Here is a 115,343-nt window from a genome sequence, read left to right as displayed (position 1 = left end):
TCGAGGGTTGGAATAGCTCTGGCCTGCGAATCGGTTAACGCGTTGGTGTTAGTAGCAAAGCAATTTCGGCCATTCACACCGCAATCCGGTAAATTATTACCCTGCCCGTTAGCATCAGTTCGTAAATCAAATGTGGTTAGCGCCCCATCGTTTTCATCGATAATTCGAGAACGAGCAGAAAGAAAAATATCACTACCACCGAATGTGGCAAGGGCGCCAGGAAACGCAACATCACAACTTGGTAAGTTACCGCTAAATACGAACTCAGACGTCATAGCCAGAATACTTGCCTCTTCTGGTGTATGGTTACGTTCGCTATCTTCGCTCCTATCTTCATCCACTCTTAGGCCCAGCCGATTTCTGTTGACGCCGCAGCTTCTCAACCAGCCGCCATCAGTTCCTTCTCTGCTTATTTTACTTGCAGCGACCAGCGGTGTTTGAGGGTATGAGTTTCTAAAATCGTTGCGGAAACAACCGTCACTCCATCCTGAAATCAGTGTATCTGCAAACGTAGCCTCCCAGACAACTTCAACGCCGTTATCATCAAAAAAACTACGATCGTAACCTGCCGTTGTTGCCATGTAGGCTACGGTTTCATCTCTAGAAACCTCACCAAACTCTGTTTCTGATGCCTCTAGCGCAACAAAGTAAGCCATTTCGTTTTGCGGCGCAGCGGGCGTTAAATTGCTGCCCACTGCGTCGTATTTTGCCGCAATTGTAAGAAACGGAAGCAAATGCTCATTGGGCGGTTTTTTTCCATTAACATCAATTTGATTATTAAGTGTTTGAATAGAGTGAAAAAACACTGGTTGCTCGCCAAAATCAGTTTTTAATGGCACTTGTGCATAACGAGACTCATCTGCCCCTGTTAACCCTCCTTCTTCATACCACGGCGAATTAGCCGACGCCTGTATGGTGTCGGCCCCAAGCTGCATTTTGCCAACTTCCACAATATCGCCGTCTGGAAATTCATGAACGCCATAGGCAATGGCGAGATAGTGCGCCCCCATTGTGATATGCGGCCCGTCTTCTCCAGACGGCTCAAGTGGCAAAGCCTCAAACCCTGTTCGTGTCACATTGCGAATTTTAACAATGGCAGGGTTTGACCCCTGGCTTGTGGATAGCATAAACACCGCTGGCGGCTCATCGTATACTTGCGAAAAGCTGATCGTTGTCCACTCTGCTTTATTGTAGGTATTTTGCAATTCAATAAAGCGCCCTTCAATTTGCGGCACCGAGATAGCGTTACTGCAAAATAAAACCGTCAGCGTGGCTGCCAAACGCAAAGCCAATTGAAATTTGGTATACATCATTCTTCTTGCCTTATTTCTACTAACAGCTCACGGGACGTATTGAGTTGACCAGTACTGCAAGCAGCAAGAGCGCCAAGAGAGTAAACCCTTATTGCACCACCGCTCACTTCCGGCTCATCCACATTAATCTCAACCTCGCAAGAGAGGCTTACCGAACAGTTTTGCATATTCGTGGTACTAAATATCACTGGTGTAGTGACCACACTGCACTGTGGATTGCCGCCGCTGACAACCCGGAATATAGCCACCTCCAACGCACTTTGCGCCGTTAGGTAAGCTCTTGCACCGTAATATTCGATGGACTGCTGGCGAACGGTAGATGAAATCTGATTGGAAAGTGCAATACCCAACCCTAAAAGCACGATACTTATAACCAGCGCGACTACAATCGTAGAGCCACGCTGCTTTTTGGGTAATGGTTGACGCTGCGCCAACACGCTTCGGCTAGGGAACATTGGGAAAGTGAATCTCGTGCAATATGGAAAGGGGCTCGTCGCCGCGTGCCTGAAGGGTTAACTGTAGTTCTATTAAGCCATTTTGCTGTAACCCTGCCGTACTAATATTCGCGCTCCATTGGGACACATTGGTGGCAATAAGGCCGCTGGTTCCGTTTTGGGTTCTTACTAATGCTCCTGTGCCAGCGGTGGTCGCTTTGCACACAGAAACTTGTGCTGCGGGTACAAAAAAGCGCTTACCCGGTGATGTTTGATTGACCGAAGCGTTCAGAGTTACATCGTACTGATTTGCGCTTGTAGGCGCGTCGGCGGCACTGTTGATAGCATCAATAATACGGCCATTATCAGTAACACTTTGAGGATTCGTTGGGTACACCACCAGCCTATCGTTTACAGCAAGAGTGCTATTAAACACCACCACGTGCATGGGGTTGTCGAAAGCATCATCCACGTAAGTGCCACTTTGCTTTATTGGGTAGTAGGTTAAACAGCCAAGCGTTGGGTCGTAGGAAACCGAGTTAGGCACTATATTTCGCAGCTCTTTTTCAAGACGAAGAATGATAAATCTCGCCTCAGAGACTAATCTAGTTCGCTCGGCACCGGTGACATATATTTGCGCACTTAGTGAAATAACCTGAGCGATAGATACGCTAATCACTCCCAAGATAGTTATCACTAGGATTAGCTCGATAAGGGTGAACCCCTTTTGAGAAGAAGGCCCGCTCATTAATAGCTGCCCCTATACGCACTAAAGCCGTAGGTTTGACCATCGGGCGCGGTTACCGCAATGTCCACGCGCTTAAACCTATCACCGTCATTTACCGTGCCGTCGTTTAAGTCGCTGTCGTACTGAACCACTACACTCACACTGTAATTAGCATAGATTCCCCCAACGTCACTAACTGTAAACCCGTTGTAATCATCTACATCGTCATAGTCACTCTCATTGACTTCTTCAGGGCCTAGAGTAGTAGAACAATTTGCTTTTTGGTTACAGGTTTCAAATGGCGGGCTTCTGTCACTGTTTTCGTCAAATGAGCGACTTAAAATATCATTTAACAGTGATTGACCTAGCTTTGCTGCTTTGACTTGTCGCAACGGCTCTGCAGTTTGTGCTGCCTGCGGCGCAATAAGGGAAAGGACAACGGTAAGACTTATTGAAAACACAACAATACCGATTATAAGTTCAAGAAGGGTAAACCCGCGGCTTATCAAAGGAGAGCTAACACGCATATATCGCACCCTCTTGCTGCAGACATACCGCCACGTTGCTTACTTGAATTTTACACGGGTTATTACACGCGATGTTACTGGGCCTTCCCATACTATCGAATTGAATTTGCGTAAAGGCCACGTCATTTTCATCCGCAGTTTGAAATGAAAAGCCAGAGGGCGTATTAACAACTTGATCGCTATTAAACGCAGTAGAAATAGGGTTAATACAGTCATGCCCTGCGGGCGGCGCTATAGCAGATGGAGTAATTTTGACACAGCTCGCGTCGTTGACATCTTGCATGGCGCGCAGCTGAATATTGCGCACTACTTGCAACGTTCTATCTCGAAGGGCGGTAGCCTCTTCGCTGTCGCTACCTAGAAAACGGGGCGCGACGGTAGCTGCCAGCACCCCAATAACCACTATGGTTATGATAAGTTCTACAAGTGTAAAACCTAATTTTTTCACATTACTGAACGCACGTGTTAACGGCGATCGCTGGGCGTACTCCAGCACCAGTAGAATCTGAATACACAACCGAACATGCCGCTGTTGCAGTCGTTGGTGCCGTAGTACTGTAACTACCAAAACCCGTCGAATAAATTAATACATCCGTGCCCGATGCTAAAGTGGTAACACCGAATTCAGCTGCGTCAAAATCAATCATTTTTGGAATGTTCGCTGCTATTGCCTGCGGGTAACCATTTACCGCAGTAACAGTGACACTATTTCCCAAACCAACACTACCAGGAGTAGTGGCGGTGCCTGACACATTTTGTATCAGTGCTTTCCCGTTTACTACAGAAGCTGCCGTTTCTAAAGAGCCTGCTATACCCTCTAAGGTTGCATCTCTGGCGTCATCCTGCAGATTTAAAAACTTTGGCGCCGCGGTAACCGCAAGGATGCCAAGTAATACAATAACTATGATGAGTTCGATTAGGGTAAAACCTTGTTGCTTTGATACTTTTTGCATAATTTAACGTCCTATGCGTTATTTAAAAAACAGTTACCTGGCCTGTGGCCGGGTTGTAAGTAAATCCATCGTAAATTGCACCATTTGGCACACCGTCAGCTGGCGCTGCGTTATTGGGCAGGCCCATAGACTGCACCAAATAGTAGTTGCATATTGTATTTACGCTTGAGCCATCAATACGCACCGCATACCTAAAATCTGCAATAACCGCATCATTAGCTGATGTGGTATTGGTAGGAGCAGACTGAAGTATTAAGTCGAACACGTTTTTACACTGGTTAACGTCTACCGACGTTATCAGCGTATTGCCCGCGGCACTGCCCGTTGGGTAACCCACGGTGCCATCAACGCCCACTGGAGTTTGGTCATAAGTGATCGCTGTTCCGTTGGCACTGCCGTTGTTTCCATTTGGCCTACCTTCCACTTCCCACTGCGCTCGCACTAGCCCTACAGCGGCAGCAAAGCCACCAGCAACCCCTTCAACGCTTGCTTCTCGCGCTTCATCGGTTACGTCAATAAAACGAGGTAACGCCGTAGCGGCCAGCAGCCCTAAAATAATGACCACAATGATCAACTCAATAAGTGTAAAACCTTGTTGTTTCACTGCCACGCCCTCTCTTTTTGCGGTACACCGCCATCGTTAGTATTCATTGTGATTCCTCATTGCGCCATTCTCAGCACTATAGGTAAACCACGGTTGATCATCGATAAAATATTCACAGAGTAAAAACCCATTTTGCTTACGCGTCTTACTGTGCATCTCACTGCCAACTTCATCCCCGGCTAGCGAAAGTAAATAATCACACGCCTTAGTGCTGCCTTTCGCTGAACCCACTGGCCAACCCATTGTGTTTATTGCCACACTCGTCCCAGCGTGTTTGTTTTGTGACAGCGTGCCGCTGGGGTCCACCTGGGTTTCATAAATAGAAACGGGTGAGCTTTTTGTTCTTATCCACTGCGCTCTAGCTTGCATAACAATGCGCTGAAAATTACCTAATAACGCTTCTTTTTTTACCGTTTCAGCTTCTTCTAAAACGGGCATCATGTGGTTGACATACGCCATCGTCACCAGCGCTAATAAAACACCAATGGTAATAAAGTTGAGAAGCCCGCTTCGCGCCACTTTCACTTAACGTTTGACCGCATGAGTATTCATCACGTTAGCCGCCTTTTACCGCTGACATCATATCCCACATTGGGGTGAAGATACCTAGTGCTAGCACTAACACCATCACCGCAACGAACCCTATAAGTATAGGTTCAATTTTTGCGGTTAGGCTTTTTAAATCAAAATCTACCTCACGCTCGTAGTAGTCTGCGCTTTCATCAAGGAGCGGCTCTAGACGACCGGTTTCTTCGCCTACTGCAACCATCTGTAGGACTAAATTTGAAAACAGCTCACTCGATTTAGAAACCCGCAGTAAACTCTCGCCTTTCTCAATGCCTTTTCGCATTTCAATAATTCGAGTACGCATATAAGCATTATCAACAGCATCGGCGGTTAACGATAAACCGGAGGTTAGCGGTACACCTGCACGCAGAATCATTGAAAAACTTCTGCTGTAACGTGACAACAATGATCGCTCAATAATGCCACCAACAATAGGCAACTTTAGTTTAAATTTGTCCCATTTCAACCGTCCATTAGTCGAATTAAGGTACTGTTTCAACGCAATTATTCCACCAACAAGGGCCGCCAGCATCACCCACCAGTAGTTAACGAATAAATCAGAAGTACCAATTAGTATTCGCGTCATCAACGGCAGTTCAGTATTGAACCTTGCGAACATTTGGGTAAAGACGGGAACCACAAACAGGTTAAGTATAAACATGGCGATTACCAGCGCGATAATCACAAAGGTGGGATACCGCAGGGCTGATTTTATGCGCTTGCGTGTTTCCTGCTCTCTTTCAAAGTAAAGGGCCAACTGCAAAAACACATCGTCTAACTTACCGGTGTTCTCCCCTACTACCACAACGGAAATAGACAACCTAGAGAAAATACTTTCATATTTAGACATGGCTGATGACAGGCTCCTGCCTTGTTCAAGCTGCTCCGCAATGTCTTTTAATACTGCTTGAAAACGCTTGTGCGATGCGTTTTCAGACAACCCTCTGATGGCTCGAATAATAGGGATACCCGCTTTTAACAAAGAGTACATTTGACGAGAGAATATAATCATCTCATCAAGGCCAATCTTAGATTCAAACCACGCACTTACATCAACATTAAGCCCTGAGCTGGATGACTGTTTTTTCGATTCTTGTATGGTCAACGGCACAATTTTTTTCGCCAACAATGCCTGCGCCGCCCCTTGTTGAGAGGCCGCTTCGATAAAACCTTTCATAGGTTTACCTTGTGCAGATTTACCAGCATATTCAAACTGTGGCATCAGTGATTAATGACCTCTGGCACGAACTCCGCCACTTTAAACACTTCATTAAGCGACGTTTTACCCTCTGCAGCATAATCGAGCGCCATATGAGAAAGCGGTGTGAAGTCTTTGTTCGCTTTTGTGGCATCAACAAAGCCCTGGGTGTTATTTTCCCGCAGCGACTCCATCATATCTTCATTCATTTCCAGCATTTCAAACACACCAATACGGCCTTTGTAACCAGTATGATTACAGGTGTTACATCCGGTTCCTTTATAAAAGGTGGCGTTTTCAAGTTCGGGCATTAAGAACCGAACCCATGCTTGCTCTTGAACACTCGGAGCGCTGGTGGTTTTGCAGTTTTCGCATATACGCCTTACTAACCGCTGTGCCACGATACCTCGTAGTGAGGTAGCAACTAGATACGGTGCCGCTCCCATATCGATAAGACGAATAGCGCTGGTTACTGCATCATTGGTGTGCAGCGTACTTAACACCAAGTGGCCTGTTAATGCGCCCCGCAAGCCAATCTCCACGGTTTCTTGGTCACGCATTTCACCTACCATGATAACGTCTGGGTCTTGACGTAACGTAGTCCGTAAAATAGAGGCAAAATCCAACCCTATTTTGGCGTTAGTCTGTACTTGGTTTATTCGAGGAAGCCTGTATTCAATGGGGTCTTCGACAGTAATAATCTTTAAATCGGGTTTGTTCAGTTCGCTTAAGGCGCCGTACAACGTTGTTGTTTTACCGGACCCCGTTGGACCTGTGACCAAAATCATCCCGTGAGGGCGATGTATGGCTGCGCGAAATTTGCGCACCATTGCGTCGGGCATTCCGGTTTGATCAAGGGTAAGCAACCCTGCGGATTGATCTAATAAACGCATTACTACCGATTCGCCGTTACTCACCGGCATGGTTGAGAGTCTCACATCTATGGTGTGACCCTTTACCTTAATATTAAAACGGCCGTCCTGAGGTATACGCTTCTCTGAAATATCTAAACCTGACATCAGCTTTAAACGCAGAACGAGCGCCGACGCAATCTTCACCTGATCTAAGGTGTTCTCTTGCAGCACACCATCTACGCGCTGACGAATGCGCAATATATTTTCATCAGGCTCTATGTGAATATCTGACGCCCGCACCTGTACTGCATCTTCAAAAATAGAATGCAGTAATTTAACCACCGTAGCGTCTGACGTATTGTCATCTAACGCAGATAGCTCGAATTCAACATCGTCCTCGTATTCCTCATGAAGCTTTTCTGCAAATGAAGCGATATCCTGAGTACGACGGTAAACCGAGTCGAATGCCTCAACAATTTGATTGTCTTGCACAATGGCCAGCTCTACAGTGCGTGGCTCAAATAGGGGCATTAACTGATCAAGCCCGCCTAGATCAGTAGGATCGCTCATACCGAGCAGTACGGTTTTATCGTCTACTTCAAGTACCAGCGCGCGATACCGCCGAGCGTAGGTTTCCGGTAAAAGCTGAGCATGTTCCGGCGTGATATTGCGATGGGAAATATCTAAAAACGGTACATTTAGCTGCTGTGCTAAAAAGCGCAGTAGCTGTGGTTCGCCGATGAAGTTAAGCTCGATTAATGTGTCGCCCAGTTTACGCCCTGTACTTCGCTGTGCTGACAGTGCTTGGTTAAGCTGCTCGCTTGTAATGATATTTTCATGAACAAGTAAGTCACCTAATCGCATTTTTAACCGTGGTTGCATTACCGTACCTCCTTTAATGCATTCAACCTTTCGATGACATACTGCTTAGAGGCAGGAGAAACGCCGCCATTTGCGAGTGCGGCTTCAAACGCCTCAATGGCCTCTCCGTTTTGCCCTAGCTGGTCGTAATTAGCCCCTAAGGCCAACCACCACTTCCCATTTTGTGGCTGTAAAACCGTCATGGCAGAGAATGCTGATATCGCAATCTCTGGCTTATTGATTGCTTGAGCGGCAGTACCCTTAATAATGAGATAGTCGCTGCGCTGCTCTTTCACCGCCTGTTGGTTAAATGCTTCAGGCATAACGCTTAACGCTTCTTCGAAGCGACTTTTTGCGATTAGAATTTTACCCATTAGCTCTCGCCACATGAGGTTTTGAGGCTCAATGCTCACCCCCTTTGATAAAACAGACAGCGCCATTGGAATATTATTTTGTCCGAAGTATAAGGCGGCAAGTTGCTTGCGGGCCTCATGGTTTTTAGGCTCTACCTGAAGAGCCAGTAGAAAATTCTGTTCGGCATCTTCAAACATACCAAATTGATAAGCGTTTAAACCGGCGTCTAAATGAAACGCACTCTGCTGCTTCTGGGTTTTAGGTGTTATTGCGGGTTTGCTGCTTACTACCGTGCTGTTTGTTGTCGTTCTCTTTCTATCAGCAACACTATTATTAACAGCGTCTTTATCATCCGCATTGTCATCAGCAGTGGCTGTTTTGATGTCTTTTACACTTCCCTTAGCTTGGGTAGCGGCCTCTTTTAGCCTTTCTTCTTGAATCGCTGTCTCTCTGGCCTTTCTATATTCGGCTTCATCATCAAAGGCTGCCTGCCCTGCTTGGCTTTCTTCTAAAGCGCCTGGTTCTAACTGATCAGGCACTTGCTCAAACACTTGCTCAAACACTTGTTCAACGACCGGCGTAGATTGAGCTAGCAATGCTCTGTCCTTATCAGATAAAGGCACACTCTGCATGCCTTCACTCGGCGACGAGTCGGGCGTGTCATAACCCGTTTTGGGAAGAGCTTCAGAAGCGGTTTTGGAAGGCGTTTCAGATGTGTTTGCAGAAGGCTCTTTGGAAGCCGTTGAATTTTGCGAACTCTCTGGCTTATCACCTATAGAGTAAAGTGCCGACCACACCACCAAAACTAGCACGGCAATTAGCGCGAATACTTTGCGTATAGAAAAAGACTTACGAAGCTGTACAGTGGGCGGTAAACCAAAATCACTTTCTTGGTTTCTATCGTCAAGCGACTTCAACGTGTTGTTTAAAATACTCATAAGCCACCTAGCGTCATTTGCCAAGTGCCCAGCGCTGCAACGAGCGCAAGAGAGAGAAAAAACAAACGCTTTTGAGGCAGCACCCGTCGCCTGCAGTCTTCAGTGTCCAAAATAGCGTTGACCATATGTTTAGATGTTGCCGCCTTCTTTCCTTCTCCATACACAGAGAGAAGAAGTTTATGACATACAATATTCACCAATCTCGGGGTACCTGAGCTTGTAAACGCAATGAAAGGGCGCAAATACCGAGGGATCAGCCCTTCATCACCGCCTGCTGTCACTAATCGGTGTCCAATGTAATAGTCTACTTCAGCGCGGGTCATTTTTCGTAGCGAATAAGAAAAGGTTATTCTTTGGCGAATCTGCCTCACCCTTTGGTTATTAAGGTTGTCATTTAATTCTGGCTGGCCAAAGAGTACAATCTGTAGAAGCTTACTTTTCTCGGTTTCTAAATTACTAAACAGCCGCAGTATTTCCAGCGAATCCCAGCTTAACGCCTGTGCTTCATCAATAATAAGAATTGCCTGACGCCCTTCGGCTTTTAGGCTCAATAGCTTTTCTTCAATATTGTTGTGCAGGTTAACTCGCTCTTTCGACTTGCCCGTTTTAATTCCCAACTCTTTGGCAAAAGCGATGCGTAATTCGTCGGGAGACAAATACGGATTTGGCAGATAACACGCCACAAATCGGTCTGATAAATGATTGATAAGTTTGCGGCACAGTAACGTTTTTCCCGTCCCTACCTCGCCAGTCACTTTTATAAAACCTTCGGACATACTTAGCGCAGTAAGGATAACTTTTAACGCTTCATTATGCGGTGCTAACGCACAAAAAAAATCGGTATTCGGCGTGAGCGAAAACGGCATTTCGTTGAAGTGAAAAAAGTCCTTATACATAGCTAGTTTTGATACCACTTATCTAATAAAGACTGAGTGCGCATTCGCTGCTTTTCCCATGAGTCAGGCTGCACAACGGAAGGGCGAAGAAGAATAACAAGCTCTCGTTTTGTCTGCGTTTTAGCAATATTTTTAAACATATTGCCCAACACAGGAATATCCCCTAAAAAGGGTGTTTTAGACTCTTTTTCGTTAGTCACAGTTTCCATAAGGCCGCCAATAACCACAATTTCGCCGTCGCGAGCTCGGATCACTGTGTCTGATTCTCTTATATTACTTTGCGCCAAGGGCAATTGGATTTGCTGGTCGCCTACTTGGATAACTTTTGTTTGTTCGGCAGTCTCTGTTACCGAGGGGTGAACATGTAAAATAACTGAACCGCTTTTATCTATTTGCGGTGTAACGTCTAACGCAATACCCGAAAAGAACGGGGTAAGTTCGATATCGTTTTCATTTTGCGTCCCGGTAGCGTTTAAGTCTTCACTGGTAGACACATCGGTAACAAAATACTCATCTTGCCCTACTTTAATAACAGCCTTTTGATTGTTGGTTACCGTCACCCTAGGGTTACTGAGCATTTGCACATCACCTTGGGTTTGCAGCATGTTGATTACGCCGTCGAAATCGCCGCGAGAAATACGCAGAGTAGATACACCACCGATGTCCGTTGAAATACTATTGCCAATACTATTGACTGCATTTATAGCTGGGCTGATGCCCGCCGCGGTATTTGCAGCAAAGTTGGTGGCGACGTTGCCACCACTGAAACCAAAATTAAGGCTGCCCGTTAGGCCGCTCGCTATACGATCCCATCGCACGCCCTGCTGATAACCATCGTTAAGGGTTACTTCAATTATTCTTGCCTCAAGCACAACTTGTCTCTGCAGGCTTTCCTGACTTTGCATAAGAAAGTCTTTTACCACTGCAATTTCACTTGGCAGGGCTTTAATGGTAACGAGCCCAGCTTGTGGAGACACCACGACATGACGACCGTCAGTAGGCGTTACCAGCACTTTAAGCGCCTCTTTTAGGTCTTTCCAGAAGTCGTTTTCGCTGGTGGTCTGAATATTCGAGCCATTAAGCTGCTGAATATTATTTCCAACCATTCCGTTTTGTCCCATCATTCCCGCTTGTCCAACACCACCAATGCCACCGATATTATTGTTGCCGTTAATACCGTTTAAGCCGCCGTTGTTCTGATTGCCGTTATTTTGGTCTTGCTCGCTTACACCGCCGGCAATAACGCTCACGTTTGAAAGGCCAAAACGCTTAATCATGAGAAAATTAACAGGAATTGATTCGGTTTTAAGTTGCGCAGGCATAACCTGTATAACTTTGCCTTCTAAAAACACGTCTAGCGGATACATTCTTGAAACAATTTTTAAGACTTCGCTTAGTGCAACCTCTTTAAGCGTGAGACTTATTTGCCCCGACACATCTGGATGAATAGCAACGCTGTAAGGCGTGTTAGTCACTAACGCATCAAAAAATGGACGAACTTCAATAGCGTTTGCCGAAACATCGAACGTATTTTGCTGCGATACAGCAGGTAATAATTGAAATTGCTCTACGCCAGCGAGCAACTCATTGTTAAGCTGCGAGGGAGACATTCGCCTCGTTGAAGCGCTTTCTGTGGCATCAGGTTGAGCGCTCTTATTTGAAGCGCTTAGCTCGTCGCGAATGTGCGGCTTAACTTCATCGCCCACTCCGTAGGTTTGACAGCCAGCAATAACAAGAGCAAGTAAAAGTAATGTTGCTGTTGAGGCTAAGTTATTTTTTAATTTCATAAGAATACATTTTCAACGTCATTGTCTGTCGTCCGTCATCAAGAACCACATCTTTAGGATTAATTTTAACGATGCGATGGTCGCCCACTGAATCACCTTCACGATAAGACCGACCGGAAATCACGGCGGTAAAACTGTCTTGTCGCTTTAAAATTGACTGAAGCCTAAGCGCTCCATCTTGCTCATCATTTGTTGCCCTTTGTGACACCCCAGAAATGGCAGGTTTAGTAGGGTCAACTTGGCCAGCAGCTGGCATTGAAAATAAGGCAGCTAACACTATCAGCAGCCAGCTTTTACAAAGAGATAAAGGTTTCATTATTACTTACCGTTGCCAAATGTAATGTGAGGATAGCGTTAGGGTATTCCTCTACAGTGTAGCGGAATTTAGTGACAACCACTTTTTCATCAGAGGCCTGAATTCCTGCCAAGTAGTCTCGCAAGTTAAAAAAGCTACCCTCTATTTTCAGCGTCATGTTATGTCTAAACAACGCCGCGCTTTGCAATTCCCCGTCGCCAAACTGCACGGTTTGTTTCGGCGCTACATTAAATTCCACCATTCTCACATTGCCTTGCTCATTGAGTAGGGTAATGAGCAACTCAGGCATTTTATCCGCAGCAACAAAGCCATCGTTTAACGCGGCTAATTGGGTATCTAATTCGAGAAGCTTCTTGTTTTCAATATCTATTTCGCGCTTTGTTCTCGCCGCGTAATCCATAGAAAGCGCTTGATTTAAAGCATCCTTTTGAATAACCCGCGCACTCAGCTGACTCTCTTTGCGCACAATGTCTTTGTCTAAACGGGAAAGTTTGTCTAATTGAGGGGAAATACCAAACCAAAAAAATAAATACACAATAAGGGCTAAGCCAACCCAAAAAATGAGCTGCTTCTCTCTTAACTGAAGTTGAGCGTAAGCGCTAGAGAGCTTTTGCCACTGTGTCATCAGCCTCTCCATCAAAGTCAGTTGAAAGGGTAAATGTTTTTATGTCGCTCTCGTCACTCTCATTCTCAAATTTTACCGTGGAAAACGTTTTGCCCTTAAAGAAGGTTGAGCCCTGCAGTTTCTGTAACCACTGTGGAATAGCTGACGGCTTTATCGTATTACCGGTTAAACGGAGCTCATCACGTGTGATGGTAATCGACGTTAGCCAGAGATTCGGATTGTGAAAATTTGCCAAGTCATTCATTACATTTTGATATTGTGTTGTGCGCAAAGACAACTCACCGGTTTGCATGTAGTCCAGCAGTTGCTCGCGGTTTTTAACTTTTACGCGCAGTGTATCTAGGCCTTTTTGCAGAGATTGAGTATCTCGCTTCGCCGCTAACTTATCAGTTAGCGTATTGATATCGTTATCAATGGCTTTGACTGACGCAGCAACGTCGTCTGATTTTCGTTGCTTTAGCGCTATAAACTGGCCCATACCAATAGTGAGTACTGAAAGTAACAATAACGCAGTGCCATTCACCCACAGCACGGTGCTAAGCGGTAAGCGCTCTTTGCTTGGCAGCAGCGAGGAGTGATAAAGGTTAATGCTCTGTTTCATTGACATTCACCCAACAAGTCTAATGCACTGGCCAAAGCGAAATGATTATCTGAATGCACCACATCGGAAAATAACAAATCGGTTTTAAATGGCGCCATTGCGGCTGGCTGGAAAGGCTTTAGGCGCTCAATAACTGGCGCACAATCGAATTGGGTTTTAAACAGTACCTCTTTTAGCGGAGGTTGCTTAAGCTGTGACTCATAAAAATCCATTGAGCGCTGAATTTCAAGCCCTAACGCATCGCTAAACTGCGTCATGTCTGTCTGCCCCTGCATTTTGTCCACAAAGCCTCGAAGTCGCCTTGCAAGCCAAATGACTCGCGAGCGAACAATCAGCAAAAAGGGTTCACTGTCGGGCTCTTGTATTATCAACAAACGGGCATATTCATCATCGGGCATCATAGACGTAGCGAGTACTTCTTTCACATGAATATGTGTAAGCACTTTACCCTTTAGTTTAGTTAACGTGGCGACAATATCAGCCATAGGCGCTCTTTCTGCTACAAAGACATTTACCTTTTTCTTCCCGCCTCTTGAGGCAGCAGGATAGTCTATGTAATCAAGCACCATATTCGATGCATCGAAGGGAACCATCTCACTGATAGTCCATGGTAATGCGGTGCGTATATCTTCATCGGGCACATCGGGTTTATCGGTCTGTACTAACTGGTAGGCGTCCTGCTCTATCGCGATGGCCACGTGGCAATGAAGCTTGTCAAAGGAGGCAAGGTGCTTACTGAGCTGCTCGCCTATTGCCATTCCCTTTTCAAGCGGGTGCGATGTAGAGGAATGCAGTGAAGGCGTATCTCCCGATATATCAATAGCGACAACATGAAGCGCAGACGCACTAATAGACATACCCACTAAATGAGTATGCTTCTTTGTTGTTGAAGAGAAGAATCGAGTAAGCATATACCTTCTTATACGTAAATGGTGCCGCTGGCATTGTGTCACCATAGCGCACGACGATGACAAGGTATACAGGCACTTAAAGAAAGTAGACTAATTATGTATGAATAACAAATAGATGCGCTATTTATTATTATCCTAAAGTTGAGGTTGCGTTACTTTGCCCAACCCCGGAAAGTAATCGAATTCACTACCTTTACTTATACTGTAACGACACCAATACTCGTTATCATTTCTTCTAACTTCTTCATCATTTGAAGCCGTGGAGTAAAAGCGCGCCTTTACATTAAAGCCATCTACCCTGAGTGGACCTCCCACTAACGATGTCCACACAGTTGCGCACCCCTCGTCGCTGTCCTGTGCTGATGGCCACCCTTTATGATTCATTCTGACAGGTTTTCTGTCTATTTCACTGCCAGTGTCATCAAAGTGTATAAGCATTATCATGGAGGTAGGTTGGCGAACTCGCCATTGATAGTGAGAAGAGATGGTGTGGCGCTCAAACTTTTGCGCTTGCTTTGAAAATGCCGTTAGCGTGGTGTCGGGCTCACCGGTATATAGGTTGTTAATAAAAAAAACCAATACACCAACAAATACCACTACCGTTAATAGTTTGAATGCGGTTGAACGCGAATTATTTTGTCGCTTTTTCATTTTTCTAGCCTAATAACCATCTTATGCTCGCAAATAACAATTTGCTTATTTAGATGATTATCGGCCGCTTAAGCCAAAAGATAAAGTGATTGAGAGCGAGGTTCTGTCTGAGTGTGGTAGTAACTTTATCGATACGTGGCCTGAGCTTAGTCTGCTTTAGACCTAAGCTCGGCCTAGACTGCATCAAATCTGAACCTGATTTGAACTTATTTAAAACTTAGATCACGCGATTTCTCGCATTTCACTGCGCTGCTGCAGTGATGTAACTTTACCCTCGATGTAGTGAGACAATACCTGCTTTTGTGCATCACTAAGACGCAAACCGTGCTTTGTACGACGCCATAGCACGTCTTCCACCGTTTGCGCCCATTCGAAGCTTATCAAATAATCTACTTCAGCTTGATAAAGTTGCGCACCAAAATCTTGACCCAAGTCGTCGACATTCGAAACGCCTATCAGGAACTTGTGACAAAGCAGTCCATATTGACGAACATAACGCTCGATTACCGAAGCTGACAACCAAGGATAGCTAGATTGCAACTCGCTCTTTAGCGAGGCTTTATCAGAAAATGCGCCGCCAGGAAGAGGGACTTCTTTTGTCCACGCTTTTTTCGCGCGAGGAAAACAAGACACCAGCTTATCTACCGCATGTTCAGCTAACTTTCTATACGTGGTTATTTTGCCACCGAATATGTTGAGTAAAACAGGTTCGCCTGCTTCACCTTTAAGCTCAACTTTATAATCTCGGGTAAGCTCTTGCGCCGATGCATTTTTTTCCTCTAACAGCGGACGAACGCCACTGTAGCTGTGAACAATATTGTCGGTAGTAATTTTTGTTTTAAAGTAGGTGTTCACTACATCCACTAGGTAGTCGGTTTCTTCCTGTGAAATCGCCGCATCTAATGGGTTTCCTTGAAAATCTTCATCCGTAGTGCCTACTAATGAGAAGTCTTCTTCGTAAGGAATAACAAAAACAATGCGACCGTCTTTGTTTTGGAGAATATAGGCTTCATCGGTGTCGTATAGTTTAGGCACAACAAAATGACTGCCTTTAACCATGCGCATTGCGTTAGGGTTTTTAATATCCACCAATCTGTCGAGGAACGATACCGCCCAAGGCCCTGCTGCATTAACAATCGACTTCGCTTTCACGGTAAACGTTTTACCTTGATCGTTGCGTAAAACAACGTTCCACAGTGCCCCCTCTTTCTGAGCACTTACACACTCAGTGCGCGTGTGTATGGTAGCGCCTTGATCTTGCGCTGCTATAGCGTTTAACACCACTAAGCGCGCATCGTCTACCCAACCGTCTGAGTATTCAAAACACGTAGAAATATCTTTGACTAACGGCCCTTCGCTTGATGTTTTTAGCCTTTTAGAGCGGGCAAGTAAGTTACGTTTGGCAAGAGAGTCGTAAAGGAAAAGCCCGATTCTTATCATCCACGCTGGGCGTAAATGCTTTTGATGGGGCAAGCGAAAGCGCAATGGCCACATTATATGCGGCGCTTTTTGAAGCAGCACTTCACGCTCTGCAAGCGCCTCTTTGACAAGGCGAAATTCATAATGCTCAAGATAGCGAAGACCACCGTGTACCAGTTTACTGCTCGACGAAGACGTTGCGCCTGCAAGGTCTCCTTTTTCGCATAAGGTGACTGACAGCCCACGACCCGCTGCATCTAGTGCAACACCAACGCCGTTTACGCCCCCGCCAACGACTAATACATCAACAATGTTACTGTCTTCTTTACTCTTGCTCATCACTTACCCTTTAAGAACGAATCGCCTATGTGCTCATTTGACAACCAAAAAGAAATCATGTCAACACAAAACGAACATAAACGAACATTAAAAGAAAAAGTAGATGAACCAGTGTGAATCTATTTACTACTAATAATTAGAGTGGCACACGATGAAAAGGCAATAGTTCGATAGCTATGCTTTCACAAATTTGATGTTATTTTCTTCTATGATTTTTTTAATCGCTGGCGGTGGTGCTTGGTCGCAAACCAAGCAGTCAACTTGAGAGATATGACCCTGCTCAACCATAGCGCGGCGCTCAAACTTACTGTAATCAGCGGCTAAAATAACGTGCTGAGTGTGCTCTAAAATGGCCTGAGATACTTTTACTTCACGAAAGTCGAAGTCGAGCAAGGCGCCATCAGCGCTAATTCCGCTGATACCGATAATGCCATAATCCATTCTAAACTGGCTGATAAAATCGCAGGTAGCCTCACCAATGATACCACCATCTCGATAGCGTACTTCACCAGCAGCAATAATGACTGAAAAGTCCTCTTTTGCAGATAAAATTGTGGCAACGTGAATGTTATTGGTGACAACGTGTAAATTGCTGTGATTGAGTAACTTAGTGGCAATTAACTCTGTCGTCGTTCCTATATTGATAAATAAAGACGCCCCGTCTGGGATCATAGCAGCGACTGCGTCGGCAATTTTTTCTTTTACATCGCTATTTTGAGTCTTGCGCTCTTGATAGGGCGTATTTTCCCAGCTGCGATTTAATCCAGCGCCACCGTGATAACGACTGATCACACCCGTGTGAGCAAGCTGATTCAAATCTCGTCTAATAGTTTGAGGCGTAACGGCACAGGTAGACACTAAATCATCAATAGACATAAAACCGTGTTGCTTTATTAGCGCGATTATTTTTTCGTGTCGTTGTGTTTGGTTCATTATGCTCCCTAAAGTAGGTCACCCTACTGCTGCCTGTACATGCCACTTTAATAGTATACGTGGTTCCAATGTAAGTTCATACGTTCGTTCGAACATCAAAATGTTCGTTTTCGAAAACACAGCATTGTTAAATAGAAGTAAATGATGCAAACTCTATGAAAATTATTTTCAAAGGTGACAGCATGAATCAGTATCTTCTTGCCATTGATCAAGGCACAACCAGTTCTCGCAGTATTATTTTTTCTTCTAGTGGCAAGATTGAAGCTGTCGCACAACAAGAGTTTTCGCAAAAGTATCCTAAAGACGGCTGGGTTGAACATGAACCAGAGGAAATTTGGGAAAGCGTGCTATTTACTCTTAAAGATGTTTTTAAGAAGTGCTCACTTGCGCCATCGGATATTGCCTCAATTGGCATTACCAACCAACGTGAGACCACATTAGTGTGGAACAAGTCGACAGGTAAAACGGTATACCCCGCCATTGTATGGCAAGACCGACGCACCGCTCAGCAATGCCGAGACTTAAGCAGTGATGAGGAGTTTGTCTCTTATATCAACTCCACCACAGGCCTTCTATTAGACCCCTATTTTTCAGCCACAAAAGTGGCGTGGATTTTAGACAACGTAGAAGGTGCAAGGGAACAGGCTGAAAACGGAGACTTGCTGTTTGGCACGGTAGACAGCTACTTGATATGGCGATTAACCGATGGTAAGTCGCATAAGACTGATGCTACAAATGCCTCTCGCACAATGCTATTTGATATTAATAAGCAGCAATGGGATAAACGTTTACTAGAGCGCTTCAATATTCCTAGCAGCATGTTACCAGAGGTAATGGATTGCGCCGCTGATTACGGCGTAATAGACGAGGAAATTTTAGGAAGAGCCATTCCCATACAAGGTGTTGCCGGCGATCAGCAAGCGGCGCTTGTAGGGCAGGCATGCTTTAAAAAGGGGATGGCGAAAAGCACTTACGGTACAGGCTGCTTCATGATCCTCAATACTGGTAGCACCCCCCTTCAGTCTAAAAACAGACTGCTTACTACAGTAGGTTATCGCATTAATGGTGAAACCACTTACGCACTAGAAGGCAGTATCTTTATGGCAGGAGCCACGGTTCAGTGGCTACGAGATGGCCTAAAGCTGATTGGTGATGCCGCAGAATCTGAGGCACTAGCGCAGCGTGCAAGACAAGACAACGGCGTGTTCTTAGTACCAGCGTTTACTGGATTAGGTGCTCCCTATTGGGATCCAGATGCCCGAGGCGCAATTTTAGGTCTTACTCGAGATACGGGTATCAGCGAAATTGTCGCAGCGGGCTTGCAATCGGTCTGCTATCAAACCAAAGATCTCCAAAAAGCCATGGAAAGTGATGGCGCGCGGCCTACCAATATTCGCGTAGATGGCGGTATGTCTCAAAACGATTGGGTAATGGGCTTTCTCTCTGACGTGCTAGGTGCAGAAGTTGAAAGACCAGAGGTCACTGAAACTACGGCGTTAGGCGCCGCTTTCCTTGCTGGTTTGCAACACGGTATTTTTGACTCCATTGATGACTTAACCCAATGCTGGAAAAGCGACAGAATATTTACCCCTCGTTTATCGAAAGCAGAACGGGATCTAGCCTATGGTGGTTGGAAAGAAGCTGTAGAGCGAATTCGCTGCAATTAAAACTCCTTATTTTTCCAAATGTTAATAAAGCGTTGTAATAAAATGTACTTTTTTTGCGCAAAAAAGTTTTTATAACATTGTAATTACATTGTCTTTTTGTGCTAGTATTGAAAACAAGGTAAACGTTTCACCTGTTGCCTTATTAAAATTAGCGTATATTTTTCATAATGTTACAAAATTAAAATTAGAAAAATATAACACTCAATGTGTAAAAGTAATGTTAACAAGCTCGAAAGGCGCGCACTAACACGTAACTTGAGTGAAAAATACGTTAATACGTAGCCTACTTACGGAGAAAACACAGTGACACATAAAATAAACACATCACAATTCAGCCCAATGGCAAAACGCTCACTATTGGGTGTTGCTATCGCTGCTGCTTTGCATTCACCCATCGTGTTGGCGCAAGATTCTGCGTCACAAAATGTAAAAGATGCACCCGTTGAAATTATTGAAGTGCGCGGCATTGTTAGCAGCTTAAAACGCGCAATGGCAGACAAAAAAGAAAATCTGGCCGTTTCAGATGGTATTGCTGCTGAAGACTTAGGCAAATTTCCAGATCTGAACGTTGCAGAGTCATTGCAACGTATCACTGGTGTGTCGATAGACCGAAACGGTGGTGAAGGCCAACAAGTCACAGTTCGTGGTTTTGGCCCACAATTCAACACCGTTTTAGTGAATGGTCGTCAGTTAGCAACTGATGCAGCTGGGCGGGCGTTCAACTTTGATATTCTTGCTGCTGATCAAATTACAGGCGCAAGTATTTATAAAAGTGCTGTTGCCAACCTGCAATCTGGTGGTATCGGCTCAACAATTAATATCTCTACCGCCCGTCCATTTAACTACGATGGTTTCCAAGCGGTTGGTATGGTGAAAGGCATGTACGAAAGCCTTTCTGAAGAAACTGCTCCACAAGCGTCATTCTTAGTGAGTAACACTTTTGCCGACGATAAAGTCGGGTTGTTATTAGCCGCTTCACACCAAGAACGCCAAGTTCAGATAAACCGTATTCAAACGGCAGGCTGGCGTCCAGGTCTTACTCTGTCTAACAGAAATGATGGCATTATTGCGGATAATGTATACCTTCCTCGAAACTGGGATCAACTTGTTGATCAGCAAGACAGAACACGTACTAACGTTTCACTTGTTTCGCAATACGCGCCTTCAGATGACGTAACAATTACATTAGACGGTTTTGTTTCAAAATTCGAAGTAGATTCGCAAGTGACAGATTTAGCATCGTGGTTTGAACCTGATCGCGTAGGCTCTGCACAAATCTCTGAAAATGGAACTGCGATACAGTTTACTCAAGAAATTGACCTTCACCAAGGTAGCGGCAACCCAGCGTCTGACTTTGTATCATCAAGCCGCGGCGTTCGTGATGTCACTACTGAAGGCTTTGGTATAAACGTTGAGTGGCAGGTAAACGACGCGTTATCAGCAACGTTCGACATTTCAAATTCAACAGCTGAAAACGACATTGCAGGCGAAGGCCGATTCAACGTTGTCGGTATTATTAATAACTACTCGTTTGATGGAACTGGCGGCACACCAACGGTTGCACACGATGGTTTTGGTAATGGCCAACTGCCTGACATTTCACTTAACCGTCTTCACTACAATGACCTAGGAAACACCCAAGCGACTGAAGATGAAGTGACTGAATACAAAGCAGACTTCACCTATATGTCTGACTCAGATGTGTTCCGCAAAGCTGACTTCGGTATTTTATTATCTGAGCGTGAGAAGTATGTTTACCAAGAATTTGGTTCACAATGCGCATTCTGTGGTTACGCAACACCTGCGCCAGTAGATGAATTAAATATCCGTCCGTTTACTGCACAGAACTTCTTCAGCGGATTAATTGATACATGGTACACCTACGATGGTGATGCATACCTTGACTTCTTAGCATCACAAGGTGCGCCAGTAATCCCAACATTACAGCCAAACTACTACAATATTGAAGAAGACGTCACGGCGCTTTACGCACAATTTGAGTTCGGCTATGACATTGGCGATATGCCGCTTACTATGAACTTCGGTGCTCGCTACGAAGAAACCGACGTTGCAGTATCAGCAGTACAAGCGTTCATCTCGGATGTTGTCCCTACCACCGATTTGACATTGTTTGCGAATCGATTTGCTCCGGCCAATGACATCACCGGTACCTCGTCGTACTCAAACTTGCTACCTAGCTTGAACGTGAAGTTAGAAGTGCAGGAAGATATGTTAGTGCGCTTCTCTCGCTACGACTCACTAACTCGCCCAACAATGGCACAGATGTCGCCAGCGACAACATTTAACGAGCCGCGTAGGCAGAACTTGCAGGCGAGTGGCGGTAACCCTGGGCTGCAACCTTTTGAAGCAGAGAACTGGGATTTATCGTTCGAATGGTATTACAGTGATGATTCAGTTTTCTCATTTGCTTTCTTTAGCAAAGACGTTCAAAACTTTATCGTAACCCTGTCGGGTGATGAAATTTATTCAATGACCGATAGAAGCCCGCTTAACGGCTATCGTTGTGCTGAAGCAAACTGTGCTGAAGGTTTGTCGCTAGATGCGCAAAACCCTGACCGCGATGTAGTTGCAGAGACTGAAGAATTGAACGGCGAGAGTGAGGTTTATACCGTTACTCGTCCTCAAAACGGTGAAACAGCAACCGTAAACGGTTACGAAATTGCGCTAACTCACATTTGGGACAACGGTTTCGGTGTTACTGCAAACGCGACTATTGTAAATAGTGATATCGGCGTCAGTGGCGACACTGCCCAAACGTTTGCCCTACCAGGCCTTGGTGATTCACAAAACCTCATTGTGTTCTATGAGCGTGATGCGTTCCAAGCCCGTGTAGCATTCAACAACAGAGAGTCATTCTTGTTTGCACTTGATAACACCTCTGTTGGCGGAGCTACTGGCGAACCCATTACTACCGAAACCTACGGACAGTGGGATATAAGCGCGAGTTACGATATTAATGAACACTTCACGGTATTCATTGAAGGTATCAACGTGACTGAGGAAGAGCTGACTCAGGTGGGCCGCTTCCCAGATCAAATTTATTCAATTGAAGATAATGGCTCTCGATACGCAGTAGGTGTTCGAGGCTCATTCTAAAAAGTGTGTGTTTTGGCAGGGTGAAAACCCTGCCTTTTATTCACAAGCTTATTGGAAAATGAATAAGTTTATGAATAAATGTAGCAAAACAAATTGGCAGTAATCTCTCATGAATTTTTCGACCAACACAACATCTAAACAGCGTATTGTCATTGTTGGCGGTGGCACTGCAGGCTGGCTAACGGCAGCCATTGTTGCGGCAAAACACAAAGTGGCGAAAGGTCAGTGTGGTTTAGACATCACCTTAGTTGAGTCTAGCGATATTCCTACCGTTGGCGTTGGTGAAGGCACTTGGCCTACCATGCGAAATACGTTGAAAGACATTGGATTGTCAGAGAAAGAAGTGTTCAAGCGATGCTCTGCGGCTTTCAAGCAAGGCGGCAAATTTGTTAACTGGGTAAAGGGGGATGACGACTTTTATTATCATCCCTTCACCGTACCGCTAGGGTATGGCCGTGTTGAAATGGCCCCTTATATTAATAACATTGCCGACTTTGCTAATACTACCAACTTCCAGCAGCACGTATGCGAGCAGAATATGGCGCCGCGCACGCTGAATGAGGAAGAATACAGTAGCGCCCAATCAAACTACGCCTACCACCTAGACGCAGGTGCATTTGCCGACATGCTAAAGTCTTTCTGCAAAGAAGAGTTGGGCGTACAGCATAAAGTTGCCACTGTTGAGCAGGTGTCGGCGACCTCGTCAGAGCATATAGAAAGTATTACGCTGGATGACAACAGTACGCTTGTTGCAGACCTCTTCGTAGACTGCTCTGGTTTTCGCTCTATGCTGCTAGGCGAAGCACTTCAAGAGCCCGTAGTGTCTGCAAACGATGTACTGTTTAACAACTCTGCAATCGCGCTACATGTGCCTTACGAAGATGACTTTGAGATTAAGCCATACACGCAAGCTACCGCTCAGGAAGCCGGATGGATATGGGATATTGGCCTCTCTTCTCGAAGAGGCGTGGGTCACGTTTACTCCACTGATTTTACCGATGATGGGCGGGCTGAAGAGTTGCTCCGTCGCTATGTGGGTGATGAAAAGGGCAAGCTAAATGCACGTGTTATTCGGTTTGACTCAGGCTACAAAAAGAATATTTGGAAAGGTAACTGTATCGGTGTTGGTTTGTCCGCTGGCTTTGTTGAGCCTTTAGAAGCCACAGCACTTATGCTAATAGAAATCTCAGCGAGGTATATTGCCGAGCAAATGCCGACGCCAGCTTCAGCAATGCCAATAATTAGCCAGCGCTTTAACAAGCAAATGCAGTACAGATGGCAGCGTATTATCGACTTTTTAAAGCTGCACTACATTTTCAATCAACGTAGCGAGCCGTACTGGCAAGCCAACCGAGACATTGCGTCAATTCCCGATTCATTGAAAGAAGATTTGGAAATTTGGAAATACCGAGGGCCCCAAATAGCTGATTTTTCAGCAGCAATAGAGCTGTTTCCCGCTGCAAGCTACCAGTACGTGCTTTATGGAATGGGCTTCTCACCTGATTTCTCACTGCAGTCGCATTTCTATACCGAACGGGACTTAGCTGACAAAGTCATGAAGCAGAATCAACTGATAACACAGCAAAAACTGAGTAGCTTACCGAATCATAGAGATTATATAGAGCAGTGGTTAGCTAGCTAAAAGAGAATAAGAATGCCAAATTTTGAAGTTTTAACTGCTGATAAACACAGCGATGTTCGTGTCGACGAAGACAAGTTAGCCAAGACATTTGCTAACTTTCACTTAGTCAATGTAGAAATTAAAGAAGCCGTCCAAGCCTCCAGTGAATACCCACTTTTTTTCAGTAAAGTGAGTAATCAGCAGCGCTGGACTATTTCGGCACTTTGCGGCTTTGCGCCGAAAGAAAACGTTTTTGAAACTCAAGGCACATGGCTTGCGCATGTTACACCGCTAAGTTTGCGTACCTTGCCCTTTACCTTGAGTTTTGAAAGCGACCCCACTACTCCTGAAACCTTGTTGGATATGGATTCACCGGCAGTGGCAAAAAACAATACTGGAAAAGACCGTGGAGACGCCTTGTTCTTATCAAGTGGTCGCCCAACTGCTTATTTAGACAATAAACAAAAATTGCTTAAAGAGCGCGTTGATGCAATGCAGCAAACTGCATCCTTGTTAAGCGAACTTGCTGAGCTAGCGCTTATTCAACCTACCGACTTACTGATTGAATATGCAGATAAAACGCAGCAGCGCGTTGGCGGCCTAGCCATGCTTAACGAAGAACGACTTCAACAGCTCTCACCAGAAACGCTCTCTGCTCTCAATAGGAAAGGGGTGCTCTCAGTTCTATTTAATATTCTGGGCTCAGTGTTTCAAGTAAACCGTGTTATTAGGCTCCACAACACAAAATTCCCTACTCGCCTCATAAGCAATGTGAAGTTCGAGATTAGCAAACCGTAATTTTTCTAGGAGTACGTGAATGTTTTCCAGCACGATTCAAGTGTCTGTTTTTGTGTTCGTTACCGCGCTAATTGGTTTTTTAACGTATTTGAGTTGTCGTGGACAAAATAGAAATGCGCAAAACCAAAACCGTGAGTTCTTTCTTGCCGGTGGCGGCTTAGCTTGGTATTTCATAGCGGGCAGTATCACGTTAACAAATTTAAGTACCGACCAACTTGTTGGTATGAACGGAAACCAAATGGCGCTTCTCTCGCTGTGGGAGTTTTCTGCGGTGGTGGGTTTATTTGTACTGGCAAAAGTGTTTCTTCCTGTTTACTACAAGTTTAAATGCACTACGACTACCGAATTGCTAGAGCGTCGCTATAACGATAAACACATTCGAGCAGTGATCAGCGTATTATTTTTTGCCGGTAGCGCTCTTATCTTTTGTCCAGCGGTTATTTATTCTGGCTCCCTGTTTATGCAATCAATGTTTAATGTAGAGCTACCATTGATGTATATCGCAGTTATCTTTGTGGTTGTTGGCGCACTTTACGCTATCTTTGGTGGTCTTAGAGCTGTTGCCGTTTCAGATACTTATTCCGGTGTTCTGCTGCTTACCATGGCGGTAATTGTTTTAATTCTCGCGTTACAAGCCATTGATTACAACTTCGACGGTATTCCCCAAGAGCGCCTTACGCTTATCGGCGACAATGACTCCCCTATTCCATGGCACACCCTGCTAACGGGCATGATTTTCATTCAGATGTTTTACTGGGGTACGAATCAGGTAATTACGCAACGAGCGATGGCCGCGCCATCGTTAAAAGAGGCGCAGAAAGGTGTATTTGCCGCAGCAGGCATTCGTTTATTAATTGTTCCTGCAATCATCGTGATTCCTGGCATAGTGTCTTACAAGTTGTTCGGCGACATTGGCGATAGTGCCTACGGCAAGATTGTAGCAACCGTGTTGCCAGACTGGTTATCCGGCGTATTTGCTGCGGCAATGGCGGCGGCAGTGCTGACTACCTTTAACAGTAACCTGAACTCAGCCACTGCGCTTTATGTGTGTGATATTCATGAGAGTTACGTTAACAAAACGCCTAACGTACCTAAATTAAGCGGTTACGTTACTGTATTACTGTGTTTAATTTCATTAGCGCTGATCCCTGTTTATCAGCAGGCCGACAGTATTATTAATCTAGTACAGAAACTTTATGGTCTATTAAGTATGCCAATCCTTTCTGTGTTCATTGTGGGTCTCTTGTTTAGAAACGTTCATGCGTTTGCTGCTATTGGTGCTGTTACCTTTGGCGTTTCTTTTTATGCATTTGTCAGTTTTGAAGCATCGCCGTTTTACGCACCATTTGGCTTGCATTATATCCACCTCATGTTTGCAACGCTTATAGGCTGTGTGTCATTCGCACTCATTGTGAACAGGGTCATCTTTAGACAAAAAGCAGAATTTTCAATGGCGCTAAATAGCGATAGCCCTTTTGAAGAAGAAGGCTCTGTTGAAAATCAAAGCACTCTTAAAAACAAGAACGCCTAGCTTTTCTGTAAGTATCTTTTAAGAGGGTACGCTGCGTACCCTCTTTTGTTTATCAAGCGATGCATTAACTATGCTTTGTTGTTGCTAGAGACCTTTTGCGCTGGCTTGACGTTACTGCCACGTACTATTTCGCTCTCTTTTTCGCACAATGGATAGCTAATCCGCCAGCATCTGTGTTCAACCTATTTTTAACGCCGAGGTTTATATGTCGTCTTCACCTTCATTCGTAAGATTATGTAATGAGTTCACAACGCTCATCTTTGACTGCCAAGGCCGTATGCCAAAAGTCATCTATTACGGCGCCCCACTCAGCGATTCCACAACGCCTGAAATGCTCAGTATTTTAAACACCCGTCAAGAAGCCAAGTGTGCACCGGTTATCGAACCTCCTATCAGCTTGGTGCCTACTCATGGTGAAGGATGGACCGGACAACCAGGCCTTGAAGTGTCTGGCGATAAAGACCAATGGTCTGCCGGCTTTAGCCTTGTAGAAACAAAACAAAGCGGCACGTCCGTAGAATTTGTTGGCGAAGACCAACACAGAGGCATGCGGCTAATTACAACGGTGAGTTTAGACGCCAATACTACCGTAGCGTCCTTTTGCTCGCGTGTTGAGAATACGGGGCAAACAGCGCTTCACCTTGGGTATTTAAATGCTGCAAGCCTGCCGCTTCCCACAACGGTAAATAAAATTAAAACCTTTGAAGGTAGGTGGTCAGCAGAATTTCAAACAAGCGATCACGACCTCTTTTTTGGCAGTTATGTGAGAGAAAACCGCCGCGGTAAAACCTCCCACGACACCTTCCCAGGCTTAATTGCCTACCCTCAAGGCACGGGGGAATTACAGGGTGAATGCTACGGCTACCACTTAGGTGCATCAGCCAATCACAAATTGCGTGCAGAGCTTATGGCTGATGGTAGAAGCTATGTGCAGTTTGGCGAATTATTGCTCCCAGGTGAAGTCGTACTTGGTGAAGGTGAAAGCTATACCACCCCCGTTTTGTACACCGGCTTTGGCAGTGATGGTTTCTCCTCTCTTTCACAGCAGTTTCATCAATATATACGTAGCAACATTTTACAGCACAGCGCTGAGTCAAAGCCTCGCCCTGTGCATTACAACACATGGGAAGGCATTTATTTCGACCACGACGAAGCAACCTTAAAGGCCCTTGCTGACAAAGTGGCGCCGTTAGGGATTGAGCGTTTTGTGCTTGATGACGGCTGGTTTAAGGGTCGGCGTCATGATAAAGCAGGCCTTGGCGACTGGTTTGTGGATGAAGAGATTTATCCAGAAGGGCTCGACGGGTTAATAGACCACGTAACGGGGTTGGGAATGGAGTTTGGTATTTGGTTTGAACCTGAAATGGTGAACCCAGATAGTGACCTTTATCGCAATCATCCAGAATGGGCACTGCAAAGTGAAAACAATCCTCACGTACCGTTTAGAAATCAGTATGTACTCGACCTGACCAACACCGACGTTGTTGAATATCTGTATAAGGTGATAACCGACATACTCGCCGCCTACCCTAAAATTAGCTACATTAAATGGGACATGAACCGCGATGTTAATCATCCTGGCAACCTGCACGGCAAACCTGCCATGCATGGCCAAATGGCAGCGCTATATGCACTAATCGACCGCGTAAAGGGCGCTCATCCTGGACTTGAAATTGAGAGCTGCTGCTCGGGCGGTGGACGTATCGACTTAGGCATACTTCCTCATACTGACCGCTTTTGGACCTCTGATTCAAACGACGCCTTAGACCGACTTTACATTCAGCGTGGCTGCTCATTCTTTTTCCCCTCAGAGGTAATGGGTGCCCATGTAGGCCCTCGTGACTGCCATATTACAGGTAGAAACTTACCCATTGAAATTCGTTCTGCTGTGGCGATGTTTGGTCATATGGGTATTGAAATGGACCCTCGTGAACTGACTGAGCACGAAGAAAGCGTACTTACCGACGCCATTTCACTGTATAAGCGCATACGCCCCCTTACTCATAGCGGCGACTTGTTCCGCATGGATGACGATGGCCTAAACGTTAAGTTTGGTTATGTGTCTAAGAATAAAGAGGAGGGTGTTTTTGCTTATAACAGTGTGCAGGAAACCCGTCGTACTACCCCTACTCGCTTCTATTTTGCTGGGCTAGATGCCAATAAGCAATATACGGTGGAACGAGTGTGGCCTGGGGTACTTAAAGAGTACACCCCCTCTATTTTACAACAGCTAGAAGGAAAGGTTTTTACCGGTGAGGTGCTGATGAAGTACGGCATGCAGTTACCCGTGCTCTTCCCAGAAACAGCGCTTATCTATTCAGTAAAAGCGGTGTAAATCGAAAAAAACAAACAGCCTGAACGTTATGTTTACTGCGTTCAGGCTGTTTTTTATAAAACGGCTTTAACCCCGCTTTTTAATCTTCTTCTTTAACCCTTTCAAAATTTTCGAAAAACGTTCGCCCTCGTCTCCATTGATAAGCGCCAGCGTACCTTTCGCTTTCTCTATGTCATTGGCATTTAAGCGCAGTTCTGCGAGTCGCAGGTGGGCCCAATTTACACTTGGCAGGCCTGATGTATCGATATTCGTTGTATTGAAGCCATCAATATACTGCTCTAATGCAGCAATGCCCGTATTGGTAAATTTGTCGCTGTTTAACGCTACTTGGCCAAGGCGGTATTTGCCGTACAGCAAATTGCTTTCGCGCTGCTCGTATTCATCCCATTGCGCTGAATCTTTGCCTTCTACCCTTGCTACCGACATGTCCATTAGTGACGACAGCGCTTCAAAAGCGTGGTTGTATTTTTCAGAAGATAAATAATGACTGCCTAATTCAAAGTTAGCTCGTAAGGCCGAGGCCTCATTCTGTGCAAGTATGTCGTAAATAGCGCGTGCTTGGTCTTCATTATCGTCTTTAAGATAGAAGCTAGCTAAAGCAAATTGGCCTTCTTCGCTATCAATTGTGGCGATCTTTTCTGCCAACTTTTTCGCTTCATCCATATCACCACCGGCAATGGAGGGAGCAACTAAATGAAATTGCATTAGGGCGCGATAAACCGCAATCTCGTCAGGCGCGATAACAATTGCTTGCTCTAAGCTGCTTTTGGCTTTTTTTGCATAACCCAAAGCTGAAAAGATACTGTTTGACGCCTGCGCTCCCATTACATTGGCATGGGTATGAAAGGCACGATAATCTTTGCTGTAGCTTGCTATAAACTCTTCAGCTACTTCTTCGGCATCGTCTAAATCTGTATTCATGAGTGCTGAAATCAGCAAATTATATTGCTCTGGACTTTTTCCTTTTACGTCTTCCAGCTTATCAATAACACGCTCCCAGTCTCCTTGGCGGGCATACATTTCAAGGTTGGTCAGCTCTGCACTTTTCTCAGACGACGTTGATAATGAGCTATCAGCTGCGAATGATGTGCTCAATGGGGTGATTGATAGCATGGTTGTTAAAAGGGCAGCGCGTGCTATTTGCGATGCAGGATAATTCAATTTCATAGCAATTCCTTTTGGGGAAATAATAGTGTCGAGACACTGTCACAGCATTGGCTACTGCACACTAAACTTAATGCATTGTGTGCTAGATATAGGTTGATGCTTACACTTATATTGGCTCTTTGTACATTAACCTATGCTGAACAATATTCCAGCAATGAGTTGTAACAATAGTTATACCAGTCCGCGATTATGAACATTTTAAGCCTCGCTGAGTTGGGAATTATCTATGCGGACTGGTATTACCGTTTCGCAAGAGGAATAGACGAACAAGAAACGCATAAAAAAAAGGGGCTCATAGTCGAGCCCCTTCGCGGGTAACAAATAAACTCTCTAACAAAGAGTTTTTAAAACAGAATTACTTTCCGCCTTTTCCTTCCATAAGCAACCCTAACGCCCAGCGATTATCGAAACCTTTCCAAGGCGCAGGCGTTTCACCGCCGCTTGGTACCTGGTCACTACTGCCCGTTACCTCTAAAAAGGCACAGTAATCTGGCATGTCTTTTACATGGCAGTTCATGAGCGCTAAAGCAAAGTGTTCGTTAATGGCATTGAGCTTTTGTTCTTCCCATGCGGGCTCTATATAGCTACCCAAGTCGAACTCACTGCCATACGCTTCTTTAGGCGCCGGATGAGGAGCAACATTATGACGTGCGTTTTTAATGGTCAGTAACTTTGTATCTTTATGCGCTGTGTTATCAAACAACCAACGAATACCATCGTAGCCTGAAATATCGTCGTTATCACCAGCAACAAACAGCACAGGTACGTCGATATTAGATAGAGACTTTGTATCAAACAACTGCTGTTGCCCGCCCCAAGGCGCTAGCGCTAAGGCAGCTTTCCATGCGGGTAATGTGTCATCACTTGAAGGCTTGCCACCTGCGCACGTATTTAAGGCCGCTTTTACCAACTGAACTGTTGCCGGGTCTTGTGTACCGGTAAAAGTGGCAGCTGTGGTGTCGTTAAATGCGTAGCACCCACCAACAGTACTCATTGCGCCATACCCACCCATAGAGTAACCGATTACTCCTGCGCGAGTGTCGTCAACGTCGTCGGCAAAAAAGCGGTGTTGAGCCACCGCATTCAGCGTGAACACCTGATCTCGTGAGCGATTTAACAGCGTGCTTGGAAACCCACTGTAAGGGCTTTCTGCAAAATTAACGTCTTTGTTTGTTGAGTCTGTATGGTCAATGGCAGCAACCACATATCCATGAGAAGCTAAGTGTTCGCCAAGATAATGCATCAGTGTACGGTAGCCGGTATAACCGTGAGAGATAACTACGATAGGATAGTTTTCGTCCGTCGCCATAATGGGCGCATCGCGATAGGCATCAGCTTGAATTTCAAAAGACTTACCGCTGCGTGTTTCATCGCTATATACGGCTAATTTTGACTCTGCTAAGTCAGTTGATTGAGATGCGGGGTACCAAACCTCTAGGGTTAACTCACGTTTTACCATCTCTCCTGACATTGTCATTGCCGCTTCGGGATAAGCAACTTCAATTGTTTTTACCCCTACCGACAGCTCACCACTTTCGCTAAGTTCGGGCATCACCTCAGCAGGAAAATCTTTATAAACAGTTTGCGCAGAAAGTGCAGTCGCAGAGAATGTAGTAGTAACAAGCATAACGCTTGTGCTGCAAAGTAGGGATAACGTTTTCATGGTTTGCTAATAGCTTGTTAATTAGTAGGCATAGTCATATTACTTAATTGGTACCAACAAGCAAGCAGGGCGCTATTTTTTACATTAATTGTTACAACTAAGTTATTTTTATTAACTACAATGAGCGACTCAAGAAGGTAAACGTATAACCTTTTCCATTCTTATTGGAGCGAAGCTAAAGACAGTCAGTCAATCATCAGTTACAAGATGGTTTAGCGTTTTATCAGGGTTTGAAAGTTTAGTTCCAATTACCTCTTTGATCCTATTCACCAGATCTTTCGATGTCCACTTTTCAGCATGAGATAAAAATATTTCACTTCTTTTTACATCGCTTTTTTCAGCCTGCCTACGAAAGTCTACCCATAAAGAGTAAATATCTTTTTTACCTTTTTCTCGCAATATTAAATCGATAGCCTGATGAATAAGTAAGCCACAAGTATAATATAAGTCAAAGCGGCCTTTATCAGCCGCCTCAACAAGAGGGAAATTGTCTAAACCTGTTGAGCAGTGCGTTCTAAATCTATTGATTTTATTGGCCACATATTCACTTGTTTCAGGATATAATTCCAATAAGGCTAGAGCAGCCGACCAATCTGCATGTCCTTCATGAAGCCAAGATTCATGTCTTTCCCCGTAGGTTTCACCTTGACTACTTCTTTGATATAAGTGAGCAACTTCATGAGCAAAAAACCAAATCGTATTATTTAGAAACTTATTATCTGTCACTTTTTCGTTAAGATTATTTAGATTCCAGTGCATAAATATCTGATTAGATAACGTACCACCTTGAGATGAGTGCCCACCAATATTTGCATATGAAGCAAATAATGTCGGCTTTACACCTTCAAGTTCTCCCAGCCTCTGCTCAAAGTAATTCATCAAGTTAGGAATATCAGAACCTAATGACAGCTTTATTTTTTCAGGCAAACCACTATCAATTACTGCTATAACATTCTGCGTAACAATAGGTTGTTGAGAGCCTACATAAATGTTCATACCGTCATCACTGTCTATCCAACTAGCCTCTCCTTTATAGACATTACCAGCTACAATTATATGCTCGCCTTCAGGTACTTGCATAAAAAGGCGCCATGAGTTGACCTTATCAAGGCATTGATTAATACAGGCAAATAAACGTCCGGTGTAAATTAGTACACCACCGTCTGAATATGGTGAGAATGGAGCATAGTCTTTCGAAAGATGCTTATATGTCGGCGTTAAATGTAAACTGACTTGTGCAAAACTAGAGCCATCCTTTTTAATTAAATATTCTTGATTTTCAATAGACACAATCTCAAAGTCTGAAATTGTAGGCTTCCAGCGTTCAATCCGAGAATTGTCAGGGTTTCTAACAAAACTCAACCGGAATACAGGCTTCTGCGTTTGATACGTTAATGTCCACTTCCCATCTTTGGATTTTATGACAGAAATATCTACCATTGACTCATCTGTAGCCCATGTAGGAAAGCTCAGAGAGAACAACAAGATAAATTTTACGATTTTCAAAATTAATTCCTTTTCATTATATTAATATCTCACGAAAACAAAAAAGCCCTCAAAAAGAGGGCTTAAATGAATCTATTTACAAATTGTTCTCAGGTAAAAGTCAGAACGGAATATCGTCGTCAAAGTCAAAGTCTGGCTCTGCCATTGGCGGAGTTTTAGGCTGAGGCTGATTACCACCTTGAGGAGCAGCTTGATTGAAACCGCCGCCTTGGTTTTGGTTGTAACCACCTTGTTGGCCGCCTTGCTGCTGACCGCCCTGAGCTGGTGCTTGATTATAGCCACCGCCCTGATTCTGGTATCCGCCGCCTTGGTTATTTTGTTGACGTTGGTAACCGCCGTTACCACCACCAGCTTCACCGCCACGACCGCCAAGCATTTGCATTTGGTCTACGATGATCTCTGTGGTGTATTTGTCATTGCCTTGCTGATCCTGCCATTTACGGGTTTGCAATTTACCTTCTACGTAAATCTGCGAACCTTTTTTCAGGTATTCTCCAGCAATTTCAGCCAAGCGACGATACATAGTGAGTCTATGCCATTCCGTACGCTCTTGCGGTTGCCCTTGTTGGTCTTTCCAGCTCTCGCTGGTTGCAAGACTCAGGTTCGCAACGGCGTTTCCGTTCGGCATGTATCTTACTTCAGGATCATTACCAAGGTTTCCTACAAGAATTACCTTGTTCACGCCTTTCGTTGCCATTGATGTCTCCTGTAACGTGTTTATTGGCTTGCTGCGTAGCAACGCTTATTTTAAAGCGCCGCTACTTTGATTTCATCAAAGTTCGACAGCAACAAGCTTGAAAGTTCATAGTTTTTAGCTCTGTAGTATATCGTATTTTTAAAGGGAAAAATGAGTTTTTATCGATGCATTTATTAACAAATAAACGCTATCAAAGTTTTTCATTTCCGTCTTCTGAACTTTCGGTCTGTTCATTTACTTTATCTCGTATCGTTTTTGATATAAGAATGAAAGCGATTAATGATTCAAAATGGGCAAAAAAAAGCCGCTATCCAATGATGCGGCTAAGGGACACAAATAAGCGGCCAAAGATGGGGGGAATAATTTATGCAAAGGCCCCCTGTGTGGCAGTGCATACGTAAATATCAGCGTGATAATTCGTCTCATCAAAGTACTTATCAGCCACTAATCGTTTCACAGCATCAACAGTATCTGTTGGAACTAGCGCAACAACACATCCTCCAAAACCGCCACCTGTCATACGCACACCGCCCGTAACCCCAAGTAACTCATCAATGATGGTGACAAGATAATCAATTGGGGGCACCGTTATTTCAAAATCGTCTCGCATAGACACATGAGATTCGGCCATGGCCTTACTCACCGTTTCAATGTCACCGACTTTTAACGCATTGCTTGCTGACAAGGTTCGCTTGTTTTCGGTAATAATATGTTTAGCTCTGCGGTATACCACCTCGGGCATATGCGGCTTTGCAGCTTCAAGCATATCAATATCGGCTTCGCGCAATGAGGGCACACCGAGTAATGAGGCTCCCTGCTCGCACTGCTGACGGCGAAGGTTGTATTCACTGTCTACCAAGCCGCGCTTCACGTTTGAGTTTATGATGACAATTTGATGGCTGTCAGGCAGCGGCGAGTGTTCAATTGACAGCGACTGACAATCGAGCAGCATGGCTTTACCTTCATTCCCCATTGCCGAGATAAGCTGGTCCATAATGCCGCATGAACAGCCCACGAAGGTATTTTCCGCTTTCTGACCCAGAAGTGCTGCGCTGACTCCATCGAGAGGCAACTGATATAAGGCACTCATTGCTTTTAGTACTGCCACTTCAAATGACGCGGAAGAACTTAAGCCGGCACCTTGAGGTACATTGCCCGTAACTAATAGATTGGCGCCACCAAATGCGGGAAAGTCCTCTTTAAGTACTTTAACCACACCGCGCACGTAGTTTGCCCAACCTTGCTCATCATCGTAGTGAATATCATCAAGGCTGAACGTATTTTGCTGATTCTCATAGTCCATTGCGGTGACAACAATGTTGTTATCGCTTCGCTTTGATGCAGCTACCCAGGTGCCAAAATTAATTGCCGCAGGAAATACGAAGCCGCCGTTGTAGTCGGTATGCTCGCCAATTAAATTTACGCGACCTGGTGCGTGAGCTATCAGTGTCGGTTCTTCTGCAAAGCTTTCTTCAAACGCTGAAGAGAGTACTTGGTTATCCATTCGCATTCTCATGTTTTTTATAGTGCACGCTGGAAAGTGCCTTCAATCTATCTGCGGCTTGTTCTGGGGTTAAGTCGCGCTGGGCCTCAGCCATCATTTCATACCCAACCATGAACTTACGTACACTCGCAGAGCGAAGCAGTGGCGGGAAGAAATGCGCGTGTAACGTCCATTCAGGATGTGCTTGCTTATCAAATGGTGCGCTATGCCAGCCCATTGAATATGGAAATGACGTTTCAAACAAATTGTCATAGCGCGCGGTTATATCGCCAATAATTTGCGCTAGAGAAAACGATTGTTCATCGGTTAATTTGTGCAGTGCTGTTACATCAAAGCGAGGCAGTAACAATGTTTCAAACGGCCATGCCGCCCAATACGGAACTACTACTATCCAGTCATCGTTTTGACATACAACGCGCTCTTGCTTTGCAACTTCTTGCTCAGCGTAGTCTAACAACAAAGGACGTTTGTGTTCGTTATAATAAGCACGCAATTGTACAATCTTTTTAGCCGGATCTGTCGGCACATGCTGCTGCGCCCAAACTTGTCCGTGAGGATGAGGGTTAGAGCAGCCCATCATCGCGCCCTTGTTTTCAAACACCTGAACCCATTGATATTGCTCACCTAACTCTTCTGTCTGTGATTTCCAGCACGCTACAACGTCTGCACGCTCTTGGTCTGTCAATTCAGGAAGAGTTTTACTGTGATCGGGAGAGAAACATATAACCCGGCTGCAGCCCTGTTCGGTTTCGAACTGAAAAAGCCCTTTTTTCTCGCTCAACACCACCGTGTCTTTCTTGAGCGCAGCAAAGTCGTTTTCAAAAACAAACGTGCCAGCGTAATCAGGGTTTACCTCGCCGTTAACACGGGTATTGCCCGGGCATAAATAGCAGGTTGGATCGTAAGACGGTTTTTGCTCATTGTTAGGCTCTTCCGACTGCCCTTGCCATGGTCGTTTCGCGCGATGTGGCGATACCAAAACCCACTCACCTAATAGGGGGTTGAATCTGCGGTGTGGATCATCTGACGGGTCGAATGGGCTTGCCATAGTCGCTCTCTATAAAAATGCGTTTTATGGGCCGTTCACTAAGCCTCAGCGGCAGATAGCACGTGCGCCATACACAAAAGGTTAAACGTTTACCCAAAATAATATATCAATACTTGCAATTTATCAATGTTCGAAGAAGGAAAAATAAATGTTAATTAAAATAACATTTAGTCCTATTCGATAGTCACGTATGTACAGCCACTTTTATACGACCACGTTTATTTTGTTACCGAGAAAGCGTAACGAATTTCCATGTCTAAAGGAGAATCTGGCGTAACGATACAATTTGGAAAGTGAGGCTTGTTCGGTGAGTCAGGGAAAAACTGAGGCTCTAAACACAATGCGCCCATTTGCTGCTGCGTTTTTAGATTACCTGTGTAGAACTGCAGTCCTGGCAAATTGGTATACAGCTTCATGGTAAGCCCAGTGTCGCTGGCGCTCACTTCAGCTTGTGGCTGGGTGTTAGCGCTTTGGCGCAGCACGTAGTTATGGTCGTACCCCCCTACTTTCTCAAAGAGTTCAGACGACGGCATATCATGCATATTCTTTCCTATTTGAGTGGGCACTCTAAAGTCAAAGGGGGTGTCGTTCACAGCAACAAACTCACCGTTTGGTAGCAATGTACTATCCGCATCGGTCACTTCATCTGCAGCAATAGTCAACACCGTGCTCTCTACTGAGCTATCATTACTTAATGTGAAGTAGGCGTGTTGAGTAAAACTGAGCGGGGTTGGTTTATCGGTCGTTGCTTTTATATGTAAGCTAAGCTCATTGTCATTATTTAGGGTATAGCAGGCGGTTACCGCTACATTGCCAGGAAAGCCTCCTTCACCATCGCCGCTGAGTAGCGTTAGCGTGACACTTGCGCTTTGGTCATCACAATGGGTTGACGAGGCCCAATTGCGTTTGTGAAAACCGGCATTACCGCCATGAAGGTTATGCTCGCCGTTGTTTTTATCAAGGTGATAGGTTGTGCCATTAAGACTAAAACACCCATTGCCAATACGGTTAGCGTATCGCCCTACAATAGCGCCGCGATAACTCTCATCGGCCACGTACTCATCTAAGGTATCGAAAGTTTGAATGCAGTGTTTAGGTGCGTTATTGGCATCAGGCATAGTAATTTCTTTTATAATACCGCCTAAGGTTAATATTTTTACTTCCATGTTGTTGGCGTTCGATAAGGTAAACATACTTACTTGTTCATCACTTAGTTGTTCATCACTTTGTTGAACGCTCGCTTTTACGCTCATTTTACCGAAAGCCGACACCTGAATATTCATAACCCTATTTTCGCCTTTTATACTTACGTCAACACCACTGAACACATTGTATCAGCGCAACCTGTTTTCAAAGGGTATACGTTTTCAACAATTATTTGTAGCGCCAGGGATAACATTTTGTATTCAAGTGCCGCTATTAAGTCAGAGTTATTCACTTACTTTTGAAACACGGCTTGCCGCCTTGATGAAAGCCCTAACTAACGGGTTGGAAATTTATCAATTTTTGTAAATATAATGTACGCTATAGGCATTATTTGGCCCTACTGACCGTGCTTTTACAGCCTTTTTACTCTTAAGCGTCACCGTCAGCGAGCCTATCGTTAAAATAAAAATAGAATTGCGAAAACGAAATGGCAACAATTAAAGATATAGCTCAGGCGGCAGGGGTTTCACTTGCCACAGTGTCTCGCGTAATCAACGACGGGCCAAAAGTAGGTAGCGATACGCGAAAACGCGTGAAAAAGATAATGGAAGAGATGGGTTATCGCCCTAACGCCAATGCACGAGCTTTGGTCACAAAGAAAAGCGCATCGCTGGGGGTTGTGATTGCCGAATTACACGACCCATTCTTCGCCATGCTGGCTCATGGCGTAGAATCCGTTACTCGCAAGAACAACGTTCAAATACTATTAAGTGCAGGCTCTATAGAAAAAGAGACGGAGTTACGGGCTATAGAAACGTTGTTGGAGCATCGTGTTGAAGCCATGGTGGTTCACAGCAAGGCCCTTGATGATAAAACCCTCGTAGAGTTCTCAAAACAAGTGCCGGGCTTTGTACTAATTAACCGATATATTCCTGAAATCGCTAATAGATGCGTATGGCTAGACAATGTCACCGGTGGACGTTTAATGGCTGAATATGCGATTAACCAAGGTCACGAACACGTGGCGGTTATCAGCAGTCAGTACCGAATAGACGATCCTAATCAACGGCTTGAAGGTGTTCGCACCGCTATAAAGCACGCCAACTTAGTATTGCCTGAAAGCATGATTGAGTATGCAACGCCAGATCAAGAAGGTGGTGAACTTGCAATGCAGAACTTGTTGGCCACAGGCGCTAAATTTACCGCCGTATTGGCCTATAATGATGCTATGGCGTCAGGCGCCATGACAATGCTACAAGACCATGGTATTGCGGTACCAGAACAGGTATCTGTAATGGGTTACGACGATGTTTTGTTAGCCAAATATTGCCGCCCCAAACTCACCACTTTGCGCTATCCTGTTGAAATGATGGCCTCAAAAGCTGCTGAGCTTGCCCTTAAGTATGCATCGGGGAAAAAGCCAGAAGAAGGTTTAACCTTCAAATATACCCCCACTATTATCAAGCGTGACTCCGTAGTGAGAGTTTAAGCTTTCACCGCTAGCTGTGAAAAGCTATAAACGGCTAAAACACCGACTTTCGACTTAAGTCTAAGATAAAATTGGGGAGACCATGCATTATGGTTATCCCCAATGTGACAAAGCTGTTGATCCTTCACATAATTACGATCAAATTGACCAGCGATCTACAATAATTTTGCTACAGCTATTGATTTTACTGACGTAACGTGATCGGATCAGTTGGGCTTACTTGATCCCGATCGCTTACTTTCATTGACTGTTAACATAGTTACCAACAAGGTTTTCCACTATTTATCCACAGGCAAAAAATGAAATAACGTGATGCAGCTTAATGAGATGCTTTTTGACGAGATAGTATAGATATGAAACGCCTGTATTCAGTAATCGCAAATTCTGAATTTAATGTGGCGTTATGGGTTGCATCAGGAATAACAGAGATATGCTTTTTCTCACTCGCACTGTCGGCAAGAAGTTGTTCGCTGATGACTTGAGGGGTAATTTTATCCTTGGCACCGACGAGTAACCAAAGCGGACCATCAAAATGCCTGAGAATGGGCGCAATTTGCATGCTGTGAACTTCATCATGCAGCTTCATTGCAGTAAATGAATTAGAAAAGCCTGGCACCATATTGGCGATTAAATCAGATATGTTATTGAATGCCCCGTCTAATACCAACCCATCTATTTGCCTGTTAGCAGCCACATAACTCGCAAAATAACTTCCAATGCCCCGTCCGTGGACAATAGTTGGTACAGAAGTATCGAAGGTATTTTTCACATAATCGAATTGCATTAATGCGTCTTTTTTAATCGCATTAATACTGAGCTTGTCGGCCTTTTCACTCGCACCAACCCCTTGATAGTCAAGCCATAGGATATTGGCGGGCAGCTTACCTAGCTGGTGTATCACGTTGTTATTTTCAGACACCGTCATTCGGTTATCAGCAAAGAACAGAATATTAATAACGGGCTCAGCATAAGAAACCGCAACGCCTCGCAAGGTTTCTCCACCCGCATTTTCAATCTCTACAATACTAATACCAGCAGCCACTTTATCTTTTTGAATGGCGCTGTGAAGTCGTGTCGTATCTAACGGTTTTTCTTTGGTATCTTGGTAAAAAAACGCGCTCGGCGAAACGTTGATAGCACACCCTGCCAAAAATACGCTGAAGGCTAGGCAAGATAAAAAGGTTAATAAGGCAGGTTTAAAAGCCATTGGGAAGAACTGTCCGTGTTTTTGTATAATTTATTAAAGCAAAGTACCTGCAGCTTCACAAGCCAAACAGCTATGAGAAATATTTCACGTTCGCTGTGCACCTGCTAAGCTGTGCACCTGCTAAGCTGTGCACCTGCTAAGTAGTGGCTATATAAGAGCTTCACCTTTTCTCAGCGCCTCTTTGCAGCTAGACTGCACCTAGAAAGTACCCAGACAGCACCTAAACCGCTAGCAAAGCGCGCGCTTTCACGGCGTCAAAGTCTCTATTTACTTTTAAGTACGCTGCGCAATTTTCTGCATTCAATGTGACTTCCAAGACTCCCGGCACGGCTAAAAGCGCTTCTTCAAGGGCTTGTTGCTTAGTGCTATCAGGTTGCTTATTGGCATCAAGCAACACGTCTGAACGCAGCCCATTTAACATTACACGCTTCACGGGGCTCACCTCTTTGAGGCCGCTTATAACAAAAATCCAAAGCAGTGTACTTAACGCTCCAACCAGATACGCCACATTAGGAGACCAGATATCAGTGACAACACCCGATACCATCCCACCTAAAAAGGCGCCAAAAAACTGAAAGCTAGCGTAAATCCCCATGGCGGTTCCTTTTTGACCGGCAGGGGCAATGCTCGATACTAAAGCAGGAAAATTTGCCTCTAGGTAATTAAAGCCGGTAAAGAAAAGAATGACCGCTGCCGTCGTTAGCCACAAGCCACTGCCATTGACGCCAAGGGCTAAAAACGCACTTCCCATCAATACCACACCCAGTAGTAATAACCATTTAGGCGTGCGCCCTCTTGCTATTCCCATCATGACAATGAGCCCTAAAACGGACACGCCTAAGACGGGCAGGTACATGCGCCAATGCTCACTCAGCGTCATATCAAAGTTAGTTAAGGTAACGGGTAGCTGCACAAACAACAGCGTAATCAACATATGCAGCACGAGAACGCTTACGTTCAAACGCCACAGTTGCGGGGAAAATATTAAATGACGAAGCTGGCCTTTTTGAGGAAGTGTATCGCCACTGCTGAGTGGCTCAGAGTTCGGTACTACCCATTTTACTAATGGCATACACAGTACGGCTAAAAGGCCTGTTACAGCAAAAACGCCCGCTAAGCCATAGTGATTTGCAATTAAGGGGCCGATGATAACAGCGAGATAAAACGAAAAACCAATCGCTATACCGATAATTGCGAGCACTTTTGCTCGCTGGCTTTCTCTGCTTACGTCGGTGGCAAGTGCCATAATAGCGCCGGCAATAGCTCCCGCGCCTTGTAAAATACGCCCGACAATCATCCATGCCATGGTGTCGGCATTGGCAGCGACAAAACTCCCCACCGCAAACACACTAAGACCCAACAGAATAACGGGTTTACGACCCCATTTGTCAGACATCATGCCCATGGGAATTTGCAATGCCGCCTGTGTCAGCCCGTAGCCACCTACTGCTAAACCTACCAGCAAAGGAGAATAGTCTGGATAGTCCATCGCAGCCACAGCCAAAACAGGCATGACCATGAAAAGGCCCAACATGCGTAAAACATAAACAGATGCTAGCGCAAGCGCCGCGCGTAATTCCAAAGCGTTCAAAGCGTCTGAGTTCCTCAAAAGTTACTGGGCCAAAACAAGGTCGCGAAGTGTAGCATAATACCAGTTTGCATAAATTGTTGGTGTGCCCATGTAGGTTAAAACTGATTAATGTAATCGTCAAAGCGAAAAACGGGGGTTATCAAGTCTGCTCATTAGGGCAATTGAGCACTTCAAGACATAAGTGAAGGTGATCTCCCCCGCATTCAAGTAGTATAACTTCAATGCCATATCACTTTAGTTGATACATATGGCATACTGACCCTTTCATTCAGATTCTTTTTCTCATTAGGCTTCAATGGATAAAATCGAAATACGCGGTGCACGCACTCACAACTTGAAGAATATTGATTTAACACTGCCACGAGACAAACTGGTAGTGATTACTGGCCTTTCTGGATCAGGTAAATCATCTCTTGCATTTGACACTCTGTACGCCGAGGGTCAGCGTCGTTACGTTGAGTCGCTCTCAGCCTACGCTCGTCAATTTTTATCCATGATGGAAAAGCCCGATGTGGATCATATCGAAGGCTTATCACCAGCCATTTCCATTGAACAAAAATCAACATCGCACAACCCGCGCTCTACCGTGGGTACGATCACCGAAATATACGATTACCTGCGCCTCATGTTTGCCCGTGTTGGTACACCGCGCTGTCCCGACCACGATGTACCTCTTGACGCACAAACCGTGAGCCAAATGGTGGATAAAGTGTTGGCCATGCCTGAGGGCAGTAAACTTATGCTGCTTGCTCCTATTGTGAAGGAACGAAAAGGCGAACACGTAAAAGCGCTACAAACCTTATCGGCTCAGGGTTTTATTCGCGCTCGAATTGACGGCGAAGTATGCGATTTATCCGATCCACCGCCTTTGGATCTTCATAAGAAACATACTATTGAAGTGGTAGTAGACCGCTTTAAAGTGCGTGATGATATGGCACTTCGTCTGTCTGAGTCTTTTGAAACCGCCTTATCGCTAGCTAACGGTAACGCGATTGTTGCCGACATGGACGACAAAGACGCTGAAGAAATTATATTTTCCGCCAACTTTGCGTGTCCCCACTGCGGATACAGCTTAAGTGAACTAGAACCTCGCTTGTTCTCGTTTAACAATCCAGCAGGTGCGTGCCCTACGTGTGACGGACTTGGCACTCGCAACTTTTTCGACCCGTCTCGGGTTATTACCAATGCCGAGATTAGTTTGTCAGGCGGTGCCATTCGCGGTTGGGACAAACGCAGTTATTACTACTTTCAAATGCTGCAAGCCGTCGCCGACCATTACAAATTTAGTTTAACGGCGCCGTTTGAAGAATTAGAAAAAGAACATAAAGACATTGTGCTGTATGGCTCAAAAGGTAAGTCGCTATCGTTTAAGTATATTAACGAGCGCGGCGATATCATGGAGCGCAAGCACCCCTTCGAAGGCATAATTCCTAACATGGAACGCCGCTACCGCGAGACAGAGTCGAACTCGGTAAGAGAAGAGCTTGGCAAGTACTTAAGCCAGCAACACTGCAGTAGCTGTAATGGCTCTCGACTGCGGGTTGAGGCGCGCAACGTTTTTATTCAGCAAACAACCCTGCCCACTATCGCCGATATGTCGATAGCAGAAGCTTACACGTTTTTTGAAACCCTCGATCTAGCCGGTCAAAAAGCGCAAATTGCTGAAAAAATATTAAAAGAGATTTTGGACCGCCTACGTTTCTTGGTAAATGTAGGGCTAAACTACTTGTCTCTTTCTCGAAGCGCAGACACGTTATCCGGCGGTGAAGCACAGCGTATTCGCCTTGCCAGTCAAATAGGTGCAGGCTTAGTGGGTGTCATGTATGTACTTGATGAACCCTCTATTGGCTTGCATCAACGAGACAACGAACGCTTATTAAAAACCCTCACCCACTTGCGCGACCTTGGGAATACCGTGCTTGTAGTAGAACACGATGAAGATGCCATTCGCCAAGCGGACCACGTTATCGACATTGGCCCAGGTGCTGGCGTACACGGCGGTGAAATTATCGCCCAAGGTACCATTGACGACATTTTAGCAAGCGAGCACTCACTTACTGGAAAATATCTGTCGGGAAGAGAAAAGATTGATATTCCGGAAAAACGGAATCCAGCGAAGAACAATGAATGGCTAACGCTTAAAGGCGCTACCGGTAACAACTTACAATCTGTTGACCTTCGCATACCCACGGGTGTGATGACCTGCGTAACGGGTGTATCAGGCTCGGGTAAATCGACGCTAATTAACGACACCTTCTACAAGATTGCACAGCGTGAGTTAAATAAGGCGACAACTGCGGAGCCTGCTGCCCATAAATCTATGGAAGGGTTAGAATTGCTCGACAAAGTTGTCGATATTGATCAAAGCCCTATCGGCAGAACACCGCGTTCAAACCCGGCAACCTATGCGGGAATATTTACACCCATTAGAGAGATGTTTGCAGGTACGCAGGAGTCACGCTCTCGTGGTTACAAACCAGGCCGCTTCAGCTTCAATGTGAAAGGCGGTCGTTGTGAAGCCTGCCAGGGCGACGGTGTGATTAAGGTAGAAATGCACTTTTTACCTGATGTGTACGTGCCGTGCGACGTGTGTATGGGCAAACGCTACAACCGCGAAACATTAGACGTAAAGTACAAAGATAAAAATATTCACGAAGTGCTAGAGATGACGGTGGAAGACGCTCGCGTATTTTTTGATGCAGTGCCTTCGATTTCTCGCAAATTGCAAACGCTGATGGATGTGGGTCTGTCTTACATCAAACTCGGTCAGGCGGCGACTACACTGTCTGGCGGTGAAGCACAGCGTGTAAAACTCGCAAAAGAGTTATCAAAAAGAGACACTGGCCAAACCCTTTACATTCTTGATGAACCCACAACTGGGTTACATTTCCACGATATAAAACAGCTGCTTGCTGTACTGCACGAGCTCAGAGACCACGGAAATACTGTGGTGGTGATAGAGCATAACCTCGATGTGATTAAAACTGCCGACTGGATTGTGGACCTTGGTCCTGAAGGAGGATCCGGAGGTGGCCAGATTATTGCAGAGGGAACACCAGAGTATGTTGCAGAACAAGAAGTGTCGCATACAGGCCGCTTCTTAAAGCCACTGCTCGACTAAGCCTGCCAAAAATTACAAACAGGTAGGTAAAAATCGCTTTTAAACTAAGCGTTTTTTACCCGCTTGTTTATTCTGGTCAGAGCTTTATTTTAACGCATCATGAGTTACCATGATGGTTGTTAGTATGCAGTTTATATTACCGGAGCACAGAATGAATCAAACACCGCCATTGGCCCTAGTAAAAACGTGGTATGACCTACTCTCTTCGTCTGAAGACAACAGCGTAAAGCAGCATGCTCAGCAAATGTTACTTAATGCCTTCGAATCACCTGAGGCTATCGCTACCTACTTAAAAGCCAACAATATTCTCAAGCACTAAGACGCTTCATCAGTCATTAGCGCTCGATGAATGTGGTCGACGCGTTCCTATTCAGGCGTGGCTAAAACTTAGACGCCTGAATAGCGAGTCCCTCACACACTGAGTTAAATGCATCGTTTTCTAAGCGTGGAAGCCCTGTCAGTAAGTTTTCATACAGCGCATCTACCACGATAGGCGACAAACTCATTCCCCCGGTGATCATTACCACCTCTGGCTTTACGTCGGTGTTGTCTAAACACTCGGTAACCAAGGTCTTAACCTTATCAAGCCAGGGCTTTAACGCTTTTTGCAGTGAATCTTGGCTAATATCCACTCCAAACTCATCTTCAATATAGTGAAGTGGTAGCGTGATACGAGGCTTACTCGACAATAGCTCTTTGGCCATTCGGGCAGAGTTAACGATGCGTGCCGACAGCTTATTTTCCTGAACGATTAACAACCGCTCTAATTGGGCAGGCTCTTTAATGAGTGACATGGTTTGAGAAATATCTAATCCATAGTCTTCAGAAAAGAAGCGCATTAAGGCAGGAATGTTATCTACCGCGCACATATCAGAGAAGTAGGTTGGCGGTACGGGCAGGCCGTTCATCATTTTCAGCCCCATACCCATTTCAGGAGCGATAGTTTTAAGCACCAGGCTTTTATCGCAATCCATGCCCCCTAAGCGTCGCCCTGTTACCGACAACACATCTTGCTTTCTATCTAACTGATTAGTGCGCTCTGGCGAGAGATTTATGCAACAAATATCGGTAGTACCGCCACCAATATCCACAATAAGTGTGGTGGTATCCCGCGGCAAGGTTTGCTCAATCTTATAGGCCGCAGCAATAGGCTCGTCCAAGAAGTTTACCGTTGAAAAGCCAGCTTGTTTAGCCGCTTCGGTCATTATTTCTATGGCTTGAATGTTCCCTTCTTCACCGCGCGTGCCGTGAAACTTAACCGGACGACCAATCACCGCCGAATCGATGTTGCTACTTAGCTGCTCTTGAGCACATTGCTTAAAGTAACCAAGCTGCTTCGCAATGATGCCGACAAACGCTTTCTTTTGATCGCTATCTAATGACGCCCCCAAAAAGTTTTTTGGCGAGTAAATCAACCGCCCTTTTTCAGGCATTTTCAAAAATCGACGAAACCCAGCTTCACCGAAAGCAAACTTGCCGTGCTCTACCAGTCTTAGCAGAGGAATTTCATCCAGGGACATGGCATGCATTAGCTGTGCAATAGCTTTACGTTGCAGAGCAGGCTTATTGTGAAGGTCGCCACGCAGAGAATTAATCCGTTGGTTATACGTAGCTTGCTCTTTGGGATCTTTCGCTGAGTAATAGCCGTCTTTTGCTTTGTCTATTTGCTCGTTGATAACACGCTGCAACTGCGCCACTTTCGCTTCAACCATGGCATCGGGCGGCGGTGGCAACTCGTCTTCAAAGTAAATAAATACCGACGAACGAATTTTATTGCCCTTCTTATCCAGAGGGTCAAGTTTGATGTGCTGATGGGTGGCACCATCAAAATACACCACTTCAGAATTTGATGTGCCGTAATCAATCCCAATTGCAGTCATAGTTATTACGTAAAAGAAATTTGGTGCGAATTGTAATGTAAAACAATCCATTGGTCACACTAACTGTCACTTTCTTACTCCATTTTGATTAGCTAGGTTGTTAATAGGGAGAACTAGCATTACTGAAAACCACACTACTTAATGCTAGAGTTGTGAAAAACAAAATATAAGCTCTGTACTCTATGACCAATGAAACTCCGTTAGTCACATCTTTCGATGTGCGTTTTTGTGAAACTGATGCGCTGCAGCATGTGAGTAATACGGCTTTAGTGGCATGGTTTGAAGCCGCTCGTGAGCCCATTTTTCGTATGTTTACCCCCGAGTTAGATTTACAAAATTGGCCGCTGATTTTGGCCAGCTACAAAGTGAATTTTTTAGCGCAGATTTTCTATGGCAAGCCAGTAACCGTAAAAACCTTTATAAGCCGATTGGGCAACAGTGCATTCGATGTGTTTCAGGAGCTGTGGCAAGACGACAAGTTATGCTCAACGGGTGTGACTACAATGGTGCATTTTGATTACAACACTCAGCGCTCAGCGCCTATCCCTGATGAGGTGAAAACCATGCTTCATACTCACTTCAAAGACATTTCAGATAAGTAACGCGGGGGGATTAGGAAGCACCATGAGCGATTTAATAGAAGTCATTGATGATGTATTGCCACCAGAGTTGTGTACGCAGCTTATGGACCGATTTGAAAACAGTCCGAACTTGAGTCAGGGCCGTACTGGTGGTGGCGTTGATTTAGATAAGAAGCGCAGCACCGATGTGTCGATTAGCCGTAACGACGAGTTCCAAGATTTATTCAAGCAGGTAATGCAGCACACGGGTCAACAGTTGGTGGCGTATATTGAGAAATACTATTACGCACTCGTAGGGCCCATTGGGCTTACTGTAAAACACCCGAAAACCGGCGAGCCCGTAAAGCTTACTGGGGAAAATTTTGAAGAAGTCGGCAAGCCGAATTTGGCGAACTTAGTGAATTACTTATTTCGGGTGGGCGATGTGAATGCTCAGCGTTATACCGCGGGCAACGGGGGCTACCCCTACTGGCACTCAGAAGTGTATCCACAGCTTCAACATAACGATGCATTACACCGAGTATTGCTGTTTATGTATTATCTTAATGACGTGGATGAGGGCGGCGAAACTGAGTTCTACTATCAAGACCGTTCAGTAAAACCAAAAGCCGGAAGAATGGTTATTGCTCCAGCGTATTTTACCCACACTCACCGCGGGCAAATACCTAAGAGTAATGACAAATATATTCTCACCTCGTGGCTTTTGTTTAACCGTGCAGAGCAGATTTACACCCAAGGGTAGAAGCAAAAGCTGGGCAATATCGAAGGGTTAAAACCCTTCGACGGCCTCACCTTTCAAACGATAGCCCACCGAGGCAATATCGCCCTTCCAACCCTCTGTAGATAGCTCACCCGTCACCCAAATTGCATCGTAAATATTGTCGATAGCAATGCCTTCCTCAAACTTAACATACACAATTTGATTAGAGGGGGGTGGCGGAACGTGGATACAAGCGCCAAAAAACGGCACTAATAAAAACTCAGTGGTGAGTTCGGCCGTGCCTTCAAGAGGAACCACAAAGCCCGGAATTTTAACCCGTTTACCGTCATAGGTATCTACCACAGGCGCGTCGGGCTGTATTTGGCTCATCTCACCGTTGTGCTGCACCGCTGGTGGGGCTAGCTCGTTGAAGCCAGGAGGAACTAAGTCTTCCCAATACACTTCTACCGGCGCCTCTTGAGCTTGCGCTGAAACAGCAAAAAGCATCAAGCAGGATACTAACGCAAATAATGATGTTACTTTTGCAGTAGCCATAATCCTCTCTTATAAACAAAAACGGGCTGGTCGTAACCAGCCCGTTGTAGCATTACAGTCACCTAAGGTGAATTATTCTGCTTTGAAACGCTCAACACTTGAGACAATCTCAGCTTTAGCAGCTGCAGCGTCATCCCAACCGTCAATTTTTACCCACTTACCAGGCTCTAAATCTTTGTAGTGCTCAAAGAAGTGCTCAATTTGCTTAAGCAGCAACGCAGGTACGTCGGCTAATTCTTTAACATCGCGGTAAATAGTAGATAGCTTGTCTACCGGTACAGCAAGAACTTTAGCGTCTTTGCCCGACTCATCAGTCATGTTCAATACGCCGACAGGACGACACTTAATCACTGAACCCGCAAGTAGTGGGAAAGGCGTCATTACCAATACATCAACCGGGTCACCGTCTTCAGACAAGGTGTTGTTAACGTAACCGTAGTTAGTTGGGTAATGCATACATGTCGCCATAAAGCGGTCTACATACAATGCACCAGTATCTTTATCTACTTCATACTTAACTGGGTCAGCGTGTGCTGGGATTTCGATAATTACATTCACTTCATCAGGCAAATTCTTGCCCGCAGGAACAGCATTCAAGCTCATTCGATTGTCCTTACAATAATAGGTTAGAAATTTTGCCCGTAAGTATACGGTGACAGCGGCAAAATAAAAATGGTTTAAGACTGATGTCGCATCAAACTATTGAATTTTGCCGCCTCATAATGACTATTTTATGGCTAGTTAGGCTTTTTTGGCGTAACTCACGCACATATCGACCTCTTCACTCGAGCCGATAATACAAGGTACGCGTTGGTGAATCTCTTCCGGCATCACTTCAAGTATGCGGCCTTCACCTGTTTCTGCTTTACCACCCGCTTGTTCCATCAAAAACGCCATTGGGTTTGCTTCATATAACAAACGCAGTTTTCCTGGCTTTGACGGGTCGCGATTATCAAACGGGTACATAAAAATACCGCCACGACATAATAAACGATGAATATCGCCAACCATGGCAGCCACCCAGCGCATGTTGTAATCTTTCTCACGAGGCCCCTCTTTCCCAGCAAGTAAATCGGCAATGTAAGCCTGCATTGAAGGTTCCCAATGACGCTGGTTAGACGCGTTAATGGAAAACTCAGAGGTTTGCGCCGGCACTTCAATATTGGGGTGCGTTAACAGAAAGCCACCGTGTGTCTTATCTAGCGTGTATATGTGCGTTCCACGGCCTGTAGTGAGTGCAAGCATAGTTGACGGACCATAAAGTACGTAACCTGCTGCAACCATCTGTGTGCCTGGCTGTAGAAAAGCCGAAGGATCATCAGGCTCCATCCATTGAGGCGCATGAGTAATAGAGAAAATGGTACCAATCAAGCTGTTAATTTCAGTATTTGAAGAGCCGTCTAGCGGATCGAAACTCACTAAATATTTGCCCTCAGGATTACACGGAACAACATCGTCTTCTTCTTCTGATGAAATCGCTTTAACGTATCCCGACTCTCTCAGCGTATCTTTTAAAATATGATTAGAAATAACATCGAGCTTCTTTTGCGTCTCGCCCTGCACGTTTTCAGAGAGCGTTGAACCCAGTACGCCAGCAAGGGCGCCCTGACTAACACGGAAAGAAATTTCTTTGCAACCAGCTAACAGCGTGCGAATGAGCAATATTAGCTCAAGCGGTGCACCGTCTTGTTGCAACTGAGAATTTAAACGTTTCATTTATTAAAAGCCTTTTTTTCGAGTGTAGGGTGTGGTGTCACAAGACGCACAATTTTCGCACTGGCTTATCGCTCTTCGCTCTGCCAGTTAGTCTTTTGCCAGTTAGTCCTTTGCAAGTGTGTCGACAGACGGCGCGTTAGCAATGTGCCGCACATCAATTGTAACCATGTTCGCCTAGAAATAGAACAGACATACAGGGTTATATACCATCAGAGTAACATTCACACACCATACCAGTTTTAGCGTTATCGACCTGAGCGTTCAATAAATAAGGCTAACGTTGACTGTAAACGTGAGATAGCAGTGGCTAATCAAAGCGCTTAAGCTGAGTTTTTTCTCACGTTGGATTATCCAAATCTTTTAAGGTTCTGATACAGTACACCCCATAAATGACAAGAATGAGAATGCGCTATGCACGTACATATTTTGGGTATCTGCGGAAGTTTTATGGGCGGCATTGCAGCCATCGCTAAGTCACTTGGACACAAAGTGACAGGGTCTGATAGCAATGTTTATCCCCCCATGAGCACCCAGTTAGAGGCTTTGGGAATAGAACTCACTGAAGGGTTTGACGATAGCCAGTTTTCGCCAACGCCTGATATCGTTATTGTTGGCAATGCCTTGTCTCGCGGCAATCCGGCCGTAGAGTATGTGCTCAGCCGCAACCTAGCCTATACCAGCGGGCCTCAATGGCTGTTAGATAACCTGCTAAAAGATAGATGGGTTATTGGCTTATCGGGCACCCATGGTAAAACAACCACCAGCAGTATGGTGGCATGGATATTAGACTATACGGGGCTAAATCCTGGCTACCTTATTGGTGGCGTTCCTGAAAATTTTGGCGTTTCAGCACGCATTGGCGATGGGCCATTCTTTGTCATTGAAGCCGATGAATACGACAGCGCGTTTTTCGACAAACGTTCTAAATTTGTACACTACCGTCCAAAAACGCTGGTGATTAATAATTTAGAGTTTGATCACGCAGATATCTTTCCTAATTTGGCCGCCATACAAACCCAATTTCATCACTTAATTAGAATGGTGCCAGAAAATGGCTTAATTCTTTCACCAAGTGACGTCCCTGCTATTGAAGAAACCTTAGCACAAGGTTGTTGGTCGTCTCGTCAATGTTTAGGTAAAGAATGGTCTAGTCAATTACTGAACAAAGACGGCAGTGAATTTGATGTTATCCATAATGGTGACACCAAAGGTACCGTAACATGGTCGCTTCTCGGTCAGCACAATGTGGACAATGGCCTTATGGCAATTGCCGCTGCTCACCATGCTGGCGTAACGCTACCTGATGCAATTGCAGCCCTCGCCCAGTTCAAAAATGTAAAACGTAGAATGGAAGTTAAGGGCGTGGTGAATAACATCACGGTATACGATGACTTTGCTCACCACCCTACCGCCATAGCAACCACCCTTGAAGGGCTTCGCAATAAAGTAGGCAATGCGCGAATTCATGCCGTATTAGAACCCCGCTCTAACACGATGAAAATGGGCATTCACAAAGACACGTTAGCAAATTCGTGGCAGCAAGCCGACGAGGTATACTTATACGAGCCCAAAGAAATGGGATGGTCGTTAAGTGAAGCTGCGGCCCAAAGCCCCGTTTCCTCACAGTGTTTTAATGAGGTAGAACCGATCGTTCAACTCCTAGCTAACGTAGCACTGCCAGGCGATCATATTCTCATTATGAGCAATGGTGGTTTCGACGGTATTCACGGGCGTTTATTAGATGCGCTTAGTAAAAAAATATAACAAGGCCAACACATGAAACATGACAAGCAAGTCACTCTTGCTATTACCGGCGCGTCTGGCGCACCGTATGCACTTACATTGCTGCAATCACTCGTTAGCACCGACTACCAAGTTTACGTGCTTATCTCATCTGCGGCTAAAGTGGTGTTCGCTACCGAAGAAAATGTAAAAATTCCTTCGCGCCCTGAAGATGCAGCGGCATTTTTTACCGAGCACTGCGGCGGTAAACCTGGCCAAATTAAGGTATTCGGAAAAGAAGAATGGTTTTCTCCGGTTGCGTCAGGCTCGGCGGCGCCGGCTAAAATGGTTGTGTGCCCTTGCTCTACCGGCACCTTATCGGCTATCTCCATTGGGGCGAGTGATAACCTTATTGAGCGGGCAGCCGACGTCGTACTCAAAGAGCGAGGCCAACTTATTTTAGTCCCCCGTGAAATGCCGCTTTCCTCTATTCACCTAGAAAATATGTTAAAACTGTCACAAATGGGTGCCACAATTATGCCAGCAGCTCCCGGCTTCTATCACAATCCTAAGACAATCGATGATCTGGTAGACTTTGTCGTGGCTCGAATTTTAGACCACTTAGGTATAGAACAATCATTGGTTGCTCGGTGGGGCTACCAATCGTCAAAACATTCAGAGGAATAACTATGTTTGCATTTGCAAATTGGACTTGCGCAGTGGCATTAAGTACACTGATAACAATGTGCATTGCTTCACCCGCTTTTGGTTGGGGTCAAACGGGCCACCGAGTAACGGGCGCTATTGCCGAGCAGTATTTAAGCCCGCTGTCGCAAGCGGCGCTCATGGACTTATTACCCCATGGCTCCCTTGCCGAAGCCTCAACCCATGCCGATGAAATGCGCTCAAACCCCAGTGAATTTTGGCAAAAGACCGCTAATCCTTGGCATTATGTAACAGTGCCTGAAGGTAAACGCTATGTTGAAGTAGGTGCACCAGAGCAAGGCGACGCATTCAGTGCACTTAGCGATTTTACTAAAACGTTGAAAAGCGAAACGGCGAGTGATGATGAAAAACGTCTGGCTCTTCGTTTTATCGTGCACATTATTGGCGACTTGCATCAGCCGCTTCATGCTGGCAATGGCACCGATCGCGGTGGCAACGATGTAAAGGTTCGGTTTTTCTGGCAAGACTCTAACTTGCACCGCGTGTGGGACTCGCAAATGTTAGATCAGCGCGCACTTTCTTACACCGAGTGGACATCATGGTTAACTGAGCAAATAACCGCAGAGGATATTCGCAACTGGGCAACGACCGATCCTTACGTATGGATTGAAGAGAGCGTGAGCATTCGCGACACTATCTATCCGACTGATGCCAATAAAATGGGTTATGACTACCTATACAATCATTTGCCAACGGCTAAACGTCGTCTGCAAATGGCGGGAATACGCATTGCCATGTATTTAAACGCTGTATTTGAAGACGCAAATAAATAATCAGTAACGCAATGGCGTGATGTTCTTATCGAATAAGCTGAACTAGTACAAAATAAAAAACGGAGGCCTAGGCCTCCGTTTTTTATTTTGTACTCAATTCACTTATTTAGTTCGCTTTTAAATTCACTTTGAGCTTACATTTTAATCTACATCTAGCGGCTCTGGTGACAAGATAACCCCAGTGCTATCAGCGTAAAGGTGATCTTCTGGTAGGAAAGTCACACCACCAAAATTAACTGGGATATCGACATCGCCCACGCTTTCAGCGTCGGCATTCACTGGAATAGCAGCCACCGCCAGCACGCCAATATCTAATTCAGCAAGACTGTCTATTTCTCTTACGCTGCCATAGCACACCACGCCTTCCCAATCGTTATCTATAGCGATTTGTGCCGATGTAGCGTCAAACAGTGCACGACGAGCGGAACCACCACCATCAATTAACAGCACTTTACCTGCTCCAGGCTGGGCTAAAACGCGGTCGATAAGGCCACGGTCTTCAAAGCACTTAATTGTTGTGATTTCACCACCAAATGAATAACGCCCACCAAAGCTCGCAAAAATTGGGTCTACGACATCCACGCTATCAGCAAACAAGTCGCATAATTCTGAAGTGTTGTATTCCATGGCCCTGCCTTACATTAGTTAATTTGTGTGAAAAATCACAACGCACTGTATTTCGCTAGCATAGCACTAATTTACACGTTGAAAACGCTTGTTTTCATCACTTAATTGAAATTCATTGTATGTTGCGATTATCGGAAAAAACAACAAGATTGAGCACAGTTCTTGCAGCTTTTAGTCAAAACGTAGATACAATTTTTAACCTTTATTAATACGAGTAAACCGAAACGCCACCCGTGCCTCTTTGCAAGGCTGTGGTTAAACGAGACGATAGACTCACTTGACGTGTTGGCATTTGTAAAAAATGGCTCTTCTAAAAAACTGGCCGCTGTAAAAAATGTTTCTTCATACTGTCACCTATTGGTCACAGAACCTAACTAACGTGTGCGATAAGTAACCAACAGAGGACAAGGTTATAATTATGAAATCCTTGACCAAGTACGATACTGACTTATTTTACCGCCTATACAAATTGACGCAAAAAAGAGACTGCCGTTCCATCATTTGGTTATCAAAAACCGGCGATGGTTACCTCTATCTTGTTGTGGGAATGTTGCTTTGGGCATTTGAGCCTGAACACGGTGAAATTTTCCTCTACACAGCCCTTATGGCATATGCACTAGAGTTGCCCATTTATTTATTGCTGAAGAAAACCTTAAAACGTCCTCGACCTTGCGATTTTCTGACTAATTTTAAAGCCCATATTACGCCTTCAGATAAGTTTTCGCTGCCTTCTGGCCATACGGCTGCGGCATGGCTAATGGCGTGCATAGTGGCTCATTTTTACCCGTCTTTTTCGATTGTGGTTTACGGATGGGCTTCACTCATCGGGTTATCCCGAGTGTTGCTTGGCGTACATTATCCTTCTGATGTTGTTGCAGGGGCATTACTGGGAATTGCCATCGCGTTCCTCAGTACTCCTATATTGGTGTGATATGAAAATACTTTACGGTGTGCAGGGCACAGGCAATGGGCACATTGCTCGAGCGAGAATTATGGCTGCTGCATTTGCAGAGCGAAGTGACATTGATGTGGACTTTGTATTTACAGGGCGAGCACCGGAAAAATACTTTGATATGGATGTGTTCGGTCACTACAGAACACTGTGCGGATTAAGCTTTATCTACAAAGATGGTAAAGTCAAAAAATGGGACACGGTACGCCAAGCGAATGTTAGGCAGTTTATCAATGACGTAAAGCAGTTTGATGCTAGTCAATACGACTTACTTATTAACGACTTTGAGCCTGTTACCGCGTGGGCTGCAAAGCGCCAAGGATTACCCTCCATATCTATCAGCCACCAAGCGGCCTTTGCGTATGATGTGCCCAAGCGGGGTAACTCGCTATTTGATACCGCTTTAATGAAAATATTTGCGCCAACCCAGCAGAAAATTGGGGTTCACTGGTATCATTTTAACCAACCTATCATTCCTCCTTTTGTGGTTGATAAGCCTATCGCCCATGCAAAAAACAGCCATATATTGGTTTATCTCCCCTTTGAAAATATTAATGACATAAGGGATATGCTTGAGCCGCTGGCCGACCAAACCTTTCTTTGCTTTCACCCAGATATAGAAAAGGCCCACACTCAGGGGCATATTCAGTGGAATCCCACCTCTAAAGTGCATTTCCACAAAGCCTTACAAAACTGTAATGGGGTAGTAGCCAACGGCGGGTTTGAGCTTTCAAGTGAAGCGCTGCAGCTAGGCAAAAAGTTGCTTATTAAGCCATTGCACGGACAGTTTGAGCAGTTATCGAATGTGTTTATGCTTGATAGCCTTAACTTGTGCCAGCCTTTGTTTCAGCTAGACACCGATATACTAGAAGAATGGCTGACGTCTGAAGATATTGAGCCAATCACCTTCCCTGATAATGCGAATTTGCTTATTGATTGGATCAAACAAGGCAACTACACAGATACAAAAACGCTTTGTGAAGCCCTTTGGAAAAACGTCCACTATGGAGATAAAACGAGAGAACGTTTATTGTCTCTTGCAATTTAATACCGCAATGCGATGATAGCGGCATTTATCGTATTCTTAGCGGGATTTTTTTGTGCTTAATAAGTTGGCTATTTTTCTGCTTACCCTCACCACACTAAGCGGTTGTGGCTATAAAGGGGCGTTGTATATACCCGACGCACCGCCGCAAAACTCGCCTCCATCGTCAGACGTTTCATCTGACGCTTCTTATAGTAAGAAAAAGCAAGCGTCCAACAGCCAAAACACAGTATCTCATTTTGTGTCTGGCTCAACGCCTAAAATTCCCCTCATGAATACGCCCATGACTGCACCTATTACCAAATTTGGAGACTCTAACTAGTGGATTACTTTGCCTACAAGCAAGGTCAGCTTTTCGCTGAAGACGTTGCTGTTGCCGATATTGCCGCTCAACACGGAACCCCCGTTTATATCTACTCACGGGCTACGCTAGAGCGCCATTGGCATGCATTCAATGACGCCATAGGCGAGCATCCTCACCTTATCTGCTATGCGGTAAAGGCAAATTCAAACATTGGCGTACTTAGCGTATTGGCCAAGCTAGGGTCAGGTTTTGACATTGTGTCTGCAGGTGAGCTAGCCAGAGTGATTGAAGCCGGCGGCAATGCCAGTAAAGTGGTATTTTCAGGCGTAGGTAAAAAACACGATGAAATTCGCTACGCGCTTCAACAAGGCATCATGTGTTTTAACGTAGAATCAGAGCCTGAGCTACACCGTATCAATGAAGTAGCCGGCGAGCTAGGTGTAAAAGCGCCTATTTCTTTGCGCATAAACCCTGATGTAGATGCCAAAACTCATCCGTATATTTCTACAGGGCTAAAGGCCAATAAATTTGGTATTGCCCGCGAAAACGCCCTCGCTACCTATGAGTTAGCAGCATCACTGCCACACTTAAATGTCGTAGGAATGGACTGCCATATTGGCTCGCAGCTAACAGAAATTGGCCCGTTTGTAGATGCATTAGAGCGCTTGCTGGTCTTAATTGATGAACTAGCCGAACGCAATATCATTATTGAGCATTTAGATGTAGGCGGCGGTTTAGGCGTTACTTACAACGATGAGCTACCTCCGCACCCTAAAGAATATGCTGAAGCGATGGCTGAAAAAATGGTAGGTCGAGAGTCGTTAAAACTTATTCTTGAGCCTGGCCGTGCTATTGCGGCAAACGCAGGTATTTTGGTGACAGAAGTTGAGTTTATTAAACAAGGCGAAGAGAAAAACTTTGCCATTGTTGATGCTGCAATGAACGACTTGCTTCGCCCAGCACTTTATTCAGCATGGCAAAATATTATTCCGGTTGACGAAAATAGCGACGCTGTACCAAGTACCTATGATGTGGTAGGTCCGGTATGTGAAACCGGCGATTTTATTGGAAAAGACAGAATTTTATCCATAAAACCCACCGATTTATTAGCGGTTCGCAGTGCTGGAGCTTACGGCTTTGTAATGGCCTCAAACTACAACAGTCGCTGTCGCCCAGCCGAAATTATGGCTGATGGCGATACCGCCATTGTGGTGCGTGAGCGAGAAATTCAAAAAGATCTCTGGAAAGGTGAGCACAAACTTCCGTAAACTAGAGACAATTATAAGATAAAGATGCACCGTTAATGCAGGTTCAATTTTCTAAAATGCACGGTTTGGGTAACGACTTCATGGTGATTGATAACGTTACCCAGAATGTGTTTTTCTCAAAAGATAAAATAAAACAGCTGGCCGACCGGAACTTCGGTATTGGCTTCGATCAACTATTGATGGTTGAGCCTCCTTATGATCCAGAGCAAGACTTCCACTATCGCATCTTTAATGCAGACGGTTCGGAAGTTGAGCAGTGTGGTAACGGCGCGCGGTGTTTTGCGCGTTTTGTAAAACAACATGGCCTTATTAACCGCAACAAAATTGTGGTAAGCACCAAAGCCGGAAAAATGGTGCTGTATCTCGAAAAAGATGGTCAGGTTACCGTTAATATGGGTAAGCCCATGTTTGAGCCAGCATCTGTTCCTTTAAAAGCGAATAAGCAAGAAAATACCTACATTTTACGAGTAGGTGAGAAAACCTTATTTATTGGCGCCGCTTCAATGGGCAATCCCCATTGTGTAATGGAAGTCGATGATGTTGATACCGCCGCCGTGCATGACATTGGCCCACTGGTAGAGCGACACGAGCGTTTTCCTGAAGGTGTGAATGTTGGTTTTATGCAGGTTATCAACGAGTCGCATATTAAGCTTCGTGTATTTGAACGTGGCTCAGGTGAAACCTTGGCCTGCGGTAGCGGCGCATGCGCGGCAGTTGCAATTGGTCAAATACAAGGTAAATTAGGAACCGATGTGCGGGTAGATTTGCCCGGAGGCAGTTTACGTATTCGCTGGCCAGGCCCAGATAGCGTGATGAAAATGACTGGACCTGCTGAACACGTATATGACGGACAGATAACGATATGAGCGAATTACTAGGGCAATCTAACGCAACTCAAATTATTGAGCCCTTTACAGACACCTCTGCACTAACCCCAGCGCAGGTGCGTGACTATTTGTTAGAAAACCCTGAGCTCTTTGTGCAATACCCCGAGCTTCTCGAGAAAATAAACCTTCCCCATGAACAAAAAGGAAGTGTTTCTCTGGTAGAAATTCAAAGTGAACAGCTTAGAAAAAAAGTACGTCAGCTTAACTTCAAGCTTAACCAGTTGGTTTCTATTGCTAAGCAAAATGAAAAAATATACCGCGTTTACACCGATTTAAATGTTCAGCTGCTTCGCTGTGAAAGTGTTGCAGAAGTGCAGTTTACGCTTGAAGACGTGTTGCAAGAACGCCTTCAGTTATCTTCTGCGGTTATCAAAAGCTTCAAAGGCCCCCACGCCATTCCAGAGCTGCAGCAGCGTTTGTTCACAGAAAAGCGCTTTAAAGAATCGAATTTCTTCTTCGGGCGACTTTCTCAACACGAAAGACAGCTGTTGTTTGGTGAAAGCAGCGCCGAATCAGTTGCACTAATGTTGCTTGGCGACAACCGCGAACTAGGCATATTGGGAATAAGCAGTAACGATGCCAGCCATTTCACGCCTGAGATGGATACCTTGTTACTTCAACAGCTTCAGCAAGTACTCAACATTATATTGCCAGAGATGATGGGGTATTAGCCCCCGTGCCGGACGATTACTACGCTAGCTCAGGTGACATCCAGCCTGGTTCTAACGAGGCCATTTTAAGCGATGCCTGTCAGCACTGGCTTGATAAGTTTTTGCTACACCTTCAAGTAGAGCGCGGCTTGTCTGTCCACACCGTAAAAAATTATCAACGACAACTCACTGAAGTGGCAAAGCTGCTTGGCTTATTTGAATGGTCAGGACTAACCCCAAGCGATATCAAGCGCGTTATGGCCGACTCAAAAATGTCGGGGCACAGCGCTCGCAGCATCGCGCTTAGACTTTCTGCGCTTCGCACCTTCTGCCGCTATTTAATTGAGCAGAAACAGCTTTTCAGCAACCCCTTAGAGGGTATCCATGCGCCTAAGCAAGGAAAACCCTTACCTAAACAGTTAAGCGTTGATGAAATGCAGCAACTGCTTACTGCTCGGCCTTCAAGTGATGACGACGAGGGAATGCAGCTTCGCGATAACGCCATGTTCGAATTGATGTACGGCTGCGGATTGCGATTAAACGAGCTTACCGGACTTAATCTCGCCGACTGCTTGAAAGACGGCACGGTGAGAGTAACCGGCAAAGGTAGCAAACAACGCATTTTGCCCTTAGGTCGCCACGCTCAAAAAGCCCTGAACGCCTGGTTAAAAGTTAGGCCGGCTCTTGCCTCGCCTTATGAGAGCGCGGTGTTTGTTAGCAAGCGAAAAACGCGGATATCTAACCGCCAAGTTGCCAATCGTCTTGATAGAATGGCCCAAGAGCAATCTATATCCCAAAAAGTAAGCCCCCATAAATTGCGCCATTCCTTTGCAACCCACGTACTAGAGTCGAGTGGTGATTTACGAGCGGTTCAAGAGTTACTTGGGCACGCCAACTTGTCGACAACACAGGTATATACCCACCTCGACTTTCAACATCTCGCTAATGTTTATGATGCAGCCCATCCGCGGGCACATAAAAAGTAAACACGACATTTAAACGCGACACATTAAGGCCCGCTAGTTTATGCAGTTTTACAGACCCCTTGACGAAGTAAAGGCTATGACCTTTGACCTCGATGACACTCTATACAATAACGAACCCGTTATTAGGCAAGCCGAAGCTGCCCTAGCCGCCCATTTAAAAGCCCATCACAGTAACGCCGCCGCGCTTAGCCCTCGCGACTGGTACTTACTTAAGCAAGCTGCCGTTAATCTAGACGGTCGCTTAGCCTCTGACATGGGGCAACTGCGCAAGGTGATATTAACCGCCGCCCTGTCTGGTAAAAATGCACACACTCTTTCTATAGAAATACCGGATGACGCAGAGTTAAACAGCGCTGTGGAAGCATGCTTTAATTGCTTTTACGATGCGAGAAGTGATTTAACCTTAGATGATGAGGTGCACAACGTACTCAAACTACTGAGTGATAATATGCCCCTTGTTGGTATAACTAACGGTAATGTCAACGCCGATAAAATAGGCATAACGCCCTATTTTGAGACCATTTTGCGTGCCAGTACCACTAGGCCAATGAAACCGGCACCGGATATGTTCAACGAAGCAACCGCAATATTGGGTATTCCCGCCGGCAACATATTGCATGTGGGCGATAACATTATTAAAGATGTACTTGGGGCGATAAATGCTCAATTTCAGGCGGCTTGGTTTGCCTGCAACAGGCCAATGGCGCTGCGAAACGAACCTGTCTCGGTGCTGCCACATGTATCGCTATCCACATTGTCAGAACTCGCTCACTTTTGTCGTTAATAGACATAGCAGCCTAATTTTTTTCTAAAACCATGCGCTATAAGCAAGGTGTTATATGCAGGGAGTTTTAAGTAGGGCATTTTAATTAGAGAGCTTTAATTAGGGAGCTTTAATTAGGGAGCTTTAATTAGGGAGCTTTAATTAGGGAGCTTTAATTAGGCAGTTGTAAGCAGGGAGTTTTAAGCAGGGCGCTTTAAATAGGATGCTTTAAAAAAGAGCACAGTCCCGTAAGCTTAGCGAATTGCTTAAGCTTGGGACTGAAATTAAAGGCTGAGGGCTTAGTTTAAAAACTAAAAACTCAACTTGAGTGCTTAAACATATTGTTTAGACATTATCCTCAAGCACGTTTTGCTGCATAGACTCGCAAGGGTGTTGACACACTGGGCGGCCCACCACTTTTGCCGGCACGCCAACGACGGTGACATGGGGAGGTACGTCGTTTAGCACCACGCTTCCTGCGCCAACTTTCGACCCTTCGCCCACTTCAATATTGCCAAGAATTTTAGCCCCTGCTCCCACTAAAACGCCTTGGCGAATTTTAGGGTGACGATCGCCAGACTCGTTGCCGGTTCCGCCTAACGTAACGCTTTGTAGCAAGGACACGTTGTCCTCAACTACAGCGGTCTCACCAATAACGATACCTGTAGCATGGTCAAACATCACGCCTTTACCAATTTTCGCAGCCGGATGGATATCAACACTAAAGCTAGCTGAATTGCGGCTTTGAAGAAAAAGAGCAAGCTGATGACGACCGTGCATCCATAAATAATGCGCCATACGATGAACTTGAACAGCGTGAAAACCTTTAAAATGAAGCAGCGGCGTTAAGAAGTCGCCCACCGCGGCATCACGCGCTTTAATAGCTAAAATGTCTGCCGTTGCCGCTTCACTTATTCCAGGCTCTAACAAGTAAGCCTCATCAAATACCTCACGAATAGCGAGAGCAGGCATCACGTCGTCTGCCATTTTATTGGAAAGAATAAAGCTCAAGCACGATTCAAAGTTATGATGCGCCAATACACTTGCATGAACATAGCTTGATAATAACGGTTCATTATCTGCAACAACTTTTGCTTCTTGTTTCAAAGTAGACCAAAAATCGATGGGCGTAGAGGTAACAGACATAGCATTTCCCGTTGGTATTTATCTTAGACGCAGTGATATCGAATAGCGAAGCGTAAACGGTAGAGTTTACCTGAGATTGACGAATTGCAATATGACAGTGATACCTGCTGGCGGTGGATTTCGATCAACTTAGCTAAACAATTTATTATTAGTTATTCCATTAGGTTTTTTCCGCCACTGCAAGACACAAGAAGCCAAAACTAGACTGTATAAATTAACAGTCAGCTGGCATAATAGCCACGCTTTTCATTTGTGAATAAAATAAGATAACAGGTGCCACACTATGGATGTATCCAGACTGCTAGATGAGCTTAACGACAAACAACGTGAGGCTGTAGCAGCACCGCTCTCAAACGCGCTGGTATTAGCAGGCGCTGGTAGTGGCAAAACCCGCGTGCTTGTTCACCGCATAGCGTGGTTGATGGAAGTCGAAAACATCGCGCCTTTCTCGATTTTAGCCGTTACGTTCACAAATAAAGCCGCTAAAGAGATGCGCGGTCGTATAGAGTCGCTCATGGGCAAAAGCCTGCACAACATGTGGATTGGCACGTTCCACGGGTTAGCCCATCGCTTGTTGCGCGCTCACCACGCTGAAGCACGACTGCCAGAGAATTTTCAAATCATTGACTCTGACGATCAGTATCGCCTTATTCGTCGAATTTTAAAGGCCATGAATTTAGATGAAAAGCACTATCCACCTCGTCAAATTCAATGGTATATCAACGGTAACAAAGACGAAGGACTTCGCCCTCAGCACATTGAAACCTTTGACGACCCTATTCAAAAAACCATGCGCGAAGTGTATACCGCTTATCAAGATGCCTGCGATCGCTCAGGCCTTGTAGATTTTGCTGAGTTACTGCTGCGCGCTCATGAACTGTGGGCCAAAAACCCTGACGTATTAGCCCACTACCAGCGTCGTTTTCGCGCGGTGTTAGTTGACGAATTTCAAGATACCAACAACATTCAATATGCTTGGTTACGCATGCTGAGCAGCGGCGATAATAACAATATTATGATTGTGGGCGACGACGACCAATCTATATATGGTTGGCGTGGCGCGAATGTAGACAACATTCAGCACTTTCTAAAAGACTTTGAATCACCAGCAACCATTCGCCTAGAGCAAAACTATCGCTCTACGGGCAACATACTGAAAGCAGCCAATACCGTTATCGATAACAACACAGGTCGTTTAGGTAAAGAGCTTTGGACTGAAGATAGTCAAGGTGAGCCCATTTCGGTGTATGCGGGCTTTAACGAGCTGGATGAAGCTCGTTTTATTGTGTCGAAAATAAAAGACTGGCTTAACCAAGGCAATGCACTTAGCGATACCGCCATTTTATATCGAAACAACGCACAATCTCGTGTGCTGGAAGAAGCATTGCTTCACGAAGGGCTGGCATACCGTATATATGGCGGCCTGCGCTTCTTCGAACGCCAAGAAATAAGAGATGCGCTGGGATATATGCGCATGCTTAGTCACCCTCACGACGATGCTGCCTTTGAGCGTGTGGTAAATACACCAAGTCGTGGCATTGGTGAGAAGACCTTGTCACAGGTTCGCGACACTGCCAGAACCCACAACTGTTCTATGTGGCAAGCAAGCCAACTGCTGATTAACGAAGCTTCATTAAAGGGACGTGCTCTAAATGCTATTCAAAGCTTCGTGTTACTTATTACCGAGCTCGAGCAATCTACCGTTGACGATCCTTTAGAACAACAGGCAGACAAAGCTATTCGCCAGTCTGGACTATATGCCATGTACCAGTCTGAGCGCGGTGAGAAAGCGCAAGCCCGTTTAGAAAACTTGGAAGAACTGGTTACTGCGTGCAAAACCTTTATTGTGCCCGATGAAGCAGAAGAAATGACGCCACTGGCGGCCTTTTTAGCTCACGCGTCGCTTGAGGCAGGCGAGACCCAAGCTGATAAAGATCAGGATGCAGTGCAAATGATGACTATCCACACGGCGAAAGGCTTAGAGTTTCCTTTGGTATTTTTGGCAGGTGTTGAAGAAGGCATGTTCCCAAGCCAAATGACCAATGATGAGCCTGGTCGAATGGAAGAAGAACGTCGTCTCTGTTATGTTGGAATGACGCGAGCTATGCAAAAGTTGTATATCACTTATGCAGAAAATCGTAGATTATATGGCCAAGACAAATACCACACCGCGTCGCGCTTTATTCGTGAAATGCCGGAGGACTGCATTGAAGAAGTGCGCTTAAAGTCCACTATTTCGCGCCCTGTACACAATCGATTCAATCAGATGACGTCTCATGCGTCGTTTGAGGAAACTGGTTTTAAGCTTGGCGAACGGGTAGTGCACCGTAAATTTGGTGAAGGTATTGTGCTAAATTATGAAGGTAGTGGCGAGCACGCTCGCGTGCAGGTAAACTTCGATGAGTTTGGCAGTAAATGGTTAGTTCTCGCCTACGCAAAATTGGATAAAGCGTAGCAATTATTCGGCAAGGTAGCCTATATCCAAGTTGGACTATATGCAGCAACATGTGCTGGTCATTGAAAATGGCGACAACAACCTTGAGATCATTTCCAGGCTCGTAAGGCGTGCAGGGCTCACACCTGTGGGCGCGACATCGCTTACCGAGGGCAAAGCCCGCTTTGCGCAAAACACGCCAGAAACCTTTTTATGTGCCATTGTGGCTTACACATTGCCAGACGCACCGAAGGGCGAGGCTATCGACTTTGCCATTGACGCTTATATTCCCACTATTGCCACAACAGAAAGTTTAGACACCCTTACTCGCGACAAAGTGCTCGAAAGAAATGTGGTTGACTATATCCCCAAAGAAAACGCACAAAATTACGATTACCTCATTCGCTTAATATCTCGTCTTGAAAAGAATAAATCTACCGGCGTTGTGGTTGTAAGTACCAATAGAGTGCAGCGAACCAGAACCTTGTCGTTACTTGAGCGCCATAACTTTGTGGTATACGAATGCCTTACCGCCAGTGAGGCCATGACAACCCTATCCACACACAAGCACATTCGGCTTGTTATTACTGATAATACGCTTCCTGATATGTCCGGTACCGTATTTGTTGCCAGTCTTCGTAAAGCGTTTTCAAAAGAGCAGTTGGCAGTTATGGGCATTGCCGGCGGCCAGGGTATGCTGATGTCTGCCCACTTTATTAAAAGCGGCGCCAACGACTTTTTACGTATACCCTATTGTCACGAAGAGTTTTTGTGCCGGGTTATGCAAAACGTGGAATACATTGAAAGCGTTGAAGCAATAAGGCGCGCTGCAAATACTGATTATTTAACCGGCCTGCCAAATAGAAGACATTTCTTTTATACCGTTACCATGCAGCACCAGCAGCTGTCAGACAACCATGCACTGGCGCTCATTGATTTAGATTTCTTCAAGGCAATTAACGATACTCATGGGCATGACGCTGGAGATGCGGTATTAAAAGCCGTTGCCGCACTCATTGAGTTTTATTTTCCCGACGAAATCATTTCGCGGTTTGGCGGCGAAGAGTTTTGTATTTACCTGCCTAACACACCTTTTGAGCAAGCCTGCGAACGCTTAGATGACTTTAGAAAGGTAGTGGAAAATGAATCTATCGAGCTTCCCAAAGGGACTACCCACGTCACATGCAGCATTGGCATGAGCGGCGCCGTCACACAGCGTATCGACAAGCTCATCAGCGATGCCGATAAGCAGCTTTATGCAGCTAAAAACAGTGGCCGCAACAAAGTGATGTTTGCCGAGGCGCTACACGCCACCCATCAGTAACCGCTAGTTTTTCATTACACTAACGTATTTACGCCCACGAGTTCTACCTTTCTTATACTACGCGTATACCCTACTTGTCAGGTGTTGCCTCAAGTTCAGCTGCCTGAATTTCTGCCGCTTGAAGCGCAGCAGCTCGCGCTTGCATTCGCTGTCTGCGAAAGTTAAATATAGAGTCTGCACTAAATACAGCCAGTGCCAACCAAACAAACGCAAAGGTGGTTAGCCTAGCCTCTTCCAGCGGTTCGCCGTAGAGATAAACCGCTAAAATAAACATCAGTGTTGGACCAATATATTGGAAGAACCCTAAGGTGGAATACATGATGCGCCTTGCCGCAGCGGTAAAGCACAATAGCGGCGCAGTGGTCACGATACCGGCGGCGAAGATAAGCAGGTTTAAGTCGATGCTATTGTTAAATAAATTGCTGTATTGTGACCCGTAAAGCACCCAATAACCTATGGCTAGCGGCGACAGCATGAGTGTTTCGATAAATAAACCTGGCAGAGAATCTACTGCCACCTGCTTACGCAGCAAGCCATACACACTGAAACTTGATGCCAATACCAGCGCAATCCATGGTATTTCACCATAGGAAAGCACCAAAATACCAACGCCCACTACCGCTAAAATAACCGCCGTTCTCTGCAGATTGCGAAGCCGTTCGCCCAAGAACACCCGCCCTAAAAACACGTTAATAAGCGGATTAATGTAATAGCCTAAGCTGGCGTCGAGCAGGTGGTCATTGTTTATGGCCCAAATAAACAGTAACCAATTGGCCCCTAGCAATAGGCCAGCGAAAAAGAGAATGACCATTACCCGCTTATTTTTTAATGCGGATATCACTTTAGGCCATTGCTTTAGCGCAGCGATAAACCCCACAAGAAGTACTACTGACCAAATGACGCGATGCATTAATATTTCGGCAGCGGGAAGTACCATTAACTGTTTAAAATAAACAGGTGCTACGCCCCACATACTGTAAGCGGCTATTGCACAGATAACGCCCACTTGGGCGGCGGAAGCTGGCTTAGACAATGATAACTCCAAAACGAAATAGGCTATGAGCGCGCTATTGTTTAATACAACGCTATTTTAAACAAGCGCTCTGTTGTGCTTGCGGCCCAAAGTGCCACATATTTGGGTTAAACCTTGTTAACCCCGTCGGTGAATATGGCTCAGTGCATTAGTGCGTTAGAGCATTAGAGCGTTAGTCCGTTAGTCCGTTAGTCCGTTAGTCCGTTAGTCCGTTAGTCCGTTAGTCCGTTAGTCCGTTAGTCCGTTAGTCCGTTAGTCCGTTAGAGCAAAAATAATGTACCCAGCCCTAAGAAGGCAACAAAGCCTACAATGTCGGTTACCGTGGTTAAAATAACCGACCCCGACAGCGCAGGATCTATTTTTAATTTATCCAAAATAATCGGCACAAATACACCGGCAATGGCCGCCGCCACGATATTGAATAAAATGGCTAAGCAAATAACCACGCCCAGCATCACATCGGTAAACCAAAAATAGGCAACAATACCAATAACCAGGGCCCATATAACGCCATTAACGCCGCCTACTTTTAGCTCTTTGATCATTAATGCTTTAATATTGGCGGGCGTAACTTGCCCTAATGCCAAACCTCGCACAATAAGCGTTAACGTTTGACTACCCGCAATACCACCCATGCTTGCTACAACAGGCATCAGTACTGCCAGTGCAACTACCTGCTGAAGCGTGCCTTCAAACAGGCCAATAAACCACGACGCCATAAATGCGGTCAGTAAGTTAATACCCAGCCAAAGTGCCCTATTTTTTGCACTTTTCGCCACAGGCGAGAACAAATCTTCGTCTTCATCCATACCTGCTGAGGCCATGACCTGACGTTCATAGAACTCATTCACTAATTCGCTGGCCGCAGTAATATCTAACCTGCCAAGCAAGGTATTGTTTTCATCCACTACGGGCAGTGACGCTAGGCCTGAGCGCTGTACTACTAACGATGAATTCATGGCATCGTCGTCGCCTTTAAACGTCGTAATATTCTCTTCTGCAAGAGACAATAACGCCTTGTCCTCTGAAGCAGAAAACAAGTTGTTTATTTTAACGAGTGCCGCAAACTGCCCCGTTCGGTTTACAAGGTAAATACTGTCGCAGTGCTGAGGGATGTCTTTTTTCAATAAACGTAATGCCTCTCTAACTTTAGCGTTAGAAGGCAGCACAAGCTGCTCATGGTTTACCCAGTGACCTATCTGATTATCGGGGAAAAGTGAGGCTTCTCTAAAGTACTTTCGCTCTTTGGAGTCGAGAGACTCATAGGCCAAATCAACAAGTCGCTTGGGTAAAGAGTCGAGAAGCTCAAGTAAATCATCGGCGTAAATGTCGGCAAAAATGGACGCCCATTCGTTGTGCGGCGTGTTATCGATAAGAATTTCACGGGGGTCGCTACGCATCTCAACCAATACGTTTAGCTTTTGCTCTCGCGGAATTCCCTCCCACACCACGAGTCGTGGTTCAACAGGCAACGATTCTAACAGCGTAGCAATATACACATTGTCTTGACCACTTAGCGCCGCTAATAATGACGCAGGGTCATCCGCCATACCTTCGGTAACAATCTCTTCGATTAAATCTGGTAACTGGTCAGCCACACTATACCTCCTGTTGACACACGCTTTTCAATCCTACAGCCCTTAGATTATCATGTTGCTGCATATGAGAATATGACGGACTGATTTATACACGCACTTATACGTTTTTGTTTATTCACTCTTTCTTAGGCGGTTATGCTTTGTCGCTCAATTTGATGTTAGGGCCTTGCGCTGAATTTTAGTCTAGTTTTTGCAAATGCCCCGTGAAGACAGAGCAAAAAAAGCGTAAAATCTCCAACCATGACAACTGCATTAGCCACCACAGAATTATCGCCCCACTCGGACAACACCGTATCGCCAGAAAACGTACTCAAAAACGTTTTCGGTTACGGTGAATTTCGCGATGGCCAAGGAGAGGTTATTCACCATGTGTGTAACGGTGGTGATGCACTTGTACTGCTGCCTACCGGCGGTGGAAAGTCGTTGTGTTATCAAATACCCGCATTAGTTCGTAACGGCACAGCCATTGTGGTGTCGCCACTGATATCCCTAATGCAAGATCAGGTAGAGCAGCTTAAAGCCCTTGGTGTGAAGGCTGATTATCTCAACTCCACACTCGACGCTGAAGCTCAGTCTAACATCAACGATGCGCTCATTGCAGGAAAGCTAGATTTACTCTACGTGTCTCCTGAGCGCCTAATGCAGTATGCATTTCAGCAATTACTCAACAGAGCGGAAATTGCCTTATTTGCCATTGATGAAGCCCACTGCGTATCGCATTGGGGTCATGACTTTCGTCAAGATTATCGCGCTTTAGGTAAAATAAAATCTCGTTTTTCTCATATTCCCGTTATTGGCTTAACCGCTACTGCAGACACAGCCACTCAAGCAGACATTTTAAATCAGCTCACATTACATGAGCCGCTAGTGTACAAAGGCAGTTTCGACAGACCCAATATTCGCTATCGCGTTATGTCGAAATACAAAGCCTTCGATCAAGTCGTTAGCTATGTAAAACGGCAAGAAGGCAGCGGTATTATCTATTGTAATAGCCGCGCCAAAGTTGATGATTTACACGCCAAACTATTCAGAATGGGCTTTCGCTGCGCTGCCTATCATGCCGGCATGGATAGCGACGAGCGAGAACTGGTGCAGCGTCAGTTTCTCAATGACAAGATTGATATTGTGGTAGCAACAGTGGCCTTTGGCATGGGCATCAACAAGTCTAACGTACGTTACGTGGTGCATCACGATGTACCTCGCAGTGTCGAGAGCTACTATCAAGAAACCGGGCGCGCGGGACGAGACGGGCTGGAATCAGAAGCACTTTTATTGTTCGACGAAAAAGATGCCGCCAGAGTAAGACAATGGATTGAACAAGGCGAAAGCGGTGATAGAAATCATATAGAGCTTCAAAAGTTTGCTGCAATGGAAGCCTTTTCAGAAGCGCAAACATGCCGACGACAGGTTTTGCTTAACTACTTTTCTCAGTTTAGCGATAGTGCCTGCGGGAATTGTGATATTTGTTTAGATCCCCCCAAAATGGTGGATGGCCTTGTTATAGCCCAAAAAGCCTTATCATGCATTTTGCGCTTATCTCAGCAGGCATCAAGTCAATACGTTATTGATGTTTTACGAGGCAAACAGCTTCGCAGGCTACAAGAGGCAGGGCATCATCAACTTTCCACCTATGGAATAGGAAAGGACAAATCAGACAGCTATTGGCACAACATTTTGAATCAGCTGGTTCATAAAGGGTTGATACGCGTTGATATTACTGCACATGCGTCACTGCGCCTTACAGAGGCCTCGCGCCCTGTACTAAAAGGCGAAGTACCGGTACAGCTTGCAGTACCGCGACTTGAATTTAAGCCTGACAAAAAAGCCAAACAAGCGCCTGCCAATTACGACCGCACCTTATTTACGCGACTAAAGCATTTACGCAAAGTGCTGGCCGAAGAAAACGAAGTGCCGCCGTATGTGGTATTCAGTGACGCGACCTTGGTGGATATGGCGTGTAAGCTGCCCGTCACTCGCAATACCTTGCTTGAAGTGAGCGGTGTTGGCCAAACCAAATTAGAGCGCTACGGCGACGCTTTTATCAAACTTATCGACGACTACATTTCTCGCAACGATTAAACTAAGCGTAGGCGTATTCGCCGCCTTTTTCTAGAGCACGCTGGTAGGCTGGTCGCTCATGTACACGCTTAACGTACCCGCGAATTGCTGTGAAATCATCAGCCCGACCACTCGCAACAAGAGACTCTAACGGGAATATCATTTGTATATCAGCTCCCGTTGGCTCCTCACCAGCAAACCATGTGTTACTAGCAAGGTATGATTCTACATAGCGAAGACTCTGCGCCAAGTTAGGGCCGTAATACGCATTAATGATTCCATCGACTAACTTGTCGGTGATGGGCTTTATAAAAAACGGTTTAGAGCCCTTTTGACGCGCTTTTTCTAAAACAAGATTAGCCACAAGCGGCGGCATCAAAGACCCCTCGGCAAAATGAAGCCAGAATAGATAGTCTTGCAGCGCTTTGCCCTCTTCAGGTACGGTAAAGCCAGATTCAGCATGATTGCGCACTAAATATTCAACGATAGCGCCAGATTCAGCGATGGCACCATGTGGCGTAGTAAGTACCGGTGAACGTCCTAGGGGATGGACTGCTCGCAATGAGTCGGGCGCCAAATTGGTTTGACTGTCTCGTTCATAAAACGCGATTTTGTATTCAACACCGAGCTCCTCTAGCAACCACAGAATACGCTGAGAGCGAGAGTTATTTAAATGATGTAGTGTTAACATACCCCTTCCTTAATTTGCGTTGCCATAACGCATATGAAAACTATTATTGTTGTACTGTAGTGTATACATGGATAATCGACGGCAGGTTTACTTCTAATAAGACCTTTATTCATCAGTATAAGCTCTTGCAAATACTTGAGCGTGCGAATGCTTGAGCTTGCAAGTGCAGTTCATGCACTTGCAGTGCTTAACCATGCAATGCCTAAACCTACAGATGGGATTCTTGAGGCGATATTACATAAACCGTGTTTAGAAGCGCCAGAGATTCATGCTGCATGTAATTGCGGACAAAGTCTGCTTTTCATTAACTATGTCGATATATTATCGTTATGAATAAAGCAGCTAGGAATTAAGCCTCTAGGAATTAAACAGCGGCGAATTAAACAGCTGCGAATAAGCTCACCGTAAATGAGCTTTTGCATTGCGCCAGCTGTTCATTCAACAGCACCGTATACCTACACCTTACATAAATAACAGATTAAAATAACAAGGGTTTCAAATTATGCAGCAGTTACTTGCATCAAGTGTCATCGCCGCGCTTCACAACACCGAGTCAGGCGTTCAGATAACCCTTCCCCTTCCTACAACGCCGCTAAAAACCGAGCAGTGGTTGACTCAGTTTGTGTCGCTATTTCATTTTCAAGCTTCACAAACTGATTGGGGGGCCGATAGGTTTCAGGTGGTATTAACTTCTTTAAAAGGCCACCCGCCTTTTCAGTGCTTGTTATGCATAGAATGGCTATGCGAAGCGATATGGCTTGAGCCTATTGGTAGCGAGCAACGCCCTCAAATCATTAGCGATTATCTAAAAGAACAGGGCGGCGCTTTTTCGTAAGCATCACTCTAAACTTACATTTCTTTGTTGCCACCTATGAATTACTATTAAGCAATGAACGCCATGTCACTGTTGTTTTCACCGTCAATGCTTACTCGCTCTTTTGCGCTAGTGTGGCTTGCTATGGCATTACTGCTATCGCTTGCGTGTGCTGACTTTCGCAGAATTAATGGGATTGCAAAGTCAGACCGAGTAAGAATATCCACGTTAAAACAGAGCCAGAAACACTCTGCGCTTTCGTATGTTCTTGCATTAACCGGACTGTTGCTTGTTTCATTTTCCGCTATCGCTAAAAATGACGAGGCCAATAATGCGACAAATAGCACGACAAATAGCATACGTATTGATGAGTCTTTTCAACATATTCTTGTTAATCACAATAGCAACATAACTTACGCTCCTGACTCGGCGACGTACTTTGATGTATTAGAAGGCGCGAGTGCGTTTTCAGACCAACAGATCACATCCACAAACTCTAGGCAGTGGCTGTCTACCCATATACAACACAGCGGCTTTAGCCCTGTCTCCCTGGTGGTAAATGTAGACCGATTAAACATTGACGACCTGCAGCTTTATCTGCTCAACGACAATGAGCGAATTATTAAAACGTATCGCTATCAAGCAGGAAAAGGCGACCTTTCTCTGCCACAACCCGTGCCCAGTATTCGATTGTCTTTTACGCTACAGCCCTATCAAAATGTACGCTTGCTCATTGGCATTAAAGACGCAGGGTTAACCAACATACCTGTTACGCTGTGGGAAAAGGACGCACTGGAGCAATACGATATTAATATGCTGGTTGCCTTAGGCGCCGTGCTTGGCGTGTTTGCACTTATTATTACCTACTTCCTTTTATCTTACTTTAACCAGCGTATTGCTATTCGGTTTTGGCTTACGATGTCATCATTGACCCTGCTGACGCTATTTTTCATTTTTCAAAGCGGCCTGGGCTTATGGCCAAGCTTAACGAACACAACTGAAGCGGCATTTATTATTGCATCAACCTTGTTGTTGCTGTGCTTTGCAAAAGTAACCCATCACCTATTTCCTCGAGTGCCCGCTTTTCTCAAAGCACTTAATTTTGCCATCCCTTTGGTGTGTTTGTATTGCTTTTTCATCGAGCCCACTGTGGCGGTGATAATTCTACTTAGCACTATTGCAGTGATGGGTGTATGCCAAGTTGCTTTGGCGCTAACGTTTAAAGAAAACCATCAAACAAGTCGCTTGTTTTCAATTGGGTGGCTTTCGTTTTTTGTCTTGCTTGCAATATCGATTCAAGGCCTATATCACCTCATGGTTTATACCTTCAGTGTCTATGTGGTTATGTTGTTTTTTGCTGCCTTTGGACTGTTGTGTTTAGGCATGGCGGCGGCAACAAAAGAACAGTTTTACAACAAAAAGCAGTTGGTTAAAAAAGAAGAGACCATTACCAACTTAAATCATTTCTATCATTTGTTTAGAAACTCAGCAGAGGGACATTACACTTCAACCTGGGACGGTAATTTAGTGTCTGTAAACCCCGCGATGTATAAGCTTTTTGGGTATACCGATGAGGACGACATGCTGGAGACCGGCGCAAAAACATCGGTTTTCTATGCTAACACTGATGACAGGCAGCTTCTCTTAGGCGAACTGTCTCAAACCGGTCACTTAACTGGCAAAGAAATAAGAGCTAAACGAAAAAATGGTGAAGAGTTTTGGATTTCGTTGTCTTGCCGTTTGCAAGAAAATGGTGATGGTCCCTATATTTTCGGCTCAATTATCGACATCACCGAGAAAAAACAATCGGACCTTAATTTACGCTATTTAGCTACCCATGACTCTCTTACAGGGGCCTACAATCGTCGCCAGTTTGAATCCGAGTTTAAAAGTAAGGTGGCATCAGTGGCCAGTCCGCCTGTGTGTCTGCTGTATTTAGATTTGGATAGATTCAAGGTGGTTAACGACACTTGCGGTCATAAGGCGGGTGACGTACTCATAAAAGATATAGCCAGACTGATAGAACATACGCTTTTAAAAAACGCTCTTCTTGCCCGTTTAGGCGGCGATGAGTTTGGTATCATCTACTCAGATTATGATGAGAAAAGTGTTTTTGAGAACGCAGAAAAAATACTTAATGCAGTGCAAGACTACCGCTTTATGTGGAACAACCGCATTTTCAATTTAGGCGTGAGCATTGGCATGGTGGTATGCGATGAAAATACCACAAGTGCTGGTCAGTACTTAAGCATGGCAGATGCGGCGTGTTATTTCGCCAAAGACCAAGGCCGTAATCAAATTCATCGATACAACAGCAATGAAGAGAGTACTCAGCGTTATCAGCGCGAGTTAGATTGGGTATCGACCATTAACAACGCATTAGAAGAAAACCGATTTGAACTGTATTACCAACCGCTGCGACCACTGAGCCAGGCGAATGAAGGGTATTATTACGAGGTGCTGCTTCGCTTGCGAGAAAGCGACGGTAACATTGTAGAGCCTGCAAACTTTCTGCCTACTGCAGAGCGTTTTGAAATGAACGTGAACGTAGACAAGTGGGTAGTAACGAATACATTTAAGTGGCTATCAGAAAACCCCGAGCATTTGAGCAATCTTAAACGCTGTAGTATCAACTTAAACTGCCACTCCCTGGCCGATAGAGATTTTACGCTGTTCATTCTAAATGCGTTTGAAACCTTCGGTATTGCGTATAACAAGATTTGCTTTGAGGTTATTGAGTCTGTGGCTATTATTAAAATGGACGACACGTTGGCCTTTATGCAGACATTCAAAAACTTAGGCTGCACATTTTCTCTTGATGACTTTGGCAGCGGCTTCTCATCCTATAACTATCTCAAGAGCCTTCCTGTGGATCAGGTAAAAATAGACGGCATGTTCATAAAAGATATGCTTAACGACAGCGTGGACATTGCTATGGTTGCATCGATAAAGGATGTCGCGAAGGCCATGGGCATGCAGACAGTAGCAGAGTTCGTGGAAAATGAAGCCACAATGACCCAATTAGGCAACATGGGAATCGATTTCGCTCAGGGCTATGGTGTGGCAGTGCCAGCTCCTCTCATCGACTTCACCCCGCTGTAAGGCCCTTATTCCCTTGGGCTCGTATCGTTGATCTCGCTTTCGATTTATAACAAATAAAAAAGAGTGATAGAGCAAATACCCCAAAACCGGATGAAATGCGTATAATCATAGGCCGTTGGTAGCAATGCATTGTTATTAACGTACAACATTACACTCTATAAATGATACAATGTAACACTTTATAGTTAGAATAATATTGTAAAGACGACCTAAAAAAGATGCTGCCAAATTTGGTAGCGATCAGTGCAGATATCAGGCTTGCAAAAGCTGTGATTATCCCCACATATGGCCTACTGTCCTAAGCGTAGAAGTAACATGAGTAGCAAACAGCCTAAATACGAATTTGTCAGTTCAGCAAAATTGCCAACGCGGCTTGGTGATTTCAAAATACACGGTTTCGTTGAAGCCAGTGGTCAAGAGCACGTTGCCCTGTCTTACGGCAACTGGAAGAAAGGCGATATTGTGCCAATTCGTATCCACTCAGAGTGCCTGACCGGAGATTCTCTTTTCAGTACGCGCTGTGACTGCGGTTTTCAATTAGAAAAAGCCATGCAAAACATCGTCGATAACGGCTTTGGCTTACTACTATACCTTCGCCAAGAGGGGCGCGGCATTGGGCTGCTTAATAAAATACGTGCTTACAATCTTCAAGACAGCGGCATGGACACGGTAGAAGCTAACGAACATTTAGGCTTTGATGCCGACCTTCGTAGTTACGACATCTGTAAACTCATGCTAGATACACTAGACGTTACCCGCGTAGAGTTAATGACGAACAACCCTAAGAAGCTCGCGGCACTTGAAGCCCTTGGAATAGACGTTGTATCGCGCAAACCTATCGACCATGGCGTAACGAAAGACAATAAAAACTATTTAAAAACTAAAACAGAAAAGCTGGGGCACGCATTCGACCCTCACATTTTTAAATAGGATTGCAAGGGCGTGCTGATTTTTGCTGTACATTTAGCCCAAAAATCGCACAGCAAATATCAACACGCCCTAAACGCCCGATGCTTCAACTTCACTGCAGTTAGCGGGCGTTTTTTATTCAGCTTAGGTTAATTATCCACGGGTTATAACGTATACAGACTTACCCACATTGTTTGTTCGCTACAGTAAGCGCGCAATGACAATGTAAGGAGAATGTATGAAAAACATAGCCCTATCTATCGTGATTGCCCTTGGCAGTACTGCCGTTGGTTTACCGGCAATTGCTCAGCAGTCAACCGTTGATACTTCTGCCAATCAAACGTTGGCCACTAGCCAAACTGAAGTTTCCGATGCGCAATTGGACAGTCTTCTCGCCCCTATTGCGTTATATCCAGATACCTTACTTACCCACATACTCATTGCCTCTACCTACCCCCTCGATGTGATTTCAGCAGATAGGTGGCGACAAAGTAATAAAAACCTTACGCCGGAGCAGGTTGAAGACGCATTAGAAGATGTGGATTGGGATCCAAGCGTGAAGGCGTTGGCCGCATTTACTGATTTGCTCAATACTATGGCCAATGACCTAGACTGGCTGCAGCAGCTAGGCGACAGTGTATTAGTAAGCCAAGATAGAGTACTCGACCGAGTACAAATACTGCGTCAGCATGCGAGAAACACCGGGAACTTAGATACCAACGACTATGTTGAAGTAGAAACGGAGCAAAGCAATTCTAGAGAGATCATCTATATCGCTCCTCGTCAGCGAGAGGTGGTGTACGTGCCTTACTATGACCCGCAAATTGTGTACGGCAACTGGTGGCACCCTGTTGCGCCCATATTCTGGTCTCATCACGTTAATTATCATCGTCATAGAAACGTATACTGGTCGCCGCGAGTGAGAATATCGGCCTTTTTCTCATTCGGTGCCGTGCACTGGAGCAACCGCCATGTGGTTGTGCATCGCCAGCCAGTGCGCAGGTTTTATAGAGGGAGCCAGCGTAAACGAGTCATTAGCAATGATTATCAACGCTGGCAGCATCGCGTTGACCACAGACGTGCTCGCTACTCACAGCGCGTAGTGCAAACTAAACCCACACGTTTTGTGCACACCAGTAATAGACATTTATCGACAAGGCGCCTTGCTGCTTCGCCGGGTTCAAGGTCGATATCAAAAGCGCGCTCTGTTTCAAACGCACAGTTAAAAGCGCCGAATCAAAATCGCGCGTTGTCAAATAATCGAAGCGTTAGCACTAACAAAACAAATAAGAGGTTTGCTGAAAAAAAGCAGTACAACAAGCAGGCAATCTTAAACAAGCTCGATGCTAATAAGCGCCACTATGCGAAAACATCGGCGAAAACATCGACAAAATCTCGGCGTACAAAACCTCAGTCTATAAAACCAGAATCTGCGATACGCAAAATAGATACTAACAAGGCAGTTAAAGACAATGCGCGAACGTACAGGACAGACGCTTACCGTGGTAAAGGGTCACAAAACCGGACTTCTCAAATAGTAAGGAAAGACACTATCTTAAATAAAGGGGGCTTGAATAAAGGGGGCTCGAACAAAGGGCCCAAATAAAAAAGCGGCGACAAAGAGTAAAATGCTTCCATTTACTCAGTCTCAGAAAAAGTGGACAGTGCCTGCACAAAACGAGCGGGTGATGACGTATCTAGGTTGAAGTATAGTGAAGGCTCTATAAGTTCTAGTTCCATAATTGCCCACTCATTTTCTTGGCGAACCAGGTCGACACGTGCGTACAGAGCTTGAGCCGGCATTGCCTCTAATGCTCGCTGTGCTATTTCTTGCTGAGCAATATTTGCTTCAACGGCCAATAACTGCCCGCCGTGCTCCTCCTGAACTCGAAAATCTCCTTGTTGAGGCACTTTTAATATGGCATGGCTGTAACAACCCCCGAAGTAAAAAAGAGAATACTCCCCCTCCTCTACCACGCTAGATAAAAAGGGTTGAATCATATACCGACGAGCGGCAAAGGTAGTCAGCAGTGAAGGCATTACATCTGCTATGTTTGAGGAAGACACTCTAAAGGTGTCATCGGCGTTTGCACTGAGCGTTGGCTTAACAACAACTTCTTCAGTGTTAAACCGCGCAAAAGCATTATGTATATCTTGTGCCTCAAAACACTCCCCCCAACGGGTATCTACTATGGGGATCCCCGCGTCAGCGAGGTCCTTCAAATACTGCTTATCTATATTCCATCTAATCAGCGCTAGAGGATTTAATAAGACAGCCGAAGATTTATTAATGATCTCTAATGTGTTGAGAAAGGTATCAGGATGCTGTTGATAATCCCACGTACTGCGCACAATAACGTAATCGTACTGGTCCCAATTAACGTTCTTTTCACGCCATGAGATTGTCTCTACCGACCATCCTATGTCATTAAAATGAGGAATAAGCAATTCGTCATAGACGAAAAAATCGTCCAAATTATCGGTAGAGAGAAAAACTATTTGTGACATGAATGTCTCATTTATGGCTTGAAGATTAACACAAGGGCGTATTGGTGTTTGCTTACATCAACGATATATGCGCTTTAGTTTAGTGGTTTTTAATGATCTTAACCAACTGATAACGCAAAAAATGTAGACCAAAGTTACATACCACCAAGGTCTACAATAGTTTATTATTCAGCCAACTTAGCAGGATGCTTACATTTAATCTACACTCAAACTAAACATATGGTGGAAATCTGTATGCAGTATCCTTGGCTTATAGAAGGTCAGAAAATATTTCGCGTCGTTATCATTGCTCAACTGGTTATTTCAGTTGTCATTGGCCTTATTACCGGAGAACTCCTGCCCGCGTTTATTTTTGGTATACCCATCGCCGCAGTGCCTTTGGTATTAAGTTTGCAATCCCCTTATTCAGCATTAAGCCGCCATGCTATGGCCATTGGTGTGCAGCTGCTTGCCGCACTGCATATCCATCAGTCATTTGGGCTTATTGAAATTCATTTTGAGATTTTTGTACTTCTTGCTTTCTTATCGGTTTTTAGAGATTGGAAGGTGATTGCCACCGGTACGGCAGTGGTCGCGGTACATCACATTAGCTTCTTTCTTTTACAATCTAGTGGCGCCCCGCTTGTTATTTTCGAAGAGGGCCACGTTACGTTCACTATTTTGCTTTTACATGCTGCGTTCGCTGTAGCGGAAGGTGGTGTACTGATGTATATCGCAAAAACGGCCCATGAAGAAGGTGCAGGCGCCGCTGAACTGTCCTTAGCTATTCACGAGATGCAAAAAGACAATAATAGGTTGGACTTAACTGTTGCTGTAGACAGAGACAACAAGCTCCTTCGCCCCTTTGGCGACTTGATTGACCAAGTCAAAGAATTGGTTCAACTGGCTTCATCATTAACTGACGACGTGGTTAAGGGCTGCGGTAATATGGAACAAGTCGCCAACAGCATGTTCAATATAAGCCACAAAACTGACCAAGAGTTAGCCATGGTGTCCGCTTCGTCAGAAGAAATTGCGCAAACCATGCAGATGTCGACAGAGCAGACGACTAAAGCCAGTGATAAGGCCTCAGCGGCTCAAGCGTCATCACAAAACACCAAAGATTCAATTGCCACTACCAGTAATACGATTAATTCGTTGCGAAGCACCCTCAATGATGCAGAAAAAACCAATTCCGCATTAAACGAGCAATGCTCGCATATCTCCGACGCCATGCGCTCTATTACAGCCGTAGCTGAGCAAACAAATTTGCTAGCTCTCAACGCAGCCATTGAGTCGGCCCGAGCGGGGGAACACGGTAGAGGGTTTGCTGTGGTTGCAGACGAGGTACGTACGCTTGCTATTCGTTCGAAAGAAAGTGCTGAACAAATCACGAGTATCACTGAGCAGCTTGTTTCTCAAACAGCAAGCTCAGTAGATCAGATGCAGTCTTGTATCAGTCTTGTTGATGAGGCAGTCATGTCGAGTGAAAGTGCAACTAACGCAATGGCTGAAATTATGCTGCAAATCAACGATGCGAGTGAAAGCATGACAGAAATCGCGACATCTGCGGTAGAGCAAGAAACAGCGTCAGCCTCAATTGCTGCAAGTACGGCTCGTTTAAGCGAATTTACTTCTGAAGAGCTCGCTACCGCAGAGTCTCTTGCAGGCGAAGTGCAAGTGCTTACCCAAATATCACAAAAAATGCGCAGTGCTATCGAGCGCTTTAAACTGCAATGACAAAAGGCCTTTCTTGGGCACTGCTTGTTTTATGGGCAAGCAGCCTGCTGGCGGTCATGTTAATGTATGGTCAGCGTCAGCTATCAGAATTCGATCCTGATGGCACACTGCTTCATCACTCAACTTCACCCACATTTGACAGTGAACTTACACAACTGCTTAAAAGCAGTAATGTCCCCAGTGCTAGCATTGTCCATGTTAGTTCACCTGAAAGTTGCTACTGCGAAACACTCACCGCCCCTCATCAAACACAGTTGCTTAATCGCCTTGGCGAGTCACAGTACAGCGTTGTAGACATTGCGCTAGACACTGTGAAAGGGCTAAGCAATATAATCACCACCGTTCCTGCGTTAATTGTTATTGATGAGCACTATCAGCTGCGCTACGTTGGCCCTTACGCCACAGGCTATGGGTGCTTTACTGGCAAAAACTTAGTGGACCAAGTAGTGAGCTACACACATCAACTCCCCTACAATGGCGCTATTATCAACAGCGACGCCACAGGCTGCTTTTGTTGATTGGCACGCAATATGTACATAACCATTAGTTAACCTTTAAAGAGGCCTGCGCGCTGCGTAACTGTGAAAATTTTACGTATATGGGTAGTGAGCCTAAAATATATTTAGGGAGTGATGGCCGTCATGCAAACCGAGCAAAATACAAAGCAAATCGCACATAACAGTAATCAAGTCGCAACGCTTTATAGAATGGTAACAGATGAGCATATCTGTCCATTCGGCCTAAAGTCCAAAGATTTACTTGAGCGCAAAGGTTATACAGTAGATGACCATCATCTCACCACCCGTGAACAAACCGACGTTTTTAAAGAAAAGCATGATGTCACGACTACGCCTCAAACCTTTATTAATGACCAGCGTGTTGGCGGATACGATGACCTCCGCAACTTTTTTGACCTAAAGCAAGAAGATGAAAAAGGCTCTCGATATACTCCTATTATCGTCACTTTTTCACTTGCGGCTCTAATGGTAATTGCACTGCTGCTAAATGGAAGCGGTGTTGGACTCTCATTGAGTCTAGAACAAGTCATTATGTCGTTTATTGGCATTACTATGGTGTTGTTGGCCATGCAAAAACTGCAGGATCTTGTGGCATTTTCAAATCAGTTTATCACCTACGACCTTCTTGCCATGCGACATGTTCGCTATGCTTATGTTTACCCTTTTGCCGAGGCTTATGCTGGCTTAGGAATGCTAGCAAACTTTCCAGCATATTTAGTTGCTCCTATTTCATTGTGCATTGGTACAGTGGGAGCAATATCGGTAGTTAAAGCTGTTTATATTGATAAACGAGAACTTAAATGTGCCTGTGTGGGCGGTAATTCTGATTTGCCCCTAGGCTTTATCTCATTGACTGAAAATCTCGCTATGGCAGGTGCCGGGGTTTATATGCTAGGGCTGACTTAAGCCTTTGAGATGCGCCACTACTATGCTAGGGCTGACTCAAGCCTTTGAGATGCGCCACTACGCTTCGCCCTAGTGCGCTTAGGTCATAGCCGCCTTCAAGCATACTTACGATACGTCCTTCGCAGCAGTTATCAGCCACACGCCTTAGTGCTTGGCTTATCCAAAAATAATCGTCTTCCACCAAACGCAAATGAGCCATAGGATCTTCAGCGTGAGCATCAAAACCTGCCGAAATGAGAATTAGCTGAGGCTGAAAATTAGAAAGCGCATTAAACCAGTGCTGCACTTTTTTTCTAAATACGTCGCCAGTTATACCCGCTTCAAGGGGCACCGCTAAAATATTACTCGCAGAAACCGGCGCTCCGCTATGGGGGTAAAAGGGATGTTGGAAGCTTGAACACAGCATAATGCGCTGGTCGCCCGCAACTATCTGCTCTGTGCCGTTGCCATGGTGAACATCAAAATCCACAATCGCGACCCGCTGTAGATTATAGTTTTGCAATGCATAACGCGCTGCCAATACTATGTTATTGAATACACAAAAGCCCATCGCGCTATCGTAGGTAGCGTGATGCCCTGGGGGCCTAGTGGCGCAAAAGGCCTGCCGTTCTGTGCCCGCCATAACGTAGTCTACGGCATTGCAGCCAGCACCAGCCGACTCCAACGCTGCCGTTAAGCTGTGCTTCATTAAACCAGTATCTTCATCGAGCCAAGCTGTAGGGGTTGCTTTACCTGCGTACATAGTCTTTTCATTATCACTAAAAGACACTTGAGCAGCACGGTCGAAAACACTTTTAATGTAGTAAGGGTCGTGAGCCAATGATAGATATGCCTCAGGGATTGGCGTAGCATCACCATGCTCGCAAATCATCTCTAGCCCAGAAGATAACAACTGATCGTCTATCGCAAATAGGCGGTCTGGCGATTCTGGATGCTCATTGCCTAGGTCGTGTCTAGTGCCGTGCTTACCCCGGAAAATTTTTATTGTCATGTCAGCGACGCCAGATCAAGAACCAATTCAACATCACTTGCGTCACCAGTAAATTTACGTTTAAACTTTGCTTGCTCAAATATAGCAATCATGGGCATGTTATCCCCGCGAACGTACGCCATCATCTTCCTAATCTCACGCTTTTTCGCAATATTGATAAGCTCTTTTAACAGTAGTTTTGCCATGCCTTTTCCTTGCTGTGTCTCACGGGTAACAAAGGCAGCCTCACAGGTATTGTCTAACAGGTTAAAATAGAATCGCCCAACTGCGTGAATAGTGATACGAGAGCCCTCTTGACGCACAATACAAAGCCCAGCATCAGAGCTTTGATCGACACTGACTAAATTGCAGGACTTCTCGCGGGACATTTGCTTTGGGTCGTAGTTATAGCGCAGTCGCAAAGTTTCTTTAGTATGAGAGTAGAAAAATTCCTGCAGCCGTCGTTCGTCGGCAGGGTTGAGCGGTCGCATGTAGAACCGTTCGCCCCGTATATCTAGCTTTTTAAGCTGAATAGCGCCTAATTCAGGAATGTCAGTAGGGTACTTTTCCTGATAGTGCGGTACCCAATAATGCTGCCTAACCTCCTCTAGTAGCGCCGAACGAAACTTAGGGTGCGCAACCCGAATAAGCTCTAGCGCTCGCTCTCGAATACTTTTTCCTTTTAGAGAGGCGATACCGTATTCAGTGACCACGTATTGCACGTTACCCCGCGACGTGACAACGCCAGCGCCCTCGCTAATTTGCGGTGTAATTCGGGAAATGGTTTCATTTTGGGCAGTAGAAGGCAGCGCAATAATAGCCTTGCCCCCTTTGCTAATAGAAGCTCCAGTGACAAAGTCCACCTGCCCCCCTATGCCACTGTAAAAGTCATAACCTAAAGAGTCAGCAACAACTTGCCCAGTAAGGTCCACCTCAAGTGCACTGTTAATGGCCACCATATTGTCATTTTTCGCAATATTGGTGGGCTTATTAACATAACTACTGGGGTAAAATTCTATGTGTGGGTTGTTATCAATCAGCTCGTACAGCTTGCGCGTGCCAATGGCAAAACTGGTTACTACCTTACCGGGGTGGAATGTCTTCTTCTTATTGGTGACGGCACCTGAGGCCAGCAACTCTATAATACTGTCGGTGAGCATTTCGCTGTGAATACCCAAATCTTTATGAGTACAAAGGTACTTAAGCGTAGCGCTCGGTATTTTTCCAATACCAAATTGCAGTGTCGCGCCGTCATTCACCAGCATAGCTACATACTGCCCAATTCGCTCTGCTACGCTATCTATGGGTGGTGTTGACACTTCCACAAGCGGTTCATCAGCTTCAAGACAGGCGTGTATTTCGCTAATATGAATATAGGAATGACCCGCTGTTCGCGGCACTTGCGGGTTTATTTGCGCAATCACTTTTTTGCTGTGGCGTATAGCAGACATGGCAATATCAACCGATGCGCCTAACGAGCAGTAGCCAAATTCATCCGGTGGACTCACATTTACCATTGCCGCGTCCAATGCTAGTGTCCCGTCGTTAAATAAGCTGGATATTTCCGACAGAAACACCGGTGTGTAGTCGGCGCGTCCCTCATCAACCGCTTTGCGCATAGCACTTCCGCCAATAAAAAAAGTGTTTGCCTTAAATAGGTTTTTGTATTCTTGTTTTACCCATCGAGTATCGCCTAACGCTAACATATGCACTAATTCAATATCGCTGAACCCCTCACTATTATCAATGAGGTGCTGCACAAGTGCATGGGGTACTGATGCGTTTCCGCCGACAAAAACACGACAACCTGATTTTATCAACGCAGGCCAATCTGGCGCAGGGGGTAAGCGTAATGCCATACTTTTTGCCTCTATGAGCTAACGAAGCGAATACATCAATAATGCCATAAATTCAGAGACTTTCCCGCCTCAATCAACGAATTTCTGCCTAAGCGATTAGTCTTAGAGTACACGTTACTCTATTGACAAAAACGCCCACTAGCGTGGGCGTATTACATGATGATTTTTGCATAGGCCTTATTTGCCTATTGTCTCTTCGGCTAGCTCTAGGGCTTATTGATATCGGAACTTTTCTAGCCAGTTTCTAAAAAAGGGCGAAATCACCGACTTACTGTTAGCCAAGCGATGGCCGTCGTTTAATAGCAGCAATTGCGCTTTTTGATGACGGGCATACTTAAGGCTATTTTCAATTGGAATAATGTCATCATTCCAACCGTGCACTAAGCTCACATAACCATCATAGGGATAGCGCTGAATTTCGTAGTCAGGCATGTACAAAGCAGGCGCCATTAAAAACACACCGCGAGCAGAAATTTGACTCGCTGCCGCCAGCGACACATAGCCACCCATACTAGAGCCCACTAAAATGACATCGTTGCACTTTTCAGCAATGGTTTCTTTAAGGCGCGATAAACGCGCTTCTGGGCACTCGAGATCTTGATAATCAATACTCTCTACGCCAAAGCCCATATCAGTTGCTACGTTCGAAAGCGTTGTAATTTTACTGCCCCAAGGGCCGCTTTCTTTGCCGTGCGAAAAAACAACGGTTGTCATTGCTCATGTCCTTATTGCATGTACTTATTGTATTTTTTAACTGAAACTACAATTTCATTAAAAGTATAAAAGATAAAAATTTACTGTATCGTAAATCCTTACTGCTTGTCTTCTTTATGAAACAGTTTTTCAACCATTACATAAAACATGGGCACAAAGAAGATAGCTAAGAAGGTAGCTGCAAACATGCCGCCCATTACAGCGATACCAATTGCATTTTGACTCGCCGCACCTGCCCCGCTTGCTAAGGCCAGTGGAGTAACGCCTAAAATAAAGGCCATTGAGGTCATGAGAATAGGGCGAAAGCGCTGAGACGCTGCATTTGAAACAGCGGTCATTACGTCTACACCATTTTCATATTCCTCCTTCGCAAATTCCACAATCAAAATAGCGTTCTTCGCAGCCAAACCTACGGTGGTTAAAAATGCCACCTGCAAATAGACATCGTTCGCTAGATTAAAGATAAACGCCGCCATCACCGAGCCTAAAATACCTAACGGCACAACCAACATTACCGCAAAAGGCACCGACCAACTTTCGTACAATGCAGCGAGACACAAAAAGACCACCAGTATTGAAATAGCGTACAGCATTGGCGCTTGCGAGCCCGCTTGCTGCTCTTCAAAGGATAAGCCGGCCCATTCAATGCCGTAGCCTGGCGGAAGTTGTGCAACAAGCTTTTCCATTTCGCTAATCGCTTCCCCTGACGATACTCCCTCGGCTGGACTACCCTGAATATTTACCGATGATATGCCGTTAAAGCGTTCCAGCTTGGGTGAGCCGTATACCCACTGTGTGGTGGCGAAGGTACTAAACGCCACCATCTCACCGTCGCTGTTGCGCACATACCACTTTTCTAAGTCATCTGGCGTCATGCGATGTGGCACGTCACCCTGCATGTACACCCGCTTTATACGGCCTTTATCAATAAAGTCATTCACGTAGCTCGAGCCCCATGCAATTTGAAGCGTACGGTTAATATCGCTTAAGTTCAGTCCAAGAGCAGAAGCTTTCTCGCTATCAATTTTTATTTTGAACTGAGGCACGTCGCTAAGCCCATTAGGGCGTACACCTGCCAGCTTCGGATTTTGCGCCGCCATTCCCAACAGCTGATTACGCGCATTCATTAAGGCTTCATGACCGTTGCCCGCTCTGTCGACTAGCTGCATGTCAAAACCTGTGGCATTACCTAATTCCATAATAGGCGGCGGTACAATGGGAAACGCAGAAGCATCCTCAATTTGACTAAAGGCCCCAAAAGCTCTTCCTAGCACCGCAAACGCCGAGCTGTCATCATCGCGCTCGCTCCAGTCATTTAAGTTAATAAATGCCATGCCTGCGTTTTGCGCCTGACCTGCAAAACTAAAACCAACCACTGAAAACAGCCCGTTGACGGCTTCTTGCTCTTCGTTAAGGAAATAGTCTTCTGCTTGCTTAATCGATTCCAGTGTCCTGCCAGCAGTAGCACCTGGGGGAGTGCTCACTAGCACCATCATTCGCCCCTGGTCTTCATCGGGTAGAAAAGCCCCTGGTAGCTGACTGAAAATAAGTGCCATGCCCCCCACTAACAATCCGTAGACCACAAAATAGCGTTTAACCCGTTTCGCCATGTGCATCGTGGTGCGCTGGTAAGAGTCGCGCCCCTTGTTAAAGTTACGATTAAACCAGCCAAAGAAGCCTTTGTTTTTATCCTGATCTTCTGGGTGCTTTTTCAATAATGTGGCGCAAAGAGACGGCGACAGAACGATTGCAACCAACACAGAGAACGCCATTGCAGACACAATGGTTACCGAGAACTGACGATAAATAGCCCCCGCCGAGCCACTGAAAAAGGCCATGGGAATAAACACGGTAGAAAGCACGGCGGCAATGCCCACCAGCGCGCCGGTAATTTGTGTCATCGACTTCTTGGTGGCTTCGGCAGGCGGCAGCCCTTCTTCTTCCATAATTCGTTCAACGTTTTCTACCACGACAATGGCATCATCAACCAGAAGACCAATGGCCAAAACCATGGCAAACATGGTGAGAACATTGATACTAAAACCAAACAGCGACAGAACCGCAAAGGTCCCTAGCAGAACCACCGGAACGGCAATGGTAGGAATAAGCGTTGCTCGCCAGTTTTGCAGGAAAAGCAGCATGACTAAAAACACCAGCACCACGGCTTCTATTAGCGTTTCCACCACCGACTGAATCGACAGTTCGATGAAAGGTGAACTGTCTACCGGATACACCACTTTTACACTGTCTGGTAAATTAGCGCGCAGCTCTTCTACCCGAGCTTTTACCGCTTCAATAGTATCGAGAGCATTGGCGCCAGAGGTAAGGCTAATCGCCATACCCGATGCGGGCCTTCTGTCATAGCGTACAATGACATCGTAACTTTGCGCGCCCAATTCAACGCGGGCAACGTCGCGCACACGCACTTGAGAGCCATCGGTATTTACACGCAATACAATGTTTTCAAAATCTTTTTCAGTTTGTAAGCGGCTTTGCGCCTGAATAGTTGCGTTAATTTGTTGATTATTAATAGCTGGCAAGCCGCCTAACTGACCTGCAGATACATCGGTGTTTTGCACCTGAACCGCCGCTTGCACATCGACAGGGGTAAGGTTGTAACTGTAAAGTTTGTTGGGATCTAACCAAATACGCATAGAGCGCTGAGCACCAAACACACGTACGCTGCCCACACCGTTAACCCGCGATATGGGGTCTTGAAACTGAGAAACGAGAAGGTCACTCAAATCGAACTGGTCCATCGAGTCATCTTCAGAATAAAAGCCAACGGCTAAGGCAAAAGAGCTGTTTGATTTAGATACTGTAACACCCTGCTGCTGCACTTCGCCAGGCAATAAAGGTAGCGCTCCCTGCACTTTGTTTTGGGTTTGAACCTGCGCAATATCAGGGTCGGTACCAGGCTCAAAGGTCAGGCTAATAGAGACACTGCTGTTTGAGCTACTGGCGGAAAAGTAGCGCATGTTATCAATGCCAGAGAGGCTCTGTTCAATTACTTGGGTAACCGAGTTTTCTACCGTCTCGGCAGATGCACCAGGGTACGCAGCACTTATGGTTACCGTAGGGGGAGCTACTTTAGGATATTGCTCAATAGGAAGCGTATAGATGGCAAGTACACCTGCCATCATCGTAATAATTGCTAATACCCATGCAAACACGGGCCTGTCTATAAAAAAGCGAGCCATAACTAAAAATTCCTTGCTTGCTTATCGTGAGCCGCGTGATGAAGGTTGCCATTCAGATGCATTCACTTTTGCACCTGGTTTTACTTTTTGATATCCGGTAACGATGATTTGCTCGCCTTCGCTAACCCCATCGTTCACCACATATTGGTCGCGATAAATTTTTCCAACACTTAGGGTTCGGCCCTCTACTTCACCGCGGCTATTTACCACGTAAACTGAAAGCGAACCGTCGGTTTGGCGAGTTGTAGCTCGCTGTGGCACAAGCAACGCATTTTCGCGCCCCGTGATCACATGACCTTTAACAAATAAACCTGGTAACAAAATGCTGTCGGGATTAGGCATTTCGGCGCGCAACGTCACTGAGCCCGTGCTTTCATCAACGGTGACTTCAGAAAACTTGACGCTACCGGTATATGAGTACTTTTCTCCACTCACTTCATCCACCGTTAGCTCTACATCTAGTGCGCCTTGGTTTCGCATAGATTGGCGTAAAGTAAGAATAGAAGCGCCCGACTCCTGCATATCGATAAATACAGGGTCAAGCTGTGTGATGATGGCAAGTTGCTGGGCTTGGTTAGTGGTAACAAGAGTACCTTCGGTTACAAAAGAACGGCTGATTTGCCCGCTTATAGGCGCGTACACCTTGGTGTAATCCATATTGACTTTAGCAACATCCACCGCAGCGTCAGCAACGCTAATAGCGGCTTCTGCCTGTTCTTTTTGCGCAATAACATCGTCGTATTCTTGTTTGCTAACGGCGTTTTTCTCGACCAAGTCATCAAAGCGACGTGCCTTTGCCTCTAAGGTTTTTAAGTTAGCCTGCGCACTTTTCAAATCTGCTTTTGCACTGTTTAGCTGCGCTAGATACCTAGCCTGATCAATTTGATAAAGCTGCTGGCCTTTTTTTACCTGCGCACCCTCTTCGAAAAGGCGGTCTGTAATGACACCATCTACCTGCGGACGAACCTGTGATTGACGAGATGGACTCACTCTGCCCGGCAACACCATTTCATGCTGCACTGGCTGCCTTTTGAGGGTTAATACAGAAACAGAAGGCGCAGGCGTTGACTGCTGCGAGTCTGGCGATTGTGCTGATTCGTTTGAACATGCTGCAACGCCTAAAAGCGCAATTGATGTTAGTAACGCTGCATTAAGGTAAAAAATGCGACTCATAAATCTTCTATTTCCCAATAACTAATGAAATGCAGACGGCCGAACGCCATCTGAAATACGTCATCTGCGATATGTCATCGGCAATAACGCAATGAATGTTTACAAAGCTTGTCTATTTTACTGTGCCGAGATACTCACTTTTGGCGAGGCGAAAGTGGCTGTTGAATACCGGTATTGATGTGACATAGTTTGGAATTCGTATACAAACGAACCTATGTTCTTATAAGTGCTATTCTGCGCTCTTATACTAAAGATTAAAAGGCTGAGTAGTCGAGATTACAAATGTCGTCGATAAATAACTAACGACTTTCACGTTGTCCTCAGATCTAGTTAGCTTTGACGCACCCACATCCTATTTAAACGAATAGAAGCGTACTAATAATTGGTATGCCGAAATAACCTGCTGAGCTTGTTCGCGACTTCCTCCTTTATCGGGATGCAGCTGCTGTAGCTTTTTTCTGTAGTGTTTTTTAATCTCTTTCAAAGAATAGGCGTCATGTTCTTCAAGTGGTAATGCAGAGCAGGTCCAAATAAGCCCCAGTATGCGATGGGCTGCTTCAATATCGCCATCGTTGAAAGAAGCGAATTGGGCCTTTCCCATTGTTGACCAAAAACTTGCTAGTAAAGCCTCAACACTCTCTTCGTCAGTTTGTTCGAAATTGTTCCAATCTAAGTAGTAAGAAGCCAATGCGTCGTGAGGGCCTACCTTGTGCGCATATTCTGTCGTTGCCGATTTATCTTCAGATGCAAGGGTAGGCTCCGGTGCAAGCTCTTGTTTGAGCGCAGCGGAACCTGCATCTACACCCTCACCTGAATCTAGGCAAATGTTAAGCGTATGAATATCAAGCTTGCCTATCCCGTTCTTAAGCCATATCGAACGCAGCTGATAGAGCGCGTTAAATAAAATGAAGTGGGTTTTAAACAGCATAAGCGGGTCACGCAGGGCCTCTTCATCAAAAACCGCATAAGGCGGCTTTTTTAACATCGAAATAAGGGTGTACTCACTGACGCCCTCCTCAAACATGCTCACCATGGTTGATAGAATATCGACTAACATGTCAGCAAGGACTGCGTGTAATGGCGAGTCACCTTGCGCTCTGCTTACGGTATTGGCGTTCAAACTACTACTCTTTAAAATGCTACTCTTCACAATACTCTCTTTGTGAGTGGCCTTGTTAAAAACCTCATCTTAATAGGCACACAGTATCACGAGCAATCGATGAGCCGCCACTTTACAAGCGTGGTGATAACCATTGCACATTTATCTTTTATAAAATAATCCAAAACACCAAAATGCCTGTTAAAGTAGTTCAAAATATAAAACAAAAATAATGGAGTTCCCTTGAAAATATTAGTCGCGTTAACCAGTATCCTTGGTTTTTTGATGGTTGTATTGCCCGGCCCTTTGTATCAGTACGCAGGTGTGGGTTTAGGTACAGCATTTACGTCTTTACGTTACGGAGTTTACGTTGGCGGTGCCGCTCTTATCCTTATCGTGCTTCAGGTGATCATTAATCGTAAAAAAATTAGCTGGGGTAGCACTATCGTATGTGCTGTATTAGCGTTAATTGCGGTTGCAATGCCAGTTAGCATGATGAGCAAGGCAAGCACTGTTCCTCCTATTCACGACATTACCACTGATGTTACAAACCCTCCTGAGTTTGTTGCTATTGCACCGCTTCGCGAAGGCGCGCCAAACGATGTTAATTATGAAGGCGGCGATATCACTAAGCAGCAGCTAGAAGCGTATCCAGAAATTAAAACGCAGCTACTTCCTCAGCCTGTAAGTGAAGTATACGTTGCTGCAGAAAAAGCCATTGCCACCCTTGGTTGGGACAACGTTACCGCTGGCGCTCTGCCTAACACATTAGAAGCCACAGATACTACTACATGGTTTGGCTTTAAAGACGATGTGGTCATAAGGCTGACAGAAAAGGGCGACAACACGCTGGTTGATGTTCGTAGTAAGTCTCGAGTAGGCCAGAGCGATTTAGGTAAAAATGCAGAACGCATTAATGCCTTCATGGCAGAGCTTAGAAAGCAGCTTGGGTAAATGGATACTAATGCAGGTTACGGTAGCGTAAGCAATTGAAATATTCACCTCTAAGCATAAATTGACCGCTATGGTAGAACTGTTATTAAAGCCCGCCTTGCTCAGCTAGGCGGGCTTTTTCAGTTCATAGTTACGCATAAAGATCGTTAAGCTCAATAAAACAAACACATCTTATTTGCATCTAAAACATCGCACCAAACGTTTTACTACTGAACTTGTTTTTGCTTTAAGGATAATCATGGCTTCAGGTTATGCAATTTCAGCGCTATCTCTAAGCGTTGCATCGATACTATACGCGTCTCCCTCTTTTGCACTCGCCCTTGCACTTGATGATCCCGCAGAAGGCGATATTGAGCACATACGCGTAAACGGTGATATGTCTCAAAAAAGTGGCGAATTTGTGTCTGCATCCCAAGGCTGGGTTTCAGGCGATACGTTACTTGAGCGCCCCATGTTGCGTACAGGTGAAATGCTTGAATTCATACCTGGCATGATGGTGACTCAGCACAGCGGCTCGGGCAAAGCGAATCAGTATTTTTTACGCGGTTTTAACTTAGACCACGGCACCGACTTTACCGTTAGCGTTGACGGCATGCCTATCAATATGCGTAGCCATGGTCATGGGCAAGGCTACAGCGACCTTAACTTTGTGATCCCCGAAATGGTGGATAACTTGAGTTACTTTAAAGGCACCTACTATGCCAATATTGGCGACTTCTCAAGTGCCGGTGGTGCATTTTTCAATTTAAAAGATTCTCTTGACGACAACCGTCTATTTTTCACCCTTGGTGAATACGGCTATCAGCGACTTGCAACACTCAACCACGCTGACATTGGCGAAGGTAAGGCCATTGCCGCGTTTGAGTACCAGACATACGACGGACCATGGACTGACATCAACGAAGATGTGCGAAAAAAGAATGCCAATATTCGCTATATTACGCCCTTGTTCGACGGTGAGTTAACGGTAACGGGAATGGCATACGACAATAGCTGGAACGGTGCCGACCAAGTACCTGCCCGCGCTATTGAAAGCGGCCTAATCGACCGCCTTGGCTCTATTGACACAGACGTTGGTGGAGAATCTTCACGCTATTCACTATCGGCAAACTACACCAGCGATAGCATTAATGCCTCGTTTTATGCCATTGATACCGATTTAACGCTTTTTTCCAACTTTACCTATTTCTTAGATAACCCAGAAACGGGAGACCAGTTCGAGCAAGCAGACGATCGGCAAATTTATGGTGGCGAAATATTTACCACGGTACCGCTGGCGGTAACCGATGGCAGTACCATTACCATGGGTGCTCAATGGCGCTTCGACGATATTGAGAATGTAGGCCTTTATCGCACACAGAACTTGCAACGTGTAGGCACGATCAGAGAGGACGCCATCAAAAGTAGTAGTTACTCTTTGTTCGCACAGTCAAACATACTGCTTACAGACGCCCTTAGCCTATCTCTCGGTGGCCGTTACGATTACTTAGATGTGGATGTTACAAGCGACCTTGCGGCAAATAGCGGTGAAGAAAGTGATGGCCTATTTACGCTAAAAGCAGCGCTAAAATACGCCATTACTGACGACATCACTGCGTTTGCTAACATTGGCCAAGGCTTTCATTCTAATGACGCCCGTGGTGCAACTATTACCCTCGACCCTGTAAGTTCAGAGCCAACACCGGCATCACCATTATTGGTCAAATCGTTAGGTTATGAGACAGGTATTAACTATACAGACGGAAGAACCTTCAACATATCCGCCGCATTATGGCGATTAGAATTAGATAGCGAATTGCTGTATGTAGGCGATGCAGGCTTTACCGAGGCAAGCCGTCCATCCGAGCGCCACGGTATTGAGCTAAGTGCGTACTACTGGATAAGCCACCACCTTACCACCGATATTGAAGCGGCCTACACCAATGCCCGCTTTAGCGATAGGGTTGAGGGTGAAGGACGACATATTGATGGCACCGTTCCAGGCGTTGTTAGCGCAGGTGCAACCTACTATCAAAATAGCGACCAATTGGGCATGAGCTATACACTTCGCGCTCGCTACTTAAGCTCGCGAACCGTAGAAAGCTTTGATGAGGTTTCGCCTCCAGCAACGTTCTTACTTAATGCCCAACTCGCCTACCGCCAGCCAACTTGGGACGTCATCCTTGAAGTGTTAAACGCCTTGGATAGCGACGATCACGATATTGACTATTTCTATGCATCACGCCTGCCTGGCGAACCTGAAGAAGGCATTGAAGATTTGCATTATCACCCTGTAGAGCCTCGCAACGTGCGCCTTACGTTCTCTTTGCGGTATTAGAAACTCATTGCTAGGCGCTTGAACCTAAAAGCTGAAGCTGGAAGCGTATTTGTGCGCTTCCTCTTTCTTTTTATTATTCTTCTTTATCTAACGTCCTCTTAAAACAGAAAACACCATCCCTTTCTCTCACTCACATTAATTATTTGTTAATATGCTTTTTAAACGAAACTGAACCACGTACTCTCGCTCTGGTTTCAGAAGTTAATTATTAGAATAGGCGAGCTATGAAATGGATATGTCATAACGGCGTTTTAGCCTTAATTTGGGCTGCTTTGAGCACTGCCTCGTCGGCTACGATAGCTGTAAATGCCAACGTAAATGTTAAAGAAAGTGCTGTGGTTCATGGTGATACCGTCTCGTCGACTCAGTATGCAGAGCCGACTAAGCCATTAGCGTTTAGTGGTGCAACGGTGAGAAAACGCTTTTTCTTCAGTGTGTATAAAATTAGCCACTTTATGGCTTGGCCTCAAGAAACTTCCGATAACCCTGATGAACTCATTAAACTTATCTCCTCTGGGCAGCTTTCACAGCGGGTAGAAATAGAATTTCTGCGAGACGTTTCTCGCGAACAAGTTGAGGAAGCATTAATGGACGGCATAGAGCGCAATAACCCCGACGTCGACTTGAGCAACATCAAGTCAGAAATAATGCGATTATCAGATGGTTTTGATAACGATATTGCTGAAAATTCGCGGTTAGTATTATCGCGTGTGAATGTGGGTAAACTTATAGTATATTTCAATGAGCGAAAAATTGTTGAAACAGATAACAGCGAGCTTATCAGAGCCCTGTGGTCAATATGGTTTGGTCAAAAGCCAATAGTAGATAATAAAGCATTGATAGCAAATCAACTGCAATAAGTATAATGAGGCGATTGAGTGAAGGTTGTAAAAGGCAGTATACGTTGTAATAGATTCCTTGTTCCCTACCGTATTTATGGAGACAAACCAGACACTATTGTATGCATTAGCGGTGCAAAACAAACTATGGCAGTATGGCGAAGTTTTGTTAAACGCTTTGTACCCTCTTTCTCTGTCGTTGTATTTGATTTGCCCGGTACCGGTCGCGCAGAGATACTTTCAGGCGCTCCACAAGTGACTTTTGAAGAGCAGCAACAAGTACTGCTTGATGTGATTAAAGACACCGCGAAAACTGACAAAGTGGTACTTGCCGCAGCGTCATGGGGCACTATATTAGCGGCATACATTGCAGCAAAATATCCAACTAAAATTGAAAAAATGATATTGGGAAGCTTTGGTGTCTCTACCAACGACACTATTTTAGAGCTTATTCACCGCGGACAATCGGCATTTAGAACCGGTGATGTTGAAAACATTGCACCTTTGATGATTGAGTGTTTTGGTCAATATATTCCCGAATCGCAGAAGCAACAAATGATCAGCCAATTTTCAAATATGGATGAGAAAGAATTGCTTAATTTCTACGAGCACTGCGAGTTCGTCAAAACCAGTCGAGACATTAGCAAGCTAATTAACTTACGTGAAATTGAAGCAAAAACCCTCGTTATTTGCGGCGAGCATGACACCATTTTAGACCACGAAGGTATTCGTGCGGCAGTGACTAAAATTCCCAATTGCGTGTATAAACTCGTACCGGATACTGGCCACTTCTTGCATTGGGAAAAACCATCAATTCTAGACACTTACAGTAACTTTCTTCACTCTACAGAAAGTGCGTAAAATCTAGAATAATTAAAGGCGAAGCCTCGGGGTCACTTAACTTCAGGGCTTACGTCTTTCTACTTGCTATTTGTTGCCACCGCTGCCCTCATCTCTTGGCACTGAACTCTCAACAAGCTCTTGATTCACAGAAAAAGTAAATCGTGATAACCCCTGCGTTCATCGCAGCCTCATTGACTGTTTAATTTATACGCTACAGTATAAGAGCATCAAAATGGTGAGAAGCTATCTCGAATGTTCATAGTAAGACATCTCAGCGAGAAGTCGCCATTAACAATAAGACCAAAAACGATAAGGGAACACTCATGCAATCCATCACAAAGTGGTTCACGCTATTGCTAGGGCTAGCCGTTGTGCCCGCTTACTCAGCAATATTAATGAAACCAATTAACGACCCAGATTTAGCGTATTCTGGCGAGTTACTTTCTGGCACTTATAATCAGCAAATAACCCATCCCGATACCTTGCTCGGCTTTCCCATTGGCTCTCGCGTTGCCGACCCAGCGCAAATACACAGTGCAGTCATGCATTGGGCTGAGCAAAGCGATAGATTGCATGTAGTCGAGTATGCACGCACCCATGAAGGTCGCCCACTGATTGCCGCGTTTATATCAACACCAGCGTTACTCAGTGAGCTTGATACTATTAAAAGTAATATCGATAAGCTTGCTAACCCGTTAAATACCAGCGATAGCCAAGCCAGCAACATCATCGATTCGCTGCCCGCCGTTGCCTGGATGGCATACTCTATTCACGGCAATGAAACATCAGGCGCAGATGCAGCGTTAACGGCTATCTATCATCTGATTGCCAGCGAAGACAAAGACGTGGAAGCTCTGCTTGATGATATGGTGGTTATTATCGACCCCATGATGAACCCTGACGGCCGCGCTCGATTTGCCAAATCACTGGAGCAGTATCGCGGCACGGCACCCAATGTTGACGACCAGTCGTTGTTGCACCGTGGTGACTGGCCTTACGGCAGAACAAATCACTACTTTTTCGATTTAAACCGAGATTTCTTTTATCTGACGCAGCCTGAAACCGTCGGTCGAGTTGAAATGATCAATGACTGGCGGCCCCAGCTCATGATTGATGGTCATGAAATGGGAAGCCAAGACACCTATTTAATGGGTCCACCGCGCCAACCATTAAATCAAAACATTGACCCTAATTTGCAAAAATGGGCAAAAACCTTTGCCCGTGATCAGTCTGCGGCTTTTGATGAGAAAGGCTGGCGCTACTACACCGGCGAATGGTTTGAAAACTGGTACCCAGGGTATTCAAACTACTCTGAATATCGCGGCACCATGCACATTCTTTACGAGCAATCTCGTATGGCTGAAGACGGCGTGCGTCGACCTGAAGGTACGGTGCAAACCTATATCGAATCGGTGCATCATCAGTTTATATCCACCCTTGCCAACCTCAAGACGTTGGATAAAAACAGTAAAGCCATGTACCAAGATTACTGGCAGGGTCGTAAGAACAACGTTGCCTCTAAAGGAAAATTTGCCAACCGCACCTACGTAATTATGGCGAATGACAACATTGGCAGAACCGAGGCACTGGTAAGCCGTTTGTTGGCTCAAGATATCAAGGTATATATCACTGATAAAGATATGGAAGTGGACGAGGCCACTACTCATTTAGGCGATGTAAAAGAGGATATTGTTATTCCCAAAGGCAGTATTGTTGTGCCCAACCGCCAGGCAGAAGCGCCGTTAATTGCTGCCATCATGGAGTTTGACGCAGGTGTCAACAACGCCGTACTGCTAGAAGAACGTCAGAAAACCTTGCGCGACGGTTCATCGCTAATGTATGACACCACTGCGTGGAATTTAACCATGATGTACGGTCTAGAAAGTGTCACTGTGCCCGAGCATCTTACTAGTAATATGAGCCCGTATAAGCCAAGCGCACACACGCATACATTGCTAGATAATGCTATTGCATGGATGGTAGACGGTGCAGACGATAGATCTGTCGCCTTTGCAGCAAGGCTGATGGAACGCGGTGTACACGTTCGCTATGTAGACCGCGAATCAGAGTTTGAAAACACGGTTTTCAATCGAGGCTCTATTGCAGTAACGGTCACCGATAACCCCAATACAGAAAACCTTGCAAGCCTAATAAAGCAAACCGCCGATGAGCTTATGGTGTCGGTTACCGCCACAACAAGCGGCTTTGGTGAGGGTGAGTTACCTGAGTGGGGAGGCAAGCATTTTGATCTTCTTACTCGGCCGCAGGTGGCTATTTTAAGCCACGGCAATATGTCTAGCTATGATGTGGGCGCAACCTGGTACAGCATCGATGCTAACTTGGGCATTCGCCATAGCCAAATAGACGTTAACTCTTTAAATCGTACTGACTTGCGTCGTTACAATGTCATTGTACTTCCCACCAGTTACGGAGCACTTGATAAGTCTAAACAAGCGCTTTTAGATGAATGGGTTAATAACGGCGGAACGCTTATCGCACACGGCAGAAGTGCGGCAGCGTTAGCGGGTAAAGAGGGTATTGCTAATGTAAAGACCATTGAGAATAGCTTTGAAAAGGCGCTCGATTACGATATTTCTTTAAACCGTGAATATATGGCGACTTTAAACAAGGTAGATACCAAGGCAGCAATGTCTCACACCTTAAATGCAGACTTCGCTTTTCCATGGGACGATTTACCTAAGCCGCTTAAAGAGGAAGAGCTAATCCGCCGCGATAAATGGTTAAGCCACTTTATGCCAAGTGGCGCTATGGTAGCCGGCAGAACCGACCAACAGCATTGGCTGACAGCGGGTACGCCCGAAGTACTGCCATTACTCTACAGTAATCAACCGCTACTTATGTCGGCAGATAATAGCGAAGCCGTGGTAAGAGCCGGAGTATTCAGCCCAAGTCCTAGCAAGAAAAAAGGGGACAGTGAGAGTAAGAAAAACGCCGATCGCTGGTTCACTCTGCCACAAGATAAAGCGCTTAACGTTCGCATGAGTGGCTTGTTGTGGCCAGAAGCACAGCAGCGCATTGCCAATACGGCTTACTTGACTCGCGAACGCAGTGGCAAAGGGCAAATTATTTTGTTTTCTGGCCAACCTAACTTCCGCGGTGCCGCGCTAGGTACCAACAGGTTGCTACTTAATGCCATTGTTTATGGTCCAGGCCTAGGTAGTCAAAAACACGTAAGCTTGTAAAGAAAGTAACAGCAATAAAAACAGAGAGGGGCCACATGGCCCCTGTCATTTTTATCAATATTGTAAATTATTCTACTACTGACAACCTAACCAATTTGCCTCAACCTAGCGGGCTTTGCTAATCCATCTATGACAAAGTTAATTGCCTCTACCCCATTTAGTTTTGGTCTTGCGAATAAAAAACCCTGAAAACGCTGTGCACCTGCATGTTGTAACCATAACCACTCATCCATGGTTTCTACACCTTCAACAATAAGCGGAATACCCATCGACTTCGCAAACTCGTACACAGCCTCAAATATGGCCTGCCTTGGGCCATTCTCATGAATGTTGGTGGTTATTTTTCGGTCTAATTTTATTTTATCTGGCAGGAAATCGGCCAAAAGCGATAGGCCTGCGTAACCCGCACCAAAATCGTCAAGAGCAACTCTTATCCCTGTTGACCGGAGGTTTTCAATGGCGTCGAAAAACGGCGAGCCCTCTTTAATAATTTCAGTTTCCGTTACCTCTAGTACAAGCTGTTGCGGCCTTAAGTTATTCTCATCTGCTAATGATAATAAATAGCTCGTTATATCTGGGCTATAAGTAATAGCGCCTGGACATAGGTTGACCGATAACGCTTGGTCAGCGTTTAATAATTTTGCACCTTGCGAAATAGCTATCGCCTTGCTTTTAAGGTCGAAGGCATATTTTTGATTGCCTTCTAAACTATTCAACACATCTTCAGGGAATCGACCGTCGCTACTACGCAATAGCGCCTCGTAGGAGGACACAAGGCCTCTGCGGGTATCTACAATAGGTTGAAAAGCAAATTGGATATCAGAATTGTGATATTCAGCAATAGAGATTTCACCGAGCTTTACCGAGGCCTTAAGGTTATTTAGATCTTGATTAGACAAACACATGCGCCACTTGCCCGTGGCAAAACCGTTAATTAATGCAAAGGTGCGGCTGTCGCGGTGAAAAGAAATATCTGGCGGAAGCCAATAGCAGTTACTTTTTTTATCTAGTCGAATAGTGCGCAGCGCCCAATTGCCAAAATCGCGCTTGTGAATAGCATTATCAGTTATTTTAACGATGTTATTATGCCGAGAATCCGTCTTAATGTGCTCGAAAAGACCAAGTATTATGTCGGCTTCCCCCTCTAAAACCTGGAAAAAGTATTCGCCGTCAAACAGTAATACCCCCGTTACATCGTTGTGTAAATTAAACGCTAAAGAATCCTTGGTGATCTCATCGAGCCCTTCGTGGTTTATTAGCGTTGACGCTCTACTTCTATACACTAGCTGTCTTAACACAACCTACCCCTTATGGGAGACGCTTTCATTTCTCGTTGCTATCACCTGGTTGAGACACTCAAACAAATTACAACTCATAAGCTAAGTGTAGACTGCAAAATGGCTTTTTCCCAGATGACAAGACGTATCGAAAACGTCCCCCCAAAGTGCCCACATAAGCTGCCCAAATAAGCCGACTCAGCGTCTTTTTCTCAATAACGCTTGTCATCAACGAAATAGGCGAAGAAAGTGACAATATTAGGCTATCAAACGAAACTTAGTTAAAAATTTCTACACCACATCAACTCATAAATCCCGCATATTATGATTATGTACTTGGCCAAACAAGCTGGTAAGAATCAGTATTATATCTTCGATACCATGAAAGACACTGCATATAAGGCATTAGGGGAAAGAGTAGCCCACATTCGAGACGCTCTCGAACAAAACATTTTGTGTTGCACTACCTGCCACCGGTAAACATGCGCACGGGAAACGTTATTGCAGAAAATGTTGAAACTCGCGCCCGCGGAGAGGCGCTGCTTGCGCTTGGTTGCGAGCAAGCTTAAGGATACGGTATTGCCCGCCCCATGCCAGCTTTAGATATTCGTCCATGGGTTCAAACATGGCAACAAACGCAGTCATGGCAAAGCTGAGCACTGATCGCCGATTTGGGAAAATGCTTGATTGGCGCCACTGATTAGTGGCGCCAATCGCTCTTTTTTACGGCTTTTGTTTAACGATGCTTTTGAATAAATGCTGCCAGCTTTGCACCTGATACCAGCTTGAAGTTTTGCTTATCGCTAGGCATAACATTTCGGCCATCTTGCACAACTAGCAGTCCCTGAGGGTAACTGCTACCAAGATTTACACTGCTTATTGCAAGACCATCGGTCTCGGATGCGCCATCTATGCCGTTCTCGATATCTGCGGTAATACGAAAGCTTCCCAGCCAGACAAAATCATTATCGATATTATAAACCGCATAGCTATTATTGCCTTGACTAGAGGCAATTAGATAGCGTTTGCCATCAACATAATAGATATCCATTCCTTCAATATCTGCATGCACTGCATTGCTCAAACCGGCTATTCGCGTGCTTGTCTGCTGAACGCCTGCCAAACTGCGCAGCCAAATACCGCTTGCTTCTTCACCGTAGAATAGCTGTTGGTGTTTATCGTCAGCTACACAACCCTCAGGTTGGCTCGGTACATTAAATTGTTCCATTAGCGATGCACTTACCGTGTCACCGGCCACGGTTAACGCGTAGCGCAAATAGGTCCCGTCTGTATCGTTAACTAGCACCTCTAGGCCCTGTTCTGGTTGGTAAAGGCAAAGACCATAAATATCGGTTAATGGTGTCGATACATCGCCAATATGTGTGACCCTGCGGTTTTTTCCGTTTATGGCAAATACACTTAGCAGATTGCCGCTACGATTGCTCGCTACCGCTAAGTCCATCCTATTTTCACCAAATTGCACCGACTGTCGAACATCAACGTTATTTACTTTTCCAATGGGAAGGTGCTGTAACCGTTTACCGTTCAAATCGAAAACATCAAGCCCCGCTTTTTTGTCAGTTCCAATAATAAGACTACGATCTGGTGTTTCATTGTTTACCCAAATAGCAGGGTCGTCAGCAGCGTCACCGAATCGCTGTACCGGGTCAGTTTGTCCATCGGCAATCAACATAGGTAAATCGCCGCGCTGATAGCCCTGTGGCTTAACATTAAACGAATGAACCATGCCGACTTCGTCGGTTAACTCACCTTTTTCCGCCGATATCAGCGTAATGGAAACAGTATCTTCATCTAGCGCTAACGGTGATAAATATCGCGTCAGCTCAGATTCGGGTGCTACCGACATTTGCCACACTCCTATCCCCTCTTCAGCAATAAAGATTTGACCAGAAGCGTTATCCACCATGCAGTATTCTGGTTCGCCACCCATCGAAAAATCACGAATGGCTACCTGTCGCCATTGTGCGTTAGATTGAAGGTAGAGGTATTGTTGTGAGGCCATCCCTCGTGCGTCGAAAACAAACGCGCCAATACCCTGTGTATCTTCAAACACACACAGTGTTTCAATGTCGGCATCAGGTGGTGGTGAGCGGTATTGCTCTCTAATTTCAAAGCGGCTATTCAATGAAGTAACGGCACTTACCACCAGCGCTTGTGTAAGTGGGTCGATATGCACCAACAATTGATTATTTTTATCAATGCTATGACTTGCATAAATTTCCACTTCATCTGGAATATGGATCAGAAGAGGCTTGGGGGCGGCCTGACACACGAGGGCACACACTGCCAAACAAGGCCCAACAACACTATAAGTAAAAAAGCGATGAAACATTACTTTCCCTTACTAAGATAAATGGTATAGCGATAAATCACTTCTCCACTATCATTAACAAATTGTACTAGGCACTGAGTACTGTCCATCGACACTATTGCAAAACCCGCTTGAGACTCAGCAAACAAGGTGAATTCCCGCTGCTTCACGGGCCGTAGCTCAGAACCGGCACCAGAAACAAAGTGCTCAACCTTTTTATTGGCGGCGCGATTGTGCTGCAAATCGTGCTCATGACCCGCAAAATACGCCTGAACGCCGTACTGCTCTAGCATTGGTTCAATCACATTGCGAATACCGCTCGTTTTGCCATAGCGCTTGCCGCTGGAATACAACGGATGGTGACCTATTACAATTTTCCATTCTGCCTTTGATTCGCTAAGCTGCTTATGGATCCAAGCGAGTTGCGCATCGCCATCTTGCGCCATCGCCGCCGCATATTTTTTCTCTGACTCATATGCAGGGTTCAGAGGGCTAGTATCTACAAACAATAGAAGCGCAGACGCATTATCGGAAACATCAACTGTTTTAGCGTAGTAAGGCGCCGGCATTTGCCACCGACGACTGATGTCGCTGTAATCAATTTGCGCTTGCCAATTTCCTCTGTAATCGTGATTGCCTAATGTGGCATACCAGTCGATAAACAAATTTGGGCCGGTATACACGTCTTCAAATGAACTGCGCCAGTAAGGGTCGTGAATAGAGGCTATACCGTTGCTGTAAAAGTTATCTCCCGTTGTAGCAACAAATTCAGCATCTGCCTGTGCCGCTGCAATATCCATCCATTTCGCGACCGTTCGTTGATGAAAGTGGCCGTTTCGGCCCCAATCACCTAGTACTAAAAAGCTAAAACCGTCTTCTACTGTCTCAAGGCCTTTAATCGTATTTTCGCTATAGTACTCGCTATCATAGATTTCATGGATCTCATGGCTTGCTAGCGAGAAGCTAGCAAGGCCTATAAGAACGATGGAAAGCATAAACAAGAAACTCTTTTTCATGTTTGCATTACATCCCATTACTGAGTACGCCAAATAAAGCCAATTTCAAAGGTACGGCCATACTGTTCGAATTGAGCATTGCGATTGCGCTCGTCGAAATAGTGATACATAGGTTCGTCACCTAAGTTGATGCCGTTGAAATACACCTGCATATCATTGTTTATGTAGTATTTGGCAACGAAGTCAATTTGCTGGTGATCATCTTCTATACGCAGCATGCCATCATCAATTTCTTCAAGGTTGTCACTTTTGTAGGTCATACTTAACCGCATACTTAGCGAGTCGTTTTCATAACCTACAACCACATTCCCAACCGTGTCAGATTGATTAGGTAAGTTAGTTTCAAAGCGTTCACCATCAAGAATAGTGAGCGCGTCAGAATCAGAAAATGTGCCATTTAACGAGAATAAAAGTCCATTATCGAAACTCTTAACCCAGCTTAGTTCCAAACCAGTAAGCGTGGCTTCTTCACCGTTAACGGGTTGAAAGGCTTCTTCAAAGCCTTCCCATGGCGCTGTGCCCGCCACGTTCGCCTCAACAATAAAATTGTCGATACGCTTATGAAACAATCCTGCAGACAAAACACCAATATTACCCGGGTAATATTCAAGCATTAGGTCGAAGTTATCAGCCTCATAGGGCAGTAGCTCAGGATTGCCTACGCTTGCCTCACGCTCTATTACCTGCTCGCCATCTTCCGTTCTCACATTGGCCTCAATAATTTGAAACGCTGCTGCATCTTCAAAACTCGGGCGGGAAAGCGTTTGAGTGAAAGCGGCGCGGCCAATGAGTTTGTCAGAAAACGCATAACGCACGTTGATACTAGGGAAAAGGTTGTCATAGTCACGGGAAGCGCTTACTGGCTCAATAGCCAAATCGACGCTATCTGTGTCTTCATTCTCGGTTAATGATACTTGAGAGCCAGCGGTACTGTAAGACGTGCTTTCATAGCGTAAACCAGCCACTAAGCGAAGTTTTTCCCAGTCAAAGCGAGTCATGGCATAGGCAGCAAAAATATCTTCATCATTGCTAAAAGAATTGCCCTGAGACTCAATGCGAGAATCTAACTCAGCCAATTCAAGCCCACTGCGCTGCTGATTGAAGTTGTCTCTTAGCGCACCGCGATTAAGCCCTGGTCCAAAATTTCCGAGGGTGTATTCTGGAGAAGCGGTAGCAAATGCCGCGTTATCAAAACCATCAAACCCACCGTCAAAAATTGAAATATTGGCCGCAGCGGTTTTTTCTCGTGCTCGATATTTAGAGCCAAACTTCATTTCACCTTCACTATCAAACCAGTCTACTCGCTTAGCAATATCAAGACGGAAACTCAGCTCCGTATCTTTTGCATTATTGCGTTCGAAACTCATTTGATCGAGTTCGTAGTTGCCAAGGTCGTTAAGTGCTTCAGGTACCGTAAGTTGGGGAATACGTTGTTCTAAATCACCATCAATACCTGCATCAGCACCAGTAAAAACATAGTAAAGCGCATCAGGTTCATCTTCGTCAGAGCGGGAGTAACCTGCTTGATAGCTTATCGTCCATGCATCGCGTTCATGCTCTGCACCGGCAGATATACTTAAAATACTTTGCTCTTCAAATCGGTCTTTACTTTCACGCTCTACTTCTGAGTCATCGCCATCTAATACGAAAACGTTGGCCTGTCTGAACTCTGAGTCTGAAAAGCGACTGTATAAGGTGCGTAAATAATACTGATTATTAAAATCTGGACGAAAATCAATGTTTACCGCTCCACCAAGACGTTCACGGGTGATAGCGTAATGACGCTGTTCAATTTCATCATCGCCATTGCTTTCTATGTTGTCTGACCCGAATTCACGGTCAAAGTAGCTTAGTGCAGCAGCAATGCCCCACTTATCATTCATTTTATGGGTGACGCTGCCTGCAAGCTTAGGACTTAAGGCGTCGCGAAGCTCGTTTTGACTTAACTGGGCGGTAAATGAGGCGCTGTCAGTGGCTCGGTCAAACGCACTCACACTTTTTACTTCAATATTACCGCCAATGGTATCGGCATCCATATCAGAGGTAACAGACTTTGAAACCGTTAAACTGCTAATGAGTTCAGAAGGAATAACATCGAGGGCTACTGACCTAACGCCGCCTTCAGGAGAAGGAATATTCAAACCGTTAATGGTGACATTGTTCAAGTTCGGGTCGATTCCGCGAATACCTACAAAGCGCCCTTCACCCTGATCACGCTCAATACTTAAACCCGGCAAACGCTGAAGTGACTCTGCCGCATTCTGATCAGGAAACTGACCTATTGCATCCGAAGACACGACTGATGTTATGCCATCAGCCATGCGCTGTTTGTTAATTGCTGTCGCTTGCCCACTTCGTTGTCCACGTACCAGTAGCTCCTCAATAGTATCGTTGGCAGCACCAACCAATAAGGTAACATTGGTAATATCATCGCCAACGACAATTGTTTGCGTGGAAGGCTCTGTACCTAAATAATCAATTTCAACCGTATAAGTACCTGGTGCAATTCGTGGAATTCTAAAACGACCTTCTTTATCGGCATAAACACTTATACCCAACTCCTGAATATCGATTTTAGCGCCAGCAAATAATTTGCTGCTGTTTACGTTGGTGACTACGCCTACTACCTGCGACGCTTCGGCCGCTATTGCCTGAGGTGCCGCAAATTGCAAAGCTGCCGAGCAAGCAATGGCGATAAGAGATAATTTTCTAGTGTGCATACCTGAGTTCTTCTGATTGTGTGAAAGCCAGCTCAAAGTAGGATGAATAAATGACGTTTCCGTGACAGTTTTTTGACCTAGCCGCCAAAACTACACAGATAAACATAAATAAGGCTCAACTCGCCATTTCCCTGAGCCAAAATGACCTGCACACAAACCACTGTTTACATTGAATTAATTGCCAAAACATCGACTAGCAGGGTGCTGCACATCGTTAAACTGTCATAATCGTGAGCCAAAATAACACTACTACGCCAAGGTAGATTACGTTAAACAGCACATATCACGGTATTTAGGTTATTCATCATGGTTTCACATTTAAGACGGCATCAAGGTTTGTTCTCGCTGTCACTAACACTTCCTATACTCGCCCTTGCGATGTGCGTTTTAGCGGGCACGCCAGAAGCCTCAGGTATTGAATGGCTTGATGTATTGGGTGAAGGGAGTGTGACCCTAGTATTATTGCTGTGGATATTGGCACTTCTGATTAGTCGTCCTTCGGGGAAGTTAACTCAATTGCTGGTGATAGGCCTTAACCTTATCCTGTTTTCTTCACTTTTGGATTTGATGGATGAGTTTATGGACTACTCAGCCTCGTCTAATTGGGTTTCTATGATGGAATCTATCCCTGCCTCTATCGGCATGGTAATGACCACTTATGCTGTTTGGCAATGGCATAAAGAACAGTTGACGCTTAACGCGCAGTGGCAAACAAGAGAGGGCTTTGTTCGCAATACGGAAGACCTGGATCCGGTAACTCAGTTATACAGCGGAGAGCACTGGATGATGCGTTTAGAACAAGCCTTCGCCCATAAACCTCGCTCATATAAAACGTTAGTGATGTTAGACATTAATGATTTTAGTCAGTTTAATAGCCAGTACGGGCATAAGGAAGGTAACCGCTACTTGCGAGGATTGTCCTCAATGCTATCGCTATCACTTCCAAGTAGCGCGCTAGTTTGCCGGTTTGCCGGAGACCGCTTCGCTATTTTACTACTGCAAGATGAAAAGGTTGATTCAGCAAACTGCATAAACCAACTCAGCCAAAGTATTCAACATTTTGCTTTTTATCCCCACCAATGTAATACCGCTATTTGTTTGAGTGCTCGTCACGCTGCAATGGAAATAGCGAGTATAGCTGACATAAACACAACCATCCTTACACTCAATCAAAGCTTAGATAAGCAGCATGCACACGCAGCCTAATCACCCTAACACCGTGCCCAAATCATCGCTTCTAGGTGTTACTGACAAACACTTAACCGCCTGGCCGCTAGCGCAGGCTATGATTGATGTGAGTATTTCACAAGGTATCGAAAGCGATGCTTTGCTTCGGGGGACAGGGCTTTTCATAGAAGATATTGCTAACGGCAGAAGTTTAAGTGCTAAACAGCTTCTACTATTGAGCCAGCGCGTTCAAAAGAGTGTGAAGAGCCGAGACGCAGGATTACAAATAGGTCGAATGCTCACCTCTAGTCACATGCTAGGCGTGCTATCTATACTATTGAGATGCCGTAACGTAGCGCATTGTGTTGAGCTTCTTTCTCAAATGCGCTGGAGCTGCATGCCACTTATTCACTGGCGTACGTATTATCACGACGATACGATTTACCTTGTACCTCAAGATAGTTTTGGTGCAAAAGAGAACTGGTCTTTTCAGGTAGAAATAGCCTTTGCTTGGATGGTATCTATTGTTCGTCAAGGAACAGACAAACGGTTCCCTTTAAGTTTTGATTTTGAATGGGCTCGTCCACGCAACATTTACGATTACGAGGAGTTTTTAGGTACACGGCTTTCTTTTGAACAACCTGTAACAATGATCAAAATTCCTCGTGAAGCGTGGGAGAAGCGCTTTTCAATTGCCGATGAGGAGTGGGTTACAACCGGTGTGGCATCTTGGTCGAGGCAACCTATGTATGCCTTGTCCGAACGGATCCAGAATTTACTAATACAACAGCCTGACTTAACAGCAGCGCAAATTGCTTCAACACTTTCCATGAGCCTTGCTACCTTGAAGCGCCGTTTAGCTGAGCACAACATGAGCTTCAAACAACTTAGTGACAGCATTCAAAAGCAACACGCAATTATGATGGTAAAAACATGTAGGGCAAACACCCAACAGCTCGCAGAGGCATTCTCTGTAAACGACACCACCAATCTTCGGCGCTTTATTAAACGCCTTACCGGTATGACATTAACCCAAATTCGCAACTCTATTTCTTAATTTACCAAGGCCGCTAGGTCACTACCCGTATGAGTATTTTTGATAATCCCATCAAAACTTGGCAAGCAAATTGTAAGTCTACGTTCAGTTAACTTAAACCTGAGCTAAAACGACGAGAATTTGACTATGCGTTTACCCACTAAGCAACTCATCAATAAAATTGAACACCTTTCTAAAGACCTGTCTCCTGCTCAACTTGGGCGTTTCCTCGATATTATCGATGCGATGACCGCGTTAGTTGAGGATGCCGCCACGGTTGACTTAAGCCATGACAAAAATGCTAATTCAAGCGAGCACAGTACTTCATCTGTTATTCATTAGCAGAGATAGAAAACCGAGTTACGAATCCCGGGGCTTAATCACCAAGCACGTTCGTAGCTTTGTTTTGCCAAACACCGACAATGATGCAAAGTCTTGCTTTAGAATAGGGAGGTGCTGATAATCTAAATCAATGTCTTCGCTGTCTACTATATCTGCATCACTCACAGATGCGCCGTTTAAGCTAATGCTACCATTGTGATTCGTACTATCTAGCCTCACGCCAGCCTCATCATAAAACCCTTCACTTCCGTCAGGGTCGTGTAAATACAAACAACGTTCATCAGCATGCGTTATTACCACCCAGTGAGGTGCTTTCACGCCGTGAAACTGATACGTGCTAATAAGGCAAATAACGCCGTAACCTTTGCTTAGGGCCGCTTCAATTTGAGCCAGCTCAATGTCAGTTTTATGTACTACTATATTGACCTTTGAAGCGCGTTCAATAAAATCCTGCTCTACAATGCGCATAATCGATTTTTTGTGTTCGCTGCGCACGCCATCTACAAACAAATCATTTATTTGTGTGGAATATACTTCAACGTCGAAACCCCGCTGGTGCCCAGCTAACGCCAAACCTAGCGGATGGCAACCGCCATGGCCTGAGGTCATAAAAATAGTGGTGGCCTGGCGCCAAATTGCTATTTCAGTGGTTTGATCAAACCGCGTATCTTTTTGCACATACTTCATTGCCATCATTAAGGCACTTGGCCCACACGTAAACGCCGTAGTTTGCTTGTACCACGGGTAATACTGTTGAGGGCCAATAGCGCTTGCATACTGTATGGGCTTTTGAAAGCGCAGCGCATCAGCACCTGTTGCATAGTACTGCCGATAAATACCAAACTTGCGATAGCCTAACTGCTTGTACATTTTGATTGCCGCTTTGTTATCTTCAGCAACTTCTAAGCGAATAAACAGCTTTTGTTTCTCGGCTGCTAATGCTTCAAGCTTTTGCAAAAGAGAGGGCGCTATACGCTGCCCCCTTGCGTCAGCAAGTACCGCTAGAGAATACAGGCGAGCAGAACGACTGCCTTTGCGCAAAATAACCAGGCCGTAACCTACAATGCCGTTGCCACTTTCAGCTAGTAGTAAAATACCGTGCTCAGCCTTTATCCAATAGCGCATGCGCCTGCGCGACAGCCTGTCGCTTTCAAAGCAACGTTGCTCAATGTGTTCTAGTGCATCAATGTCGGCAGCGTTCGCTAAACGCATGGTTATATCCTGCGTATGAGCTGAGCGGTTTTCAGCGTTTTTACTGCTTTTAATGTCACTGCAAGCTTTATCGCTACACCTAACGTCCACGGGCTTCCAACCTGTTTACAAACTCCTGCATAATGATCATATAAAGCTCTTTACCAAGGTAAAGGTCTTCAACTTTTGCCTCAATGCTGGGGTTGTCGTTCACCTCAATGACATACACTTTGCCATTAGCCTGCTTAATATCAACGCCGTACAGGCTTTTACCAATCATTGAGCATGCTTTTATCGCTGCATCTAACACAGGCTTTGGCACTTCAAAGGTTGGCAGTGTTTCAAACCCACCTGACGTATTAGTTTTTGCGTCATGGTTGTATATTTGCCAGTGCCCACGGGCCATGTGATATCGACATGCATAAATAGGCCGGCCATTTAATACGCCAATGCGCCAATCAAATTCGGTAAAGATATATTCTTGAACCAACACCAGTGCAGATTCGTTTAGCATGGTTTCAAGCTTACCTTTCAGCTCGTCGATATCCTTTACTTTAAATACGCCCATTGAAAATGAGCTCTCTGGCAGTTTCAGTACCATCGGAAAACCAAACTCATCCGCTAGCATTTGGCACGTTGATGCTGAGTTGTCAGACACAAAGTGACTGCGTGGCGAGGGCACCTTGTGATAGCTAAACGCATCGTGCAAATACACCTTATTACAACACTTCAAAATGCTGGTCGCGTCGTCTATCACCACTAATCCTTCCTGTTCGGCCTTGCGCGCAATATGGTAGGTTGGGTGGTTGATTGCAGTGGTCTCACGGATAAACAGCGCATCATAATGAGTAATGTTAGCTGCTGCTTGGGCCGCATTGACTACTTCAGCGTTAATACCCACAAGCTTTGCCGCTTTAATAAAATGCTTAATTGCTTTAGCGTCGCTAGGCGGTGTCGCTTCATTCTCATTACATAAAATCGCCATATCCCAGCGGGCTTGTTTTTGCTTACTTCCACGTAGCCAGGTTTTTGCTACGTAGTGTTGAAGCGCATTGGCTAACTCTGATTTATCTTCGCCGTTAGCCGTGCACCAATCGCCAAAACCTACCGTCATTACCGTAGCGCTCGATTGTTTACTTACCGAAACACGCAAAAAGGGCGCTGGAAAACGTTCGAAGGCAAACTTGGCGATTGCGCTCATCGATACAGCTTTAGTGGTACCAAAAAACACATCACAGCTACTGCCATCACTGGCTTCATCGCTCAACAATTTAGGTAGCGTAACGGTTTTCATTTGAAGCGACTGCTCTTCACTTTCAATGATCAAATTATTAATGGTATTCACGCTTGGCAGTACTTTGTGCGTGCGCGCTTCAGCTAACAATGAACAGTAATAGCCCTTACTTAAATAGCGATCGGTGGCGCACAAATTGATAACGCGCATTTTGCCTTCCCCACGCTTGGGGAATTGTGAAAGGTATTGCTCAAAATCAACCACTTCGCAATTTTGAAAGTGCAGTTGATGAGCATCAGATAGCGAATCGACAACAATTAATGTTGTTATCATTTTTAATTCCAAATAAGTACATGTCGCACACTACGTGCGACATTGAGTTAATTGCGCGGAATATAGACTTTTTTGATGCTATATCAATGGATGAACAGCAGTATTTGAACGAAATAATTTGTCCTTAACGGTCATATTATTTTGCTCGTATTTTGGCCAATTAATTTTAAGCTTAATCCGTTCACTGAATGAACTTATTGGGAGATAACATGAAATATATTTGGTTAGTGGCAGGGTTAGTTTTTTCTGCAACCGCGTTTGCTGACGATAGACCCGTTGCAAGCAAAGAACTTGTTCTTGAGTACAAAGCTTACTGTGCAGAACTTGCCGAAGATGAAGGCACAGACGGCTTATCACTTGACGAATATTTACTTATTTGTATCAATGAAGAGCTAGATATAGAGGGTTATCAACCCATTACGTCTATTCCTAGTTAACACTTTGTACACATTTGTTGTTGCGCCTACATGTTAGGCGCCCTCATATACCAGCGACAACATTGCGATTAGCAACCTTGTATCTGCGCGCCGCTGCACCTATCATTTCACAAATGGTAAACATAAAACTTACAGCCCTATAAACGACTAACGAACTAGCGTTGGTGTTCAGCGTGTCTGTAAAGTAGCGTGAAAGGAGGTATCATGAGCTGGGCAAGTAAAGGGCTATGTATCGTTGTTTTTCTTACGTCACTTGCATTGGTGTATGCAATGGGCGAGACCAACTTAAATAGCTTTAACAATGTGAAGGACTCTATCGAGGAGATTTACGAAGATCGTCTTGTAGTTAACGGAATGATTTACGAACTCGCTGGTTTCTTGCATGAGAAGGAAGTCGCACTTGCGGCTCAAAACTATACTTTTTTCACGAGCGAGAACGAAAAGGTTAACAAGCAAGCCTTTGCCATTATTAATGCGTTTAAGAAAACTTATTTAACTGATTTTGAAGCGTTCACGCTGAATCACTTTGAAACTAGTTTTAATGAGCTTGTGACTTTAGAAAAAGAAATCTCATTCTCTAAAGAGCAGTCAATCGATACCGCTGCAATCGCAACACTTCTGCTAGAGCTCAAGGCGTTAAATAGTGATTTAGATAAACTATCTGATATTCAACTAGCCGAAGGAAAGAATAAGCTAGCAATCAGTAAAAATGCCACTGAAGCCATGGAAACCTACCGTTCGCTGGAAAAGTACTTTTTAATCATCACGGCAGTGCTTATCTTTATCATTATTTTACTGCCTTCTTCGAAGGAAAAAGATGAGTTTGTGTCTGAGTAACACTCAGTTTGTTGGGGCAGACGCTGGTTGCGCACTTTATTGTCGCAAAACACTACACCACCTGCCCGGCTGCCCAGCCGCTGCTCCACGCCCACTGAAAATTGTAGCCTCCTAGCCAGCCGGTGACATCTACCACTTCACCAATGAAATAGAGCCCTTCAACGTTGTTGGCCATCATGGTTTTTGACGATAACTCATTGGTATTCACACCGCCAATCGTCACTTCAGCTGTGCGGTAGCCTTCTGTGCCATTTGGCTTTATGTGCCAGTTCTCTAACGTGTTTGCAATATTCTCGCATTCCCCGTGAGAGAGTTGTTTCACCGGCACGTTGCGCCAGTCGTTTAACTCGATAAAACTTTGCGAAACACGTTTAGGAAAAATCTTATTTAAGCAGGTAGCAAGCAGTGCGTCAGGCGTTTGTGTTCTGGCGCTATTTAATAGCTCGTGAGGGTCATTATCCGGGGTCGTATTGATACTTAACGTATCGCCGGCTTCCCAGTAGCTGGAAATTTGTAGCATAGAGGGGCCACTTAACCCTCTATGAGTAAACAACATGGCCTCTTTAAAGGTGGTGTCGTTACAACTTGCGTAAACATCTACCGCTACACCACTTAAATCGGCAAGGGTTTCTTTGTCTTTATCATGCAAAGTAAATGGTACTAGGGCCGCTCGGGTTGGCAGCACATTTAAACCAAATTGCTCGGCAATTTTATAGCCAAAGGGCGTGGCCCCAAGCTTGGGCATACTTAATCCACCCGTAGCGACCACAAGAGATTCGCATTCATAGTCACCATTTGATGTAGATAGTATGTACTTACTTTCGCGCTTCTCTACCGACAATATTTCGCAGCGCGTAGTGACCGTCACCTTGGCTTTTTCGCACTCTTGTAGCAGTAAATTAACGATGTCTTTTGCACTATCGTCACAGAAGAGCTGCCCCAGTGTTTTTTCATGGTAAGCAATGCCGTACTCGGCCACGAGTGAAATAAAATCCCACTGGGTATATCGACTCAGGGCAGACTTACAAAAATGGGGGTTTTGCGAGAGGAAATTCTCTGGGCCTGCGTACATATTGGTAAAGTTGCAGCGCCCACCGCCAGACATCAATATTTTACGCCCCACTTTCTTTGCGTGATCGAGCACCTCTACGCTACGCCCTCTTGCACCAGCCTGCGCAGCACAGAAAAGCCCAGCAGCGCCCGCACCAAGCACTATCACATCACGTTTAATCACGTATTAAGCCTCTCTTGGAAATACGGCTAACGGGTGGGTAGTAATAAGCTGCATATGCGCACGCTCACCTGGCTTAATGGCATTTTCGTGACTTACGCGTACTTTAAGCTGACTGCCGTTATCGTGGGTGACAGCATAAAGTCGGCTTTCACCTTCATAGCGCACCCAGTCTACCGTGCCATTGGGCGAGGCATGAGTAGCGTCTAAACTTAAATCGTCTGGGCGAACCAGTAGGTCTACTAAGCCATTTGCTTTTTGAAGTGGCGTACCCGGCACGCGGCCAATGTCGGTTACCACTGTGTTATCGGTATTGCTCGCGCTATTGTCGAAGCTTGCTTTTAAAAAGCTCGCCTCACCCATAAAGCGCGCTACAAAGCGGCTGTTTGGAGTTGAGTAGCACGACTCTGGCGTGTCTAACTGCTCTAAAACGCCTTTGTTCAAAATGCCAATTCTGTCACCCACACTGAGCGCTTCTTCTTGGTCGTGAGTCACCCAAATAGCCGGCACGCCCGCTTTTTTAAGGGCGTCGCGTATTTCCCAACGCAAGCTGTCTTTTAGCGCAGCATCAAGGTTTGATAGGGGCTCATCAAGTAAAACAAACGCAGGCTCGTGAGCCAGGGTTCTTGCCAGTGCAACGCGCTGCTTTTGACCGCCAGATAAACTGGCTGGCTTAACGTCGCGAAAATTGGCTAGCCCTAATAGCGTTAGCCAATGATCGGCAAGAGAGGTGTCTTTTAAACGGAAACACACGTTTTGCTGCACAGTAAGATGTGGAAACAGCGCAAAGTCTTGAAACACCATGCCTACATTGCGCTTTTCAGGCGGAACGTGCTTAGCCGGGGTGCTTGTCCACTTACCAAGGCGAATTTCACCTTCGGATAACGGTATTAGGCCAGCTAGCGCCTGCAAAATAGTGGTTTTACCGCAGCCTGTAGGCCCTACCAACATGAGTATTTCGTCTTGCCCAAGCTCTAAATTTAACTTGTCGACAACGCGGGTAGACCCATAATTCACTGACAAATTACTGACACTTAGCATTACGAACGTTCATCCTCGGTAACGGTAAATTGGGCTTTTCGTTCACCCGATAGCATTAGGACTAACC

At 45.3% G+C, this 115,343-nt stretch carries 98 protein-coding genes (2 of these 98 only partly in view); 43 read left to right on the top strand and 55 right to left on the bottom strand.

Features of this window, described 5'->3' with window-relative positions; all coding sequences use genetic code 11:
* From V7R39_RS10435 to V7R39_RS10340, 20 genes are all read right to left on the bottom strand, one after another.
* Positions 1-1,313, bottom strand: partial view of an H-type lectin domain-containing protein gene (locus V7R39_RS10435; protein ID WP_334030568.1) — the start only. 2,434 nt of this gene lie to the left of the window's left edge; only the first 1,313 of its 3,747 coding nucleotides appear in the window; its start codon is at positions 1,311-1,313; its stop codon lies off the left edge, out of view.
* A complete protein-coding gene (locus tag V7R39_RS10430; protein WP_334030566.1) occupies positions 1,310-1,768 on the bottom strand; it encodes an agglutinin biogenesis protein MshP in 459 nt (152 codons plus the stop codon). Before V7R39_RS10430 ends, V7R39_RS10435 begins: the two co-directional genes overlap by 4 nt.
* Positions 1,758-2,495, bottom strand: a complete 738-nt coding sequence (locus V7R39_RS10425) for a type II secretion system protein (RefSeq protein WP_334030565.1) — start codon at positions 2,493-2,495, stop codon at positions 1,758-1,760. Before V7R39_RS10425 ends, V7R39_RS10430 begins: the two co-directional genes overlap by 11 nt.
* A complete protein-coding gene (locus V7R39_RS10420) occupies positions 2,495-3,001 on the bottom strand; it encodes a prepilin-type N-terminal cleavage/methylation domain-containing protein (RefSeq protein WP_334030564.1) in 507 nt (168 codons plus the stop codon). Before V7R39_RS10420 ends, V7R39_RS10425 begins: the two co-directional genes overlap by 1 nt.
* Entirely contained in the window at positions 2,991-3,449 is a 459-nt protein-coding gene (locus V7R39_RS10415) for a type II secretion system protein (protein ID WP_334030563.1), read from the bottom strand. Before V7R39_RS10415 ends, V7R39_RS10420 begins: the two co-directional genes overlap by 11 nt.
* 1 nt (position 3,450) lies before the next feature.
* A complete protein-coding gene (locus tag V7R39_RS10410; protein ID WP_334030561.1) occupies positions 3,451-3,954 on the bottom strand; it encodes a type II secretion system protein in 504 nt (167 codons plus the stop codon).
* Positions 3,955-3,976: 22 nt separating this feature from the next.
* Positions 3,977-4,564 (bottom strand): prepilin-type N-terminal cleavage/methylation domain-containing protein, encoded by a 588-nt coding sequence (locus V7R39_RS10405; RefSeq protein ID WP_334030560.1) that lies wholly within the window; start codon positions 4,562-4,564, stop codon positions 3,977-3,979.
* A gap of 30 nt (positions 4,565-4,594) precedes the next feature.
* Entirely contained in the window at positions 4,595-5,083 is a 489-nt protein-coding gene (locus V7R39_RS10400) for a hypothetical protein (protein WP_334030559.1), read from the bottom strand.
* Between the two features lie 31 nt (positions 5,084-5,114).
* A complete protein-coding gene (locus tag V7R39_RS10395; protein ID WP_334030557.1) occupies positions 5,115-6,347 on the bottom strand; it encodes a type II secretion system F family protein in 1,233 nt (410 codons plus the stop codon).
* Entirely contained in the window at positions 6,347-8,059 is a 1,713-nt protein-coding gene (locus tag V7R39_RS10390; RefSeq protein ID WP_334030555.1) for a GspE/PulE family protein, read from the bottom strand. The genes V7R39_RS10395 and V7R39_RS10390 overlap by 1 nt, the downstream gene beginning before the upstream one ends.
* Positions 8,059-9,330, bottom strand: a complete 1,272-nt coding sequence (locus V7R39_RS10385; RefSeq protein ID WP_334030553.1) for a tetratricopeptide repeat protein — start codon at positions 9,328-9,330, stop codon at positions 8,059-8,061. Before V7R39_RS10385 ends, V7R39_RS10390 begins: the two co-directional genes overlap by 1 nt.
* Positions 9,327-10,226 carry an ExeA family protein gene (locus tag V7R39_RS10380; RefSeq protein ID WP_334030551.1) on the bottom strand — a complete coding sequence of 300 codons (900 nt, stop codon included), beginning with the start codon at positions 10,224-10,226 and terminating at the stop codon, positions 9,327-9,329. The genes V7R39_RS10385 and V7R39_RS10380 overlap by 4 nt, the downstream gene beginning before the upstream one ends.
* A gap of 2 nt (positions 10,227-10,228) precedes the next feature.
* Positions 10,229-12,013, bottom strand: a complete 1,785-nt coding sequence (gene mshL, locus V7R39_RS10375) for a pilus (MSHA type) biogenesis protein MshL (RefSeq protein WP_334030549.1) — start codon at positions 12,011-12,013, stop codon at positions 10,229-10,231.
* Entirely contained in the window at positions 11,997-12,329 is a 333-nt protein-coding gene (locus tag V7R39_RS10370; protein ID WP_334030548.1) for an agglutinin biogenesis protein MshK, read from the bottom strand. Before V7R39_RS10370 ends, mshL begins: the two co-directional genes overlap by 17 nt.
* Positions 12,307-12,954, bottom strand: a complete 648-nt coding sequence (locus V7R39_RS10365) for a type II secretion system protein GspM (protein WP_334030546.1) — start codon at positions 12,952-12,954, stop codon at positions 12,307-12,309. Before V7R39_RS10365 ends, V7R39_RS10370 begins: the two co-directional genes overlap by 23 nt.
* Positions 12,929-13,555 (bottom strand): PilN domain-containing protein, encoded by a 627-nt coding sequence (locus V7R39_RS10360; RefSeq protein WP_334030544.1) that lies wholly within the window; start codon positions 13,553-13,555, stop codon positions 12,929-12,931. Before V7R39_RS10360 ends, V7R39_RS10365 begins: the two co-directional genes overlap by 26 nt.
* Positions 13,552-14,466, bottom strand: coding sequence for an agglutinin biogenesis protein MshI (locus V7R39_RS10355; RefSeq protein ID WP_334030542.1), 915 nt, complete (start codon positions 14,464-14,466; stop codon positions 13,552-13,554). Before V7R39_RS10355 ends, V7R39_RS10360 begins: the two co-directional genes overlap by 4 nt.
* 135 nt (positions 14,467-14,601) lie before the next feature.
* Positions 14,602-15,117, bottom strand: a complete 516-nt coding sequence (locus V7R39_RS10350; RefSeq protein ID WP_287010427.1) for a hypothetical protein — start codon at positions 15,115-15,117, stop codon at positions 14,602-14,604.
* 222 nt (positions 15,118-15,339) lie between these two features.
* Positions 15,340-16,875 (bottom strand): glycerol-3-phosphate dehydrogenase, encoded by a 1,536-nt coding sequence (gene glpD, locus V7R39_RS10345; RefSeq protein ID WP_334030540.1) that lies wholly within the window; start codon positions 16,873-16,875, stop codon positions 15,340-15,342.
* Positions 16,876-17,049: 174 nt separating this feature from the next.
* Positions 17,050-17,808, bottom strand: a complete 759-nt coding sequence (locus V7R39_RS10340) for a DeoR/GlpR family transcriptional regulator (protein ID WP_032094793.1) — start codon at positions 17,806-17,808, stop codon at positions 17,050-17,052.
* Between the two features lie 182 nt (positions 17,809-17,990).
* Here V7R39_RS10340 and glpK point away from each other — a divergent pair, with 182 nt between their 5' ends.
* The 6 genes from glpK (at position 17,991) to V7R39_RS10310 (ending at position 28,877) form a co-directional block, all read left to right on the top strand.
* Positions 17,991-19,475, top strand: coding sequence for a glycerol kinase GlpK (glpK, locus tag V7R39_RS10335; protein WP_334030538.1), 1,485 nt, complete (start codon positions 17,991-17,993; stop codon positions 19,473-19,475).
* Positions 19,476-19,814: 339 nt separating this feature from the next.
* Positions 19,815-22,592, top strand: coding sequence for a TonB-dependent receptor (locus V7R39_RS10330; protein ID WP_334030608.1), 2,778 nt, complete (start codon positions 19,815-19,817; stop codon positions 22,590-22,592).
* A gap of 109 nt (positions 22,593-22,701) precedes the next feature.
* The gene (locus V7R39_RS10325) at positions 22,702-24,234 is read left to right on the top strand and encodes a tryptophan halogenase family protein (RefSeq protein ID WP_334030537.1); all 1,533 of its coding nucleotides are present in this window, start codon (positions 22,702-22,704) and stop codon (positions 24,232-24,234) included.
* 12 nt (positions 24,235-24,246) lie between these two features.
* Positions 24,247-25,011 carry a SapC family protein gene (locus V7R39_RS10320; protein WP_334030535.1) on the top strand — a complete coding sequence of 255 codons (765 nt, stop codon included), beginning with the start codon at positions 24,247-24,249 and terminating at the stop codon, positions 25,009-25,011.
* 19 nt (positions 25,012-25,030) lie between these two features.
* Positions 25,031-26,542, top strand: coding sequence for an SLC5 family protein (locus V7R39_RS10315; protein WP_334030534.1), 1,512 nt, complete (start codon positions 25,031-25,033; stop codon positions 26,540-26,542).
* Between the two features lie 205 nt (positions 26,543-26,747).
* A complete protein-coding gene (locus V7R39_RS10310) occupies positions 26,748-28,877 on the top strand; it encodes an alpha-galactosidase (protein WP_334030533.1) in 2,130 nt (709 codons plus the stop codon).
* Between the two features lie 66 nt (positions 28,878-28,943).
* On the opposite strand, the gene V7R39_RS10305 is transcribed toward V7R39_RS10310, so the two are convergent.
* The 7 genes from V7R39_RS10305 to V7R39_RS10275 all read right to left on the bottom strand — a co-directional run bounded on the left by V7R39_RS10305 (position 28,944) and on the right by V7R39_RS10275 (position 37,745).
* Positions 28,944-30,044 carry a tetratricopeptide repeat protein gene (locus V7R39_RS10305; protein ID WP_334030531.1) on the bottom strand — a complete coding sequence of 367 codons (1,101 nt, stop codon included), beginning with the start codon at positions 30,042-30,044 and terminating at the stop codon, positions 28,944-28,946.
* Positions 30,045-30,399: 355 nt separating this feature from the next.
* Complete coding sequence (locus V7R39_RS10300) at positions 30,400-31,707, bottom strand: alpha/beta hydrolase family protein (RefSeq protein WP_334030529.1); 1,308 nt, start codon at positions 31,705-31,707, stop codon at positions 30,400-30,402.
* Between the two features lie 189 nt (positions 31,708-31,896).
* The gene (locus V7R39_RS10295; RefSeq protein WP_334030528.1) at positions 31,897-33,213 is read right to left on the bottom strand and encodes a hypothetical protein; all 1,317 of its coding nucleotides are present in this window, start codon (positions 33,211-33,213) and stop codon (positions 31,897-31,899) included.
* Positions 33,214-33,313: 100 nt separating this feature from the next.
* On the bottom strand, positions 33,314-33,910 hold the full coding sequence (locus V7R39_RS10290; protein WP_163106614.1) for a single-stranded DNA-binding protein: 597 nt from the start codon (positions 33,908-33,910) through the stop codon (positions 33,314-33,316).
* A gap of 364 nt (positions 33,911-34,274) precedes the next feature.
* Entirely contained in the window at positions 34,275-35,414 is a 1,140-nt protein-coding gene (gene galK / locus V7R39_RS10285) for a galactokinase (protein WP_334030526.1), read from the bottom strand.
* Positions 35,407-36,462 carry a UDP-glucose--hexose-1-phosphate uridylyltransferase gene (locus V7R39_RS10280; protein ID WP_334030525.1) on the bottom strand — a complete coding sequence of 352 codons (1,056 nt, stop codon included), beginning with the start codon at positions 36,460-36,462 and terminating at the stop codon, positions 35,407-35,409. The genes galK and V7R39_RS10280 overlap by 8 nt, the downstream gene beginning before the upstream one ends.
* A 218-nt stretch (positions 36,463-36,680) precedes the next feature.
* A complete protein-coding gene (locus tag V7R39_RS10275) occupies positions 36,681-37,745 on the bottom strand; it encodes an aldose epimerase family protein (RefSeq protein WP_334030522.1) in 1,065 nt (354 codons plus the stop codon).
* Between the two features lie 350 nt (positions 37,746-38,095).
* On the opposite strand from V7R39_RS10275, the gene V7R39_RS10270 reads away from it, so the two are divergent.
* Positions 38,096-39,097, top strand: coding sequence for a LacI family DNA-binding transcriptional regulator (locus V7R39_RS10270; protein WP_032097078.1), 1,002 nt, complete (start codon positions 38,096-38,098; stop codon positions 39,095-39,097).
* A 319-nt stretch (positions 39,098-39,416) separates the two neighbouring features.
* On the opposite strand, the gene V7R39_RS10265 is transcribed toward V7R39_RS10270, so the two are convergent.
* Both V7R39_RS10265 and V7R39_RS10260 read right to left on the bottom strand, forming a co-directional pair.
* A complete protein-coding gene (locus V7R39_RS10265; RefSeq protein WP_334030520.1) occupies positions 39,417-40,304 on the bottom strand; it encodes an alpha/beta hydrolase in 888 nt (295 codons plus the stop codon).
* A gap of 220 nt (positions 40,305-40,524) precedes the next feature.
* Positions 40,525-41,895 (bottom strand): MFS transporter, encoded by a 1,371-nt coding sequence (locus V7R39_RS10260; RefSeq protein ID WP_334030518.1) that lies wholly within the window; start codon positions 41,893-41,895, stop codon positions 40,525-40,527.
* A gap of 295 nt (positions 41,896-42,190) precedes the next feature.
* Here V7R39_RS10260 and uvrA point away from each other — a divergent pair, with 295 nt between their 5' ends.
* Together uvrA and V7R39_RS10250 are read left to right on the top strand one after the other, a co-directional pair.
* Positions 42,191-45,016, top strand: a complete 2,826-nt coding sequence (uvrA, locus tag V7R39_RS10255) for an excinuclease ABC subunit UvrA (protein ID WP_334030517.1) — start codon at positions 42,191-42,193, stop codon at positions 45,014-45,016.
* 109 nt (positions 45,017-45,125) lie between these two features.
* Positions 45,126-45,335, top strand: coding sequence for a hypothetical protein (locus tag V7R39_RS10250; protein WP_334030516.1), 210 nt, complete (start codon positions 45,126-45,128; stop codon positions 45,333-45,335).
* Positions 45,336-45,396: 61 nt separating this feature from the next.
* On the opposite strand, the gene V7R39_RS10245 is transcribed toward V7R39_RS10250, so the two are convergent.
* Positions 45,397-46,896, bottom strand: a complete 1,500-nt coding sequence (locus tag V7R39_RS10245; RefSeq protein WP_334030514.1) for an Hsp70 family protein — start codon at positions 46,894-46,896, stop codon at positions 45,397-45,399.
* A gap of 182 nt (positions 46,897-47,078) precedes the next feature.
* On the opposite strand from V7R39_RS10245, the gene V7R39_RS10240 reads away from it, so the two are divergent.
* Entirely contained in the window at positions 47,079-47,498 is a 420-nt protein-coding gene (locus V7R39_RS10240; RefSeq protein WP_334030512.1) for an acyl-CoA thioesterase, read from the top strand.
* 22 nt (positions 47,499-47,520) lie between these two features.
* Complete coding sequence (locus V7R39_RS10235; RefSeq protein ID WP_032097067.1) at positions 47,521-48,219, top strand: 2OG-Fe(II) oxygenase family protein; 699 nt, start codon at positions 47,521-47,523, stop codon at positions 48,217-48,219.
* Positions 48,220-48,246: 27 nt separating this feature from the next.
* Here the strand turns inward: V7R39_RS10235 and V7R39_RS10230 are convergent, their stop codons facing one another.
* From V7R39_RS10230 to V7R39_RS10220, 3 genes are all read right to left on the bottom strand, one after another.
* Entirely contained in the window at positions 48,247-48,732 is a 486-nt protein-coding gene (locus tag V7R39_RS10230; protein WP_334030510.1) for a DUF3299 domain-containing protein, read from the bottom strand.
* Positions 48,733-48,804: 72 nt separating this feature from the next.
* A complete protein-coding gene (gene ppa / locus V7R39_RS10225) occupies positions 48,805-49,335 on the bottom strand; it encodes an inorganic diphosphatase (protein ID WP_163106603.1) in 531 nt (176 codons plus the stop codon).
* 138 nt (positions 49,336-49,473) lie between these two features.
* Positions 49,474-50,448 carry a class 1 fructose-bisphosphatase gene (locus V7R39_RS10220; protein ID WP_032097064.1) on the bottom strand — a complete coding sequence of 325 codons (975 nt, stop codon included), beginning with the start codon at positions 50,446-50,448 and terminating at the stop codon, positions 49,474-49,476.
* A gap of 411 nt (positions 50,449-50,859) precedes the next feature.
* On the opposite strand from V7R39_RS10220, the gene mpl reads away from it, so the two are divergent.
* From mpl to V7R39_RS10205, 3 genes are read left to right on the top strand one after another with little or no spacing between them, the layout of a single operon-like run.
* Complete coding sequence (gene mpl, locus V7R39_RS10215) at positions 50,860-52,212, top strand: UDP-N-acetylmuramate:L-alanyl-gamma-D-glutamyl-meso-diaminopimelate ligase (protein WP_334030508.1); 1,353 nt, start codon at positions 50,860-50,862, stop codon at positions 52,210-52,212.
* A 12-nt stretch (positions 52,213-52,224) separates the two neighbouring features.
* Complete coding sequence (locus tag V7R39_RS10210) at positions 52,225-52,857, top strand: flavin prenyltransferase UbiX (RefSeq protein WP_334030506.1); 633 nt, start codon at positions 52,225-52,227, stop codon at positions 52,855-52,857.
* A 2-nt stretch (positions 52,858-52,859) separates the two neighbouring features.
* On the top strand, positions 52,860-53,669 hold the full coding sequence (locus V7R39_RS10205; protein ID WP_334030504.1) for a S1/P1 nuclease: 810 nt from the start codon (positions 52,860-52,862) through the stop codon (positions 53,667-53,669).
* A gap of 141 nt (positions 53,670-53,810) precedes the next feature.
* On the opposite strand, the gene rraA is transcribed toward V7R39_RS10205, so the two are convergent.
* A complete protein-coding gene (rraA, locus tag V7R39_RS10200; protein ID WP_032094636.1) occupies positions 53,811-54,296 on the bottom strand; it encodes a ribonuclease E activity regulator RraA in 486 nt (161 codons plus the stop codon).
* 418 nt (positions 54,297-54,714) lie between these two features.
* Between rraA and V7R39_RS10195 the strand changes: the two genes are divergently transcribed.
* From V7R39_RS10195 to V7R39_RS10160, 8 genes are all read left to right on the top strand, one after another.
* Positions 54,715-55,227, top strand: a complete 513-nt coding sequence (locus V7R39_RS10195; protein ID WP_334030501.1) for a phosphatase PAP2 family protein — start codon at positions 54,715-54,717, stop codon at positions 55,225-55,227.
* Between the two features lies 1 nt (position 55,228).
* The gene (locus V7R39_RS10190) at positions 55,229-56,296 is read left to right on the top strand and encodes an MJ1255/VC2487 family glycosyltransferase (RefSeq protein ID WP_334030500.1); all 1,068 of its coding nucleotides are present in this window, start codon (positions 55,229-55,231) and stop codon (positions 56,294-56,296) included.
* Between the two features lie 52 nt (positions 56,297-56,348).
* Complete coding sequence (lptM, locus tag V7R39_RS10185; RefSeq protein WP_334030498.1) at positions 56,349-56,615, top strand: LPS translocon maturation chaperone LptM; 267 nt, start codon at positions 56,349-56,351, stop codon at positions 56,613-56,615.
* Positions 56,615-57,865: a diaminopimelate decarboxylase gene (gene lysA / locus V7R39_RS10180; RefSeq protein ID WP_334030497.1), complete on the top strand. Its 1,251-nt coding sequence runs from the start codon at positions 56,615-56,617 to the stop codon at positions 57,863-57,865. Before lptM ends, lysA begins: the two co-directional genes overlap by 1 nt.
* A gap of 35 nt (positions 57,866-57,900) precedes the next feature.
* A complete protein-coding gene (gene dapF / locus V7R39_RS10175; protein ID WP_334030496.1) occupies positions 57,901-58,731 on the top strand; it encodes a diaminopimelate epimerase in 831 nt (276 codons plus the stop codon).
* Positions 58,728-59,423: a DUF484 family protein gene (locus V7R39_RS10170; protein WP_032094641.1), complete on the top strand. Its 696-nt coding sequence runs from the start codon at positions 58,728-58,730 to the stop codon at positions 59,421-59,423. The genes dapF and V7R39_RS10170 overlap by 4 nt, the downstream gene beginning before the upstream one ends.
* 62 nt (positions 59,424-59,485) lie before the next feature.
* On the top strand, positions 59,486-60,388 hold the full coding sequence (gene xerC, locus V7R39_RS10165) for a tyrosine recombinase XerC (RefSeq protein WP_438823536.1): 903 nt from the start codon (positions 59,486-59,488) through the stop codon (positions 60,386-60,388).
* A gap of 40 nt (positions 60,389-60,428) precedes the next feature.
* Positions 60,429-61,172 (top strand): HAD-IA family hydrolase, encoded by a 744-nt coding sequence (locus tag V7R39_RS10160; RefSeq protein ID WP_334030495.1) that lies wholly within the window; start codon positions 60,429-60,431, stop codon positions 61,170-61,172.
* A gap of 324 nt (positions 61,173-61,496) precedes the next feature.
* Here V7R39_RS10160 and cysE read toward each other — a convergent pair whose 3' ends face one another.
* A complete protein-coding gene (gene cysE / locus V7R39_RS10155; RefSeq protein WP_163106593.1) occupies positions 61,497-62,297 on the bottom strand; it encodes a serine O-acetyltransferase in 801 nt (266 codons plus the stop codon).
* A 283-nt stretch (positions 62,298-62,580) separates the two neighbouring features.
* Here cysE and uvrD point away from each other — a divergent pair, with 283 nt between their 5' ends.
* Together uvrD and V7R39_RS10145 are read left to right on the top strand one after the other, a co-directional pair.
* Complete coding sequence (gene uvrD / locus V7R39_RS10150) at positions 62,581-64,752, top strand: DNA helicase II (protein WP_334030493.1); 2,172 nt, start codon at positions 62,581-62,583, stop codon at positions 64,750-64,752.
* A 40-nt stretch (positions 64,753-64,792) separates the two neighbouring features.
* The gene (locus V7R39_RS10145; protein ID WP_334030491.1) at positions 64,793-66,055 is read left to right on the top strand and encodes a GGDEF domain-containing response regulator; all 1,263 of its coding nucleotides are present in this window, start codon (positions 64,793-64,795) and stop codon (positions 66,053-66,055) included.
* A 70-nt stretch (positions 66,056-66,125) separates the two neighbouring features.
* Here the strand turns inward: V7R39_RS10145 and rarD are convergent, their stop codons facing one another.
* Entirely contained in the window at positions 66,126-67,088 is a 963-nt protein-coding gene (rarD, locus tag V7R39_RS10140) for an EamA family transporter RarD (RefSeq protein WP_334030489.1), read from the bottom strand.
* A gap of 260 nt (positions 67,089-67,348) precedes the next feature.
* The gene (locus V7R39_RS10135; protein WP_334030487.1) at positions 67,349-68,686 is read right to left on the bottom strand and encodes a magnesium transporter; all 1,338 of its coding nucleotides are present in this window, start codon (positions 68,684-68,686) and stop codon (positions 67,349-67,351) included.
* 240 nt (positions 68,687-68,926) lie between these two features.
* Here V7R39_RS10135 and recQ point away from each other — a divergent pair, with 240 nt between their 5' ends.
* Positions 68,927-70,765, top strand: coding sequence for a DNA helicase RecQ (gene recQ, locus V7R39_RS10130; RefSeq protein ID WP_334030485.1), 1,839 nt, complete (start codon positions 68,927-68,929; stop codon positions 70,763-70,765).
* A gap of 1 nt (position 70,766) precedes the next feature.
* Here recQ and V7R39_RS10125 read toward each other — a convergent pair whose 3' ends face one another.
* The gene (locus V7R39_RS10125; protein WP_163106587.1) at positions 70,767-71,435 is read right to left on the bottom strand and encodes a glutathione S-transferase; all 669 of its coding nucleotides are present in this window, start codon (positions 71,433-71,435) and stop codon (positions 70,767-70,769) included.
* A 147-nt stretch (positions 71,436-71,582) separates the two neighbouring features.
* Here V7R39_RS10125 and V7R39_RS10120 point away from each other — a divergent pair, with 147 nt between their 5' ends.
* The 5 genes from V7R39_RS10120 to V7R39_RS10100 all read left to right on the top strand — a co-directional run bounded on the left by V7R39_RS10120 (position 71,583) and on the right by V7R39_RS10100 (position 77,866).
* Positions 71,583-71,768: a hypothetical protein gene (locus V7R39_RS10120; protein WP_334030483.1), complete on the top strand. Its 186-nt coding sequence runs from the start codon at positions 71,583-71,585 to the stop codon at positions 71,766-71,768.
* Positions 71,769-71,937: 169 nt separating this feature from the next.
* On the top strand, positions 71,938-72,270 hold the full coding sequence (locus V7R39_RS10115) for a hypothetical protein (RefSeq protein WP_334030481.1): 333 nt from the start codon (positions 71,938-71,940) through the stop codon (positions 72,268-72,270).
* Between the two features lie 63 nt (positions 72,271-72,333).
* A complete protein-coding gene (locus V7R39_RS10110) occupies positions 72,334-75,351 on the top strand; it encodes an EAL domain-containing protein (RefSeq protein WP_334030479.1) in 3,018 nt (1,005 codons plus the stop codon).
* Between the two features lie 315 nt (positions 75,352-75,666).
* Entirely contained in the window at positions 75,667-76,281 is a 615-nt protein-coding gene (gene ribA, locus V7R39_RS10105; RefSeq protein WP_032094651.1) for a GTP cyclohydrolase II, read from the top strand.
* A gap of 217 nt (positions 76,282-76,498) precedes the next feature.
* Positions 76,499-77,866 carry a DUF3300 domain-containing protein gene (locus V7R39_RS10100; protein ID WP_334030478.1) on the top strand — a complete coding sequence of 456 codons (1,368 nt, stop codon included), beginning with the start codon at positions 76,499-76,501 and terminating at the stop codon, positions 77,864-77,866.
* A gap of 32 nt (positions 77,867-77,898) precedes the next feature.
* On the opposite strand, the gene V7R39_RS10095 is transcribed toward V7R39_RS10100, so the two are convergent.
* Entirely contained in the window at positions 77,899-78,768 is an 870-nt protein-coding gene (locus V7R39_RS10095; RefSeq protein ID WP_334030476.1) for an ATP-grasp domain-containing protein, read from the bottom strand.
* A 234-nt stretch (positions 78,769-79,002) separates the two neighbouring features.
* Here V7R39_RS10095 and V7R39_RS10090 point away from each other — a divergent pair, with 234 nt between their 5' ends.
* The 3 genes from V7R39_RS10090 to V7R39_RS10080 all read left to right on the top strand — a co-directional run bounded on the left by V7R39_RS10090 (position 79,003) and on the right by V7R39_RS10080 (position 81,911).
* Positions 79,003-80,487, top strand: a complete 1,485-nt coding sequence (locus V7R39_RS10090; RefSeq protein WP_334030475.1) for a methyl-accepting chemotaxis protein — start codon at positions 79,003-79,005, stop codon at positions 80,485-80,487.
* A complete protein-coding gene (locus V7R39_RS10085; protein WP_334030474.1) occupies positions 80,484-81,005 on the top strand; it encodes a DUF6436 domain-containing protein in 522 nt (173 codons plus the stop codon). The genes V7R39_RS10090 and V7R39_RS10085 overlap by 4 nt, the downstream gene beginning before the upstream one ends.
* A gap of 123 nt (positions 81,006-81,128) precedes the next feature.
* Positions 81,129-81,911: a glutaredoxin gene (locus V7R39_RS10080; RefSeq protein ID WP_334030473.1), complete on the top strand. Its 783-nt coding sequence runs from the start codon at positions 81,129-81,131 to the stop codon at positions 81,909-81,911.
* Positions 81,912-81,936: 25 nt separating this feature from the next.
* Here V7R39_RS10080 and V7R39_RS10075 read toward each other — a convergent pair whose 3' ends face one another.
* The 6 genes from V7R39_RS10075 to V7R39_RS10050 form a co-directional block, all read right to left on the bottom strand.
* Positions 81,937-82,902: a histone deacetylase family protein gene (locus V7R39_RS10075; protein WP_334030472.1), complete on the bottom strand. Its 966-nt coding sequence runs from the start codon at positions 82,900-82,902 to the stop codon at positions 81,937-81,939.
* The gene (locus tag V7R39_RS10070) at positions 82,899-84,740 is read right to left on the bottom strand and encodes a GNAT family N-acetyltransferase (protein WP_334030471.1); all 1,842 of its coding nucleotides are present in this window, start codon (positions 84,738-84,740) and stop codon (positions 82,899-82,901) included. The genes V7R39_RS10075 and V7R39_RS10070 overlap by 4 nt, the downstream gene beginning before the upstream one ends.
* Positions 84,741-84,953: 213 nt before the next feature.
* Entirely contained in the window at positions 84,954-85,454 is a 501-nt protein-coding gene (locus V7R39_RS10065; protein WP_032094658.1) for an alpha/beta hydrolase, read from the bottom strand.
* A 98-nt stretch (positions 85,455-85,552) separates the two neighbouring features.
* Positions 85,553-88,654, bottom strand: a complete 3,102-nt coding sequence (locus V7R39_RS10060) for an efflux RND transporter permease subunit (RefSeq protein ID WP_334030470.1) — start codon at positions 88,652-88,654, stop codon at positions 85,553-85,555.
* Between the two features lie 21 nt (positions 88,655-88,675).
* Complete coding sequence (locus tag V7R39_RS10055) at positions 88,676-89,827, bottom strand: efflux RND transporter periplasmic adaptor subunit (protein WP_334030469.1); 1,152 nt, start codon at positions 89,825-89,827, stop codon at positions 88,676-88,678.
* 352 nt (positions 89,828-90,179) lie between these two features.
* Positions 90,180-90,977, bottom strand: a complete 798-nt coding sequence (locus tag V7R39_RS10050) for a DNA-J related domain-containing protein (protein ID WP_334030468.1) — start codon at positions 90,975-90,977, stop codon at positions 90,180-90,182.
* Positions 90,978-91,169: 192 nt separating this feature from the next.
* Between V7R39_RS10050 and V7R39_RS10045 the strand changes: the two genes are divergently transcribed.
* The 5 genes from V7R39_RS10045 to V7R39_RS10025 all read left to right on the top strand — a co-directional run bounded on the left by V7R39_RS10045 (position 91,170) and on the right by V7R39_RS10025 (position 99,082).
* Positions 91,170-91,880: a DUF1499 domain-containing protein gene (locus V7R39_RS10045; RefSeq protein ID WP_334030466.1), complete on the top strand. Its 711-nt coding sequence runs from the start codon at positions 91,170-91,172 to the stop codon at positions 91,878-91,880.
* A 238-nt stretch (positions 91,881-92,118) separates the two neighbouring features.
* On the top strand, positions 92,119-94,197 hold the full coding sequence (locus tag V7R39_RS10040; RefSeq protein WP_334030464.1) for a TonB-dependent receptor: 2,079 nt from the start codon (positions 92,119-92,121) through the stop codon (positions 94,195-94,197).
* Positions 94,198-94,421: 224 nt separating this feature from the next.
* Complete coding sequence (locus V7R39_RS10035; protein WP_334030462.1) at positions 94,422-95,057, top strand: chalcone isomerase family protein; 636 nt, start codon at positions 94,422-94,424, stop codon at positions 95,055-95,057.
* A gap of 18 nt (positions 95,058-95,075) precedes the next feature.
* Positions 95,076-95,897: an alpha/beta fold hydrolase gene (locus V7R39_RS10030; protein ID WP_334030461.1), complete on the top strand. Its 822-nt coding sequence runs from the start codon at positions 95,076-95,078 to the stop codon at positions 95,895-95,897.
* Positions 95,898-96,202: 305 nt separating this feature from the next.
* Positions 96,203-99,082 carry a M14 family metallopeptidase gene (locus V7R39_RS10025; protein ID WP_334030460.1) on the top strand — a complete coding sequence of 960 codons (2,880 nt, stop codon included), beginning with the start codon at positions 96,203-96,205 and terminating at the stop codon, positions 99,080-99,082.
* An 86-nt stretch (positions 99,083-99,168) separates the two neighbouring features.
* On the opposite strand, the gene V7R39_RS10020 is transcribed toward V7R39_RS10025, so the two are convergent.
* The 5 genes from V7R39_RS10020 to V7R39_RS10000 all read right to left on the bottom strand — a co-directional run bounded on the left by V7R39_RS10020 (position 99,169) and on the right by V7R39_RS10000 (position 106,427).
* Positions 99,169-100,380, bottom strand: coding sequence for a diguanylate phosphodiesterase (locus tag V7R39_RS10020; RefSeq protein ID WP_334030458.1), 1,212 nt, complete (start codon positions 100,378-100,380; stop codon positions 99,169-99,171).
* 477 nt (positions 100,381-100,857) lie between these two features.
* Positions 100,858-101,004 carry a hypothetical protein gene (locus V7R39_RS10015; RefSeq protein WP_334030456.1) on the bottom strand — a complete coding sequence of 49 codons (147 nt, stop codon included), beginning with the start codon at positions 101,002-101,004 and terminating at the stop codon, positions 100,858-100,860.
* Between the two features lie 91 nt (positions 101,005-101,095).
* The gene (locus V7R39_RS10010) at positions 101,096-102,712 is read right to left on the bottom strand and encodes a phytase (RefSeq protein ID WP_334030455.1); all 1,617 of its coding nucleotides are present in this window, start codon (positions 102,710-102,712) and stop codon (positions 101,096-101,098) included.
* Positions 102,712-103,707: a metallophosphoesterase gene (locus V7R39_RS10005; RefSeq protein WP_334030453.1), complete on the bottom strand. Its 996-nt coding sequence runs from the start codon at positions 103,705-103,707 to the stop codon at positions 102,712-102,714. Before V7R39_RS10005 ends, V7R39_RS10010 begins: the two co-directional genes overlap by 1 nt.
* Positions 103,708-103,724: 17 nt before the next feature.
* Complete coding sequence (locus V7R39_RS10000; RefSeq protein ID WP_334030451.1) at positions 103,725-106,427, bottom strand: TonB-dependent receptor; 2,703 nt, start codon at positions 106,425-106,427, stop codon at positions 103,725-103,727.
* A gap of 306 nt (positions 106,428-106,733) precedes the next feature.
* Here V7R39_RS10000 and V7R39_RS09995 point away from each other — a divergent pair, with 306 nt between their 5' ends.
* The 3 genes from V7R39_RS09995 (at position 106,734) to V7R39_RS09985 (ending at position 108,972) form a co-directional block, all read left to right on the top strand.
* Positions 106,734-107,633, top strand: coding sequence for a GGDEF domain-containing protein (locus tag V7R39_RS09995; RefSeq protein WP_334030450.1), 900 nt, complete (start codon positions 106,734-106,736; stop codon positions 107,631-107,633).
* Positions 107,617-108,651 carry an AraC family transcriptional regulator ligand-binding domain-containing protein gene (locus tag V7R39_RS09990; protein ID WP_334030448.1) on the top strand — a complete coding sequence of 345 codons (1,035 nt, stop codon included), beginning with the start codon at positions 107,617-107,619 and terminating at the stop codon, positions 108,649-108,651. Before V7R39_RS09995 ends, V7R39_RS09990 begins: the two co-directional genes overlap by 17 nt.
* A 126-nt stretch (positions 108,652-108,777) precedes the next feature.
* Entirely contained in the window at positions 108,778-108,972 is a 195-nt protein-coding gene (locus V7R39_RS09985) for a hypothetical protein (RefSeq protein ID WP_334030446.1), read from the top strand.
* Between the two features lie 18 nt (positions 108,973-108,990).
* On the opposite strand, the gene V7R39_RS09980 is transcribed toward V7R39_RS09985, so the two are convergent.
* Together V7R39_RS09980 and V7R39_RS09975 are read right to left on the bottom strand one after the other, a co-directional pair.
* The gene (locus V7R39_RS09980) at positions 108,991-110,184 is read right to left on the bottom strand and encodes a GNAT family N-acetyltransferase/peptidase C39 family protein (protein ID WP_334030445.1); all 1,194 of its coding nucleotides are present in this window, start codon (positions 110,182-110,184) and stop codon (positions 108,991-108,993) included.
* Positions 110,185-110,263: 79 nt separating this feature from the next.
* Positions 110,264-111,730, bottom strand: a complete 1,467-nt coding sequence (locus V7R39_RS09975; protein ID WP_334030443.1) for a RimK family protein — start codon at positions 111,728-111,730, stop codon at positions 110,264-110,266.
* Between the two features lie 209 nt (positions 111,731-111,939).
* Here V7R39_RS09975 and V7R39_RS09970 point away from each other — a divergent pair, with 209 nt between their 5' ends.
* Both V7R39_RS09970 and V7R39_RS09965 read left to right on the top strand, forming a co-directional pair.
* Positions 111,940-112,167, top strand: coding sequence for a hypothetical protein (locus tag V7R39_RS09970; protein ID WP_163106560.1), 228 nt, complete (start codon positions 111,940-111,942; stop codon positions 112,165-112,167).
* 204 nt (positions 112,168-112,371) lie between these two features.
* Positions 112,372-113,004 carry an MCP four helix bundle domain-containing protein gene (locus tag V7R39_RS09965; protein ID WP_334030440.1) on the top strand — a complete coding sequence of 211 codons (633 nt, stop codon included), beginning with the start codon at positions 112,372-112,374 and terminating at the stop codon, positions 113,002-113,004.
* Between the two features lie 52 nt (positions 113,005-113,056).
* Here V7R39_RS09965 and V7R39_RS09960 read toward each other — a convergent pair whose 3' ends face one another.
* The 3 genes in view from V7R39_RS09960 to V7R39_RS09950 are tightly spaced (at most 3 nt apart) and all read right to left on the bottom strand, a layout consistent with a single transcriptional unit that may run on beyond the window.
* The gene (locus V7R39_RS09960) at positions 113,057-114,238 is read right to left on the bottom strand and encodes an NAD(P)/FAD-dependent oxidoreductase (RefSeq protein ID WP_334030438.1); all 1,182 of its coding nucleotides are present in this window, start codon (positions 114,236-114,238) and stop codon (positions 113,057-113,059) included.
* Positions 114,239-114,241: 3 nt separating this feature from the next.
* Entirely contained in the window at positions 114,242-115,276 is a 1,035-nt protein-coding gene (locus V7R39_RS09955; RefSeq protein ID WP_334030437.1) for an ABC transporter ATP-binding protein, read from the bottom strand.
* On the bottom strand, positions 115,276-115,343 hold the 3' portion of the coding sequence (locus tag V7R39_RS09950) for an ABC transporter permease (protein ID WP_334030435.1). The gene runs 1,453 nt beyond the window's last position; the window shows 68 of its 1,521 coding nt (coding positions 1,454-1,521); its start codon lies off the right edge, out of view — the gene reads right to left on this strand; the stop codon is at positions 115,276-115,278. The genes V7R39_RS09955 and V7R39_RS09950 overlap by 1 nt, the downstream gene beginning before the upstream one ends.

Source organism: Alteromonas sp. P256, from assembly GCF_036864455.1.
Taxonomy (GTDB): Bacteria; Pseudomonadota; Gammaproteobacteria; order Enterobacterales; family Alteromonadaceae; genus Alteromonas.
This window is presented reverse-complemented; position numbering and strand designations above follow the sequence as displayed.

Bases quoted from the DNA above. Each gene is read 5' to 3' on its own strand.
- V7R39_RS10430 (WP_334030566.1), bottom strand. From the start codon at position 1,768: ATGTTCCCTAGCCGAAGCGTGTTGGCGCAGCGTCAACCATTACCCAAA.
- V7R39_RS10425 (WP_334030565.1), bottom strand. From the start codon at position 2,495: ATGAGCGGGCCTTCTTCTCAAAAGGGGTTCACCCTTATCGAGCTAATC.
- V7R39_RS10420 (WP_334030564.1), bottom strand. From the start codon at position 3,001: ATGCGTGTTAGCTCTCCTTTGATAAGCCGCGGGTTTACCCTTCTTGAA.
- V7R39_RS10410 (WP_334030561.1), bottom strand. From the start codon at position 3,954: ATGCAAAAAGTATCAAAGCAACAAGGTTTTACCCTAATCGAACTCATC.
- V7R39_RS10395 (WP_334030557.1), bottom strand. From the start codon at position 6,347: ATGCCACAGTTTGAATATGCTGGTAAATCTGCACAAGGTAAACCTATG.
- V7R39_RS10390 (WP_334030555.1), bottom strand. From the start codon at position 8,059: ATGCAACCACGGTTAAAAATGCGATTAGGTGACTTACTTGTTCATGAA.
- V7R39_RS10385 (WP_334030553.1), bottom strand. From the start codon at position 9,330: ATGAGTATTTTAAACAACACGTTGAAGTCGCTTGACGATAGAAACCAA.
- V7R39_RS10380 (WP_334030551.1), bottom strand. From the start codon at position 10,226: ATGTATAAGGACTTTTTTCACTTCAACGAAATGCCGTTTTCGCTCACG.
- mshL (WP_334030549.1), bottom strand. From the start codon at position 12,013: ATGAAATTAAAAAATAACTTAGCCTCAACAGCAACATTACTTTTACTT.
- V7R39_RS10370 (WP_334030548.1), bottom strand. From the start codon at position 12,329: ATGAAACCTTTATCTCTTTGTAAAAGCTGGCTGCTGATAGTGTTAGCT.
- V7R39_RS10365 (WP_334030546.1), bottom strand. From the start codon at position 12,954: ATGACACAGTGGCAAAAGCTCTCTAGCGCTTACGCTCAACTTCAGTTA.
- V7R39_RS10360 (WP_334030544.1), bottom strand. From the start codon at position 13,555: ATGAAACAGAGCATTAACCTTTATCACTCCTCGCTGCTGCCAAGCAAA.
- V7R39_RS10355 (WP_334030542.1), bottom strand. From the start codon at position 14,466: ATGCTTACTCGATTCTTCTCTTCAACAACAAAGAAGCATACTCATTTA.
- V7R39_RS10350 (WP_287010427.1), bottom strand. From the start codon at position 15,117: ATGAAAAAGCGACAAAATAATTCGCGTTCAACCGCATTCAAACTATTA.
- glpD (WP_334030540.1), bottom strand. From the start codon at position 16,875: ATGAGCAAGAGTAAAGAAGACAGTAACATTGTTGATGTATTAGTCGTT.
- V7R39_RS10340 (WP_032094793.1), bottom strand. From the start codon at position 17,808: ATGAACCAAACACAACGACACGAAAAAATAATCGCGCTAATAAAGCAA.
- glpK (WP_334030538.1), top strand. From the start codon at position 17,991: ATGAATCAGTATCTTCTTGCCATTGATCAAGGCACAACCAGTTCTCGC.
- V7R39_RS10330 (WP_334030608.1), top strand. From the start codon at position 19,815: ATGGCAAAACGCTCACTATTGGGTGTTGCTATCGCTGCTGCTTTGCAT.
- V7R39_RS10325 (WP_334030537.1), top strand. From the start codon at position 22,702: ATGAATTTTTCGACCAACACAACATCTAAACAGCGTATTGTCATTGTT.
- V7R39_RS10320 (WP_334030535.1), top strand. From the start codon at position 24,247: ATGCCAAATTTTGAAGTTTTAACTGCTGATAAACACAGCGATGTTCGT.
- V7R39_RS10315 (WP_334030534.1), top strand. From the start codon at position 25,031: ATGTTTTCCAGCACGATTCAAGTGTCTGTTTTTGTGTTCGTTACCGCG.
- V7R39_RS10310 (WP_334030533.1), top strand. From the start codon at position 26,748: ATGTCGTCTTCACCTTCATTCGTAAGATTATGTAATGAGTTCACAACG.
- V7R39_RS10305 (WP_334030531.1), bottom strand. From the start codon at position 30,044: ATGAAATTGAATTATCCTGCATCGCAAATAGCACGCGCTGCCCTTTTA.
- V7R39_RS10300 (WP_334030529.1), bottom strand. From the start codon at position 31,707: ATGAAAACGTTATCCCTACTTTGCAGCACAAGCGTTATGCTTGTTACT.
- V7R39_RS10290 (WP_163106614.1), bottom strand. From the start codon at position 33,910: ATGGCAACGAAAGGCGTGAACAAGGTAATTCTTGTAGGAAACCTTGGT.
- galK (WP_334030526.1), bottom strand. From the start codon at position 35,414: ATGGATAACCAAGTACTCTCTTCAGCGTTTGAAGAAAGCTTTGCAGAA.
- V7R39_RS10280 (WP_334030525.1), bottom strand. From the start codon at position 36,462: ATGGCAAGCCCATTCGACCCGTCAGATGATCCACACCGCAGATTCAAC.
- V7R39_RS10275 (WP_334030522.1), bottom strand. From the start codon at position 37,745: ATGAATATTCAGGTGTCGGCTTTCGGTAAAATGAGCGTAAAAGCGAGC.
- V7R39_RS10270 (WP_032097078.1), top strand. From the start codon at position 38,096: ATGGCAACAATTAAAGATATAGCTCAGGCGGCAGGGGTTTCACTTGCC.
- V7R39_RS10265 (WP_334030520.1), bottom strand. From the start codon at position 40,304: ATGGCTTTTAAACCTGCCTTATTAACCTTTTTATCTTGCCTAGCCTTC.
- uvrA (WP_334030517.1), top strand. From the start codon at position 42,191: ATGGATAAAATCGAAATACGCGGTGCACGCACTCACAACTTGAAGAAT.
- V7R39_RS10250 (WP_334030516.1), top strand. From the start codon at position 45,126: ATGATGGTTGTTAGTATGCAGTTTATATTACCGGAGCACAGAATGAAT.
- V7R39_RS10245 (WP_334030514.1), bottom strand. From the start codon at position 46,896: ATGACTGCAATTGGGATTGATTACGGCACATCAAATTCTGAAGTGGTG.
- V7R39_RS10240 (WP_334030512.1), top strand. From the start codon at position 47,079: ATGACCAATGAAACTCCGTTAGTCACATCTTTCGATGTGCGTTTTTGT.
- V7R39_RS10235 (WP_032097067.1), top strand. From the start codon at position 47,521: ATGAGCGATTTAATAGAAGTCATTGATGATGTATTGCCACCAGAGTTG.
- V7R39_RS10230 (WP_334030510.1), bottom strand. From the start codon at position 48,732: ATGGCTACTGCAAAAGTAACATCATTATTTGCGTTAGTATCCTGCTTG.
- ppa (WP_163106603.1), bottom strand. From the start codon at position 49,335: ATGAGCTTGAATGCTGTTCCTGCGGGCAAGAATTTGCCTGATGAAGTG.
- V7R39_RS10220 (WP_032097064.1), bottom strand. From the start codon at position 50,448: ATGAAACGTTTAAATTCTCAGTTGCAACAAGACGGTGCACCGCTTGAG.
- mpl (WP_334030508.1), top strand. From the start codon at position 50,860: ATGCACGTACATATTTTGGGTATCTGCGGAAGTTTTATGGGCGGCATT.
- V7R39_RS10210 (WP_334030506.1), top strand. From the start codon at position 52,225: ATGAAACATGACAAGCAAGTCACTCTTGCTATTACCGGCGCGTCTGGC.
- V7R39_RS10205 (WP_334030504.1), top strand. From the start codon at position 52,860: ATGTTTGCATTTGCAAATTGGACTTGCGCAGTGGCATTAAGTACACTG.
- rraA (WP_032094636.1), bottom strand. From the start codon at position 54,296: ATGGAATACAACACTTCAGAATTATGCGACTTGTTTGCTGATAGCGTG.
- V7R39_RS10195 (WP_334030501.1), top strand. From the start codon at position 54,715: ATGAAATCCTTGACCAAGTACGATACTGACTTATTTTACCGCCTATAC.
- V7R39_RS10190 (WP_334030500.1), top strand. From the start codon at position 55,229: ATGAAAATACTTTACGGTGTGCAGGGCACAGGCAATGGGCACATTGCT.
- dapF (WP_334030496.1), top strand. From the start codon at position 57,901: ATGCAGGTTCAATTTTCTAAAATGCACGGTTTGGGTAACGACTTCATG.
- V7R39_RS10170 (WP_032094641.1), top strand. From the start codon at position 58,728: ATGAGCGAATTACTAGGGCAATCTAACGCAACTCAAATTATTGAGCCC.
- V7R39_RS10160 (WP_334030495.1), top strand. From the start codon at position 60,429: ATGCAGTTTTACAGACCCCTTGACGAAGTAAAGGCTATGACCTTTGAC.
- cysE (WP_163106593.1), bottom strand. From the start codon at position 62,297: ATGTCTGTTACCTCTACGCCCATCGATTTTTGGTCTACTTTGAAACAA.
- uvrD (WP_334030493.1), top strand. From the start codon at position 62,581: ATGGATGTATCCAGACTGCTAGATGAGCTTAACGACAAACAACGTGAG.
- V7R39_RS10145 (WP_334030491.1), top strand. From the start codon at position 64,793: ATGCAGCAACATGTGCTGGTCATTGAAAATGGCGACAACAACCTTGAG.
- recQ (WP_334030485.1), top strand. From the start codon at position 68,927: ATGACAACTGCATTAGCCACCACAGAATTATCGCCCCACTCGGACAAC.
- V7R39_RS10125 (WP_163106587.1), bottom strand. From the start codon at position 71,435: ATGTTAACACTACATCATTTAAATAACTCTCGCTCTCAGCGTATTCTG.
- V7R39_RS10120 (WP_334030483.1), top strand. From the start codon at position 71,583: ATGCTTGAGCTTGCAAGTGCAGTTCATGCACTTGCAGTGCTTAACCAT.
- V7R39_RS10115 (WP_334030481.1), top strand. From the start codon at position 71,938: ATGCAGCAGTTACTTGCATCAAGTGTCATCGCCGCGCTTCACAACACC.
- V7R39_RS10110 (WP_334030479.1), top strand. From the start codon at position 72,334: ATGTCACTGTTGTTTTCACCGTCAATGCTTACTCGCTCTTTTGCGCTA.
- ribA (WP_032094651.1), top strand. From the start codon at position 75,667: ATGAGTAGCAAACAGCCTAAATACGAATTTGTCAGTTCAGCAAAATTG.
- V7R39_RS10100 (WP_334030478.1), top strand. From the start codon at position 76,499: ATGAAAAACATAGCCCTATCTATCGTGATTGCCCTTGGCAGTACTGCC.
- V7R39_RS10095 (WP_334030476.1), bottom strand. From the start codon at position 78,768: ATGTCACAAATAGTTTTTCTCTCTACCGATAATTTGGACGATTTTTTC.
- V7R39_RS10090 (WP_334030475.1), top strand. From the start codon at position 79,003: ATGCAGTATCCTTGGCTTATAGAAGGTCAGAAAATATTTCGCGTCGTT.
- V7R39_RS10085 (WP_334030474.1), top strand. From the start codon at position 80,484: ATGACAAAAGGCCTTTCTTGGGCACTGCTTGTTTTATGGGCAAGCAGC.
- V7R39_RS10080 (WP_334030473.1), top strand. From the start codon at position 81,129: ATGCAAACCGAGCAAAATACAAAGCAAATCGCACATAACAGTAATCAA.
- V7R39_RS10075 (WP_334030472.1), bottom strand. From the start codon at position 82,902: ATGACAATAAAAATTTTCCGGGGTAAGCACGGCACTAGACACGACCTA.
- V7R39_RS10070 (WP_334030471.1), bottom strand. From the start codon at position 84,740: ATGGCATTACGCTTACCCCCTGCGCCAGATTGGCCTGCGTTGATAAAA.
- V7R39_RS10065 (WP_032094658.1), bottom strand. From the start codon at position 85,454: ATGACAACCGTTGTTTTTTCGCACGGCAAAGAAAGCGGCCCTTGGGGC.
- V7R39_RS10060 (WP_334030470.1), bottom strand. From the start codon at position 88,654: ATGGCTCGCTTTTTTATAGACAGGCCCGTGTTTGCATGGGTATTAGCA.
- V7R39_RS10055 (WP_334030469.1), bottom strand. From the start codon at position 89,827: ATGAGTCGCATTTTTTACCTTAATGCAGCGTTACTAACATCAATTGCG.
- V7R39_RS10040 (WP_334030464.1), top strand. From the start codon at position 92,119: ATGGCTTCAGGTTATGCAATTTCAGCGCTATCTCTAAGCGTTGCATCG.
- V7R39_RS10035 (WP_334030462.1), top strand. From the start codon at position 94,422: ATGAAATGGATATGTCATAACGGCGTTTTAGCCTTAATTTGGGCTGCT.
- V7R39_RS10025 (WP_334030460.1), top strand. From the start codon at position 96,203: ATGCAATCCATCACAAAGTGGTTCACGCTATTGCTAGGGCTAGCCGTT.
- V7R39_RS10015 (WP_334030456.1), bottom strand. From the start codon at position 101,004: ATGACTGCGTTTGTTGCCATGTTTGAACCCATGGACGAATATCTAAAG.
- V7R39_RS10010 (WP_334030455.1), bottom strand. From the start codon at position 102,712: ATGTTTCATCGCTTTTTTACTTATAGTGTTGTTGGGCCTTGTTTGGCA.
- V7R39_RS10005 (WP_334030453.1), bottom strand. From the start codon at position 103,707: ATGAAAAAGAGTTTCTTGTTTATGCTTTCCATCGTTCTTATAGGCCTT.
- V7R39_RS10000 (WP_334030451.1), bottom strand. From the start codon at position 106,427: ATGCACACTAGAAAATTATCTCTTATCGCCATTGCTTGCTCGGCAGCT.
- V7R39_RS09995 (WP_334030450.1), top strand. From the start codon at position 106,734: ATGGTTTCACATTTAAGACGGCATCAAGGTTTGTTCTCGCTGTCACTA.
- V7R39_RS09990 (WP_334030448.1), top strand. From the start codon at position 107,617: ATGCACACGCAGCCTAATCACCCTAACACCGTGCCCAAATCATCGCTT.
- V7R39_RS09985 (WP_334030446.1), top strand. From the start codon at position 108,778: ATGCGTTTACCCACTAAGCAACTCATCAATAAAATTGAACACCTTTCT.
- V7R39_RS09980 (WP_334030445.1), bottom strand. From the start codon at position 110,184: ATGCGTTTAGCGAACGCTGCCGACATTGATGCACTAGAACACATTGAG.
- V7R39_RS09975 (WP_334030443.1), bottom strand. From the start codon at position 111,730: ATGATAACAACATTAATTGTTGTCGATTCGCTATCTGATGCTCATCAA.
- V7R39_RS09970 (WP_163106560.1), top strand. From the start codon at position 111,940: ATGAAATATATTTGGTTAGTGGCAGGGTTAGTTTTTTCTGCAACCGCG.
- V7R39_RS09965 (WP_334030440.1), top strand. From the start codon at position 112,372: ATGAGCTGGGCAAGTAAAGGGCTATGTATCGTTGTTTTTCTTACGTCA.
- V7R39_RS09955 (WP_334030437.1), bottom strand. From the start codon at position 115,276: ATGCTAAGTGTCAGTAATTTGTCAGTGAATTATGGGTCTACCCGCGTT.